This is a genomic window from Pseudomonas sp. m6p (assembly GCF_055760375.1).
Window position 1 is genome coordinate 6,363,910 of sequence record NZ_CM147084.1, and the last position, 115,343, is coordinate 6,479,252.

General features: G+C 61.3%; 92 protein-coding genes, 1 pseudogene and 1 riboswitch (2 of these 94 only partly in view). Of the genes and pseudogenes, 47 read left to right on the plus strand and 46 right to left on the minus strand.

Features of this window, described 5'->3' with window-relative positions; all coding sequences use genetic code 11:
* Positions 1 to 899: the start of a penicillin-binding protein 1A gene (locus tag ACYZUM_RS29070; RefSeq protein WP_473061375.1), read on the minus strand. Its footprint begins 1,546 nt before the window's first position; the window shows 899 of its 2,445 coding nt (coding positions 1-899); its start codon is at positions 897 to 899; the stop codon falls past the left edge of the window.
* 219 nt (positions 900 to 1,118) lie between these two features.
* Here ACYZUM_RS29070 and ACYZUM_RS29075 point away from each other — a divergent pair, with 219 nt between their 5' ends.
* The 11 genes from ACYZUM_RS29075 (at position 1,119) to hemE (ending at position 16,923) form a co-directional block, all read left to right on the plus strand.
* The gene (locus ACYZUM_RS29075; RefSeq protein ID WP_041074920.1) at positions 1,119 to 2,183 is read left to right on the plus strand and encodes a pilus assembly protein PilM; all 1,065 of its coding nucleotides are present in this window, start codon (positions 1,119 to 1,121) and stop codon (positions 2,181 to 2,183) included.
* Complete coding sequence (locus ACYZUM_RS29080) at positions 2,183 to 2,749, plus strand: PilN domain-containing protein (RefSeq protein WP_108181446.1); 567 nt, start codon at positions 2,183 to 2,185, stop codon at positions 2,747 to 2,749. Before ACYZUM_RS29075 ends, ACYZUM_RS29080 begins: the two co-directional genes overlap by 1 nt.
* Complete coding sequence (gene pilO, locus ACYZUM_RS29085) at positions 2,746 to 3,369, plus strand: type 4a pilus biogenesis protein PilO (protein ID WP_047290892.1); 624 nt, start codon at positions 2,746 to 2,748, stop codon at positions 3,367 to 3,369. The genes ACYZUM_RS29080 and pilO overlap by 4 nt, the downstream gene beginning before the upstream one ends.
* Positions 3,366 to 3,893, plus strand: coding sequence for a pilus assembly protein PilP (locus ACYZUM_RS29090; RefSeq protein ID WP_041074914.1), 528 nt, complete (start codon positions 3,366 to 3,368; stop codon positions 3,891 to 3,893). Before pilO ends, ACYZUM_RS29090 begins: the two co-directional genes overlap by 4 nt.
* Before the next feature lie 13 nt (positions 3,894 to 3,906).
* Positions 3,907 to 5,979, plus strand: a complete 2,073-nt coding sequence (locus tag ACYZUM_RS29095; protein ID WP_108181447.1) for a type IV pilus secretin PilQ — start codon at positions 3,907 to 3,909, stop codon at positions 5,977 to 5,979.
* Between the two features lie 4 nt (positions 5,980 to 5,983).
* Positions 5,984 to 6,502 (plus strand): shikimate kinase AroK, encoded by a 519-nt coding sequence (gene aroK / locus ACYZUM_RS29100; RefSeq protein WP_108181448.1) that lies wholly within the window; start codon positions 5,984 to 5,986, stop codon positions 6,500 to 6,502.
* A gap of 151 nt (positions 6,503 to 6,653) precedes the next feature.
* Complete coding sequence (gene aroB, locus ACYZUM_RS29105) at positions 6,654 to 7,754, plus strand: 3-dehydroquinate synthase (RefSeq protein WP_041074910.1); 1,101 nt, start codon at positions 6,654 to 6,656, stop codon at positions 7,752 to 7,754.
* Positions 7,755 to 7,764: 10 nt separating this feature from the next.
* Positions 7,765 to 9,354, plus strand: coding sequence for an AAA family ATPase (locus ACYZUM_RS29110; protein WP_108181449.1), 1,590 nt, complete (start codon positions 7,765 to 7,767; stop codon positions 9,352 to 9,354).
* A gap of 350 nt (positions 9,355 to 9,704) precedes the next feature.
* Positions 9,705 to 14,150 carry a glutamate synthase large subunit gene (gene gltB, locus ACYZUM_RS29115; protein WP_108181450.1) on the plus strand — a complete coding sequence of 1,482 codons (4,446 nt, stop codon included), beginning with the start codon at positions 9,705 to 9,707 and terminating at the stop codon, positions 14,148 to 14,150.
* Between the two features lie 33 nt (positions 14,151 to 14,183).
* On the plus strand, positions 14,184 to 15,602 hold the full coding sequence (locus ACYZUM_RS29120; protein WP_007909438.1) for an FAD-dependent oxidoreductase: 1,419 nt from the start codon (positions 14,184 to 14,186) through the stop codon (positions 15,600 to 15,602).
* A gap of 253 nt (positions 15,603 to 15,855) precedes the next feature.
* Positions 15,856 to 16,923, plus strand: coding sequence for a uroporphyrinogen decarboxylase (hemE, locus tag ACYZUM_RS29125; protein WP_007968321.1), 1,068 nt, complete (start codon positions 15,856 to 15,858; stop codon positions 16,921 to 16,923).
* A 135-nt stretch (positions 16,924 to 17,058) separates the two neighbouring features.
* On the opposite strand, the gene ACYZUM_RS29130 is transcribed toward hemE, so the two are convergent.
* Positions 17,059 to 18,273 (minus strand): MFS transporter, encoded by a 1,215-nt coding sequence (locus tag ACYZUM_RS29130; RefSeq protein WP_440828819.1) that lies wholly within the window; start codon positions 18,271 to 18,273, stop codon positions 17,059 to 17,061.
* Positions 18,274 to 18,451: 178 nt separating this feature from the next.
* Here ACYZUM_RS29130 and ACYZUM_RS29135 point away from each other — a divergent pair, with 178 nt between their 5' ends.
* The gene (locus tag ACYZUM_RS29135; protein ID WP_108181452.1) at positions 18,452 to 19,354 is read left to right on the plus strand and encodes a LysR family transcriptional regulator; all 903 of its coding nucleotides are present in this window, start codon (positions 18,452 to 18,454) and stop codon (positions 19,352 to 19,354) included.
* A 104-nt stretch (positions 19,355 to 19,458) separates the two neighbouring features.
* On the opposite strand, the gene ACYZUM_RS29140 is transcribed toward ACYZUM_RS29135, so the two are convergent.
* On the minus strand, positions 19,459 to 19,896 hold the full coding sequence (locus ACYZUM_RS29140) for an excinuclease (protein ID WP_108181453.1): 438 nt from the start codon (positions 19,894 to 19,896) through the stop codon (positions 19,459 to 19,461).
* A 117-nt stretch (positions 19,897 to 20,013) separates the two neighbouring features.
* Between ACYZUM_RS29140 and ACYZUM_RS29145 the strand changes: the two genes are divergently transcribed.
* Positions 20,014 to 20,319 carry a type II toxin-antitoxin system RelE/ParE family toxin gene (locus ACYZUM_RS29145; protein ID WP_041074898.1) on the plus strand — a complete coding sequence of 102 codons (306 nt, stop codon included), beginning with the start codon at positions 20,014 to 20,016 and terminating at the stop codon, positions 20,317 to 20,319.
* The gene (locus tag ACYZUM_RS29150; RefSeq protein ID WP_007943750.1) at positions 20,316 to 20,603 is read left to right on the plus strand and encodes an addiction module antidote protein; all 288 of its coding nucleotides are present in this window, start codon (positions 20,316 to 20,318) and stop codon (positions 20,601 to 20,603) included. The genes ACYZUM_RS29145 and ACYZUM_RS29150 overlap by 4 nt, the downstream gene beginning before the upstream one ends.
* A 56-nt stretch (positions 20,604 to 20,659) precedes the next feature.
* On the opposite strand, the gene ACYZUM_RS29155 is transcribed toward ACYZUM_RS29150, so the two are convergent.
* From ACYZUM_RS29155 to ACYZUM_RS29255, 21 genes are read right to left on the minus strand one after another with little or no spacing between them, the layout of a single operon-like run.
* Complete coding sequence (locus ACYZUM_RS29155) at positions 20,660 to 21,469, minus strand: hypothetical protein (RefSeq protein ID WP_041074895.1); 810 nt, start codon at positions 21,467 to 21,469, stop codon at positions 20,660 to 20,662.
* A gap of 25 nt (positions 21,470 to 21,494) precedes the next feature.
* Entirely contained in the window at positions 21,495 to 22,721 is a 1,227-nt protein-coding gene (locus tag ACYZUM_RS29160) for a beta-ketoacyl-ACP synthase (protein WP_473061217.1), read from the minus strand.
* Positions 22,721 to 23,449 carry a 3-oxoacyl-ACP reductase FabG gene (fabG, locus tag ACYZUM_RS29165; protein WP_108181455.1) on the minus strand — a complete coding sequence of 243 codons (729 nt, stop codon included), beginning with the start codon at positions 23,447 to 23,449 and terminating at the stop codon, positions 22,721 to 22,723. The genes ACYZUM_RS29160 and fabG overlap by 1 nt, the downstream gene beginning before the upstream one ends.
* Positions 23,442 to 23,906: a hotdog family protein gene (locus ACYZUM_RS29170; protein WP_041074889.1), complete on the minus strand. Its 465-nt coding sequence runs from the start codon at positions 23,904 to 23,906 to the stop codon at positions 23,442 to 23,444. Before ACYZUM_RS29170 ends, fabG begins: the two co-directional genes overlap by 8 nt.
* Positions 23,903 to 25,099: a beta-ketoacyl-[acyl-carrier-protein] synthase family protein gene (locus ACYZUM_RS29175; RefSeq protein WP_108181456.1), complete on the minus strand. Its 1,197-nt coding sequence runs from the start codon at positions 25,097 to 25,099 to the stop codon at positions 23,903 to 23,905. Before ACYZUM_RS29175 ends, ACYZUM_RS29170 begins: the two co-directional genes overlap by 4 nt.
* Positions 25,096 to 25,704, minus strand: a complete 609-nt coding sequence (locus ACYZUM_RS29180) for a hypothetical protein (protein WP_183082828.1) — start codon at positions 25,702 to 25,704, stop codon at positions 25,096 to 25,098. The genes ACYZUM_RS29175 and ACYZUM_RS29180 overlap by 4 nt, the downstream gene beginning before the upstream one ends.
* On the minus strand, positions 25,704 to 26,429 hold the full coding sequence (locus ACYZUM_RS29185; RefSeq protein ID WP_041074885.1) for a class I SAM-dependent methyltransferase: 726 nt from the start codon (positions 26,427 to 26,429) through the stop codon (positions 25,704 to 25,706). Before ACYZUM_RS29185 ends, ACYZUM_RS29180 begins: the two co-directional genes overlap by 1 nt.
* Positions 26,426 to 27,673, minus strand: a complete 1,248-nt coding sequence (locus ACYZUM_RS29190) for an NAD(P)/FAD-dependent oxidoreductase (RefSeq protein ID WP_108181457.1) — start codon at positions 27,671 to 27,673, stop codon at positions 26,426 to 26,428. Before ACYZUM_RS29190 ends, ACYZUM_RS29185 begins: the two co-directional genes overlap by 4 nt.
* Entirely contained in the window at positions 27,660 to 28,823 is a 1,164-nt protein-coding gene (locus ACYZUM_RS29195; protein WP_108181458.1) for a sodium:proton antiporter, read from the minus strand. The genes ACYZUM_RS29190 and ACYZUM_RS29195 overlap by 14 nt, the downstream gene beginning before the upstream one ends.
* Positions 28,820 to 31,159: an MMPL family transporter gene (locus ACYZUM_RS29200; protein WP_108181459.1), complete on the minus strand. Its 2,340-nt coding sequence runs from the start codon at positions 31,157 to 31,159 to the stop codon at positions 28,820 to 28,822. Before ACYZUM_RS29200 ends, ACYZUM_RS29195 begins: the two co-directional genes overlap by 4 nt.
* Positions 31,143 to 31,745, minus strand: a complete 603-nt coding sequence (locus tag ACYZUM_RS29205) for an outer membrane lipoprotein carrier protein LolA (protein ID WP_108181460.1) — start codon at positions 31,743 to 31,745, stop codon at positions 31,143 to 31,145. Before ACYZUM_RS29205 ends, ACYZUM_RS29200 begins: the two co-directional genes overlap by 17 nt.
* Positions 31,742 to 32,167 (minus strand): acyl-CoA thioesterase, encoded by a 426-nt coding sequence (locus tag ACYZUM_RS29210; protein WP_108181461.1) that lies wholly within the window; start codon positions 32,165 to 32,167, stop codon positions 31,742 to 31,744. The genes ACYZUM_RS29205 and ACYZUM_RS29210 overlap by 4 nt, the downstream gene beginning before the upstream one ends.
* Positions 32,160 to 33,704 carry an HAL/PAL/TAL family ammonia-lyase gene (locus ACYZUM_RS29215; protein WP_108181462.1) on the minus strand — a complete coding sequence of 515 codons (1,545 nt, stop codon included), beginning with the start codon at positions 33,702 to 33,704 and terminating at the stop codon, positions 32,160 to 32,162. Before ACYZUM_RS29215 ends, ACYZUM_RS29210 begins: the two co-directional genes overlap by 8 nt.
* Positions 33,685 to 34,632, minus strand: a complete 948-nt coding sequence (locus ACYZUM_RS29220) for an LpxL/LpxP family acyltransferase (RefSeq protein ID WP_108181463.1) — start codon at positions 34,630 to 34,632, stop codon at positions 33,685 to 33,687. Before ACYZUM_RS29220 ends, ACYZUM_RS29215 begins: the two co-directional genes overlap by 20 nt.
* Positions 34,629 to 35,363, minus strand: coding sequence for a glycosyltransferase family 2 protein (locus ACYZUM_RS29225; protein ID WP_108181464.1), 735 nt, complete (start codon positions 35,361 to 35,363; stop codon positions 34,629 to 34,631). The genes ACYZUM_RS29220 and ACYZUM_RS29225 overlap by 4 nt, the downstream gene beginning before the upstream one ends.
* Positions 35,356 to 37,035: an acyl-CoA synthetase family protein gene (locus ACYZUM_RS29230; RefSeq protein ID WP_108181465.1), complete on the minus strand. Its 1,680-nt coding sequence runs from the start codon at positions 37,033 to 37,035 to the stop codon at positions 35,356 to 35,358. The genes ACYZUM_RS29225 and ACYZUM_RS29230 overlap by 8 nt, the downstream gene beginning before the upstream one ends.
* Positions 37,032 to 37,577 (minus strand): COG4648 family protein, encoded by a 546-nt coding sequence (locus tag ACYZUM_RS29235; RefSeq protein ID WP_086793854.1) that lies wholly within the window; start codon positions 37,575 to 37,577, stop codon positions 37,032 to 37,034. Before ACYZUM_RS29235 ends, ACYZUM_RS29230 begins: the two co-directional genes overlap by 4 nt.
* Positions 37,574 to 37,828, minus strand: coding sequence for an acyl carrier protein (locus ACYZUM_RS29240; protein ID WP_041074867.1), 255 nt, complete (start codon positions 37,826 to 37,828; stop codon positions 37,574 to 37,576). The genes ACYZUM_RS29235 and ACYZUM_RS29240 overlap by 4 nt, the downstream gene beginning before the upstream one ends.
* A gap of 9 nt (positions 37,829 to 37,837) precedes the next feature.
* Complete coding sequence (locus ACYZUM_RS29245) at positions 37,838 to 38,113, minus strand: phosphopantetheine-binding protein (protein ID WP_108181466.1); 276 nt, start codon at positions 38,111 to 38,113, stop codon at positions 37,838 to 37,840.
* Positions 38,097 to 38,903, minus strand: a complete 807-nt coding sequence (locus ACYZUM_RS29250; protein ID WP_041074863.1) for a lysophospholipid acyltransferase family protein — start codon at positions 38,901 to 38,903, stop codon at positions 38,097 to 38,099. The genes ACYZUM_RS29245 and ACYZUM_RS29250 overlap by 17 nt, the downstream gene beginning before the upstream one ends.
* Positions 38,879 to 39,598, minus strand: a complete 720-nt coding sequence (locus tag ACYZUM_RS29255; RefSeq protein ID WP_041074861.1) for a beta-ketoacyl synthase chain length factor — start codon at positions 39,596 to 39,598, stop codon at positions 38,879 to 38,881. The genes ACYZUM_RS29250 and ACYZUM_RS29255 overlap by 25 nt, the downstream gene beginning before the upstream one ends.
* A 362-nt stretch (positions 39,599 to 39,960) precedes the next feature.
* Between ACYZUM_RS29255 and ACYZUM_RS29260 the strand changes: the two genes are divergently transcribed.
* A complete protein-coding gene (locus tag ACYZUM_RS29260) occupies positions 39,961 to 40,731 on the plus strand; it encodes a ParA family protein (RefSeq protein WP_041074859.1) in 771 nt (256 codons plus the stop codon).
* A 131-nt stretch (positions 40,732 to 40,862) separates the two neighbouring features.
* Here the strand turns inward: ACYZUM_RS29260 and trxC are convergent, their stop codons facing one another.
* Positions 40,863 to 41,297: a thioredoxin TrxC gene (trxC, locus tag ACYZUM_RS29265; RefSeq protein ID WP_108181468.1), complete on the minus strand. Its 435-nt coding sequence runs from the start codon at positions 41,295 to 41,297 to the stop codon at positions 40,863 to 40,865.
* 193 nt (positions 41,298 to 41,490) lie between these two features.
* On the opposite strand from trxC, the gene ACYZUM_RS29270 reads away from it, so the two are divergent.
* Both ACYZUM_RS29270 and ACYZUM_RS29275 read left to right on the plus strand, forming a co-directional pair.
* Positions 41,491 to 41,787: a type II toxin-antitoxin system HigB family toxin gene (locus tag ACYZUM_RS29270; protein ID WP_047290919.1), complete on the plus strand. Its 297-nt coding sequence runs from the start codon at positions 41,491 to 41,493 to the stop codon at positions 41,785 to 41,787.
* A complete protein-coding gene (locus ACYZUM_RS29275) occupies positions 41,784 to 42,185 on the plus strand; it encodes a helix-turn-helix domain-containing protein (RefSeq protein ID WP_108181469.1) in 402 nt (133 codons plus the stop codon). Before ACYZUM_RS29270 ends, ACYZUM_RS29275 begins: the two co-directional genes overlap by 4 nt.
* A 6-nt stretch (positions 42,186 to 42,191) precedes the next feature.
* Here the strand turns inward: ACYZUM_RS29275 and selO are convergent, their stop codons facing one another.
* The 5 genes and pseudogenes from selO to ACYZUM_RS29300 form a co-directional block, all read right to left on the minus strand.
* A complete protein-coding gene (selO, locus tag ACYZUM_RS29280) occupies positions 42,192 to 43,655 on the minus strand; it encodes a protein adenylyltransferase SelO (protein ID WP_041074126.1) in 1,464 nt (487 codons plus the stop codon).
* Between the two features lie 48 nt (positions 43,656 to 43,703).
* Positions 43,704 to 47,057 carry a mechanosensitive channel MscK gene (gene mscK / locus ACYZUM_RS29285; RefSeq protein WP_108181470.1) on the minus strand — a complete coding sequence of 1,118 codons (3,354 nt, stop codon included), beginning with the start codon at positions 47,055 to 47,057 and terminating at the stop codon, positions 43,704 to 43,706.
* Between the two features lie 34 nt (positions 47,058 to 47,091).
* Positions 47,092 to 48,834 (minus strand): potassium/proton antiporter, encoded by a 1,743-nt coding sequence (locus ACYZUM_RS29290; protein ID WP_041074130.1) that lies wholly within the window; start codon positions 48,832 to 48,834, stop codon positions 47,092 to 47,094.
* A gap of 302 nt (positions 48,835 to 49,136) precedes the next feature.
* Positions 49,137 to 50,009 (minus strand): methyl-accepting chemotaxis protein, encoded by an 873-nt coding sequence (locus ACYZUM_RS29295; protein WP_371851408.1) that lies wholly within the window; start codon positions 50,007 to 50,009, stop codon positions 49,137 to 49,139.
* A 30-nt stretch (positions 50,010 to 50,039) separates the two neighbouring features.
* Positions 50,040 to 50,792, minus strand: a pseudogene (locus ACYZUM_RS29300) (MCP four helix bundle domain-containing protein); the annotation flags it as partial.
* Positions 50,793 to 51,040: 248 nt separating this feature from the next.
* Between ACYZUM_RS29300 and ACYZUM_RS29305 the strand changes: the two are divergent.
* From ACYZUM_RS29305 to ACYZUM_RS29315, 3 genes are all read left to right on the plus strand, one after another.
* A complete protein-coding gene (locus ACYZUM_RS29305; RefSeq protein WP_007967306.1) occupies positions 51,041 to 51,271 on the plus strand; it encodes a hypothetical protein in 231 nt (76 codons plus the stop codon).
* Positions 51,268 to 51,570 carry a cell division protein ZapA gene (locus ACYZUM_RS29310; protein ID WP_007967308.1) on the plus strand — a complete coding sequence of 101 codons (303 nt, stop codon included), beginning with the start codon at positions 51,268 to 51,270 and terminating at the stop codon, positions 51,568 to 51,570. Before ACYZUM_RS29305 ends, ACYZUM_RS29310 begins: the two co-directional genes overlap by 4 nt.
* A gap of 99 nt (positions 51,571 to 51,669) precedes the next feature.
* The gene (locus ACYZUM_RS29315) at positions 51,670 to 53,607 is read left to right on the plus strand and encodes a methyl-accepting chemotaxis protein (RefSeq protein WP_108181472.1); all 1,938 of its coding nucleotides are present in this window, start codon (positions 51,670 to 51,672) and stop codon (positions 53,605 to 53,607) included.
* A 91-nt stretch (positions 53,608 to 53,698) separates the two neighbouring features.
* Here ACYZUM_RS29315 and ACYZUM_RS29320 read toward each other — a convergent pair whose 3' ends face one another.
* Both ACYZUM_RS29320 and putA read right to left on the minus strand, forming a co-directional pair.
* Entirely contained in the window at positions 53,699 to 55,501 is a 1,803-nt protein-coding gene (locus tag ACYZUM_RS29320; protein WP_108181473.1) for an acyl-CoA dehydrogenase, read from the minus strand.
* Between the two features lie 260 nt (positions 55,502 to 55,761).
* The gene (gene putA / locus ACYZUM_RS29325; protein WP_108181474.1) at positions 55,762 to 59,715 is read right to left on the minus strand and encodes a trifunctional transcriptional regulator/proline dehydrogenase/L-glutamate gamma-semialdehyde dehydrogenase; all 3,954 of its coding nucleotides are present in this window, start codon (positions 59,713 to 59,715) and stop codon (positions 55,762 to 55,764) included.
* A 456-nt stretch (positions 59,716 to 60,171) separates the two neighbouring features.
* Here putA and putP point away from each other — a divergent pair, with 456 nt between their 5' ends.
* The 4 genes from putP (at position 60,172) to ACYZUM_RS29345 (ending at position 65,776) form a co-directional block, all read left to right on the plus strand.
* Positions 60,172 to 61,656: a sodium/proline symporter PutP gene (gene putP, locus ACYZUM_RS29330; RefSeq protein ID WP_108181475.1), complete on the plus strand. Its 1,485-nt coding sequence runs from the start codon at positions 60,172 to 60,174 to the stop codon at positions 61,654 to 61,656.
* 353 nt (positions 61,657 to 62,009) lie between these two features.
* Positions 62,010 to 64,025, plus strand: a complete 2,016-nt coding sequence (locus ACYZUM_RS29335; protein WP_108181477.1) for a type VI secretion system Vgr family protein — start codon at positions 62,010 to 62,012, stop codon at positions 64,023 to 64,025.
* On the plus strand, positions 64,015 to 64,719 hold the full coding sequence (locus ACYZUM_RS29340) for a DUF4123 domain-containing protein (protein WP_108181478.1): 705 nt from the start codon (positions 64,015 to 64,017) through the stop codon (positions 64,717 to 64,719). Before ACYZUM_RS29335 ends, ACYZUM_RS29340 begins: the two co-directional genes overlap by 11 nt.
* Positions 64,720 to 64,936: 217 nt before the next feature.
* Positions 64,937 to 65,776, plus strand: coding sequence for a 23S rRNA (adenine(2030)-N(6))-methyltransferase RlmJ (locus ACYZUM_RS29345; protein WP_003220988.1), 840 nt, complete (start codon positions 64,937 to 64,939; stop codon positions 65,774 to 65,776).
* A 124-nt stretch (positions 65,777 to 65,900) separates the two neighbouring features.
* On the opposite strand, the gene msrA is transcribed toward ACYZUM_RS29345, so the two are convergent.
* The 5 genes from msrA to aceE all read right to left on the minus strand — a co-directional run bounded on the left by msrA (position 65,901) and on the right by aceE (position 75,930).
* Positions 65,901 to 66,566: a peptide-methionine (S)-S-oxide reductase MsrA gene (gene msrA, locus ACYZUM_RS29350; protein ID WP_047290930.1), complete on the minus strand. Its 666-nt coding sequence runs from the start codon at positions 66,564 to 66,566 to the stop codon at positions 65,901 to 65,903.
* Positions 66,567 to 66,693: 127 nt separating this feature from the next.
* Positions 66,694 to 69,390 (minus strand): putative bifunctional diguanylate cyclase/phosphodiesterase, encoded by a 2,697-nt coding sequence (locus ACYZUM_RS29355; RefSeq protein WP_108181479.1) that lies wholly within the window; start codon positions 69,388 to 69,390, stop codon positions 66,694 to 66,696.
* A gap of 252 nt (positions 69,391 to 69,642) precedes the next feature.
* Complete coding sequence (locus ACYZUM_RS29360) at positions 69,643 to 71,040, minus strand: alkaline phosphatase D family protein (RefSeq protein WP_108181480.1); 1,398 nt, start codon at positions 71,038 to 71,040, stop codon at positions 69,643 to 69,645.
* A 274-nt stretch (positions 71,041 to 71,314) separates the two neighbouring features.
* The gene (gene aceF, locus ACYZUM_RS29365) at positions 71,315 to 73,273 is read right to left on the minus strand and encodes a dihydrolipoyllysine-residue acetyltransferase (protein WP_108181481.1); all 1,959 of its coding nucleotides are present in this window, start codon (positions 73,271 to 73,273) and stop codon (positions 71,315 to 71,317) included.
* An 11-nt stretch (positions 73,274 to 73,284) separates the two neighbouring features.
* The gene (gene aceE, locus ACYZUM_RS29370) at positions 73,285 to 75,930 is read right to left on the minus strand and encodes a pyruvate dehydrogenase (acetyl-transferring), homodimeric type (RefSeq protein WP_003220999.1); all 2,646 of its coding nucleotides are present in this window, start codon (positions 75,928 to 75,930) and stop codon (positions 73,285 to 73,287) included.
* Between the two features lie 262 nt (positions 75,931 to 76,192).
* Between aceE and ACYZUM_RS29375 the strand changes: the two genes are divergently transcribed.
* The 9 genes from ACYZUM_RS29375 to ACYZUM_RS29415 all read left to right on the plus strand — a co-directional run bounded on the left by ACYZUM_RS29375 (position 76,193) and on the right by ACYZUM_RS29415 (position 86,524).
* Positions 76,193 to 76,318: a hypothetical protein gene (locus ACYZUM_RS29375; protein ID WP_256198919.1), complete on the plus strand. Its 126-nt coding sequence runs from the start codon at positions 76,193 to 76,195 to the stop codon at positions 76,316 to 76,318.
* Positions 76,315 to 79,254: a bifunctional [glutamate--ammonia ligase]-adenylyl-L-tyrosine phosphorylase/[glutamate--ammonia-ligase] adenylyltransferase gene (glnE, locus tag ACYZUM_RS29380; protein WP_108181482.1), complete on the plus strand. Its 2,940-nt coding sequence runs from the start codon at positions 76,315 to 76,317 to the stop codon at positions 79,252 to 79,254. Before ACYZUM_RS29375 ends, glnE begins: the two co-directional genes overlap by 4 nt.
* A 310-nt stretch (positions 79,255 to 79,564) precedes the next feature.
* Positions 79,565 to 80,599, plus strand: coding sequence for a lipopolysaccharide heptosyltransferase II (gene waaF / locus ACYZUM_RS29385; RefSeq protein WP_047290935.1), 1,035 nt, complete (start codon positions 79,565 to 79,567; stop codon positions 80,597 to 80,599).
* Between the two features lies 1 nt (position 80,600).
* Complete coding sequence (gene waaC, locus ACYZUM_RS29390) at positions 80,601 to 81,662, plus strand: lipopolysaccharide heptosyltransferase I (RefSeq protein WP_108181483.1); 1,062 nt, start codon at positions 80,601 to 80,603, stop codon at positions 81,660 to 81,662.
* A complete protein-coding gene (locus ACYZUM_RS29395; RefSeq protein ID WP_142579696.1) occupies positions 81,662 to 82,783 on the plus strand; it encodes a glycosyltransferase family 4 protein in 1,122 nt (373 codons plus the stop codon). The genes waaC and ACYZUM_RS29395 overlap by 1 nt, the downstream gene beginning before the upstream one ends.
* Positions 82,784 to 83,590, plus strand: a complete 807-nt coding sequence (rfaP, locus tag ACYZUM_RS29400) for a lipopolysaccharide core heptose(I) kinase RfaP (RefSeq protein WP_108181485.1) — start codon at positions 82,784 to 82,786, stop codon at positions 83,588 to 83,590.
* Complete coding sequence (locus ACYZUM_RS29405; RefSeq protein WP_041065844.1) at positions 83,590 to 84,324, plus strand: lipopolysaccharide kinase InaA family protein; 735 nt, start codon at positions 83,590 to 83,592, stop codon at positions 84,322 to 84,324. The genes rfaP and ACYZUM_RS29405 overlap by 1 nt, the downstream gene beginning before the upstream one ends.
* Positions 84,321 to 85,073 (plus strand): lipopolysaccharide kinase InaA family protein, encoded by a 753-nt coding sequence (locus tag ACYZUM_RS29410; RefSeq protein ID WP_108181486.1) that lies wholly within the window; start codon positions 84,321 to 84,323, stop codon positions 85,071 to 85,073. The genes ACYZUM_RS29405 and ACYZUM_RS29410 overlap by 4 nt, the downstream gene beginning before the upstream one ends.
* Positions 85,073 to 86,524, plus strand: a complete 1,452-nt coding sequence (locus ACYZUM_RS29415) for a lipopolysaccharide kinase InaA family protein (protein WP_108181487.1) — start codon at positions 85,073 to 85,075, stop codon at positions 86,522 to 86,524. The genes ACYZUM_RS29410 and ACYZUM_RS29415 overlap by 1 nt, the downstream gene beginning before the upstream one ends.
* Before the next feature lie 142 nt (positions 86,525 to 86,666).
* Here ACYZUM_RS29415 and ACYZUM_RS29420 read toward each other — a convergent pair whose 3' ends face one another.
* The gene (locus tag ACYZUM_RS29420) at positions 86,667 to 87,872 is read right to left on the minus strand and encodes an NHL repeat-containing protein (protein ID WP_108181488.1); all 1,206 of its coding nucleotides are present in this window, start codon (positions 87,870 to 87,872) and stop codon (positions 86,667 to 86,669) included.
* A gap of 379 nt (positions 87,873 to 88,251) precedes the next feature.
* Between ACYZUM_RS29420 and ACYZUM_RS29425 the strand changes: the two genes are divergently transcribed.
* Genes ACYZUM_RS29425 through ACYZUM_RS29450 form a run of 6 tightly spaced genes read left to right on the plus strand, consistent with a single transcriptional unit; the run spans position 88,252 to position 95,514 of the window.
* Positions 88,252 to 90,009 carry a carbamoyltransferase family protein gene (locus ACYZUM_RS29425; protein WP_007967355.1) on the plus strand — a complete coding sequence of 586 codons (1,758 nt, stop codon included), beginning with the start codon at positions 88,252 to 88,254 and terminating at the stop codon, positions 90,007 to 90,009.
* Positions 89,993 to 91,123, plus strand: coding sequence for a glycosyltransferase (locus ACYZUM_RS29430; RefSeq protein ID WP_027611372.1), 1,131 nt, complete (start codon positions 89,993 to 89,995; stop codon positions 91,121 to 91,123). The genes ACYZUM_RS29425 and ACYZUM_RS29430 overlap by 17 nt, the downstream gene beginning before the upstream one ends.
* On the plus strand, positions 91,123 to 92,019 hold the full coding sequence (locus tag ACYZUM_RS29435; RefSeq protein WP_108181489.1) for an antimicrobial resistance protein Mig-14: 897 nt from the start codon (positions 91,123 to 91,125) through the stop codon (positions 92,017 to 92,019). The genes ACYZUM_RS29430 and ACYZUM_RS29435 overlap by 1 nt, the downstream gene beginning before the upstream one ends.
* An 8-nt stretch (positions 92,020 to 92,027) precedes the next feature.
* Positions 92,028 to 93,464, plus strand: a complete 1,437-nt coding sequence (locus tag ACYZUM_RS29440) for a PIG-L deacetylase family protein (protein ID WP_108181490.1) — start codon at positions 92,028 to 92,030, stop codon at positions 93,462 to 93,464.
* A complete protein-coding gene (locus tag ACYZUM_RS29445) occupies positions 93,461 to 94,615 on the plus strand; it encodes a glycosyltransferase family 4 protein (protein ID WP_041065819.1) in 1,155 nt (384 codons plus the stop codon). The genes ACYZUM_RS29440 and ACYZUM_RS29445 overlap by 4 nt, the downstream gene beginning before the upstream one ends.
* A gap of 14 nt (positions 94,616 to 94,629) precedes the next feature.
* Complete coding sequence (locus ACYZUM_RS29450) at positions 94,630 to 95,514, plus strand: glycosyltransferase (RefSeq protein ID WP_108184357.1); 885 nt, start codon at positions 94,630 to 94,632, stop codon at positions 95,512 to 95,514.
* 18 nt (positions 95,515 to 95,532) lie between these two features.
* On the opposite strand, the gene ACYZUM_RS29455 is transcribed toward ACYZUM_RS29450, so the two are convergent.
* Together ACYZUM_RS29455 and ACYZUM_RS29460 are read right to left on the minus strand one after the other, a co-directional pair.
* Positions 95,533 to 96,750 carry an acyltransferase family protein gene (locus ACYZUM_RS29455; RefSeq protein ID WP_108181491.1) on the minus strand — a complete coding sequence of 406 codons (1,218 nt, stop codon included), beginning with the start codon at positions 96,748 to 96,750 and terminating at the stop codon, positions 95,533 to 95,535.
* Positions 96,750 to 98,612 (minus strand): bifunctional O-antigen ligase/aminoglycoside phosphotransferase family protein, encoded by a 1,863-nt coding sequence (locus ACYZUM_RS29460; protein WP_108181492.1) that lies wholly within the window; start codon positions 98,610 to 98,612, stop codon positions 96,750 to 96,752. Before ACYZUM_RS29460 ends, ACYZUM_RS29455 begins: the two co-directional genes overlap by 1 nt.
* Before the next feature lie 153 nt (positions 98,613 to 98,765).
* Between ACYZUM_RS29460 and msbA the strand changes: the two genes are divergently transcribed.
* The 4 genes from msbA (at position 98,766) to hldE (ending at position 103,634) form a co-directional block, all read left to right on the plus strand.
* Positions 98,766 to 100,568, plus strand: coding sequence for a lipid A export permease/ATP-binding protein MsbA (gene msbA, locus ACYZUM_RS29465; protein WP_041065811.1), 1,803 nt, complete (start codon positions 98,766 to 98,768; stop codon positions 100,566 to 100,568).
* A 233-nt stretch (positions 100,569 to 100,801) separates the two neighbouring features.
* Positions 100,802 to 101,506 (plus strand): sulfotransferase family 2 domain-containing protein, encoded by a 705-nt coding sequence (locus tag ACYZUM_RS29470; RefSeq protein WP_108181493.1) that lies wholly within the window; start codon positions 100,802 to 100,804, stop codon positions 101,504 to 101,506.
* Complete coding sequence (cysC, locus tag ACYZUM_RS29475) at positions 101,499 to 102,110, plus strand: adenylyl-sulfate kinase (RefSeq protein ID WP_108181494.1); 612 nt, start codon at positions 101,499 to 101,501, stop codon at positions 102,108 to 102,110. The genes ACYZUM_RS29470 and cysC overlap by 8 nt, the downstream gene beginning before the upstream one ends.
* A 102-nt stretch (positions 102,111 to 102,212) precedes the next feature.
* Complete coding sequence (gene hldE, locus ACYZUM_RS29480; RefSeq protein WP_041065802.1) at positions 102,213 to 103,634, plus strand: bifunctional D-glycero-beta-D-manno-heptose-7-phosphate kinase/D-glycero-beta-D-manno-heptose 1-phosphate adenylyltransferase HldE; 1,422 nt, start codon at positions 102,213 to 102,215, stop codon at positions 103,632 to 103,634.
* Positions 103,635 to 103,723: 89 nt separating this feature from the next.
* Here the strand turns inward: hldE and ACYZUM_RS29485 are convergent, their stop codons facing one another.
* From ACYZUM_RS29485 to ACYZUM_RS29500, 4 genes are all read right to left on the minus strand, one after another.
* On the minus strand, positions 103,724 to 104,692 hold the full coding sequence (locus tag ACYZUM_RS29485; protein ID WP_041065799.1) for a hypothetical protein: 969 nt from the start codon (positions 104,690 to 104,692) through the stop codon (positions 103,724 to 103,726).
* Positions 104,693 to 104,723: 31 nt separating this feature from the next.
* Positions 104,724 to 105,536 carry an aldo/keto reductase gene (locus ACYZUM_RS29490; RefSeq protein ID WP_108181495.1) on the minus strand — a complete coding sequence of 271 codons (813 nt, stop codon included), beginning with the start codon at positions 105,534 to 105,536 and terminating at the stop codon, positions 104,724 to 104,726.
* Positions 105,533 to 106,708 (minus strand): NAD(P)/FAD-dependent oxidoreductase, encoded by a 1,176-nt coding sequence (locus ACYZUM_RS29495; protein ID WP_108181496.1) that lies wholly within the window; start codon positions 106,706 to 106,708, stop codon positions 105,533 to 105,535. The genes ACYZUM_RS29490 and ACYZUM_RS29495 overlap by 4 nt, the downstream gene beginning before the upstream one ends.
* 146 nt (positions 106,709 to 106,854) lie before the next feature.
* Positions 106,855 to 107,187 carry a DMT family transporter gene (locus ACYZUM_RS29500; RefSeq protein WP_003221050.1) on the minus strand — a complete coding sequence of 111 codons (333 nt, stop codon included), beginning with the start codon at positions 107,185 to 107,187 and terminating at the stop codon, positions 106,855 to 106,857.
* Between the two features lie 102 nt (positions 107,188 to 107,289).
* Between ACYZUM_RS29500 and ACYZUM_RS29505 the strand changes: the two genes are divergently transcribed.
* Positions 107,290 to 108,192 carry a LysR family transcriptional regulator gene (locus ACYZUM_RS29505; RefSeq protein WP_108181497.1) on the plus strand — a complete coding sequence of 301 codons (903 nt, stop codon included), beginning with the start codon at positions 107,290 to 107,292 and terminating at the stop codon, positions 108,190 to 108,192.
* Between the two features lie 11 nt (positions 108,193 to 108,203).
* On the plus strand, positions 108,204 to 109,478 hold the full coding sequence (gene waaA, locus ACYZUM_RS29510) for a lipid IV(A) 3-deoxy-D-manno-octulosonic acid transferase (protein WP_108181498.1): 1,275 nt from the start codon (positions 108,204 to 108,206) through the stop codon (positions 109,476 to 109,478).
* 166 nt (positions 109,479 to 109,644) lie between these two features.
* Here the strand turns inward: waaA and ACYZUM_RS29515 are convergent, their stop codons facing one another.
* Complete coding sequence (locus ACYZUM_RS29515) at positions 109,645 to 111,078, minus strand: TolC family outer membrane protein (RefSeq protein ID WP_041065783.1); 1,434 nt, start codon at positions 111,076 to 111,078, stop codon at positions 109,645 to 109,647.
* A 205-nt stretch (positions 111,079 to 111,283) separates the two neighbouring features.
* Positions 111,284 to 111,389: riboswitch (TPP riboswitch) on the plus strand.
* A 146-nt stretch (positions 111,390 to 111,535) separates the two neighbouring features.
* Between ACYZUM_RS29515 and thiC the strand changes: the two genes are divergently transcribed.
* The gene (thiC, locus tag ACYZUM_RS29520; RefSeq protein ID WP_041065780.1) at positions 111,536 to 113,425 is read left to right on the plus strand and encodes a phosphomethylpyrimidine synthase ThiC; all 1,890 of its coding nucleotides are present in this window, start codon (positions 111,536 to 111,538) and stop codon (positions 113,423 to 113,425) included.
* A 201-nt stretch (positions 113,426 to 113,626) separates the two neighbouring features.
* Entirely contained in the window at positions 113,627 to 114,919 is a 1,293-nt protein-coding gene (cytX, locus tag ACYZUM_RS29525) for a putative hydroxymethylpyrimidine transporter CytX (protein ID WP_108181499.1), read from the plus strand.
* Here the strand turns inward: cytX and ACYZUM_RS29530 are convergent.
* On the minus strand, positions 114,888 to 115,343 hold the 3' portion of the coding sequence (locus tag ACYZUM_RS29530; RefSeq protein ID WP_041065775.1) for an RsiV family protein. Its footprint extends 291 nt past the window's final position; only the last 456 of its 747 coding nucleotides appear in the window; its start codon lies beyond the right edge, outside the window; it ends in the stop codon at positions 114,888 to 114,890. The genes cytX and ACYZUM_RS29530 overlap by 32 nt on opposite strands.

Genomic DNA, 115,343 nt, shown 5'->3' on the forward strand with positions numbered 1-115,343 from the left:
TTGGCCATTTCCTGCAGGTTGCTCGGCACGGTGGTGGTGACGCGGAAACCTTCTGTGTAGGCGTCGCTGCCATAGCGGCCGACCATTTCCGCACGGGCCATTTCGGCGATGTACGGTGCGTTCACTTCCGGGGTCGGTACGTGATAGCTGGCGTTCAGCGGCTCGTTGATCGCGGCGGTGTAGTCGGCCTCGGAAATTTTTCCAAGCTTGTACATGCGGCCGAGGATCCAGTCGCGGCGTTCTTTGCTGCGCGCCGGGTTGGCCAGCGGGTTGAAGCGCGACGGGGCTTTTGGCAGGCCGGCGATCATCGCCATCTGCGCCAGGCTGACGTCGCGGATCGACTTGCCGTAATACACCTGCGCCGCCGCCTCGATGCCATAGGCGCGGTTACCCAGATAAATCTTGTTCACGTACAGCTCAAGGATCTCGTCCTTGGTCAGCTGTCGCTCGATTTGCAGGGCCAGAAGAATCTCGGTGGTTTTGCGCGAGAAGCTGCGTTCGCTGGTCAGGAAGAAGTTCTTCGCCACCTGCATGGTGATGGTGCTGCCGCCGGACTGAATGTGCCCGCTTTTCACCAGTTGGGTCGCGGCGCGCATCAGGCTGCTCGGATCGACGCCATAGTGGTTGGCGAAATTGTCGTCTTCAGCACTTAGTAACGCATTAATGAAATTGGGTGGAATGTCGGCGAAACGGATCGGAGTACGGCGCATTTCGCCAAATTCTGCGATCAACTTGTTGTCGCTGCTGTAGACCCGCAGCGGAATCTGCAACTGAATGCTTCTCAGCGCCTCCACAGACGGCAAACCCGGACTAAGGTAAAGAAACGCGCCGCTGAGACCTAAAAGCAGTCCGCAGAAAACGGCGACGATGGACCAACCGAAAAATTTCAGCAGACGAATCAAGGCTTTTAAGCATCCAGGGCAAAGAATGAAGGTGGCGACAGGGTTCCGGTAACACACAGAACGGCCCGGGCCGGCAGTAAAAAGCGGAAAAAAACGCTGGGCATTATAAGCACTTTTCTGCTGGGGGCGTCATTTGCGCTTCTGTCAAGGCGTGATGAAGGAACGCAAGACGTATTACAGAGTCCGTAACTCACGGAAAGTCATAGGGAATTGGTAGTGCTGGGACTCTTCAATAAAAAGACCGATACGTTACTGGGGATCGACATCAGCTCCACTTCGGTGAAGCTGCTGGAACTCAGCCGTCAGGGCGACCGCTACCGTGTCGAGGCCTACGCGGTGGAGCCTCTGCCGCCCAACGCGGTGGTCGAAAAGAACATCGCCGAGCTTGAAGGCGTGGGCAATGCCTTGTCCCGTGTACTGGTCAAGGCGCGCACCGGGCTCAAAAGCGTGGCGGTGGCGGTGGCCGGTTCAGCGGTGATTACCAAGATCATCGAGATGGATGCCGGGCTGACCGATGACGAACTGGAAAACCAGCTCAAGATCGAGGCCGATCAATACATCCCCTATCCGCTGGACGAGGTCGCCATCGATTTTGAGGTCCAGGGTGTGTCGCCACGCAACCCGGAGCGGGTCAACGTGCTGCTGGCCGCCTGTCGCAAGGAGAATGTCGAAGTTCGCGAGGCAGCGCTGGCGCTGGCCGGGCTGACTGCGCGCGTGGTCGATGTCGAGGCCTACGCGCTGGAGCGCTCGTTCGGCCTGCTCGCCACTCAATTGGCCGCTTCGCAGGAGCGCCTGACTGTCGCCGTGGTGGACATCGGCGCCACCATGACCACCCTCAGCGTCCTGCACAACGGTCGCATCATCTATACCCGCGAGCAACTGTTCGGTGGCCGGCAACTGACCGAGGAAATCCAGCGCCGCTACGGTCTGACCGTCGAGCAGGCCGGGCTGGCGAAAAAGCAGGGCGGTCTGCCGGATGACTATGTCAGCGAGGTGTTGCAGCCATTCCGTGACGCCCTGGTGCAGCAGGTCTCGCGCTCATTGCAGTTCTTTTTCGCCTCCGGGCAGTACCATTCGGTCGATCACATTCTGCTGGCCGGCGGCACAGCCTCGGTACCGGGGCTGGATCGCCTGATCGAGCAGCGTCTGGGCACCCCGACCCAGGTCGCCAACCCGTTTTCCGACATGGCCTTGAGCAGCAAGGTCAATGCCGGGGCCCTGGCCAGTGACGCGCCGGCCCTGATGATCGCCTGCGGGCTCGCGCTCAGGAGTTTCGACTGATGGCGCGGATCAACCTTCTCCCCTGGCGTGAAGAACGCCGCGAAGAGCGGCGCAGGCGCTTCCTGCTGATCCTCATCGGGGTTTTCGTCGGCTCGGTGGGCGCGGTATTTATCGCCGATCAGATCTTCAGTACCGCCATCGAGCGGCAGGCCGAGCGCAATGCCTACATCGGCAAACAGATTGCCGTGGTCGACGAACGAATCAAGCAAATCAGCGAACTCAAGGCGCGGCGCCAGCAACTGGTCGAGCGCATGCGCATCATCCAGGACTTGCAGGGCAACCGGCAGATCAGCGGGCGGATCTTCGACCAACTGGCGCGCACGCTGCCGGACGGGGTGTATTTCACCAGCGTGAAACTGGCCGGCAAGACGCTGTCGATCAGCGGCGCGGCGGAGTCGAACAATCGCGTTTCGGAGCTGATGCGCAATCTGGACGCCTCAGACTGGTTCGACGCGCCGAGTCTCAATGAAGTGAAAGCGACGACTGCCGGTCAGGTGGACCAGGCCAACGTCTTTCAACTGACCGTTCGTCAGACCCAGCCGGCTGTGACGGAGGGCGACAAATGAAACCGTCCGAATGGCTGCAAAGTCTGCGCAATATCGACTTCAACGATCTGGACACCAGCAATATCGGCTCCTGGCCGGCCGCGGTGAAAAGCATCGCGGGAGTGTTCCTGGCGGTGCTGGTGCTGGCGCTTGGCTACAACTTTTTCATCAGCGACATGGAAAACCAGCTGGAAGCCAGGCGTCAGGAAGAAGACACCTTGAAAGAGCAATTCGCCAGCAAGGCGCGCATGGCCGCCAACCTGGAGTTGTATACCCAGCAGATGAAGGAGATGGAAAACACTTTTGGCGTGCTCCTGCGGCAGTTGCCCAGCGACACCGAAGTCCCGGGATTGCTCGAAGACATCACCCGCACCGGGCTGGGCAGCGGCCTCGAATTCGAAGAGATCAAACTGCTGCCGGAAGTGACTCAGCCGTTCTACATCGAGTTGCCGATCCAGATCACCGTCACCGGGGCTTACCACGACCTTGCGACGTTCGTCAGTGGGGTTGCCGGGTTGCCACGGATCGTCACCTTGCACGATTTCGAACTGGCACCTGCCAGCCCCGATGGCGGGACGAAGCTGCGCATGAACATCCTCGCCAAGACTTACCGCTACAACGACAAGGGGTTGGACAAATGACCCCGTTTCGTTTTTTCGCCCTGTCAGTGCTCTTGTTCGGCCTCAGTGGTTGCGGCGGCAGTGACGAGTTCAGTGACCTCGACGCATACATGAACGAAGTACGTCTGCGGCCGGCCGGCCGTATCGAGCCGACGCCGACGTTTCATTCCTATCCCACGTTCACCTACAGCGCGGCCAACCTGCGCAGCCCGTTCTCGCGTCAGGTGCGAGTCGATCTGGCCGGGCACCAGCGCGGCTCGCGCAACGTCAAACCCGACCCCAACCGGGTCAAGCAATACCTCGAAGGTTTCAACATCGAGCAGTTTGAAATGGTCGGCACGATCTCCAATGCCTCCGGCTCCTTTGCGCTGCTGCGCGGAGCGGGCGGGGTGCATCGGTTGAAAGTCGGCGACTACCTGGGGCGCAACGATGGGCGCATCGTCGCTATCAGCGCCACTCAGGTCGATGTGGTCGAGATCGTGCCCGACGGCGAAGGCGCCTGGCTGGAACGCCCGCGCACCATTCCTTTGAAAGAGCACTCATAGTGGAAGTCGAACAATGAACAGGATTTTCTCCACCCTCGGTTTTTCGCTATGGATAGCGCTGCTTTCACCGATGGTTCAGGCGGCCAGTCTCAAGGCGCTGGATGTCGCGGCGTTACCGGGTGACCGTGTCGAGTTGAAGCTGGCCTTTGATAGCCCGCCACCGCAACCCAAGGGCTACACCACCGAATCGCCGGCGCGGATCGCCCTGGACCTGCCGGGTGTCGCCAGCCAACTGACGAACAAGACCCGCGATCTGGGCAGCGGCAACGCCCGCAGTGCGACAGTGGTCGAAGCCAGCGACCGCACGCGTCTGATCATCAACCTGACGCAACTGACGCCGTATACCTCACGGGTCGAGGGCAACAATCTGTTCGTGGTGGTCGGGCAGGGCTCCAAGCCTGCTGCGCCAAAGCCTGCCGCTGCTGCGCCGCGACCGGTTGCGGCTCCGGCGAAGGCTTACACCCCTGTCGCCAAAACCATTCGTGGCGTCGATTTCCAGCGCGGTACTGCAGGGGAGGGGAACGTGGTCATCGACCTTTCCGACCCGACCATCGCCCCGGACATCCAGGAGCATGACGGAAAGATCATTCTCAGCTTTGCCCGCACCCAGTTGCCCGACAGGCTGCGGGTACGCCTCGACGTCAAGGATTTCGCCACCCCGGTGCAGTTTGTCAATGCCGCCGCCACTGGCGATCGCGCGGTCATCACCGTCGAGCCCAGCGGCACGTTCGACTATTCCACCTACCAGACCGACAACAAGCTGACCGTCAGCATCCGCCCGATGACCGTCGATGATCTGCAAAAGCGCAATGCCGACCGCAACAGCTACAGCGGCGAAAAGCTTTCGCTGAATTTCCAGGACATCGACGTGCGCTCGGTGCTGCAACTGATCGCCGATTTCACCAACCTCAATCTGGTGGCCAGCGATACGGTGCAGGGCGGGATCACCTTGCGTCTGCAAAACGTGCCATGGGATCAGGCGCTGGATCTGGTGCTGAAGACCAAAGGTCTGGACAAGCGCAAGATCGGCAACGTGTTGCTGGTGGCGCCGGCCGACGAAATTGCCGCCCGCGAGCGCCAGGAGCTGGAGTCGCAAAAACAGATCGCCGAACTGGCGCCGCTGCGTCGCGAGCTGCTGCAAGTGAACTACGCCAAAGCGGCGGACATTGCCAAGCTGTTCCAGTCGGTGACCAGCGCCGAAGCGAAAATCGATGAGCGCGGCTCGATCACGGTCGATGAACGGACCAACAACATCATTGCCTACCAGACCCAGGATCGCCTCGACGAACTGCGGCGGATCGTGGCGCAGCTGGATATCCCGGTGCGTCAGGTGATGATCGAAGCGCGGATCGTCGAAGCCAACGTCGATTACGACAAGAGCCTGGGCGTACGCTGGGGCGGTTCGATCCAGAACAAGGGTAACTGGAACACCTCCGGCGTCAGTAACGGCACCTCGACCACCATCGGTACACCGGGCAGTACCAGCACCAACTCGCCGTTCGTCGACATGGGCACGGTCGGTAACACATCCGGGATCGGCATCGCCTTCATCACCGACAATGTGCTGCTCGATCTTGAGCTGACCGCCATGGAAAAGACCGGCAATGGTGAAATCGTCTCCCAGCCGAAAGTGGTTACCTCCGACAAGGAGACCGCGAAGATCCTCAAAGGCACCGAAATTCCGTACCAGGAAGCCAGCTCCAGCGGGGCGACGTCAGTGTCGTTCAAGGAGGCTTCGCTGTCGCTGGAAGTGACGCCGCAGATCACCCCCGATAACCGCATCATCATGGAGGTCAAGGTTACCAAGGACGAGCCGGACTACCTGAACAAGGTGCAGGATGTGCCGCCGATCAAGAAGAACGAAGTCAACGCCAAAGTGCTGGTAAACGACGGCGAGACCATCGTGATTGGGGGCGTTTTCTCAAATACTCAAAGCAAGGTCGTAGATAAGGTGCCATTTCTTGGCGATGTGCCGTATCTTGGCCGCCTTTTCCGGCGTGATGTGGTTTCGGAGAAAAAATCCGAGCTGCTGGTATTTCTCACTCCGCGTATCATGAATAACCAGGCGATTGCTGTGAGTCGTTGATTCTGTGCGAAATTTGATTCTTGTAGGACCGATGGGCGCTGGAAAAAGCACCATCGGCCGGTTGCTGGCCAAAGAGCTGCGCCTGCCGTTCAAAGATTCCGACAAGGAAATTGAACTGCGCACGGGCGCCAATATCCCGTGGATCTTCGACAAGGAAGGCGAGCCCGGCTTTCGTGACCGTGAGCAGGCGATGATCGCCGAGCTGTGCGCGTTCGACGGTGTGGTGCTGGCGACCGGCGGCGGCGCGGTGATGCGCGATGCCAACCGCAAGGCCCTGCACGCGGGCGGGCGGGTGGTGTATCTGCACGCCTCCGTCGAGCAGCAGGTCGGGCGTACCTCGCGCGATCGCAATCGTCCTTTGCTGCGCACCGCCGATCCGGCGAAAACCCTGCGTGACTTGCTGGAGCTCCGCGATCCGCTCTATCGAGAGATCGCCGATCTGGTGGTGGAAACCGACGAACGGCCACCGCGCATGGTGGTGCTCGACATTCTCGACCGTCTGGCACAGTTGCCACCCCGTTAAAGCGCCGCCGGAAATGCGCTATCCTCGGCGTCCTGTCACCGCCGTCGAGGTTGTGGCGGATGGCGTGCGAGCGGCGTCACATCAGCTAAAGGTCGCGGACAACCAATAATTCAAGGCAGGACGCCTGCTTCCATCTTCACTGTGGGGACACATGCAGACACTCAAGGTCGATCTAGGCGAGCGCAGCTACCCGATTCATATTGGCGAAGGTTTGTTGGATCAGCCCGAGTTGCTGGCGCCGCATATCCACGGGCGGCAGGTGGCAATCATCTCCAACGAGACCGTTGCGCCGCTCTATCTCGAACGTCTGACCCGCAGTCTTGCGCCGTTCTCGGTGATTTCCGTGGTGTTGCCGGACGGCGAAGCCTTCAAGAACTGGGAAACCCTGCAACTGATCTTCGACGGCCTGCTGACCGCCCGTCACGACCGTCGCACCACGATCATCGCCCTCGGCGGCGGGGTCATCGGTGACATGGCCGGTTTTGCTGCCGCCTGCTATCAGCGCGGCGTCGATTTCATCCAGATTCCTACCACGCTGTTGTCCCAGGTCGATTCGTCGGTGGGCGGCAAGACCGGTATCAACCATCCTTTGGGCAAGAACATGGTTGGCGCGTTCTATCAGCCGAACGTCGTGCTGATCGATACCGCATCGCTGAAAACCCTGCCAGCGCGTGAGTTGTCGGCCGGTCTGGCCGAAGTCATCAAATACGGGCTGATCTGCGACGAGCCGTTCCTGAGCTGGCTTGAAGAAAACATCGACGCCCTGCGCGCACTGGATCAGAAGGCCCTGACCTACGCCATCGAGCGTTCCTGCGCGGCCAAGGCTGCGGTGGTCGGTGCCGATGAGAAGGAAACCGGCGTGCGTGCCACGCTCAACCTCGGCCACACCTTCGGCCACGCCATCGAGACCCACATGGGCTATGGTGTCTGGTTGCATGGTGAGGCGGTCGCCGCTGGCACCGTGATGGCGCTGGACATGTCCGCGCGCCTGGGCTGGATCAGCGAGCAGGAACGTGACCGCGGCATTCGTCTGTTCCAGCGTGCCGGTCTGCCGGTGATCCCGCCGGAAGAAATGACCGAAGCCGATTTTCTCGAACACATGGCAATTGATAAAAAAGTGATCGACGGTCGTCTGCGCCTGGTGCTGCTGCGCCGGATGGGCGAAGCGGTGGTGACCGCCGATTATCCGAAAGAGGTTCTACAGGCCACGCTGGGAGCGGATTACCGCGCTCTGGCTCAGCTTAAAGGTTAATAAGATTCCGATGACTAGTTTGCATGCCGACGAGGCGTTCCTCGGCCATTTCCAGTTAAGTCACGACCCTTTCGCGCCGCGGGTGCCGGGCTTCAAATTCTTCCCGGCCCAGCGCAAGCCGGTGCTGGGGCAATTGCACCACCTGGCGCGTTACAGCCAGTTGCTGCTGGTGGTCACTGGCCCGCAAGGCAGCGGCAAGACCCTGCTGCGCCAGGCGCTGGTAGCCAGCACCAACAAGCAATCGGTGCAAAGCGTTGTGGTATCGGCCCGTGGGGCGGGCGATGCCGCCGGCGTGCTGCGTCAGGTTGCTCAGGCGCTGGACGTTGGGCAGGCCGAGGTCGGCGCGATTCTGGCGCAAGTGGTGCAGTTGGCGCTGACCGGGCAGGAAGTCTATCTGTTGGTGGATGACGCCGAGCAGCTCGACGAATCCGCGCTCGAAGCGCTGATGGCGCTGGGTGCCGGTGCACCGGAAGGGCGCCCGCACGTGTTCCTGTTCGGTGAGTCGTCGCTGATCGCGCAGCTCGAGGCCTTGCACCTTGAGGAAGAGCGCTTCCACGTCATCGAATTGCAGCCGTACACCGAAGAAGAGACCCGCGAATATCTCGACCAACGGCTCGAAGGTGCGGGCCGGGGTGTCGAACTTTTTACCGCGGATCAGATCTCTGAGATTCACGAAAGCTCGGAGGGTTGGCCTGGCAACATCAACCAGGTCGCTCGCGATGCACTGATCGAAGTCATGATTGCCAGCCGCTCTGCGGTCAAGCGTCCAAGTATGGGGTTCAACATGCCGAAGAAACACGTATTGGCGATTTCCGCCGTCGTTGTGGTCGCGGTCGCCGCCGCCTGGCTGATGCCGGGTCGCAACAAGGCACCAACCACCGGCGCACCTGCCAACGAACAGGCACAACTGCCGTTGGGCCAAGGCGCCAAGGGTGGCGCGCCGAACGTCGAGTTCGCCGGCAATACCCAGCCGATGCCGCTGCCGCTGGTCGGCAATTCGCAGCCGGTAATGCGCGGCCCGTTGGCTGAGGCCGCAGGCGGCATCACCGAAGGTGACGACGGCGTGCCGGTCGAAGGTTCCAGCGCGACGCCGCCAACCGTAACGACTTCCGCACCACCGACAGGTGTTCCGGCCGGTCCAGCGCCGACGCCAGTGCCTGTTCCGGCGGCCAAGCCGACCCCGGCACCGACTCAGGTCGCCACCGCCAAGCCTGCTCCGGCAGCGCCAGCGGCCAAACCGGCCCCGGCGCCGGCCAAGCCTGTTGCTGCCGCCAAACCGGCCGAGAAGCCGGTTACCGTGGCCAAGGCTGCCGGTGGCAACTGGTACGCCGGTCAGCCGACCAGCAACTATGTGGTGCAGATCTTGGGCACCAGCTCCGAAGCGACCGCGCAAAACTTCGTCAAGGAGCAGGGCGGCGAGTACCGTTATTTCAAGAAAGTCCTCAACGGCAAGCCTCTCTACGTGATCACCTACGGCAACTTCGCCAATCGTGATGCAGCCGTTTCTGCCATCAAGGCCTTGCCAGCGAAGGTTCAGGCTGGTAAACCTTGGCCTCGCACTGTCGCCAGCGTCCAACAGGAACTGGCAACAACTCGCTGAAGATTCGGCGGCCTTACCCAGGCCGCCTCTCCAAGCACCTCAAAATTTCTACAAGTGCGCGCCGTCTCTACAGACCGCGTGCCTTGTGGTGTCTGCGTCACAGTAGTCTTTGAGTCGTTGCAGTCAGAATTAAAAAAGTTTTGACTAGCACAGCAGATCGCTTTAAACCTTTCACAAATGCGACATGAATTTGCGACATTTCGTCGTCAAATTTGTGAGCGTCTGTGTCGCTGTGTACAATGACCACCCTTTTGCCCCCGCAAAGCCGGCGTACGTTCGGCGCGGCAAGCAAGTGGTTGAATTGAAAAGAAATTTGCCTCGTAAAGAGGCAGCCTGGTGAGAAAGTGTCTATGAAAGCAGGTCTGTACCAACCAGATGAATTCAAGGATAACTGCGGTTTCGGCCTGATAGCCCATATGCAGGGCGAGCCCAGTCATACCCTTTTGCAAACGGCCATCGAGGCCCTGACCTGCATGACCCACCGCGGTGGGATTAATGCCGACGGCAAGACCGGTGACGGTTGCGGTCTGCTGATTCAAAAGCCCGATGCCTTCCTGCGGGCGATGGCCCAGGAAAACTTCAGCGTCGAGCTGCCCAAGCAATATGCCGTGGGCATGGTCTTCTTCAACCAGGATCCGGCCAAGGCCGAAGCCGCTCGCGAGAACATGAACCGCGAGATCCTCGCTGAAGGCCTGCAACTGATCGGCTGGCGCAAAGTGCCGATCGACACCAGCGTCCTCGGCCGTCTGGCCCTTGAGCGTCTGCCGCAAATCGAGCAGGTGTACATCGGCGGTGAAGGCCTGAGCGATCAGGACATGGCGGTCAAGCTGTTCAGCGCCCGTCGTCGCTCGTCGGTGGCCAACGCCGCCGACACCGACCACTACATCTGCAGCTTTTCGCACAAGACCATCATCTATAAAGGCCTGATGATGCCGGCTGACCTGGCCGCGTTCTATCCGGACCTCGGCGATCAGCGCCTGCAAACCGCGATCTGCGTGTTCCACCAGCGCTTCTCCACCAACACCCTGCCGAAATGGCCGCTGGCCCAGCCATTCCGCTTCCTCGCGCACAACGGCGAGATCAACACCATTACCGGTAACCGTAACTGGGCACAGGCCCGTCGGACCAAGTTCACCAACGATCTGATGGATCTGGAAGAACTCGGCCCGCTGGTCAACCGTGTCGGTTCCGACTCCTCGAGCATGGACAACATGCTCGAACTGATGGTTACCGGTGGCATCGACCTGTTCCGTGGCGTGCGGATGATCATTCCGCCTGCGTGGCAGAACGTTGAAACCATGGACCCGGATCTGCGTGCGTTCTACGAGTACAACTCGATGCACATGGAACCGTGGGACGGCCCGGCCGGCGTGGTGATGACCGATGGTCGTTACGCGGTGTGCCTGCTCGACCGTAACGGTCTGCGTCCGGCGCGCTGGGTCACCACCACCAACGGTTTCATCACCGTTGCGTCGGAAATCGGCGTCTGGAACTACCAGCCAGAAGACGTGATCGCCAAGGGCCGTGTCGGTCCGGGCCAGATCCTCGCCGTGGACACCGAAACCGGGCAGATCCTCGACACCGACGCGATCGACAACCGTCTGAAGTCACGTCATCCGTACAAGCAATGGCTGCGCAAGAACGCCCTGCGCATCCAGGCGACCATGGAAGACAACGACCACGGTTCGGCGTTCTACGACGTCGATCAGCTCAAGCAATACATGAAGATGTATCAGGTCACGTTCGAAGAGCGTGATCAGGTGCTGCGTCCGCTCGGCGAACAGGGCTACGAAGCCGTGGGTTCGATGGGCGACGACACGCCGATGGCCGTGCTGTCGCAGCGCGTGCGCACGCCATACGACTATTTCCGCCAGCAGTTCGCGCAGGTGACCAACCCGCCGATCGACCCGCTGCGTGAAGCGATCGTGATGTCGCTGGAAATCTGCCTCGGTGCCGAGCGCAACATCTTCCAGGAATCGCCGGAGCACGCCTCGCGCGTGATCCTCAGCTCGCCAGTGATCTCGCCGGCCAAGTGGCGCTCGCTGATGAACCTCGACCGCCCGGGTTTTGAGCGGCAGATCATCGACCTCAACTACGACGAAAGCGTCGGTCTGGAAGCGGCGATCCGCAACGTTGCCGATCAGGCTGAAGAAGCCGTGCGTGCCGGGCGTACCCAGATCGTCCTGAGTGACCGCCATATCGCCCCGGGCAAGCTGCCGATCCACGCTTCGCTGGCCACCGGCGCGGTGCACCACCGCCTGACCGAAAAAGGCCTGCGCTGCGATTCCAACATCCTCGTGGAAACCGCGACCGCCCGCGATCCGCACCACTTCGCGGTGCTGATCGGTTTCGGCGCCTCGGCGGTGTATCCGTTCCTGGCCTACGAAGTGCTGGGCGACCTGATCCGTACCGGTGAAGTGCTGGGCGACCTCTACGAGGTGTTCAAGAACTACCGCAAGGGCATCACCAAAGGCCTGCTGAAGATCCTGTCGAAGATGGGCATCTCGACCATCGCGTCCTATCGCGGTGCACAGCTGTTCGAAGCCATCGGTCTGTCCGAAGAAGTGTGCGAGCTGAGCTTCCGTGGCGTGCCGAGCCGCATCAAGGGTGCGCGTTTCGTCGACATCGAAGCCGAGCAGAAAGCCCTCGCTACCGAAGCCTGGAGTCCGCGCAAGCCGATCCAGCAGGGCGGTCTGCTGAAGTTCGTCCACGGTGGCGAATACCACGCGTACAACCCGGACGTGGTCAACACTTTGCAAGCCGCCGTGCAGCAGGGCGACTATGCCAAGTTCAAGGAATACACCTCGCTGGTGGACAACCGTCCGGTGTCGATGATCCGTGACCTGTTCAAGGTCAAGACCCTCGACAAACCGCTGGACATCAGTGAAGTCGAGCCGCTGGAATCGGTGCTCAAGCGCTTCGACTCCGCCGGTATCTCGCTGGGCGCCCTGTCGCCGGAAGCTCACGAAGCCCTGGCCGAAGCCATGAACCGCCTCGGTGCGCGTTCCAACTCCGGCGAAGGCGGTGAGGACCCAGCACGTTACGGCACCATCAAGAGTTCGAAAATCAAGCAGGTCGCGACCGGCCGTTTCGGGGTGACCCCGGAATACCTGGTCAACGCCGAAGTGCTGCAGATCAAGGTCGCTCAGGGCGCCAAACCGGGCGAGGGCGGGCAACTGCCGGGCGGTAAGGTCAACGGGCTGATCGCCAAGCTGCGTTATGCAGTGCCGGGCGTGACCCTGATTTCGCCACCGCCGCACCACGACATCTACTCGATCGAAGACTTGTCGCAACTGATCTTTGACCTGAAACAGGTCAACCCGAAGGCGCTGGTCTCGGTGAAACTGGTAGCGGAAGCAGGCGTCGGCACCATCGCCGCCGGTGTGGCCAAGGCCTACGCGGACTTGATCACCATCTCCGGCTACGACGGTGGTACCGGTGCTTCGCCGCTGACCTCGATCAAATACGCGGGCGCTCCGTGGGAACTCGGCCTGGCCGAAACCCACCAGACCCTGCGCGGCAACGACCTGCGCGGCAAAGTCCGGGTGCAGACCGACGGTGGCCTGAAAACCGGCCTCGACGTGATCAAGGCCGCGATCCTCGGCGCCGAAAGCTTCGGCTTCGGTACTGCGCCGATGATCGCGCTGGGCTGCAAATACCTGCGTATCTGCCACCTGAACAACTGCGCCACCGGCGTCGCGACCCAGAACGAGAAGCTGCGCAAGGATCACTACATCGGCACCGTCGACATGGTGGTGAACTTCTTCACCTACGTCGCCGAAGAAACCCGTGAGTGGCTGGCCAAACTGGGTGTGCGTTCCCTCGAGGAGCTGATCGGCCGCACCGATCTGCTGGAAGTCCTCGAAGGCCAGACCGCCAAGCAGCATCACCTGGACCTGACCCCCCTGCTGGGCAGCGATCACATCCCGGCGGACAAACCGCAATTCTGCGGCGTTGAGCGCAACCCGCCGTTCGACCAGGGCCTGCTGGCCGAGAAAATGGTCGACATGGCGACTTCGGCGATCAATGACCTCAGCGGCGCCGAGTTCGATCTGGATATCTGCAACTGCGACCGTTCGATCGGTGCGCGGATCTCCGGCGAAATCGCGCGCAAGCACGGCAATCAGGGCATGGCCAATGCGCCGATCACCTTCCGCTTCAAAGGCACGGCCGGTCAGAGCTTCGGCGTGTGGAACGCCGGCGGTCTGAACATGTATCTGGAAGGCGACGCCAACGACTACGTCGGCAAAGGCATGACCGGCGGCAAACTGGTCATCGTGCCGCCGAAGGGCAGCGTCTATCAGACTCAGAACAGCGCCATCATCGGCAACACCTGCCTGTACGGCGCCACCGGCGGCAAGCTGTTCGCCGCTGGTACTGCGGGCGAGCGTTTCGCTGTGCGTAACTCCGGTGCCCACACCGTTGTGGAAGGCACTGGCGATCACTGCTGCGAGTACATGACCGGTGGTTTCGTCTGCGTCCTGGGCAAGACCGGTTACAACTTCGGCTCTGGCATGACCGGTGGTTTCGCCTACGTGCTCGACCAGGACAACACCTTCGTTGACCGGGTCAATCACGAACTGGTGGAAATCCAGCGGATCAGCGGCGAGGCGATGGAAGCCTACCGCAGCCACCTGCAGAACGTGCTGAACGAGTACGTCAAGGAAACCGAGAGCGAGTGGGGTCGTGAACTCGCCGAGAACCTTGATGACTACCTGCGTCGTTTCTGGCTGGTGAAGCCTAAGGCTGCCAACCTGAAATCGTTGCTTTCCAGCACTCGTGCCAACCCGCAGTGATATGCGCCTGAAGAGTTTGATGAGGTTTTAACAATGGCTGAACGTCTGAATAACGACTTCCAGTTCATCGATGTCGGGCGCAAGGATCCGAAGAAGAAACTGTTGCGTCAGCGCAAGAAAGAGTTCGTCGAGATCTACGAACCGTTCAAACCCCAGCAGTCGGCCGACCAGGCCCACCGCTGCCTGGGTTGCGGCAACCCGTATTGCGAATGGAAGTGCCCGGTGCACAACTTCATTCCCAACTGGCTGAAGCTGGTGGCCGAGGGCAACATCCTCCAGGCCGCCGAGCTGTCGCACCAGACCAACACCCTGCCGGAAGTCTGCGGCCGGGTGTGCCCGCAGGATCGTCTGTGCGAGGGTGCTTGTACCCTCAACGACGGTTTCGGTGCGGTGACCATCGGTTCGGTCGAGAAGTACATCACCGACACCGCATTCGCCATGGGCTGGCGCCCGGACATGTCCAAGGTCAAGCCGACCGGCAAGCGTGTCGCGATCATCGGTGCCGGCCCGGCGGGTCTGGGTTGTGCCGACGTGCTGGTGCGTGGCGGCGTGACCCCGGTGGTGTTCGACAAGAACCCGGAAATTGGCGGTCTGCTGACCTTCGGCATTCCCGAGTTCAAGCTTGAGAAGACCGTGCTGAGCAATCGTCGCGAAGTCTTCACCGGGATGGGCATCGAATTCCGCCTCAACACCGAGGTCGGTAAGGACGTGACCATGGAGCAACTGCTTGCCGAATACGATGCGGTGTTCATGGGCATGGGCACCTACACCTACATGAAGGGCGGTTTTGCCGGTGAGGATCTGCCGGGCGTCTACGACGCGCTGGATTTCCTGATTGCCAACGTCAACCGCAATCTGGGCTTTGAAAAGTCGCCGGAAGATTTCGTCGACATGAAAGGCAAGAAGGTTGTGGTGCTCGGTGGTGGCGACACGGCGATGGACTGCAACCGCACCTCGATCCGCCAGGGCGCCAAGTCGGTGACCTGCGCTTATCGTCGTGACGAAGCGAACATGCCCGGCTCGCGCAAAGAGGTGAAGAACGCCAAGGAAGAAGGCGTGAAATTCCTCTACAACCGCCAGCCGATCGCGATCGTAGGCGAAGACAAGGTCGAAGGCGTGAAAGTGGTCGAGACCCGTCTCGGTGAGCCGGACGCCCGTGGCCGTCGCAGCCCCGAGCCGATCCCGGGCTCCGAAGAGATCATCCCGGCCGACGCCGTGGTCATCGCGTTCGGTTTCCGTCCGAGCCCGGCACCGTGGTTTGAACAGTTCGAAATCCAGACCGACAGCCAGGGCCGCGTCGTCGCGCCTGAGCAAGGTCAGTACAAGCACCAGACCAGCAACCCGAAAATCTTCGCCGGTGGCGACATGGTGCGCGGTTCCGACCTGGTGGTGACGGCGATCTTCGAAGGCCGCAATGCGGCTGAAGGGATCCTCGATTACCTGGGCGTCTAACCTCGGATCCTGAACCAAACGCAATAACCCTGTGGGAGCGAGCCTGCTCGCGAAAGCGGTCTGTCAGCCAACTTCACTGTTGGATGTACCGGCCTATTCGCGAGCAGGCTCGCTCCCACAGTTGTTTCTCGGTGTTGCTGATAACGCCTTTCCAACGCAATAAATTGACCCGATAGACAAAAGGCTGACCTGCATCCGTGCCTTTTGCGTCGCGCTCTGAGAAAATGCCCGCACTTTTTTTCCGGATGCCGACATGACTGCCCTGAAGAACGACCGTTTCCTCCGCGCCCTGCTCAAGCAACCCGTTGACGTCACCCCGGTGTGGATGATGCGCCAGGCCGGCCGCTACCTGCCTGAATACCGCGCCAGCCGTGCCCAGGCCGGTGATTTCATGAGCCTGTGCATGAATCCGGAATTCGCTTGCGAAGTCACGTTGCAACCGCTCGACCGCTATCCGCAACTGGACGCGGCGATCCTGTTTTCCGACATCCTCACCATTCCCGATGCCATGGGCCAGGGCCTGTACTTCGAGACCGGTGAAGGTCCGCGCTTCAAGAAAGTCGTCAGCACCCTGGCGGACATCGAAGCGCTGCCGATCCCGGATCCACACAAGGATCTCGGCTACGTGATGGACGCGGTCAGCACCATCCGCCGCGAGCTGAACGGCCGTGTGCCGCTGATCGGCTTCTCCGGCAGCCCGTGGACCTTGGCGACCTACATGGTCGAAGGCGGTTCGTCGAAAGACTTCCGCAAGACCAAGGCGATGCTCTACGACAACCCGCAAGCCATGCACCTGCTGCTGGACAAGCTGGCGCAGTCGGTGACCTCGTACCTCAACGGCCAGATCCAGGCCGGCGCGCAAGCGGTGCAGATCTTCGATACCTGGGGCGGCAACCTGTCGGCGGCGGCTTATCAGGAATTCTCCCTGGCCTACATGAAGAAAATCGTCAGCGGCCTGATTCGCGAACACGACGGGCGCAAGGTGCCGGTTATCCTCTTCACCAAGAACGGCGGCCTGTGGCTGGAAAGCATCGCCGAGGCCGGCGCCGACGCACTGGGTCTGGACTGGACCTGCGACATCGGCAACGCCCGCGCCCGTGTTGGCGACAAGGTCGCGCTGCAAGGCAACATGGACCCGACCGTGCTCTACGCCAAACCGGAAGCGATCCGCACCGAAGTCGGGCGCATTCTGGCCAGCTACGGCAAGGGCAGCGGCCATGTGTTCAACCTCGGCCACGGCATCACCCCTGAGGTCGATCCGGAGCATGCGGGCGCGTTCCTGCGTGCGGTGCACGAGTTGTCAGCGCAGTATCACGAGTGATCGACGCCCAATAAAAAACGCCCGGCCAATGCCGGGCGTTTTTGTACAAGATCAAAAGATCGCAGCCTGCGGCAGCTCCTACATTGGGATTCGCGTTTCCCTGTAGGAGCTGCCGCAGGCTGCGATCTTTTGCTTTTAAGCTTTCACACCACCAAGTGGCGGCAACTTCGCCAGTTTCAACGCCACCAGCAGCGCCACCAGCAACAGCGCACCAATGAACAGGCCGATGCCATTCCAGCCGCCCAGATGCCAGAACACCCCACCCGCCGTACCGGCAATGCTGGAGCCGGCGTAATAACTGAACAGGTACAACGACGACGCCTGACCCTTGGCCTTGGTCGCGCGCCGGCCGATCCAGCTGCTCGCCACCGAGTGCGCGCCGAAGAAGCCGAACGTGAAGATCAGCATGCCGACGATCACCAGCAACAGCGGTGTGAACATCGTGAGCGCAAGGCCGGCGAACATCAGCGCGATGGTCGCCCACAGCACTTTGCGCCGTCCCAGTTTGTCCGCCAGGGAACCGATTTTGGCCGAACTGTAGATGCCCGACAGGTACACCACCGACAGCAAGCCAACGAACACCTGATCGAGGTTGTACGGTGCCGCCAGCAGGCGATAGCCGATGTAGTTGAACAGAGTGACGAACGCGCCCATCAGCACAAAGGCTTCAAGAAACAGCAGCGGCAGGCCGGCGTCGCGAAAGTGCATGGTGAAGCCGTCGAGCAGGCTGCGCGGATGCAGCGAGCGTGAGCGGAAGTTGCGCGATTCGGGGAGGATCTTCCAGAACACCACCGCCGCGACCAGCGCCAGGCCACCGATCACCAACATCGCCGTGTGCCAACTGACGAAGTCGATCAGCACCCCGGTGATCAAGCGGCCGCTCATCCCGCCAATCGCGTTGCCGCCGATGTACAGGCCCATCGCCAGACCGATGTGCTGCGGATGGATTTCCTCGCTCAAATACGTCATCGCCACCGCCGCCAGACCACTCAACGACAGCCCGATCAGCGCGCGCATGATCAGCACGCCGTGCCAGCTCGGCATCATCGAACTGGCGATCGTGCACAACGCGGCGGCGAACAGTGCCGCGACCATCACCGGTTTGCGCCCGATGCGGTCAGAGATCGGCCCTGTGATCAGCAGACCGAAGGCCAGCATGCCGGTCGCCACCGACAGAATCAGGCTGCTCTGCGCCGCGTTGATTCCATACTCGTGGGACAGCAGCGGCATCATCGGCTGCACGCAATACAGCAAAGCGAAGGTCGCGAAGCCGCCGCTGAACAGCGCCAGCACCGTGCGCATGAACATCGGCGTGCCTTTTTCGATGTAGATCTCCTGCAGCTCGGCGATGACATCGTCCGCCGCGGCAGGCGGAACTTCATGGGCAAGAGGGGCGGCGGCGGTTTTCACATCAGACCTCGGAGGGCACGGCCAGGCAGGCAATGAAAAAATCATATAGCTGGCTAATGTTTCTATCCAATATATTGTTCGACCTGTTTGATAGCTTTAACGACCTAATGGGGTTTCCATGGAATTGCGTCATCTGCGCTACTTCATCGCCGTCGCCGAAGAATTGCATTTCGGCCGCGCCGCACAGGTGCTGGGGATCTCTCAACCACCGCTGAGTCAGCAGATTCAGGCGCTGGAGCAAGAGGTCGGCGCGCGGTTGTTCGAGCGCACCAATCGTCGGGTCGAGCTGAGCGAGGCCGGCCGATTGTTTCTGCAGGAGGCGCGGCTGGTGCTGGCTCAAGTCGACAAAGCGGCGGATGTTGCACGGCGGGCGCAACTCGGAGAGTTGGGGGAACTGAAGATCGGCTTCACCTCGTCGGCGCCGTTCAACTCAACCATTCCACAGGCGATTTTTTCGTTTCGCCAGCGCTTCCCGGCGGTGCACCTGAACCTGCGGGAAATGAGCAGCACCATGGTCGCGGACGCGCTGGTGGATGAGTCGATCGAAGTCGGCATCATGCGTCCGCTGGGTTTGCCGGATTCGCTGAGCGTGGTTGAGCTGATGCGTGAGCCGCTGGTGGCGGTGCTCGGCTCCAAGCATCCGCTGGTGAACGGCAGCGAAGAAGGCCTGTTCCTGGCAGCCCTGGCCCTCGAACCGTTCGTGTTTTTCCCACGCAGTTACGGCAGTGGTCTGTATGCGCAGTTACTCAGCCTGGCGCGGGACGCCGGCTTCAGCCCGCATTTCGCCCAGGAGGCGGGCGAGGCGATGACCATCATCGGGCTGGTGGCGGCGGGCTTGGGGGTGTCGGTGTTGCCAGCGTCTTATCAGCGGATGCGCATCGATGGTGTGGTGTATCGGCCTTTGCTCGATCCGCAAGCGGTGTCGGCGGTGTGGCTGGTGCAGCGCAAGGATCAGAAATCGCCAATGGCCAAGGCGTTCGTCGAACTGCTGACGCGTAAAGTCGAACCTTCAAACGCTTGATTGCTGCGCAATCAAATCGCGAGCAGGCTCGCTCCCACAGGGCAACGCATTTCAAGGTGGGAGCGAGCCTGCTCGCGAAGACGCTCGCCCGAACACTGCATATTTCAGGGCAACCGCACCAGATCCCCCTTCAACGCCACTCGCGTGACAAAAATCCCTGCCCGACACTCATAGGTATTCAAATCCTTGCGCACATGCTGGTCGTAATAACTGACGATATTGACCACCGCATTCGCCCCGACCCGCTTGGCGTCGGCCTGCAACTTGATCAGGTTCGACTGCAGCACCCACTCGCAGGAATCGTGATCGCTCTTGTTGAAACCGTTGGTCTTCAAGTCGCTGACCACACCGCGCTGCAACAACCGCTGAGTTCCCTGAGGCCCGTTGCCGACCAGATAAAACTTCACACTGCCATCCAGCCGCCCGGCGCGAATCGCATCCGAGAGCACAGTTTCGAACGGCATGTACATCAGATTGGTGGCGTGGCTGGCGCTGGGCAATAACCCGAGGAGTGCGGCGGCGATCAGGGCTTTCACTTGCATGGTCATCTCCTTGACTTTGCGAGTCAGCATTCAACGATTTATGGAGTGTAGACACCGTACGTCGGTGCAGAAAAAACCGTCTGGTACATGTGTAGCTCAAGGGCTACACTCTCGGTCATGCCTGAGATCATTCGAAGTTCAACATTCTCCAGCTGGCTTTTGAAGCTGGCTGACAGCCGCGCCAGGATGCGTATTCAGGTGCGCATTGATCGTATGGCCGATGGGAATTTTGGTGATGTCAAAGCCGTCGGTGAGGGGCTCAGCGAAGTCAGAATTGACTATGGCCCCGGATATCGAGTCTATTTCATGCAACAAGGTCGGCAAGTGGTCATCCTCCTTTGTGGTGGAGACAAGAGCAGCCAACCCCGAGATATCAAGCAAGCCAGGCTCATCGCGGAGTCTTGGCAGGAGCAAAACCCATGACCGAACAATTCACTCGTTGGGACTCAGCCGAGTACCTCAAGACAGAAGAGGACATGGCCAATTATCTGGATGCCTGCATGGAGGAGGCTGGAGATGATCCTGCCTTTATCGCCAAGGCACTGGGCACCATTGCGAGAGCGCGAGGCATGACCCAAGTCGCACGTGACGCCGGGCTGTCTCGAGAAAGTCTCTACCGTGCACTGTCAGGTGAAGGAAATCCTGAGTTTGGAACGATTCTGAAAGTGGTGAAGGCGTTGGGCTTGAAGTTACATGCCAGCACTTGAGCTGAACTGAATAGCAAAGGGCGCCGCAAGGCGCCCTTTGTCGTTTCTACTGTCAATCAATCAACGTGTGCCAAATCCCCACGCAACGCCACGCTCGACACCACCAGGCCGGCGCGGCACTGGAATTTCTCGGTGTCCTTGTACAGGTCGCGCTGGTCGACGCTGGCGATGTTGATCACCGCGTTGGCGTCGGCTTTTTTCGCGGCGTTCTGCAGGGTGGCGAGGGCTGATTGCAGCGCCCAGAAGCAGGCGTCGGTGTCGGATTTGTTCGAGCCGTTGGTTTTGCGGCTGCTGCTCACGGTGTCGAGTTTGCGCACTTGCTTGGGCAGGGTTTCGCCCGCCAGGTAGAACTTCACGCTGCCGTCCAGCAGACCGGCGTCGGTGGCGCGTTTGACGCCCTCGCGAAAGCTCAGGTAGGTCGGCTCGTCGGCGCCTTGCTTGACGATGCCCAGGTCGTTGACGAACTCGATGTCCGGGTTGATCGACAACTCCTTGAGCACGTTGTCGCGCAGGCGGTTGACCCAGCGGTTGTAGTTGCCGTGGATCTTGCCGTCCTTGGCGTCGAGGCCGTAGCTGCTGCGGTAGTCGATTTCAAACGAGGTCGGGCTGAACGGGATGTCGACCTCGGCGTGGTGGCGTCCGCGTACCGTGATCGCCGCTTTGATCATGCCCGGGCGAACCGACTGCACCACCCACTGGCGGTCGTTGAGCGCGGTGACGATGGCGCGGCTCATCTGCGCCTGGGTGAAACCGAGGTTGGGCGAAAATTCTTCCTTGGCGTTGTAAACCGGTTTGCTGGTGCAACCGCCGAGCACCAAGGCCAAGGCCAGGGCCAGCAGGGCGGCGATGCGGTGAAACTGAGTCATTCCCTTCACTCCAAACGTGTTGCGGTCAGTGCCAGCGGCGGAAAATCAACGAGGTGTTGACGCCACCAAAAGCGAAATTGTTGTTCATCACGTAGTCGTGATGCATCTGGCGGAATTCGCCGCGCAGGTAATCGAGCTTGCCGCAGTGCGGATCGACTTCGTCGAGGTTGAGCGTGTGCACATACAGGTCGCGATTGAGCATTTCGATGCTGAACCACGACTCCAGCGCGCCGCAGGCCCCCAGCGTGTGGCCGAGGAAACTCTTCTGCGAGCTGATCGGCATGTGTTCGCCGAACAGACTGCTGGTTGCCAGTGTTTCGGCAATGTCGCCCTGTTCTGTAGCCGTGCCGTGTCCATTGACGTAACCGATGGCATCCGGCGTCAGCCCGGCGTCTTCCAGCGCCAGTTCCATGGCCCGGCGCATGGTGATCTGCTCGGGGCGAGTGGTGTGCTGGCCGTCGGCGTTGCTGCCGAAACCGACGATCTCGGCGTGGATCCGCGCACCGCGAGCCAGCGCATGCTCCAGCTCTTCGAGCACCAGCATGCCGCCGCCTTCGCCGATCATCAGACCGTCGCGGCCCTTGTCGTATGGACGTGGGCTGGTCTGTGGCGCGTCGTTTTTCAGGCTGGTGGCGTACAGCGCGTCGAAGACCATGGCTTCGGTCGGGCACAGCTCTTCGGCACCGCCGGCGAGCATCAGCGGCAGCCGTCCGAACTTGATCGCTTCATACGCGTAGCCAATGCCCTGACTGCCGCTGGTGCAGGCGCTGGACGTCGGGATCAGGCGTCCGGTGAGGCCGAAGAAAATGCTGATATTGGCCGCGGTGGTGTGCGGCATCATCCGCACGTAGGAGTTGGCGTTGAGCCCCTCGGCGACCGAGTTCAGCAGCATGTTGCCGAAGGCCTTGATCTCGTCGGTGCTGCCGGTGGACGAACCACACGCCACACCCATGCGCCCGTCCTTGATCGATTCGTCACCGAGCAGGCCGGCGTCAGCCAGCGCCTGCTCCGCCGCACCCACCGCCAGCCGTGACACCCGGCCCATGCTGCGCAGTTGCTTGCGGGTCCAGTGCGCCGGGACGAGAAAATCATCGATCGGCCCGGCCAGACGGGTGTTGAGTTCGCTGAAGCGGTCCCACTCGTGCATGCGGCGAATGCCGCTGCGGTTGGCCGCGAAGTTGCCGGAGATGGTCTGCCAGTCGCTGCCCAGCGAGGTGATGCCGGCCATGCCGGTGACGACGACGCGCTTCATCAGCACAAGCCTCCGTTGACCGCCAGGACCTGGCGGGTGATGTACGAAGCTTCCGCCGACATCAGGAAATTCACCGCAGCAGCGACCTCTTCCGGGGTGCCCATGCGTTGTGCGGGGATCATTTTCATCAGCTCTTCCACCGGCACGTTTTCATCCAGCATCGCTGTGTCGATCAGGCCCGGTGCGACGCAGTTAACGGTGATTTTGCGCTTGCCCAGTTCGATCGCCAACGCCTTCGCAGCGCCGATCACCCCGGCCTTGGAGGCGCTGTAGTTGACCTGGCCCCGGTTGCCGATCAAACCCGACACGGAGGTGATGCAGACGATCCGACCGGCGGCGCGACGACGGATCATCGGCATCATCACCGGGTGCAGGACGTTGTAGAAACCGTCGAGGTTGGTGCGCAGCACCACGTCCCAATCGTCATCGCTCAACGCCGGAAAAGCGCCATCGCGGGTCAGGCCGGCGTTAAGCACCACGCCGTAATAAGCACCGTGGGTTTCGACGTCAGCTTCAAGGATGGTTTTGCAGGCTTCGCGGTCGGCGACGTCGAATTGCAGGATGCGCGCGTGACGGCCCAGCGCTTCGATCTCGGCCTGTACCGCTTGCGCTTCGGCAACGCCGCTGCGGCAATGCAGGACGATGTCGTGCCCGGCCTGTGCCAGACGCAAGGCAATGGCGCGGCCGATACCACGGCTGGAGCCGGTGACCAGTACGGATTCAGTCATCGTTCGACTCCCTGGTTTGTTCAAGATATTGGCTGGGCTGCGGCGGGCGGAACACGTTCAAACGTGCGCTGGCCTCAATGCCGGGGGCGTTGATATGGCATTCGAAAACACCCATGCCGTTGTCGTCTTCCAGCGAACGAATGCCGTGGATGGTCAGTTCGCTGCCGGCCGGAAACGCCTCGACGTTGCACTCGAATTTACGTGTCCCGAGGAGGAAACCCAGCGCGACCGGGTTGCCCTTCTGCCGTGCGTGGCAACCGGCGAAGGCGGCTACGCTTTGCGCCATCAACTCGATGCCGACCCACGCCGGCAGGCTGCCGTCTGGCAGGTTGAACAAACCGTCGGGCTTGACGGTGAGGCGGGTGTGGATCTGCTCTTCGTCGAAGCTGAGGATGCGGTCGATCAGGATCATGTCGCCAGCGTGGGGCAGCAGTTCGGCGAGCGGCCAGTCATTCATGGAGCGTCTCCGATAATCAGGCTGACGTTGTTGCCGCCGAAGGCAAACGAATTGCTCATCAGGTAGCGGGGTGCAATGGACGACAGGCGTTCGCTCGCGGTCACCCACTTCAGCGCCGGCAAGTCGGGGTCGGGCTGGGCGTCCCAGACGTGGGGCGGCAAGGCTTGTTGCGGGTTGTCGGCGCTCAGGCTCAGCCAGCAGAACGCTGCTTCCAGCGCACCGGCCGCGCCGAGGGTGTGACCGGTCATCGGCTTGGTCGACGAGCAGGCCACGCCGTCGGGAAACAGCGTGGCGACTGCCAGACTTTCCATCGCATCGTTGTGCTGGGTCGCGGTGCCATGCAGGTTCAGGTAGCTGATGTGCGCCGCTTGCAACTGTGCGCGGCTCAAGGCTTTCTGCATGGCTTGCAGGGCGCCGCGACCGCTCGGTTCCGGCGCGGAAATATGGTGCGCGTCGGAGCTGGCGCCGCTGCCGAGCAGGGCAATGGCCGGGCCGTCGCTGCGCTGCTGGCTCATCAGAAACAGCACCGCCGCTTCGCCGATGTTGATGCCGTTACGGTTGGCCGAGAACGGATTGCAGCGCTGGTCGGACACCGCTTCCAGTGCGCTGAAACCGTTGAGCGTCAGTTTGCACAGGCTGTCGACCCCGCCGCACAGCACCGCGTCGCACAGGCCCAGATCAAGCAGGCGCTGTGCGCTCATCAACGCCCGCGCACTGGACGTGCAGGCGGTGGAAATCACGTAGGCCGGGCCGCTGAGCTGCAGCCAATCGGCGAGAAAGTTCGCCGGCGCGCCGAGTTCCTGTTGCCGATAGTCGTACTCGGTAGGGAACTGCTGCTCGCGAAGGTAGTGCGCCAGCCCGCGGCTGGCCTCGTCGATCCCCGAGGTGCTGGTGCCGAGCACCACGCCGATGCGCTCGCGACCATACGTCTGGATGGCCCGGTCGATGTCCTCGCGAATCTGCAGCGCGGCTTCCAGCAGCAGTTGATTGTTGCGGCTGCGCTGGTCGGTCAGTTCGGCCGGAACAGGCGCCAGCTCACCATGCACCGCCGCCACGGGCAATTCACGCTCGGCAACCCAGCCGGACTCGCGGCGCATGCCCGAGCAGTCACCGGCAAACAGGTTCTGCGCGACCTGTTGCTTGTCGCGGCCCAGCGCGCAGATCACGCCGAGGGCATTGAGGTAGGCAGTCATGGCGTCGGCTCACCGAGAGGAGAAACCCGATAGTGCGGGCCTTGGGGCAGATTCAATTGGAAACTCAACGGTTGTGCATAACGGATCGTCCAGCGCGGCGCCAGCGTGCGTTGCTCGCCCTGCTGCTGCGCGGTGGGGTAAGTGCGCGCCAGTTCGCCGGACGGGGTCAGGGCGAACAGCAGCGCGGCAAACAGCTCCCGGGCTTCGGGATTGGGCGGCAGCAGCCCGTCGGCCTGCCAGCGCCCGTCGATCAGTTGCTGACGGGCCTGGGGAATGCCCAGCGGATCCATCATCGACCAGCGGATGCCGGGGCCTTCGCGCTGGATCACCAACAGCCAGTCCTGACGCTGATCGGCCTGTTGGCGCTCGATGTGCAGTTGCAGCGGTAACGGCAGCGTCGGGTCGCTCGCGGGCAGCGGGGCCTGGCTGGCGCAACCACTCAGCAAAGCAAATGCCACCAAAATCAGCCATACCGCAAACCTTGTGGGAGCTGGCTTGCCAGCGATGGCGGCGGCACATCCAGCATTTTGGTTAACTGACACACCGCTATCGCTGGCAAGCCAGCTCCCACAGGGGTTTAGCTGTGCTGATCGAAAGTGGTACATCAGATGGATTCCTGCAATGGCTTGCGGGCGACAACGTTCACCAACGTTTCCTCACGCTCGCCAAACGGCTTCGGCCGGCGCAATCCGAACCGTTCCAGCAGTCCGAAATCCTTCGACCGGCTCCACCACAAATACGGGTACGAAACATTGCGCTCGCCAAACTCGAAACCCTGCTGGCGAATCATCTCCAGGTACTGCGCCGCGCTCTTTTGCACCTGCATCGGATGGCGGAACAGCCAGCGGATCACCCAAGTATCAATGTATGCCTCGGTGGACTCGGCGAACAGCAGATAACCACCCGGTTTGAGCACGCGGTAGAACTCGGCGAGGGCTTTTTCCTGCTCGACCAGATGATGAAAGGTCTGGTGGCAGAACAGCAGGTCAACACTGGCATCGGCCACATTGAGCGTCGCGCAGTCGCTGCCGATCAGCTCGACGTCGAAGCCCTGCCGCGCCGCTTCTTCGGCGCTCAATTGCAGGCTGTGCGGGTCGGCGTCGACGCCGATCAGATGCTGTGGGGCGAAGGTCTGGTGCAGGTGGCGGAACGATTTGCCCTGACCGCAACCAGCGTCCAGCAGCACCGGATTGGCCGGCAGCGAATCGCTGAACAATCCGCGTAAATCGTTGATCGCCACGCGCAGCACATGGTGCTGCCAGGTGTGGCTGCGCAGGAACCAGAAACCGAAGCGGGTTTCCTCGACGTAGCTGTCGCTCAAGTAATTCATGGGGCGTCCTTTGCACAGAGTTCGGAAATCATCTTCAGTCGGCGGCGTGCTTCGCTGACGAACGGATTGCGTTCATCCCAGGCGTAGCCGGCGAGGATCGAGCAGATCATTCGGCGAATGTCCGCCTGACTGTCTTGATAAAAAATCACGTCCTGAAAGGTGCCGGCATACCAGCCCTCGACGTAGCAGCGGAAGGTGTCGACGCCACGTTTGAGCGGCTCGGCGAACTCGCGCTGCCAATCGACGATTTCCCCCTGCAACTGCCGGTGCAGGACAGCGGCGGCCATGCTCGCCGAACGCATGGCGATGGTCACGCCGGAGGAGAACACCGGGTCGAGAAATTCCGCCGCGTTGCCAAGCAGGGCGAAGCCCGGACCGTGCAGGGTTTTCACATTGGCCGCATAACCGCCGAGGGTACGCGCCGGGGTGTCCCACACCGCGTTGTTCAATACAGCGGCGAGGCTCGGCGTTTCGCCGATGAAACCGCGCAGGCAGGCATCCAGATCGCTGTCGCGCCCCTTGAAGTGCTCGGCAGCAGCCACCACGCCCACCGAGCAGCGCCCGTTGCTGAACGGGATCGTCCAGAACCAGATGTCGCGGTGCTCGGGGTGGGTGGTGACGAGGATCTTCTCGCGGTCGAAGGCCGGGTTATCGATGTGATCTTCAACGTGGGTGAATACTGCCTGGCGCACCGGGAAATTCGACGGCGCTTCCAGATCAAGCAAACGCGACAGCACGCGCCCGTAACCGCTGGCGTCGAGCACAAAGTCCGCTTCGATGCGGTACTCGCTGCCGTCTTCGCGCAGCACGTCAAGCTGCGGTTTGGCCCGGTCGAAATCGACGCGGACGATGGCATCGCCGTAACGGAATTCGGCACCCTGCAATTCAGCCTGATCAGCCAGCAGCTTGTCGAAATCGGCGCGCTGCACCTGGAACGTGGTCGGCTTGCCTGCGGTGAAGGTGTCGCTGAAATCGAAGGCGCTGTAGCGCTCGCCCCAGGCGAAGGCGGCACCGGTCTTGCGCTGGAAACCGGCGGCATTGACTGTATCGAGCATGCCGGCCTCTTCGACGAAATCCAGGCAATGGCTGAGCAGGCTTTCGCCGATGGAAAACCTCGGGAAATGCTGGCGCTCGATCACCAGCACATCGTGGCCCTGGCGCTTGAGCAACGCGGCGGCGATGGCCCCGGAGGGGCCCGCGCCAATGATCACGACCTGACGGGATTCCATTTCAACGATTGGCACGTGAGCTCCCGGGCGCAGTGGCGCTGGTTTTCGTAGGCGCGCGGTGCAGGCCGATCAGGGCCGGCAACAGCGTCGCGATCAGGCCCATCAGCATCAGCGCGAAGTACAGCGCCGGACTGATGAGCTGTTGTTGCAGCAGCAGGTTGAGAAAGACGATTTCGCTCAGGCCGCGAATATTCAGCAACACGCTTTCACGCCAGCGGCTGGCGCCTTCGAACGATGCACCGGCCCAGCCCAGCCCGAGCCAGTTGCCGAGCAGTTTACTGGCAATCGGCAACAGCAGCAGCGCCGCCCATTGCACCGCGCCAAGGCTGGCCAGGGCGCTGTGCACGTCGATCTGCACGATGCCGAAGGTGAGGATCAGCGGGATCGCGATCCACGTCTGCAAGCGGCTCATCCACCGCGCCGGCAATGGCAGCACCAACGGCACTTTCAGCAAGGCCATGCACAGCAGATAACCGATGCCGAAAATCAGCGCGTTGAGTTTGTAGTGCTCGGCCAACACCAGCAGCGCAAAGAAGCCGAGGCTGTAGGTCAGCGGTCGGCGCACGCGCAACAGATGCAACAGCAGCGGCACGCAGGCCAGTCCCAGCGGCAGCAACAGACTGCTCAGATGCAGGCTGCCTTGAGCGAGGCCGAACAGCGTCCAGCAGGTCAGGTCGATGAGGATTGCGGTCTGCACCAGACGCCGGGTGGCGGCGGGCGGGTAGTCGATGTGGCGCAGGTACAGGTACAGCACCGGGATCGCCGTGATCGCGAACACCAGACCGATCGCCAGCGAGTTCAGCCACGGTTGCGCTGGCAGCAACCAAGCGGCGGCCGCCAGACCGGAGGCAAATGGCACGGCAAAACTCGGCACGGCGATTTTCACGCTCTGGCGATCCAGACGCAGGTCGATCACATCACTGAGAATGTGCCCGAGCAGCAGAGCGAAACTCAGGCTGTAGAGGTCTTTCAGCCACCCTGGTGCAATCAGTTCGGCGCCGTTGAGTTGCCAGGTCGGCTCAATCCAGAAGTACATCAACAGCGGCAAACCGAAGCTGGCCAGCAGCAACTGGCTGACGATCGGAATCAGGCCGAAGTGCCGACCGATACGGGTCGCCACGGCGAACAGCGCCAGGGCCATGAACCAGAAGCCGACGACCATCACGCTGCCGGCTCCGCGACGCTGGTGCTGTGGGCGTGACGTCCGGCCCATGGCGCGAGAATGAAGCTGAAGGCCAGCCCGAGGCTTACCGCCAGGCCGAAGTTGCTCACCGCCGGCGTGCTCGACACTGCCAGCAAACCGAACGACAACCAGGTCGTCAGCGCCGCCAGCAGGGTGCCCAGCAGACTCACCGCCGCACCGCCAACCTGTTCACGCATCAGGATCGCGTAATCGACGCTGATCGCCGTCACCAGCAGCAGGCCGAACAGGCTGAACAGGGTCAGCGGCTGGCCGAGCCATCCGAGGCTGGCCAGGCTGCACAGCGCCGCCAGCAGCGGCAGGGCGACGATGCGCAACGCGCCGCCGAAGCCGAACGGCACGATCAGCACCAGCACAATCAATACGCAGGAGGCGAGCTTCAGTTCGGCGGCGCTGATCTGGGTCGCGGCAAACACGTTGTTCAATTCACCGAGCCGATCGACCAGCATCACCCCCGGCAAGTCCAGCGCCTGCACCCGCAGCAGGGACGGATTGTTCAGGCCCTGCAGGCTGGTCATCGCCGCTACGCCGTCAGCGGTCGGGCCGAGCCACAGCGTGCGGTAGGGTTCGCCCAACGGCCCGGCCAGTGCCGCGTCGATGTCTTCGGCAGGCAGACTCTGCAACTGCTGCAACTCGGTTTGCAACGCCGCGAGCGGCACGCCGAGGTCGAGCAATGGCTGCCAGTGTTGCGGCAGTTTGCTCAGCGCTTCGCGAACCTGCTGTTGCTGGCTCGGCGGACTGAGCAACTGATCGAGGGCCAGATAGCCTTGCAGTTTGTCGAGGTTGACCAGTTGCTGCAGGCGTTCGCTCAGCGCGGCCTGACGCTCCAGCAACTCCTGCTGATTGGCCCCGCGCACCAGAAAGAACTGGCTGGTCGGCTGATAGCCGGTGATGCGTGCGATGGTCTGCGCCTCATCGGTCAGGCGTTGTGGCGCGCCGACCCATTGGCGAATGTCGTTTTTGCTTTGCAGCTGCACCAGACCGCCAGCGCAGAAGGCGATCAGCAGCGCCAGCAGCACCGGGGTGCGTACGTGTTCGAGCAGGTTTTCGCGCAGTTGCACCAAGCGCTCGGCCAGGCGCAGCGGCCATTGCGCCGGTTGCAGCTCAACGTTTTTCAGCAGGGCCGGCAGCAGGCACACCGCCGACAGATACGCGCCGAGCAAGCCGGCAGCGGAGAACACCGCGATTTGCGTCAACGCCGGAAAGGGCGTCCAGGCCAGCGCCAGATAACCGATGGCGCTGGTGATCAGGCTCAGCGTCAGCCCGGACAGGGTCAGGCGCAGCGCCGGCCAACTGCGCCACGGCTTGAGGCTCCAGCTTTTCGACAGATAGTGCAGCGGGTAATCCACCGCCACGCCGATCAGGCTGGAGCCGAGCACCAGCGTCATCACATGCATGTGGCCGAACACCGCGACGCAGGCCACCGCGCCGAACAGCATGCCCACCAGCACCGGCACGAACGCCATCAGCACCCGCCAGCGACGAAACGCCAACAGCAGCAACAGCAGAATACCGAGGGTGGCGCCGCCGCCGACCCAGGTCATTTCGCGGGTGGCTTGCTGCTGACCGTTGGCGGCGTACAGCAGACCGCTGGCGGCCAACAGTTGTACATCGGATTTCGCCGCTTGCTCGCGACTGTGCTGCAACAGATCGGCGACTTTCAGCGGCAGGTTCATGTCGAAGGCATTGCCGGTGGTGCGCGCGCGCAGCAGCACCCAGCTTTTTCCGTCCGCATCGGCGACCAGTGCGCCGCTGCCGATGTCCAGTTGCACCGCACCGTGTTTCGGCTGGCTGTTCTGGATGCGCCCGGTCAGGCCCAGCCAGTCGTCCTGGCTCGGTACCAAGGTGAAACCGTTGAACGGGTCGAACAGCGCCTGCACCCGTTGCTGAATGAACGCATCGGGATGCTCGGTCAGCAGTTGCCGGTCATCCGCCGAGAGCATCGCCAGCCGCCCTTGCAGCAGTTGCGTGCGCAGCGCCGGGAGGTCTGCCTGCAGATTCCACTGGACCTTTTCGAACAGACCGCTGGCTTGCCATTGCTCGCCGAGGGTTTGCGCCATGGCCAGCGCTTGCTGGCGATCGGCGTGCCCGACCAGCACCAGCATTTCCCGATTGAGCGGCTCCTGCATGCGCTGTTCGGCGCGCAGTTCGAGGGCGTCAGGGTTGGTCCCGGGCACCAGTTCCATGAGGTTGGCCGACAGCGGCGCACCGTCGCGCCACTGCCACCCGGCCAGCGCGACAACCGCCAGCAGCAGGATCAGGAACAGCCACGGCAGCCTGCGTTCACTCGGCAAAGTCATGTTGCTCCGCTTCGCTCAACGGCTGGTTTGCAATGCTGTCCTGCATGCGCAGCACGGTGCTGTCGCCCTGGGTTTCCAGCAGTTCGATGGTCTGTACCAGCTCACCACCGTTGATATTGATCTGATTGAACACTTGCTTGAGCAGCACCGAACGCGGGGTCAGGGTGAGTTTCCACTGCTGTGCGTCGCCGCTCAGGGCCAGTTCGAAATCCCGCTGCAAGCCGCTGCTGTCACCTTGCAGCACGGCGAGGAACAAACGGTTCTGTTCGGCCCCGGCGCTCTTGTTCGGCAGCAACTGCCAAGCGTTGCCGTCACGACGGGCGATGCCGTTGGCGGTGATGCGGTAATCCTGTTGCAGCGGGGTCTTGAGCAGCCAGAGCAGACCGTGGTTTTTCGCCAGCACGAAGCTGCCCTTGCTGAGCAACGGCTGAGGCAGGGCGCGCAGGTGTTTTTCCTGAATGAACTGGCCGTGGATAACGTCCGGTTTCGCCAGTTGTTCGCTCAGCTGTTGCAGGTCGAAGGCGTTTGCCAGCATCGACACGGCGAGCAGCGCCAGCGCGCCAAGGCCTTTGCAGAACAGGTTCATCGCAGCATCCTTTGCACCGCATCGGTGAACACTTTGGGGGAAGCCAGTTGCATTTCGCGGCTGCTTATTTCGACCGCCACCTGCACCGAGCTGGCGCGGGTCAGGCGTTCGCCGGTCTGCAAGTCGGTGATCAGATAATTGATCTTCAAGCGGTTCTCCCACTCCACCAGACTGGCGCGCACGTTCAGGCGCTGGCCGAACACCGCGCCGCGCACATAACGCATTTGCAGGTCGATGATCGGCCACGCGTAACCGGACTCGGACATCTGCGTGTAGTTGTGGCCGATCTGGTCGAGCAGCGCGCAGCGCGCCACTTCCAGGTATTTGACGTAATGCCCGTGCCAGACCACGTGCATAGTGTCGACGTCAAAAAACGGCACGAGGATTTCCGTGTCGGCGTGCAGCACTCCGGCGCTACGCATGCAGCCTCCAGTGTTGCTCGGCGATGCGTTGCAGGCACAGGCGCAGTTCGCCTTCGAGTGCACGGTCTTCGATCACCGGCGGGAAGTCCTTGGCCAGCTCTTCGTGCATGGCGGCCAGCGAAGGTGGCAGCGCACGCGCGTCTTCATCACGACCGCGCAACCACACGCCTTGATTGGCCGCGAGCAACGTGGCGGCGGCGACCTGTTCGGTCAGCTCCAGCACGCGGATCGCGTCACGGGCGGCGATGGTGCCCATGCTCACCTTGTCCTGGTTGTGGCACTCGGTGGAGCGCGAGAACACGCTGGCCGGCATGGTGTTTTTCAGCGCTTCGGCGGTCCAGGCACTGGTGCCGATCTGCACGGCCTTGAAGCCGTGGTTGATCATGGCGCGCTCCGCCGGGGCGCCGGACAGGTTGCTCGGCAAACCGTGGTTGTAGCGCTCGTCGACCAGCAGCGCGAGTTGCCGGTCGAGCAGGTCGGCGACGTTGGCCACCAGATTTTTCAGGCTGTCCATGGCGAACGCGATGTGCCCGCCGTAGAAGTGCCCGCCGTGCAGCACGCGTTCGGCTTCGGCGTCGATGATCGGGTTGTCGTTGGCGCTGTTGAGTTCGGTCTCGATGAACGAGCGCAGCCAGTTCAGGCTGTCGGCCAGCACCCCGAGCACGTGCGGGGCGCAGCGCAGCGAGTAGCGATCCTGCAGGCGATGCAGCGGCGCGGTCGGCGCGTCGATCGCCAGATCCTTGCGCAGCCACGCGGCGACCTGCATCTGCCCCGGATGCGGCTTGGCGGCGAACAGACGCTCGTCGAAGTGTTCCGGATTGCCTTGCAGCGCGACCACGTTGAGCGCGGTGATGCGCGTGGCCAGTTGCAGCAGATAGTCGGCGCGGGCGTAGGCCAGGCAGGCCAGTCCGGTCATCACCGCAGTGCCGTTCATCAACGCCAGCGCTTCTTTCGGGCGCAGCACCAGCGGCGTCCAGCCGAGTTCACGATGCACGTCGGCAGCCTGGCGACGCTCGCCACGGAACCACACTTCGCGCTCGCCGGACAGGGTCGCGGCGACGTAGGACAGCGGTGTCAGATCACCGCTGGCACCCACCGAACCTTCTTCGGGGATCAGCGGCAGGATGTCGTGCTCAAGGAAGGCGTGCAGGCGCTCCAGCAGTTCGATGCGCACGCCGGACACGCCGTGGCACAGCGACTGCAAGCGCGCCGCCAGCACGGCGCGGGTGGCTTGCGGGTCGAGCAGTTTGCCGAGGCCGCAACCGTGGAAGGTGTAGAGATGACGCGGCAGTGCCTCGACGTGATGCAGCGGCACCGCGACCACGCAGGAATCGCCGTAACCGGTGGTCACGCCGTAGATCACGCCTTCCTTGTCCAGCAGCGAATCGAGAAACCGCGCGCCTTTGGCGATGCGCTCACGGTAAGCGGCGTCGCTCTGCAACTGCACGGGCGCCTGACGGTTGGCCAGGGCCAGCACGTCTTCGATGCGCAAAGGGCGTTCGCCGAAGGTTACCGGCTCATGGGTTGGCGTCGTCATCGGTCTTCCAGAAAGGGTAAAAGTTGAACCATTGGTGCGGGGCTTGGAGGCAATAGTGACTCAGGCGCTGCGCGTAGCGGGTGGCCCACTGATGAATGACCTGCTCGCGCTCGCGGCGCGTCCACACCACGCTGTCGGCAAACGGTTCGAGGGTCAGGCGATAGTGACCGTCCGGTTGTTTCAGGCACATCAGCAGGTTGACCGGGCATTTGAGCAAACCGGCCAGCAACCACGGGCCTTGCGGAAACGCTGCCGGGTGGCCGAGAAAATCCACGCTGACGCTGCGCCCGCCGTGCAACGGCACGCGGTCGCCGGCAATCGCCAGCCATTCACCGCGCTCCAGGCGTTCGTGCAGTTGCAGCATGATCACCGGGTCCAGTTCGCTGACCTGAATCAGGCGCAGATTGGTCGCGCCGGCCTCGCCCAGCAAGCGGTTGAACTGTTCGGCGTGCTTGGTGTGTACCAACACGTTCATGGTGACCTTTTCGCCAATCTCGGCCAGTGCGCGGCACACTTCGAGGTTGCCCAGATGCGCGCCGACCAGCAGTTGCCCGCGACTGCCGCGCAGCTGATTGCGCAGCAGTGCCGGGTCGATGATTTCGATTTGCTCGATGCGCAGCTTGCCGTTCCACACGTCGAGCTTGTCGAGCAGCGAATCGGCGAACGCCATGAACTGGCGGAACACGCGCCAGTAACTCGGGCGCAATTCGGCGCGGTTGCTCCAGTCGGCCAGCCGTTGCTGGTATTGCCAGGCACTGTTGCGCGCGGTACGGCCGAACAGGAAGAAGTACAGGACGATGCCGTACAGCAGCGGACTGAGCAGGCGTCGGCCAAGCACTTTAGCGGCGACTGCGGTGAATTTCATCAGCAGGAAGCTGCCGCGCTCTTCTCGGTCGGCCCAGTGCTTCTTGTCGGTTTCGACGCTCATGTGCGCCACCGTCGCCAGAGGATGACGGGCAGGCGCAGCAGCATGCCGAAGAACAACCGGGTATGCATGCTGGAAATCAGCGCGTTGTCGAGGAACAGGCGGAAGTGCGAGACGCCGTCCAGCGGGTAATGCACGCTGGTCTGTAGCCAGCGCATCGGCTGGTTGCGCCACGCCAGGCGCACGAGGATGTCGGAGTCGAAATCCATGCGCTTGCCGACCCGCGCCGAGTCGATCAGCGCCAGCGTCGGAGTCAGCGGGTAGACGCGAAAGCCGCACATCGAATCGCGGATCTGCAGCGACAGCGTGTTGATCCAGACCATCACATGAGTCAGATAACGCGCGTACAAGCGGCCCTTGGGCACGCTCTCGTCGAACAGCGGATAACCGCAGATCATCGCGTCCGGGTGGGCGCGGGATTCCGCGACGAAACGCGCGACGTCGTGCAGGTCGTGCTGGCCATCGGCGTCCACTTGCAGGGCATGGGTGAAGCCCAGACGCGCCGCTTCGCGCAGGCCGGTCATCACCGCGCCGCCCTTGCCCTGATTGAGGGTCAGGCGCACCAGATGCACCTGATCACGCTCGGCCAGCGCATCCAGCACGCGCGCGCACGACGGGGTGCTCGCGTCGTCCACCAGAATGCACGGCAGGTCCTGGGCGAGCAGGGCGTCGACCACGGTGCCGATCGCGGTTTCATGGTTGTAGACCGGAATTACGGCGCAAGGGTTATGCATCGGCGGCTCCTAGCAGGATGCGTCCGCTGGAGCAGGTCGCGGTGTCATTGCGGTAGGCGAAATACAGCTTGCCGCGCTCGGGATCGAAACGCAGATGCAGCTGGACTTCATCGCCCGGGCGCACCAGTTGCTGGAATTTCAGCACTTCCATGCCGGCAAATTTGCCGGGCAGGTTCAGCAGTTGTCGGCCGAGGTTCAGTGCCCATTCGACCTGCACCACGCCGGGCAGCACCGGGGCTTTGGGGAAGTGGCCGCTGAAGTAGGCCAGATCCGGTGGAACACTCAATTGCAGGCTCCACTCGCTGTCGGTTTCGACTTGCTCCAGCACTTCTGGCGCTTTCGGCCGTGGCGCCAGCAACAGTGCTTCGATGTCGGCCTGGGGCAGTTTGCCCTGGCTGTTCAGCGGCAGTTGCCGCACCAGACGCCAGCGCCGGGGCAAGGCCAGCGCTTCGCAATGCTGGCTCAGGTGCTTGCGCAGGGCTTCGGTCAGGCTGCGGCGGCCGTGTTCACGCAAGGCAAACAGGCCGGCGTCGCTGAGCACCAGCAAGGCGCCGAGTACTGCGCGGTTTTCCTGAACCACGCCCAGCCGTGCTTCGGCGACCCAGTCATGGGCGCCCAGTGCCTGTTCCAGCATCGGCAGGGAAATGCGCTTCTCTTCGAGTTTGACGATACGGTCCAGCCGCCCGAGCAGTTCGAAACGCCCGTCGGCAGCGATGCACGCAGCGTCGGCGGTGTGTTCGACATGCCCCGCCGGCAAATAGGGGGAAGCGATCAGCAGGGCGCCGTCGCTGTCCTGGCTCAGTTCAACCCCGGCGAAGGGCTGCCACAGGCTGGCGCCTTGGCGCCAGGCGATGCCGCCGGTTTCCGAGCTGCCGAGGATTTCGGTCGGCCACTGTTGCAAGCGTTGCTGCAGGCTTTGCGCCGCGTCTGCGGGTAATGCGCCGCCGGAAGAAAACACCCGGCGCACGGCACTCAGTGCCGGCCAGTCGAGGTTGTCGCCCATGCGCTTGAGCAGCGCCGGGCTGCCGACCCAGGCGAAGGCCGGATGCTCGCGGCTGGCGCGTTGCAGATCTTCCGGGAACGCCAGTTGCCTGCGCACGAACGGCCGTCCCGCGCACAGCGGCCACAGCACGCGGAACAACAAGCCGTAGATGTGCTGAGTGGCGACACTGCCGATGATCCAGGCTTCACCCAGATCCGCCCCCCACAGCTGCTCCAGGGCTTCGACCTCGTTGGCCAGTTGGCGCAGGGTCTTGTCGATGCGCTTGGGCTCACCGCTGGAGCCGGAGGTGCACAGGCTCAGGCGGCACTGGTCGAGATCCAGTTCGGCGCCGGGCAGGGCAGGCTGCAACAGATCGCTCAGGTGTGAATCATCGGAGTGATCGCTTAGCCACAGATCGACTTCGCTCGACCAGCGCTGGCGGGTCTGCGCTTGCAGGTCCGCGGGCAACAGGACGCTGACGCCGGCGCGCCAGGCCCCGAGCAGGGCGATGGCGAGGTCGGCGGCATCCTCCAGATGCACCGCCATGTGCTGCACGCCGCGTGCCTGCAGGCCGGCGGCAACGCGCAGCGCCTGCTCGCGCAGTTGCGCATGGTCGAGGGCCGGGGTGTCGGTGATCGCTCGTCCCGGCAGGGCCTTGAGCAACAGTTGCTCAAGTTTTATCCAGTTCATTTACGGCCTCTTACCCGTTGTCGTATCAGCCATTCAATGGCAAACATCAGGCCGATCAATCCGTAGGAGATCAGGCCGGTGTACAACATCCACCAATGCAGCGGTGCCCACAGGGTCAGGAGCGCGGCGCACAAACCGTTGCAGAAGAAAAACACGCTCCAGGCCACGGTGACCTGACGGGTGTAGCGGATCGCCTCGGGCGGCAGTTGCGGCTCGCGCAGTCGCGCCAGGCGCTCGACCATCGGCGGGCCCCATTTCAGACTCAGGCTGAACAGCACCAGCATGAAGCCGCTGATCAGCACCGGGTACCAGCGCAGCAACAGCGGACTGTCAAACAGCGCCAGCAGCAGGCAGAACACGATCGCCACGCAGGCCATCCACAGACTGCCTGGCTTGCGCTCGCCAGTCAGGGCGCGCGCCAGCCACAGGCTACCCAGCAGCAGCCCGAACTGCCACGGGGCGAAGTGCTCCATGCCGAAATACACCGCAAAGGGGTACAGCAGCCCCGCCAGCAGCAGGCCGAGGCCGATCAATCGGCTCATGCGGCCGGTTGAACCAGACGGTAGACCGCCTCGACCACGTCGCCGACGGTGCGCACCGACTTGAATTCTTCGGCGGCGATTTTCTTGCCGGTCTGGCGTTTGATGTGATCGATCAGATCGACCGCGTCGATGCTGTCGATCTCCAGATCCTGATACAGGTTGGACTCCAGGCTGATGCGCCCCGGATCCAGTTCGAACAGCTCGACCAAGGCATCGCGCAGGGTGTTGAAAATGTCGTCACGAGTTTGCATGGTCCGGTCTCAAGCTGCCTGTTTTGCCGTGACGAATGCCGCAAGGCTCGCCACGTTGGTGAAGTGGTTACGGGTGTCTTTGGCGTCGGCGTCGATCTTGATGCCGTATTTTTTCTGGATCGCCAGACCCAGTTCCAGCGCGTCGACCGAATCCAGGCCCAGCCCTTCGCCGAACAGCGTCTGTTCGTCACCGATATCGTCGACGCTGATGTCTTCGAGGCCCAGGGCATCGATGATCAGCCGTTTGATGTCGCGCACCAGGCTAGGGTTATTCAGATCGCTCATCTTCGGCGAGCTCCTTAATAAAGTAAGAGTGCAAATAATCGTTGAGCTTGCGCGAGGCCTGCGGTGCGGGGCCTTGCGTGGCGAAAGTCTGTGGGTCTATATCGGCCCCGACACGAAAACTGAAGTGCACGCGGCGGTGGGGGATCCGATACCAGGGTTCGGCCTTGGTCAAGGTGGTCGGATTGACCTTGATGACCACTGGCGTAAGGATTTTCGCACCGCGCAGGGCAATCGCCGCCGCCCCCCGATGAAAGGCTGGCGCCTGACCGGGCTGAGTGCGCGTGCCTTCGGGGAAAATGATCAGGGTCTGGCCGTTTTGCAGGGACTCGGCGGCGGCGTCGAGCATGTCCATGCTGCCGTCATTGCTGATGTATTCGGTGCGGCGCAGCGGGCCACGGGTGAACGGGTTTTCCCAGAGGCTTTTCTTCACCACGCAATTGGCTTGACGCACGAGGCCGATCAGGAACACCACGTCGATCAGCGACGGGTGGTTGGCGATGATCATTTGCCCCGGGCGACCGAGACGTTCCGCCCCTTGAATGTCATACGTCAGCACGCCGGTGCGGGCCATGAAACGGACGAAAAACCAGAACAGCCGACTGACGGTCTGCCGTGCGCGCTGACGATGTTTCAAGGCATCGCCGGGCAGGCAACCGAGCAGCGGAAACACCAGCAGGCGCAAGCACAACCCGCCCAGCCCGAACAGCGCGAAACTTGCGGCGGTGGCCAGGAGGCGCCAGTAGTAGGCGTCGCGGTTTTTCTCGGTCACGGGTTGCGTTGCCAGGTCCATACACGATTTTTCCAGGCATGTTGGCAATGGGTTTGCTGACCGAGCAGGGTTCGCAACAGGTTCAGTGCGTGTGGCCAGTGCGCTTTGGACACTGCTTCCTGGCCGCTGTTCAAGGTCAGCCGCCAGTCGGTACCGGGGGTGAGCAGCAAACCGACCGCGTAAGGGAACGGCACGTCGTCGATCCACTGCGAATAGGCTTGGGGCGGCTGTTCTTCGGTGATGATCAGCAGCACCGCCGGAGCGCCTTCATCGAGCAGGGCGGCCGCTTCGAGAATGCCATGTTCCAGGCCATCGCCCGCTGCCGCAAGGGCCGTCATTTCGCTGGTTTCGCCGCGCATGATCGACCACAGACCGATGATCGCGTTGTGCACCGACAGGCTGAACTGCGTCGGCGACAACGGCTCGTCCTTGGCCAGGTCACTGAGGATCTCGAAGGTGCGCGGGGTTTCGCCGTGTCGTGAAACAAACACCAGCGGCAGGTTTTCCCGTCCGTCGGCCAGTGGCCAGCCGACACTGAACGCCATGCGCGCCAGACGGCTGAGGCGCCGGCGCTGCATGGCGGGCAGAAACGACACATCGGGCGCGGCATCGCTGTCCGGGAGTACGACCGGTTGTCGGCTCCAGGCCTGCCACGCGTCCACGCTGTCGAGCCCCGGGGCCCATGCGCGCCATTGGGCGATGTTGAAGTTGATCACGGATGTTCATCCTGCCCCTGCGGGCTTTTTATGACGCTTTGAGTCGCCAAAGCCGCGGCTGACCTGATGTGGCGCTTGGCGCCGGGTGGCGCGCATTATCCCGGTGCGACGAGTGTGTAGCAAATGTTGGTTACGTTTTGCGCAGCAAAATGTACCGAGTGGTCCGCAGAAAAACTGTCACTTGGCCATTATCCGGATCGTGCCGGATTTGTCTGTCGGGCCTGTCAGCGCACACGGCAGGTTTTTGCCCTCTGTGCCCGCTGATTTCTGCACCTGACTCTGTAGTCCGCGTCGTTGAAGGTAGCGAAGCGTACGCACAGGCAACTACACTCGGTCATTCTTTGATACACGGAGGTTTTGTCATGCGGCGCGTGGTGTTCAATCAGAAAGGTGGTGTGGGCAAATCCAGCATTGCCTGCAATCTGGCGGCAGTGAGTGCCAGCGAGGGCTATCGCACGCTGTTGGTCGACCTCGATGCCCAGGCCAACTCCACTCAGTATCTGACCGGGCTCACTGGCGATGACATACCGATGGGCATTGCCGACTTCTTCAAACAGACCCTGTCTTCCGGGCCGTTTTCGAAGAAAAACCAGGCCGACATCTACGAAACCCCGTTCGACAACCTGCACATCATCACCGCCACGGCTGAACTGGCCGATCTGCAGCCCAAGCTTGAGGCCAAGCACAAGATCAACAAGCTGCGCAAATTACTCGATGAGCTGGACGGCGAATACGATCGGATTTATCTCGATACGCCGCCAGCGCTGAACTTCTATGCGGTGTCGGCGCTGATCGCTGCCGATCGGGTATTGATTCCCTTCGATTGCGACAGCTTCTCGCGTCAGGCGCTGTACGGGCTGCTGGCGGAGATCGAAGAGTTGAAGGAGGACCACAACGACGGCCTGGAAGTCGAAGGCATCGTGGTCAACCAGTTCCAGGCCCGGGCCAGTCTGCCGCAGCAGATTCTCGATGAGTTGATTGCCGAGGGCTTGCCGGTGCTGCCGGTGTATCTGAACAGCTCGGTGCGCATGCGCGAGTCGCACCAGGCCAGCACCCCGCTGATCCACCTCGACCCACGGCACAAACTGACGCAGCAGTTCGTTGAACTGCACAACCTGCTCGAAGATCACTGATTTCCGGATTGCACGCCACCCTCCTGTGGGAGCGAGCCTGCTCGCGAAGCGGCCAGCACGTTCAACATCTCTGTTGACTGAACGGGCGCCTTCGCGAGCGGGCTCGCTCCCACATGGGGTCCTGTGGAGGGTCAGATGCCCTGGCTACGCAGCCACGCCAGCAACTGCGGCAACGGAAACGCCCCGCTCTGACGCGCCACTTCCCGGCCGTTCTTGAACAGAATCAAACTCGGAATCGAACGAATCCCCAACTGCGCCGACAACTGCTGATTGGCTTCGCTGTCGAGCTTGGCCAACCGGCACTTGCCCGCCAACTGCGCCGCCGCCTGCTCGAATACCGGCGCGAACGATTTGCACGGCCCGCACCAGTCCGCCCACACATCCACTAACAACGGCAGATCACCCTTGATCTGGCTGGCGTAGTCACCTTGCTTGAGTTCGAACGGCTTGCTCAGTAGCACCTCGGACTTGCAGCGCCCGCATTTTGGCTGGTCGGCGAGACGTTCGGCGGGGATGCGGTTGAGGCCGTTGCAGGCGGGGCAGGGGATCAGCAATGGGGTGGTCATGAACGAGGTCCAGTGAAGGGCGATAAACCCTAGTTGGAGACGTTTGCTCATATTTTCAATCATGCGGATTTCAATGTTGGATCTAGGCTGAGTCGTACCGAGGCAGACCGTTGGTCTGCCTGGATGTATCGCAAGTTGAGATAATTTTGTTTTGTGATTAACTCCCCATAGCAGAATGCGATAAGGATGTTGCATGCATGTGTTCAGTGAAAAACCCATTCGAGAGGCCAAGGAGCAGTGGCCACAGGCAGCAAGTGCGCTAGCGCAATGGTTTCGTCTGGCAAGCAGGAGTTATCCAAAGGACTTCGCGGCAATGAAGTCGATATTTCCTGCCACTGACAAGGTGGGTGATCTCCACGTTTTCGACATTGGTGGCAACAAACTGAGGCTAATTGCTTTTGTCAGTTATCGGTCACAAAGGCTCTACATCAAGCATGTGCTCGACCACCGCGAATACGATCGGGGCAAATGGAAGGAGGGAAAGGTATGAGTAGTTTGATCAAGACAGTTGCCGAGCACTGGGAGTTTGTCTCTCCGTTGCTGCGCAAACCGAAAAATGAAGAGGATTACGACGCCTTGGTTCAGGCCGTTGACGAGATCCTTGAGATAACCGGTGATGATGGCTCGCACCCACTCGCGAGTCTGGTGGACATCATCAGTGACTGGATTGGGGAGTGGGATCGCACACACCATCCGATGGCCGAGGCGAGCGGCGAAGAGGTCCTCGGCTACCTGATGCGCGAACATGGACTGACTCAGAGCGACCTGCCGGGTGTGGGTACTCAATCCGTTGTTTCGGAAATTCTGAACGGCAAGCGCAAGTTGAACTTGCGGCAAGTTCGCTGGCTGGCCGACTACTTCAAGGTGCCTGTAGACGTATTCATCTAGGCTGCCTCAAGACGAACAACTGATCTCCAGATGCTTGCCCCACTCCGGCGGCCGTTCGGCATAACCTTCCATTCCCGGCTGTTCGTCGAACGGTTTGCTCAACACCGCATGCAGCCGGCGCACCTCGGAGTAGTCGCCTTGTTCGGCGGCATCGATGGCCTTTTGCGCCAGGTAGTTGCGCAGGATGTACAGCGGATTGACCGCGTGCATCCGCGTACGGCGTTGTGCCTGATCGCTGTCACCATCGCGGGCAACCCGCGCCACGTAACGCTCGCCCCAGGCGTCGAAGCCTTTGATGTCGACGAAGTCATCGCGCAATTGGGCGACAGCCTGTTCTGCTGAATCTTCGCCGAGGCGGCGGAAAAACAAGGTGTAGTCGACGCCGCTGTTCTGCATCAGTTGCAGCAGGTCTTCGAGCAGTTTCTGGTCGTCATCTTCGGCGCTGGTGAAGCCGAGGCGGCGGCGCATCAGGTCGAGGTAGTGCGCCTGGAACAGCGGCAGGTACAGGCCGAGGGTTTCGCGCAGGGCCTCGACGCTGATGAACGGCGTCAGCGCCTGGGCCAGGGCGCTGAGGTTCCACTGGCCGATCGGCACTTGATTGCTGAACGAGTAGCGACCCTGATCATCGGAATGGTTGCAGATGAAGTGGGCGTCGAAATCGTCGAGGAAGGCGAACGGGCCGAAGTCGAAGGTGATGCCGAGGATCGACATGTTGTCGGTGTTCATCACCCCGTGGCAGAAGCCGTAGGCCTGCCACTTGGCGATCAGTTCGGCATTGCGCTCGACAATTTCGCGGAACATCGCCAGATATGGCTCCGGCTGCTCCAGGCATTCGGGATAGTGCATCGCCAATACATGCTCGCCGAGCTGCTTCTGCTGCTCGGGACGCTTGGTGTAATAGAAATATTCGAAGTGGCCGAAGCGGATGTGGCTCGGCGCCAGACGCAGCACCATCGCCGCGCGTTCCTGTTTTTCGCGCCACACCGGGGTGTCGGAGCCAATCACGCAGGCTGCACGTGAAGACGGAATGTTCAGCGCGTGCAGCGCTTCGGAAGCGAGAAATTCACGGATCGATGAACGCAGCACCGCCCGGCCATCGCCCATGCGCGAAAACGGCGTCTGCCCGGCGCCCTTCAGATGCAGATCCCAATGTTCGCCGGCCTGGTTATACACCTCGCCGAGCAACAGCCCGCGACCATCGCCCAGTTGTGGCGTGTAGCCGCCAAACTGGTGCCCGGAATAGACCATCGCCCGTGGCTCGGCATCGGCCCACAACTTGTGGCCGCCGAACAGTTCGGCGAATTCCTGAGTGTCGGCCGTCGTCGGGTCGAGATCGAGCAAGGCCAGGGCCGCAGGACTGGCGACGACCAGACGCGGGTTGTCGATCGGCTCGGGCAGCACATGGGCGGAGAACGCGTCGCCGAGGCGGGCGAAGCGATTGTCGAAGGTCAGTTCGTCGAGGGCTTTCAAGGGCCGGCTCCAGCAGAATGTCCGAGCATTCTGCTGGGATCAGACCGGTTAGTCGAGTTTGGCCGGCGGCGGCTCTTGCAGCGGCTTTTGCTCCGCGCCGATCGGGACGATGGTTTTGTTCTCGTCTTCGATGGGTACCAGCTTGTATTCCTGACCATGAAGGTTTTTCAGGTACACCTCCATCTGGCGGAACGAGATGTTGATGTGCTGCTTCTTGAATTCGCGGTTGATGAAGCGGTTCACTTCATCGATCACCGGGTTGCGGTCACCGAGGTCACGCACGTGCATGCGCAGTTCGTGATCGAGGGTGCTTTCGCCGAAGTTGAGGAAGTACACATGCGGCTCGGGTTCCTTGAGGACGCGCGGGTTTTCCCGGGCGGCCTTGAGCAGCAGTTCCTTGACCAGATCCAGGTCGGAGCCGTAATCCACACCGAGTTTCAGTGTGACGCGGGTAATGGTGTCGGTCAGCGACCAGTTGATCAGTTGCCCGGTAATGAACGTCTTGTTCGGGACAATGATGTCCTTGCGGTCGAAATCGGTGATGGTGGTGGCGCGGATGCGGATCTTGCTCACGGTGCCCGACAGGTTGCCGATGGTGATGGTGTCACCGATCCGCACCGGGCGTTCGAACAGGATCATGATGCCGGAGATGAAGTTGGCGAAGATCTCCTGCATACCGAAACCGAGGCCGACCGACAGCGCCGCCACCAGCCACTGCAACTTGTCCCAGCTGACGCCGAGGGTCGACAGCGTGGAAACGAAACCGACGCCGGCGATCACGTAGGACAGCAGCGTCGTGGTCGCATAGGCGCTGCCCTGCGCCAGATTGAGTTTCGACAGCACGAACACTTCGAGCAGACCCGGCAGGTTGCGCGCCAGGGCGAAGGTGATGCCGATGATGATCAGCGCGCCGAGCATGTCGCCGATGCTGATCGGCACCATGCTCATGTTGGCGCCGGTGCCGCTGGTGTATTCGTAAAGGGTGATGTTGTCGAGATACGAGAACACCGAGATCAGGTCAGCCCAGACCCAGTACAGCGCGGCGATGAAGCCACCGAGCAGCGCCAGACGGATCAGGCGCAGGGACTGTTCGTTGACCTTCTCGATGTCCAGGGTCGGCTCTTCGATCACCGCTTCGCCGTCGCCGGCCTCCTTGGCCGCCTGACGTTTGGCCAGGGCGCGCTGATAGGCCAGGCGGCGTGCAGCGACCGCCAGACCGCGCACGAACGTGGCTTCGATCACCAGCCAGAACATCAGCAGGTACAGGGTGTTGATCAACCGGTCGCTGAGTTTCAGCGCGGTGTAGTAGTAGCCGAAGCACACCGCGACGAACAGGGCGATTGGCAACAGAGTGAACATCACGCCCACGGCCTTGCGGAACAGCGAGGTGTTTTCGTGGGCCGGGCTGCTGATCAACAGGCGGCTGAGCAGCCACGCCATCAGCGCGTAGCAGGTCAGCACCACCGGCATGCCGATGACGTCGTCGGCCAGCGCCGCCGGTTGCAGCTCGGCCACCGCCACCACGGTCACCAGCGCCATCACCACCAGCCCGAGGCGGCGGATCCAGCCCTGCAGGAACTCGACCTGCGGCTTGTCCCAGCGGAAATGCAACTCGGCCACACCGCCTGGCGAGAGAATTCGGTAAGCGGTGTAGAACACCAGCCACGCCTGACCCATTTGCAGCAGCGCCGCGCCCATGTTGGCGTTCTGCCCGCGGGCGTCGATCTGCAGGGCCAGCCCGCACAGCGCCAGGCCAAGGGCCACCGGCATCGCCAGCAGAATGTTGATCAGGATCGCCTGCGGGGTATGCCACTGGCTGTCACGCTTGAAGTGACCGATGTCCTGGTGAACCTTGTTCAGCCGCGCATACAGCGCCTTGCGCCGCCACAGCAGAGCGCCGATCAGCAGGGCCAGCGGCAGAAACAGCAGCGGACGCTGGGTCAGACCGTCGGTCAGCTCGCTCAGGCTCGAGGCCAGCGGCAGGGTGTCGATCTGCCGCTTGAGCCGCTCCGGCACACCGCGTAGCCATTCCGTGTCCAGTGGCTTGTTGCTGGGGATCCAGAACATCTGCTCGTCGAGGGTCGCACGCAGGCTCTGCGCGGTGCTCAGCAGTTGTTTCTGGTTGAGTTGCAGGGTGATCGATTCGTTGAGCACCGCGCTCAACTCGCGGTTCAGACGCTCCAGCAGGTCGGCGCGGGTGTTGGCCAGTTCCATCAGGCTCTTGCGCAGTTGCGGGGTGACTTGTTCCGGTGGCTGGGTGGAAAGCAGGTTGTCGACGTAGGTCGCCGGGTTGCTCAGCAGTTCGCGCTGCTGACTGACTTCGAACTGATACAGGCGAATGTCGGCGATCTGGTCCGCCAGATCGCGGTCGACCTTGAGCCGCGGCAACGCCTGCTTCTGCTTATAGAGAATCTTCGACAGCAGCAGGCTTCCCTTGAGCACGTTGATCTGCTCGTCGAGGGCGGAGTCGCTCTGGGTCAGGCTGTCGAGTTGCTGTTTGGTCTGCAGGTTCTGTTGGGTGACTTCGTTGAGGCGGTCGGTGCTTTTGAGCAAGTAGTCAGAGAGCTTGAGGTTGGCGGCGCTTTCAGTGGCGAGCAGGCTGCTGCCGCCGGCCTTCTGTGCCTCGATCGACTGTTGGGTGACGGTTTCCTGCGACTGTGCCAGGCGCTTTTGGTTGATCAGCGTCTGCAGTTCCTGGATCTCGCGATCGAGTCGGTCGGACTTTTCCGTGAGCAGGTCGTGCTGGCTGTTGCCCAGATCCTGCAACTGGCTGTTGCCGGCCAGTTCCTGGCGGCGCAGCGGGATCAGTGCGTTCAACGCGGCGAGCTCGGCGTTCAATTGATCGCGTTGTTCGGCACTGACGGTCTTGCCGCTGTCCTTGCCGGACTTGAGGATGTTGTTGATCTGCTGGATGCGCGTCTGGCTGGCAGAGATTTCTGCCTGCGCACGCTCTGGGCGAGTCTGGGCGGTGATGATCAGGCTGTTGGCATCGGCCAGGGCTTTTTGCAGGTCACTTTGCTGGGTCGAGCGATCGGTGAGGATCTGCTCCAGCTGCTGGATCGACTCTTTGCTGAAACGCTGCGCCACCGGCACCACTGCCGTGGCCTTGAGGCGCGTGAGTTCACGGGTGTTCTCGATGGTCTGCCGCGGGGCGGAGGCCAGTTGCTGCTTGAGGTCGATCAGCTTCTGCTCGTAATCACGCCGGCTGTTGAGCTGGTTGAGCGTGGTTTGCAGGACCGTTTGCAGGGTCTTTTTGTCGGCATCCGGCAGTTTGCTGTCGGCCAGTTTGTCCAGGCTGGCCTGCACGGCTTCGCTGGACGGCGGTTCAGCGGCATACAGCGGGCCGACGGAAAGACTCAGGCCCAGCAGGGCCGCGAAAAAGAAAGAGCGCAGGGTAGGCATAGAGACCGGTCAAGCAAGTGAGAGTGGACGCAGTTTAGAGGAAGAGACCGGGACCCGGGCGACTTCCTTCCGGGAATCTGACGCCCACTTTGCCGATCTTGTTCCCGTCCATGACCGCGACCGTCCAGTGGGTGTTGTTCCACTCCACCTGGTCGCCAACGATCGGCGCACCGCCAACTTTTTGGGCAATGAACGCGCCCAGGGTCATGTCCGGATCAATGCCCTCGGCCGGCAACCCGTACAGCGCCGCAACCGCTTTAAGCTGGGCGTCTCCTTCGAGGACGAAGTCACCGAAGAAGCGCAGGTCGAGGCCGCGTTGCGGCGCCTGGCTGAACAGTTTGCCGAGGGCCGGAAGGTTATGTTCATGGCCGATAACACACAGCAAATCATCGACTTCCAGCACCGTACTACCCGACGGATGGAGCAGTTGCTGGCCACGAAACAGCGCGGCGATACGTGTCCCTTCGGGCATTTTCAGCTCACGCAGCGGTGAACCAATGCACCATTTCTCGGCGCCGAGCTTGTAAACGAACAGTTCCCACTCGCTGGTGATGTGCACTTCCAGCGCCGATCGCGAGATCGGCGCCGGCTCCGGCGGCACTGTCACCTTGAGCAGTCTGGCGACCCACGGCAGGCTCGTGCCCTGCACCAGCAGCGACACCAGCACGATGAAGAACGCGAGGTTGAAGTACAGCTGCGCATTCGGCAGCCCGGCCATCAACGGGAACACTGCGAGAATGATCGGTACCGCGCCGCGCAGACCGACCCAGGAAATAAACGCTTTCTCGCGACCATGGAACGCCTTGAACGGCAGCAGTCCGACGATCACCGACAGCGGCCGGGCGAACAGAATCATCCACAGCGCCAGACCGAGGGCGGGCAGGGCGATCGGCAGCAAATCATGCGGAGTGACCAGCAGCCCCAGCACGAGGAACATGCCGATCTGCGCCAGCCAGGCCATGCCGTCGAGCATATGCAGGATGCCGTGACGGCTGCGCACCGGGCGGTTGCCGATCACCAGACCGCACAGGTACACCGCGAGGAAGCCGCTGCCGTGCAGGGCGTTGGTCAGGGCGAACACCACCAGACCGCCGGCGATCACCAGAATCGGGTACAGGCCGGTGGCGAGGTTGATCCGGTTAACCAGTTGCAGCATCAGCCAGCCACCGCCGAGGCCGATCACGCCGCCGATGCCGAATTCGCGGATCAGGTGCGTCAGCAGGCTCCAGTGCAGGCCGGTCTGGCCGCTGGCGAGCATGTCGATCAGGGTCACGGTGAGGAACACCGCCATCGGGTCGTTGCTGCCGGATTCGATTTCCAGGCTGGCGGTCACCCGTTCGTTGAGGCCCTTGCCGCCGAGCAGCGAGAACACCGCAGCGGCGTCAGTCGAACCGACGATGGCACCGATCAGCAGGCCCTGAATCAGGTTCAGGTCGAACAGCCACGCGGCGGCCATGCCGGTCAGACCGGTGGTAATCAAGACCCCGACCGTCGCCAGTGACAGCGCCGGCCACAAGGCCACGCGGAAACTCGAAACCCGGGTGCGCAAGCCACCGTCGAGGAGGATCACCGCCAGTGCGAGGTTGCCGACCAGATAAGCCGTCGGGTAGTTATCGAAAATGATCCCGCCGCCATCGACCCCGGCGGTCATGCCGACCGCGAGGATGATCACCAGAATGGGGATGCCGAGACGGGAGGACAGTGAGCTGACAAGAATGCTCGCACCTACCAGCAACGCGCCGATCAAGAACAGGCTGTTGATGGTCGTCGCATTCAAAGGCAGTACTCCAGAAGCGTAAAGACGGGCACAAACTGACCATGCAGTCTGCGTGCCAGCGATTCTAACCTGTTGAAATGTGATGCTGTCAAAAAGGTTTTTACGCTGGCATCACATTGAATGTGCACCGAATGAAAACTGTGGTGAGGGGATTTATCCCCGATCGGCTGCGAAGCAGTCGTAAACCGGCTGATGGAGCAAACCTGATCCACCTTGTTAGCCGGGTTTGGGGCGGCTTCGCCACCCATCGGGGATGAATCCCCTCGCCACAATGGAGTGCTCCCGATATGGCGAAGTGGGCCTTACAGGCTGAACCGCCCGACCATATTGTTCAGGTCCAGCGCCAGGCGCGAGAGCTCGTTACTCGCCGCACTGGTCTGATTCGCGCCGGTGGCCGACTGCACCGACAGGTCGCGGATGTTCACCAGGTTGCGATCCACTTCGCGGGCCACTTGCGCCTGCTCCTCGGCGGCGCTGGCGATCACCAGATTGCGCTCGTTGATCTCGACGATCGCGCTGTTGATGGTGTCCAGCGACATCCCGGCGCCACGCGCAATGTTCAGCGTCGATTCGGCACGCTCGGTGCTGTTGCGCATCGAATCCACGGCGTGTTCGGTGCCGCTCTGGATGCTGCCGATCATGCGTTCGATTTCGCTGGTCGACTGTTGGGTGCGATGCGCCAGGGCACGCACCTCATCGGCGACTACGGCGAAACCACGTCCGGCTTCACCGGCACGGGCCGCTTCAATCGCCGCGTTCAGGGCCAGCAGGTTGGTCTGATCCGCCAGACCACGAATCACGTCCAGCACCTTGCCGATGTCACGGGATTCATTCGCCAGATCGCCGATCAGGGTCGCAGTGCTCTGTACATCGGCGCTCATGCGTTCGATGGCGCTGACGGTTTCCTGTACCAGATCACGGCCGTCGCCCGCCGAAGTGGTGGCGTTCTTCGAGGCTTCCGAAGTGCTTACCGCATTGCGCGCGACTTCTTCCACGGCGCTGGTCATCTCGTTGACCGCGGTGGCGGCCTGCTCGATTTCGTTGTTCTGCTGGGTCAGGCCACGGGCGCTTTCGTCGGTGACGCTGTTCAGCTCTTCGGCAGCGGAAGCCAGCTGGGTGGCCGAGCCGGAGATGCGCTGCAAGGTGTCGCGCAGCTTCGATTGCATCTTGGCCATGGCCGCGAGCAGACGCCCGGCTTCGTCGGTGCCGTCGACGTGGATCGGCTGGGTCAGGTTGCCTTCGGCGATGGTTTCCGCCGCGTCCAGCGCTTTGGAAATCGGCTTGGTGATGCTGATGGTCAGCAGCCAGGCGAACAGGAAGGTCAGGCCGGTCGCCACCACCAGCAGGGTGACCACCAGATTGAACGCCGAGGAATACTGGTCGACCGCCTCTTGATTGGTCTGGCTGATCTGCTCGCCGTTGATCTGCATCAGGCGGTTGAGCACGGTGTTCATCGCTTCGGAGTTGTTCAGCAACTCGGTGTTGAGCAGGTTGCGCAGCTCGTCCACCTGATTGTTGCGCGACAGGCTCTTCATCCGGTCTTCGATCTGGCGGTACTGGCCCAGCAACTGCACATATTGATCGTAGGCCGCGCGTTCCTGCGGGCCGCTGATCAACGGCTCATAGGCCGATTGGGCGGCGCGGATCTGCTGGTTGCGGGTGTCCAGCAGTTCCATGGTCTTCTGCTGCACGTCCGGCTCGCGGTTGACCAGCAAGCGATACGACAGCACCCGCAGGCGCAAGGTCAGCTGCGTGAACTCGTCGAGGTTCTTGATACTCGGCACGCTGCTGTTGGTGATGTCCTCGGCAGCGCCGCGGATTTTGCTCATCTGGTTCAGGGCGAACACGCCGAGAATCAGCATCAGGCCGCCGATCAGGGCGAAACCGGTAAACGCCCGGGGGGCGATATTCATATTGCGAAGGGACATGGCGCGGATACCAGAAAGGGCCGCATCCATGCGGGCTGAGACTGCTGTATGGATGACTTATCGGTCATACGACTAAAGTCTTGAGGCACTGTGCGTATTTGTCGCATAGGGGTCTGAGCGACGAAGTGCAGGAACCAGATCGGCAGATCACAGTCTTTTAAACTCGCGAGAACGGTCGGCCGCCAGGAAAATCAAGGCCTTGCGCCGGTATAACCCTGGCATCCGCAGTGACTTTTCTTTATCGTACGCGCCCTTTGAAAAACGCCTGGAAGATCAAAATGTTGGAAGCATCCCTCAGCCAATTGGAACAGCTCGTCAGCGACCTGGTGCAACAGAACCAGACCCTCGCGCAAACCAACCAGACCCTGTCCACGGAACTGGCCCAGGCCAAGGATGAAAACGAAAGCCTGCAACTGAGCCTGATGGAACAGGAAGAGAAGCATGGCGCCACCGCAGCGCGCATCCAGGCCCTGGTTGATCGCGTCAACGCAGGCCCTGTCAGCGCATGAACCACGGCACCGCAGGGGTAAAAGTCATCTCCATTCTCGGGGAGGACTATTCGATCAAGGCACCGGCCGGGGAAGAACAGACCCTGCTGGACGCCGCACTGATGCTCAAGGCCGCACTGGCCGACACCAAACGCAAATACCCGACGCTGATCGGTGACCGCTTGCTGGTGCTGGCAGCGATGAACCTGTGCTCGCAGCAGATCGAAATGAAGAAGCAGCACCAGCAGGAACTCGACCGTTACCAAGAGCAAGTCAGCGCCACGGTCGACACCATCGCCAAGACCATCAATCAGGGCTGATGGGGTTGCGCACAACCAAAGAATAGATTGTCGATCAGGTTGTATACAATCGGCACGGCTGTTGCATTGTTTCGGCCACTTATTCTTTGGGGGTGCTCCATGCAGTTGTGGCGACGCAGTATTCAATGGCAGCTGATTCTCAGCATGGGCACCGCCCTGCTGGTCAGCATCCTGATCGTGGTTGGCATTTATACCCTGGTGGTCAACCGCCTCGCCCAGAGCTATCTGGTCGAACAAGCGCTGCCGTCGAGCATCGAAGCGACGCGCAACGACATCGAACGCATCCTCGTCCAGCCGCTGACCGCCGCCAAAGACATCGCCAGCAACAGCATGGTGCGCGACTGGCTGGCCTCGGGTGAAGACAGCAGCAAAACAGCGGCCTTCGCGCAGTATCTGGAAGGCATCCGCGCCGAACATAAAGCCTTCACTGCGTTGATCATCGGCAGTGACTCCAATCACTACATCACCGAAAAAGGCCTGGATCGCACGCTCAGCCGGACCAAACCAGCCGATGCCTGGTTCTATTCCTTCCTCGACAGCAACCAGCCGCGCACCCTGAACATCGACAACGATGGCGCCACTGGAGAATTGGCGCTGTTCATCGACTTGAAGGTCGAGCAGGCCGGCAAAGTGGTCGGTGTCGCCGGGCTGGGCTTGAGCATGAAAGAGCTGTCGGAGCTGATCCACAACTTCAGCTTTGGCGAACGCGGCAAGGTCTATCTCGTGCGTTCCGACGGTTTGATCCAGGTCCATCCCGAGGCGCAGTTCAGCGGCAAGCGCACCCTCACGGAGCAAATCGGTGCGTCGGCGGCGCAAGCGGTCATGGGTCAAAAAGTCGCCACCAACAGCTCGTTCCAGCGCGATGGCGAAGACTTCCTCGCCTTCAGCCTGCCGCTGCGCGATCTGGGCTGGACGCTGGTGGCCGAAGTGCCGCAAGCGCAGATCTACGCCGAAGCCCGCAAGGCGATGTGGATGAGCGGCGGTATCGGCTTGGCGGTGGCGCTGGTGTGCCTGGCGCTGGTGGTGTGGCTGGCCCAGGGGCTGGTGCGACCGATTCGTCAGGTAACAGCCGCGCTGGTAGCGATCGGTAGCGGCGGTGGAGATTTGACCCATCGGTTAGATTCCAGTCGCGCCGATGAGCTGGGCGATCTGGCCCGAGGCTTCAACCGTTTCCTCGACAGCCAGCGCGGGCTGATCGGCGAAGTGCTGACCACCAGCGAGCGCCTGCGCACAGCCGTCGGCCAAGTGGCGAAAGTGGTGGAAAACACCGCTGAACGCTCCGGACGTCAGCAGGAAATGACCGACATGGTCGCCACCGCGGTGCATGAGATGGGCCTGACCGTGCAGGAAATCGCGCAGAACGCCGGCAACGCCGCTCTCGCCTCGCAAACCGCCCGGGATGAAGCGTTGCAGGCGCGGGAAGTGGTTGGCGGTTCGATTCGTCATATCGAAAGCATGTCCGATGATATTGGCGTGGCGGCGGGCGCGGTGGGTGAGCTGGCGCATCAGGTGGCGTCGATCGATTCGGTGCTGGCAGTGATTCGCGGGGTGTCCGAGCAGACCAATCTGCTGGCGCTCAACGCTGCCATCGAAGCCGCGCGGGCCGGGGACATGGGCCGTGGGTTTGCCGTGGTGGCCGATGAAGTGCGCACCTTGGCGCGCAGGACTCAGGCGTCTACTGACGAGATCCAGCAGATGATCGGCAGCCTCAAGCAAGGCGCGGAGAATGCGGTGTCATCGATGCGTACCGGGCAGGCGGCGACCGGCACCGGGGTTGAGTCGAGCCAGCGTACCGGCGCCTCCCTGACCGCGATTACCGGGCAGGTCGAGCGCATCAGTGACATGAACCATCAAGTGGCAACCGCGACAGAAGAACAGTCGGCGGTGACTGAAGAGATCAACCGCAACGTGCAGGGGATTTCCGATCTGGCCCGGGCCACGGCGGGAGAGGTGCGGGCGTGTCGTGAGGATTGTCAGATGTTGCAGCGGTTGGCGGATGATCTGGCGCGGCAGATGGGTGGGTTCAAGTTGAGCTAAAGGAGCAAGATCAAAAGATCGCAGCCTTCGGCAGCTCCTACATGGGAATGTGGTCCCTGTAGGAGCTGCCGAAGGCTGCGATCTTTTGCTTTTAGAACCACCCATCCTGCATCGCCAGACACGTATCATCCCGCGCCTCCAGCAACGTCAGCTCATGGTGACAGCCCGGCACTTCCCACGTCAGGAAAAAGCGCGCCGCCTGCAGCTTGCCCTGATAGAAGTCAGCATCTGCCGCATTGCCTTTGGCCAGACCTTCCTCGGCGCGGATCGCCTGTTCCAGCCAGCGCCAGCCAATCACCGTGTGCCCGAATACCTTCAAGTACAGCGCCGAATTCGCCAGGCTGCTGTTGACCTTGCCCTGCGCCAGATCGGTCAGCAGGCCGATGGTGACTGTTTGCAGGCGCGCCACCAGTTGCTCCAGTGGCTCACGCAGTGCGGTCAACGATTCATACGCGGTCGCGCGCTCGGCGGTGTTGGCGATCAGGCGGATCAGTTGCTTCAATCCGGCGCCGCCGTTCTGCGCCAGTTTGCGCCCGAGCAAGTCCAGCGACTGGATGCCGTGGGTGCCTTCGTGGATCGGGTTCAGGCGGTTGTCGCGGTAATACTGCTCAACCGGGTATTCGCGGGTGTAACCGTGGCCGCCGAGAATCTGGATCGCCAATTCGTTGGCCTTCAGGCAGAACTCCGACGGCCAGGATTTGACGATCGGCGTCAGCAGATCCAGCAGCTCATGGGCCTGTTTACGCTCGGCTTCGGTCTCCAGCGTCGTGGTGTCATCGAACAGTCGCGCCGCGTACAAACCGAGGTCAAACGCCCCTTCGACGTAGGACTTTTGCGTCAACAGCATGCGTCTGACATCGGCGTGCTGAATGATCGCCACTGGCGCGGTGGTTGGATCCTTGCTGTCCGGCACCCGCCCTTGCGGGCGTTCGCGGGCGTATTCCAGCGAGTACAGGTAACCGGCGTAACCGAGCATCACTGCGCCCATGCCGACGCCGATCCGCGCCTCATTCATCATCTGGAACATGTAGCTCAAACCATGGTGCGGCTTGCCCACCAGATAGCCGACGCACTCGCCATTATCGCCGAAGTTCAGCGCGGTGGAAGTGGTGCCGCGCCAGCCCATCTTGTGGAACAGCCCGGCCAGCAGCACATCGTTGCGCTGGCCGAGGCTGCCGTCAGCATTGACCAGAAACTTCGGCACGATGAACAGCGAAATACCTTTCACGCCTGGCGGCGCGTCGGGCAGTTTGGCCAGCACCATGTGCACGATGTTTTCCGACAGCGGATGATCGCCGCCGGAAATGAAGATCTTGTTGCCCTTCAGGCGATAGGTGCCGTCAGACGCCGGCTCGGCGCGGGTGCGAATATCCGACAGCGACGAGCCGGCGTGCGGTTCGGTCAGGGCCATGGTGCCGAAGAAGCGCCCGTCGATCATCGGTTGCAGGAAGCGCTGTTTCTGCTCGTCGCTGCCGAAGCTTTCGATCAGGTTGGCCGCGCCCATGGTCAGGAACGGGTAGGACGTGGTTGCCGCGTTCGCCGCTTGAAAGTGCGCAAAGCACGCTTGCGACAGCAGCGTCGGCAATTGCATGCCGCCCGCTTCGAAACTGCGCGCGGCATTCAGGAAGCCGGCCTCGAGGAATGCGTCCACCGCCGGTTTCACTTCCGGGATCAGAACCGCCTGACCATTTTCGTAGCGCGGCTCGTTCTCGTCGCCCTTGCGGTTGTGCGGCGCGAAGTATTTCTCGGCGATGCTGCGCGCGGTGCCGATCGCCGCATCGAAGGTTTCACGGTTGTGCTCGGCAAAAAGCTCACGCCGGGTCAGGCCCTCGGCATCGAGGACTTCGTACAGCTCGAAAGCCAGATTGCGGGAACTGAGCAGCGTCTCGGACATGGCGGCCTACCTGAAAATTGGGGTTGGGCCGAGTCTAGGCTCGCTGATAAAGGCTGAACAGGATGATTGATGGGCGTGATGTTGGAGCCCCGCAACAACTTTGCAAACACCCCAAAACAACTGTGGGAGCTGGCTTGCCAGCGATGGCGGCGGAGCAATCACCATTAATGGTGGCTGACACATCGCTATCGCTGGCAAGCCAGCTCCCACAGTTTTTTCTGCTGAACCGGGCACCTGTGCAGTACCCGGCTTAACGGTTTTTAACCGATAGTCATCAGGCTCGCATTACCACCCGCCGCCGCCGTGTTGAGGCTCAGTGCGCGCTCGATCACCAGGCGCTCCAGCGCGATGTTGGTCTCGCCCTGGGACAGGCCCTGAACGCCCACGATCGCACCGGCCCGCTTGGCGATCTGCTGGCAGACGCCACGCAACTGGTCGGAATGACCATGATGCAGCACGGCATCAAACACCACTTCATCCTTGTGCCAGTCGGCAACCCGTTTGATCCGCGCCTGAACGTCCTTCGGCAGGCGTGCGAACAAGGCCTTGCTGATGTCGGATTCCGGCCATACCGCCGAACCGCCGACCGCCAATACCGCCGCCAGTTGGGTCAGCAGATCACCTTCGACGTCCGCCAGGCACAGCACGTGTTCACGCGGCAGGATCGCGTAGCTGTTTTTCTCGCCGGTCGGGCCGGCCAGCACGCGGGTGATACCGCTTTGCGACTGCGCAGCGTATTGCGCGCACAGGGTGCTCAGTTCGGCGTATTTGTTGCTCTCGGCCCAGGCCTTGAAAGCGTTCAGCGGTTTGCTCATGGCCTCACGCAGACGCACGTCCGGGGCGACGAGCGCATCACCGCGAGCGAAGGATTGTTCGATGGCGTCCGTAGGACGCGTCGACAGCAGACGGTAGAGGTACAGCGGACCACCGGCTTTCGGGCCAGTCCCCGACAGGCCTTCGCCGCCGAATGGCTGCACGCCGACCACGGCACCGACGATGTTGCGGTTGACGTAGACGTTACCGGCGTTGACGTTGTCGATCACCTTGGCGATGGTCTCGTCGATGCGGGTGTGTACGCCGAGGGTCAGGCCATAACCGGAGGCATTGATCTGGCCGATCAACTGGTCGATGTCCTTGCGCTTGTAGCGCACCACGTGCAGCACCGGGCCGAAGATCTCGCGTTGCAGCTCGTCGAAGCTTTCCAGTTCGATCAGGGTCGGCATGACGAAGGTGCCGCGTTTGACTTCTTCACTGTCGGCGATAGCCACCTGGTACACGCTGCGACCTTTATCGCGCATGGCCTGGATGTGCTTGTCGATGCCGGCCTTGGCTTCGGCGTCAATCACCGGGCCAATGTCCACGGACAGGCGCTCAGGGTTGCCGAGACGGCTTTCAGCCATCGCGCCTTTGAGCATTTCGATGACGCGGTCGGCGGAATCTTCCTGCAGGCACAGCACGCGCAGGGCCGAGCAACGCTGACCAGCGCTGTCGAAGGCCGAGGACACCACGTCGATCACCACTTGTTCGGTCAGTGCCGAAGAATCGACGATCATCGCGTTCTGCCCGCCGGTTTCAGCGATCAGCGGAATCGGGCGGCCCTGGTTGTCGAGGCGACCGGCGATATTGCGCTGCAGCAGACGCGCGACTTCGGTGGAGCCGGTGAACATCACGCCTTTGACGCGCTCATCACCGACCAGACCGGCACCAACGGTTTCACCGCGACCCGGCAGCAGTTGCAGCACGCCTTCGGGAATCCCGGCTTCCAGCAGCAAACGCACGGCTTGCGCGGCAACCAGCGGAGTCTGCTCGGCCGGTTTGGCCAGTACCGGGTTACCGGCGGCCAGTGCGGCAGCGACCTGACCGCTGAAGATGGCCAGCGGGAAGTTCCACGGGCTGATGCACACCACCGGGCCCAGTGGGCGGTGGGCGTCATTGCTGAAATCGTTGCGCGCCTGCACCGCGTAATAACGCAGGAAGTCGACCGCTTCACGCACTTCGGCGATGGCGTTGGCGAAGGTCTTGCCGGCTTCACGGGCCAACAGGCCCATCAGTGGCTGGATCTCGCCTTCCATCAGGTCGGCGGCACGCTCCAGAATCGCCGCGCGCTCGGCTGGCGGGGTGGCCTGCCAGATGGGCGCAGCATTCAGCGCGCACTGGATCGCGTTGTCGACGTCTTCGACGGTAGCTTCTTGCACGTGACCGACCACATCACGGTGATCCGCCGGGTTCAGCACTGGCGCCGGGGCTTCGTTGCTGGAAGTGCAACCGAGCATTGGCGCGGCTTTCCAGTTGTTGTGCGCAGTGGCGAGCAGGGCGCAGGACAGCGAGGCCAGACGATGTTCGTTGGCCATGTCGATGCCGGCGGAGTTGGCGCGCTCGGCGCCGTACAGGTCACGCGGCAGCGGAATGCGCGGGTGCGGCAGGCCGAAACCACCTTCCACGGTCGCCATCTGCTCGATCTGCGCCACCGGATCGGCCACCAGTTCCTGAATCGAAATCGACTGGTCGGCGATGCGATTGACGAACGAGGTGTTGGCGCCGTTTTCCAGCAGACGACGCACCAGGTACGCCAGCAGGGTTTCGTGAGTACCAACCGGTGCGTACACGCGGCACGGACGGTTCAGCTTGCCTTCGGAAACTTTGCCGACAACCTGCTCGTAGAGCGGTTCGCCCATGCCGTGCAGGCACTGGAATTCGTACTGGCCCGGGTAATAGTTCTGACCGGCAATGTGATAAATGGCCGACAGGGTGTGGGCGTTGTGCGTGGCGAACTGCGGGTAGATGACTTCCGGCACCGACAGCAGTTTGCGCGCGCAGGCGATGTAGGAAACGTCGGTGTACACCTTGCGGGTGTAGACCGGATAGCCTTCCAGGCCTTCGACCTGGGCGCGCTTGATTTCGCTGTCCCAGTACGCGCCTTTCACCAGACGGATCATCAGGCGATGACGGCTGCGACGGGCCAGATCGATTACGTAGTCGATCACGTACGGGCAACGCTTCTGATAAGCCTGAATCACGAAACCGATGCCGTTCCAGCCGGTCAGTTGCGGTTCGAAGCACAGGCGCTCGAGCAGATCCAGCGACAGCTCCAAGCGGTCGGCTTCTTCGGCGTCGATGTTCAGGCCGATGTCGTATTGCTTGGCCAGCAGGGTCAGCGACAGCAGGCGCGGGTACAACTCGTCCATCACGCGCTCGTACTGCGCACGGCTGTAGCGCGGGTGCAGGGCCGAGAGCTTGATGGAAATGCCCGGGCCTTCATAAATCCCACGACCGTGGGAGGCTTTGCCGATCGAGTGGATGGCTTGTTCGTACGACGCCAGGTACTTCTGCGCGTCGTGTTCGGTCAGCGCCGCTTCACCGAGCATGTCGTAGGAATAACGGAAGCCCTTGGCTTCGAACTTGCTCGCGTTAGCCAGTGCTTCGGCGATGGTTTCGCCGGTGACGAACTGCTCGCCCATCAGGCGCATCGCCATGTCGACGCCCTTGCGGATCATCGGCTCGCCGCTCTTGCCGATGATCCGGCTCAGTGACGAAGTCAGGCCGGCTTCGTTGTGGGTCGACACCAGTTTACCGGTCAGCAGCAGACCCCAGGTCGCCGCATTGACGAACAGCGACGGGCTGTTGCCCAGGTGCGGCTGCCAGTTGCCGGTGCTGATCTTGTCGCGAATCAGTGCATCGCGAGTGCCCTTGTCCGGGATGCGCAGCAGCGCTTCGGCCAGGCACATCAGGGCCACGCCTTCTTGGGACGACAGGGAAAATTCCTGCAGCAGGCCCTGAACAATGCCTGCACGACCGCCGGCACTTTTCTGGTTACGCAGTTTTTCCGCGATGGTCGCGGCGAGTTTGTTGGTGGCTTCGGCCATCGGAGCCGGCAGGCGCGCCTGCTCGATCAGCATCGGCACCACTTCCGGCTCAGGGCGACGGTAAGCAGCGGTGATCGAGGCGCGCAGTACCGATTGCGGCAGGATGCTTTCAGCGAATTCGAGGAAGCACTGGTGCGCGTGATCGGTGTGGACTTCACCGGCGTCGTCGCTGTCCTTGGCGGTCAAACCGTTCAGCTCGGTCAGGGTTGCACCACCCTCGAGTTTTTCCAGGTAATTGAAAATTGCCTGCTTGATCAGCCAGTGCGGTGTGCGATCAATCGAGGTCGCGGCAGCCTTCAGGCGCTCGCGGGTCGGGTCATCGAGTTTGACCCCAAGGGTGGTGGTAGCCATATTTTTATCCTCATGGTTGCCACAGTTGCGTGGCATCAGCTGGCGGCAAGATTAGCCGTGCGCCGAAAGAGGTGCAACCGGGTGCAACCCTTTTTTGTCGGAAAAATAAACGCTTCGTCAGGAATTATTTTCTGGTACTGAAGTGCCGCTCCTGCTTGGTGCTTTTACTTCTAGCGGAGCGCCGTGACTGCGCTAAAAAGGAGCAAAAACGGCGTATTTATCGGTATATCCGACTAGGTGCAACTTAATCGCCAGAAACTGGTTGCACCTTTTTTACTTTGTTGCATAGCATTCGCGCCCAAGGTGCAACCGGGAATACCCGGTGCATCGGCTGGTGGCTTTCCTGGGGAAACATCAGTCCTAAATGCGCGGGATCCCGTTTCGTCTGCCAAACATCGTCGTTTGTGTGCGATTGATCACCGCTGCTACATAAAAACAAAGCCAGGGCGTAACTTAATGAGCGTAAGCAATCCAACACTGATCACGTTCGTGATCTACATCGCAGCAATGGTGCTGATCGGCTTCATGGCCTATCGCTCCACCAACAACCTTTCCGACTACATTCTTGGCGGCCGCAGCCTCGGCAGCGTGGTAACGGCTTTGTCCGCCGGTGCTTCCGACATGAGCGGCTGGTTGCTGATGGGCCTGCCGGGCGCCATCTACATGTCCGGTCTGTCCGAAAGCTGGATCGCCATCGGCCTGATCGTCGGTGCCTACCTGAACTGGCTGTTCGTCGCTGGCCGTCTGCGCGTGCAGACCGAGCACAACGGCGATGCCCTGACCCTGCCGGACTACTTCTCCAGCCGTTTCGAAGACAAAAGCGGCCTGCTGCGCATCATCTCGGCGGTGGTGATTCTGGTGTTCTTCACCATTTACTGCGCTTCCGGCATCGTGGCCGGCGCCCGTCTGTTCGAAAGCACCTTCGGCATGTCCTACGAGACGGCGCTGTGGGCCGGTGCTGCGGCGACAATTGCCTACACCTTCGTCGGCGGTTTCCTCGCGGTGAGCTGGACTGACACCGTGCAAGCCACGCTGATGATCTTCGCTTTGCTGCTGACGCCGATCATCGTATTGCTGGCCACTGGTGGCGTCGATACCACGTTCCTCGCCATCGAAGCCCAGGATCCAAGCAACTTCGACATGCTCAAGGGCACCACCTTCATCGGCATCATCTCGCTGATGGGCTGGGGTCTGGGTTACTTCGGTCAGCCGCACATCCTCGCGCGTTTCATGGCCGCTGACTCGGTGAAGTCGATTGCCAACGCCCGTCGCATCTCCATGACCTGGATGATCCTGTGCCTGGGCGGCACCGTCGCCGTGGGCTTCTTCGGTATCGCCTACTTCTCGGCGCACCCGGAAGTGGCCGGCCCAGTCACCGAGAACCACGAACGGGTGTTCATCGAACTGGCGAAAATCCTCTTCAATCCGTGGGTGGCTGGTGTCCTGCTGTCGGCGATTCTCGCCGCGGTCATGAGCACCCTGAGCTGCCAGTTGCTGGTGTGCTCGAGCGCCCTGACCGAAGACTTCTACAAAACCTTCCTGCGCAAATCTGCTTCCCAGGTTGAGCTGGTGTGGGTCGGTCGCGCGATGGTGTTGCTGGTGGCGCTGATCGCTATCGCCATGGCCGCCAACCCGGAAAACCGCGTGCTGGGCCTGGTGTCCTACGCCTGGGCCGGTTTCGGTGCCGCGTTCGGTCCAGTAGTGCTGATCTCGGTGATCTGGAAAGACATGACCCGCAACGGCGCACTGGCCGGCATCCTGGTCGGCGCCATCACCGTGGTGGTGTGGAAGCATTTCGAGGTGATGGGTCTGTACGAAATCATCCCGGGCTTCATCTTCGCCAGTCTGGCGATTTACATCGTCAGCAAAATTGGCGAGCCAACCAAAGGCATGGTGCAGCGCTTCGAAGCGGCGGAAAAAGATTTCCACCTGAACAAGTGATGCACTGAGCTTCGGCTCACAGAAAAACGGCCCGTTTCCTACAGGAGGCGGGCTGTTTTTTTATGCCCGTGATTTCTCGAATCCTGTGGAGACCCAATGTGGGAGCGAGCCTGCTCGCGAATGCGATTGATCATTCAATGAATGTGTCGACTGACATGCCGCATTCGCGAGCAGGCTCGCTCCCACAGTTGTTCGGTGGTGATTTTGAGAGAGTTGTCTGTAGTCGATTGCGCCAATATCCGAAGGCTTTTTCGCCAGAAAAAGTAGGGCAAATCTGATTTTCCCGTCACCCGTCCAACACCCGTTGCCCCTCATGCAGAATCGCCCGCCCTCAATCTGCAGAGACACATCGGATGTTCGCGCCTGCCAATCAACCGCGTTTCACGTTGACCCTTGAAGGCGCCCAATTTGATCTCAAAGTCCTTGAGTTCACGGGCAAGGAAGCCATCAGCCAACCCTTTCGCTTCGACCTGGAACTGGTCAGTGAACGGCCCGATCTGGACCTCGAGAGCCTGCTGCACCGTCAGGCGTTTCTGGGCTTCGATGCGGAAGGTTCCGGTGTCCATGGTCAGATTTATCGAGTCGGGCAGGGTGATTCCGGGAAACGTCTGACGCGCTATCACCTGAGCCTGGTACCGCGTCTGACGTACCTCGGGCATCGCATCAACCAGCGGATTTTTCAGCATCAGACGGTGCCGCAAATCGTCGCGCAGGTGCTCAAGGATCATTCGATTCTGCGCGATGCTTTTGAATTTCGCCTGGGCAGCGAGTACCCGGAGCGCGAGTACTGCGTGCAATACGCCGAAAGTGACCTCGCGTTTATCCAGCGCCTGTGCGCCGAAGTCGGCATTCATTATCACTTTCAGCACAGTCCGGAAGGTCACCTATTGGTGTTCGGTGATGATCAGACGGTGTTCCCGAAACTGGCTCAACCGACGCTTTATCTGCCCGGCAGCGGCATGGCCGGTGGCGCGCCGGCGATCAATCGTTTCAATGTTCGCGTGGAAACCCGTACCAGCGTAGTGACCCGGCGCGATTACAACTTCATCAAGCCGCGCCTGCAGCTGCAAAGTCGGGTCGACGGTGAGCAGCGCCCGGTGCTAGAGGATTATCACTTCCCCGGCCAATTCAACGATCGTGAAACCGGCAGGCACCTGGCCCAAAGAGCGCTTGAGCGACATGTCGCCGATTACCGTCAGGCCGAAGGCATCAGCGACGTATCTGCACTGGTGTGCGGACATTTCCTGCAACTGACCGAACACCCGCGCCGGGACTGGAATGACCTGTGGCTGCTCACCGCCATCGAACACCGTGGGCGGCAGCCGCAAGTGCTGGAGGAATCGGTCACCAGCGATGGGGAAACATTCCAGGGTTACCGTAATACCTTTCTTGCTACGCCGTGGGAGGTGTTCTTCCGCCCAGCCCTCGGCCCGGAAAAGCCACGGATGCTTGGCTATCAACCTGCCGTCGTCACCGGGCCGCACGACGCGGAAATCCACTGCGACGAGTACGGTCGGGTCAAGGTGCAACTGGCCTGGGATCGCGACGGCGAGCTCAACGAGCATTCCAGTTGCTGGTTGCGTGTGGCAACCGGTTGGGCACATGACCATTACGGCAGCGTGCTGATCCCGCGAGTCGGCATGGAAGTGCTGGTCGGTTTCATCGACGCCGATGCCGACAAGCCGTTGGTGATGGGGTGCCTGCCGAATGCCGCGACCCCGGTACCGCTGGACCTCCCGGCGGACAAGACCCGCAGCATCTTCCGCAGCCACAGCAGCCCCGGTGGCGGTGGTTACAACGAGCTGCGCATCGAGGACAAAAAGGGCGCTGAAGAAATCTACCTGCGCGCCCAGCGCAACTGGACCCAGCATGTACTGCACGACCAGCAGGTGCAGGTCGACAACCAGCGCAGCATCGTCGTCACGGGCACCGCCAAACATGAGTTGAAGGCCGACGAACAGCGCATCACCCACGGCCAGCGCCAGATCGAAGTCAAACAGGACGATCACCTGACGGTAGTCGGCGATCGGCATATTCGGGTGAGCAACCAGGCCACCAGCGCCAGCGCACAAATCCACGTCAGTGCCGGGCAGCAAGTGGTGATCGACGGCGGCGCGAGCGCCACGATTCAGGCCGGCGGGCAGTGGATCAACATCGGGCCTGGCGGGATCTTCAGTAGCGTGCCGATTCAGGTCGGTGGCGCGCCGATGGCGGCGATGAGCGCGGCACCCGGTGTGCCGGGACTGCCAGCGAAACTTGCAGCGGCACCGGCGGCCATGCTCACCGCCGCACAAATCATGAGCTTTAAAGGTGATGCGCCATTCTGCGAAGAGTGCGAGCGCTGCAAGGACGGTGTTTGTGCAGCCTGAGTGCCTGACGCCTTCAGCGTGGCTGGCGCGTGAGCCGCTAAAACCTGCGGAGCAACTGTTCGTGATTTTCAGTAATGCCAGCGACGCCAGGCCTCCGCTGGTCGGACCCAACCCGATCTGGGCGGACACGATCTACGCCGAGTGGGACGTGGTAATGCCCTTTGTGGGAATTGTCGCGCCGGACAGTGCGTTTCTCGATTGGGTGGCCTCTACCGAGTCTCGCGACTGGGGGTGGTTGGCGGTGTCCTCGGCGAGCCTGGAGGGGGTAGTTGAGCACTTTCGCAGCCTGACTCAAGTGCTGATGCCGGACGGCGCAGCGGTGTTTTTTCGCTTCTGGGATGGGCGTTTTGTGTTGCCGATCCTGCAGTCCGACGAAGTGCAATCTGCGCAGTTGATGCCGGTGATTTCGCGCGGCTTGATCAATGGACAGGCCGTGGAGATCGGGGGCAGGGCGCAGGTTTCGGGGCGAGTGTTTCCTTGGTGGAAAGTACCGGGGTCGGTCTTGGCCGCAACAGCTGATGACATTCGCATCGGCAATGCTGTGCAGTGGCTGAGCGAGGAGCATCCTGCCTTGTTCGAGGCCTTTCCCGAGCCGGTTTTACGTTGCAAGGTCAGGCGGTTTTTTCAGGTTTCAGCGTCGGAAGAAACGTCGCAATCGGCGTTATTGGACCATTTGCAGGACGAAGCAGAATGAAACTTCCGGGCGAAGTCCAAGGATCAGCGATGTTCGCGTCCTGGGCTTTGATAAAGCTTTCGATGGGTTGTTGAGGCAACTGAACTGTGGCGAGGGGATGAATCCCCTCGCCACAGGTATTGGACCGGATCTTAAGGTGTAAGAGGGCCGCTCAGCCTCCAACCCCTGACTTGCCGCCCGGTAAAAGGTAAACTTCACGGCCCTCGCAGGAGCAGCCATGAATTATCGTCACGCCTTCCATGCCGGCAATCACGCCGATGTGTTCAAACACCTGACCTTGACCCGCCTCATCGCCCTGATGTCGCGCAAGGAACAGCCGTTTGCCTATCTCGATACGCACGCCGGTATCGGTCTGTATGACTTGCAGGGCGATCAGGCCAACCGTACCGGCGAGTACCTGGAAGGCATCGCACGTTTGTGGGATCAGCCGGATCTGCCGGCGCTGACCGCCGACTACATGAAGGTGCTGCACGAGATGAACCCGGATGGCCAGTTGCGCTACTACCCGGGCTCACCGGAGCTGGCGCGGCGTCTGACCCGGCCGCAGGATCGGGTGATGCTCAATGAGAAACACCCGGAAGACGGCGTGCAGCTCAAGGAGAACATGGCCGGTGATCGTCGGGTCAAGGTGCATCTGGGCGAGGGCTGGCATGTGGCGCGGGCGATGCTGCCGGTGCAGGAGAAGCGTGCGGTGATGTTGATCGATCCGCCGTTCGAGCAGCTCGACGAGATGCAAAAGTGTGCGGCGTCGCTGAAAGAAGCAATTGGCCGCATGCGCCAGACCGTTGCGGCGATCTGGTATCCGGTGAAGGATCAGCGTGCACTGCGTCGTTTCTATCAGGATCTGGCCGGTACCGGTGCGCCGAAGTTGCTGCGCGTGGAACTGTTGGTGCATCCGCTGGATACGCCGAACAGCCTGAACGGCTCCGGCATGGCGATTGCCAATCCGCCGTGGGGGCTGGAGGAAGAATTGCGCGAGTTGCTGCCGTGGTTGTCGAAGAAGCTTGGGCAGACTCAGGGTGGATGGCAGATGGATTGGTTGATTGCTGAAAGCTGATCAACTGTTTTAGCGGTGTCTGAACGGACGCCTTCGCGGGCAAGCCCGCTCCCACAAAGTACTGCGCCATTTTGAAGTCGGCGCTAAACCTGTGGGAGCGGGCTTGCCCGCGATGCTTTGGGGTTTAGTTACCCGCCAGGCTCGGTGGCATGCACACGCCGGTGCCGCCGATCCCGCAATAACCTTCAGGGTTTTTCGCCAGGTATTGCTGGTGATAGGCCTCGGCGAAATACACGGTCGGCGCCTGTTCGATTTCGGTGCTGATTTCGCCCAGGCCTGCCTTCGACAGTTCAGCCTGATACACCGCTTTGCTCTTCAGCGCCGCGTCCAGTTGCTCTGGCGAGGTCGCGTAGATCACCGAGCGGTATTGAGTGCCGATGTCATTGCCCTGACGCATGCCCTGAGTCGGGTTGTGCAGTTCCCAGAACATCGCCAGCAGCTCTTCGTAGCTGACCTTGGCTTTGTCATACACCACCAGCACCACTTCGGCGTGGCCGGTCAGGCCCGAGCAGACTTCTTCGTAAGTCGGGTTCGGCGTGTAGCCACCGGCGTAACCGACCACGGTGCTGACCACGCCTTCGCGCTGCCAGAAACGGCGCTCCGCGCCCCAAAAGCAACCCAGACCGAAGATCGCGAAGTCGACGTCCTGGAAAAACGGGCCGAGCAACGGGGTTTCTTCGAAGACGAAATGCTTTTCAGGCAGGGTCATCGCGGTTTCGCGGCCGGGTAGAGCTTGGTCTTTGGTCGGTAGCACGTTTTTGTTCACCAGAATTTCCGAGCGCAGAACCATGATCGTTCCTCTCAGTCAGGATGGGATGTAAAAAATCAGACCGCCAGTGTGCCGAATGATGCCGGATTTCGCACTATTCAATGTAGGAGCAGCCTGCGGCAGCTCCTACATGAAAGGGCGGCGAGGGCTACAGGCAGAGCGGGCCGCGCGGGTAGCGCTTGAGCGCCTGGATCAGCTCGCCGCCGGGGATCGGCCGGTCGAACAGGTAGCCCTGGCCGACGTCGCAACGGTGGCGACGCAGGAACGCCAGTTGCTCGGCGGTCTCGATGCCTTCGGCCACGACCTTGAGCTTCAGGTTGTGCGCCATGGCGATCACCGCGGAGGTGATTTCCATGTCGTCCTGGTTGTCGGGGATTTCGTGGATGAAGCTGCGATCGATCTTGATGATGTCGATCGGGAATTTCTTCAGGTAACTGAGCGACGAGTAACCGGTGCCGAAGTCGTCCATGGCCAGGGTCAGGCCCAGACGCTTGAGCTGATCGAGCTGCAAGTGCGTATCTTCGGTGGCTTCCAGCAGCAAACCTTCGGTCAGCTCCAGTTCGAGCAGGCTGGCCGGCAGCGCTTCTTCCTTGAGGATGTTGGCGATGGACGCGACCAGATCCGGGTCGGAGAACTGCTTGGGTGACAGGTTGATCGCCACTTGCAGGTTGCCCATGCCCGCGGCGGTCAGCGCTTTGCTCATGCGGCAGGCCTGGCGGGCAATCCACTTGCCGATCGGAATGATCAGGCCGGTTTCTTCGGCAACGCTGATGAACTGGTCCGGGCGGATCATCCCGCGCTCCGGGTGGTTCCAGCGCAGCAGCGCCTCCATGCCCAGCAGGCGACCGCTGCGCAGGCACAGCTTGGGCTGATAGAACACGTCCAGCTCATTCTGGGTCAGGGCGCGGCGCAGGTTGTTCTCGACGAACAGCTTGTAGCTGGCCTCGGCATTCAGCGCTTCGGTGAAGACTTGCACCTGATGCTTGCCGTTGGCCTTGGCCTTGTGCAGGGCCAGACCGGCGTTGCGCATCAGGGTTTGCGGATCGCGGCCGTGCAGCGGCGCGCAGGCCAGGCCCACGGAGCCGGTGACGCTGATCAACTGGTTGTCGACGAACATCGGTTTGTCGAGGGTCGCCAGCAACTGGTTGGCGATCTGCTGGCCGGTGGCGAGATCCGTGTCGTCGAGCAGTACGGCGAACTCGTTACTGGCGAACCGCGCGAGGCTGCCGCTCGGGCTGAGGCTGTTGCGCAGGCGCCGGGCGAGGCTGATCAACAGTTTGTCGCCGGTCTGGTGACCGAGGCTGTCGTTGATCCGCTTGAAGTTGTCGATGTCCACCAGCAGCAGGCTGATCGGTGTATCGCTATCGCGGGCGAAGCGCTCGTCCAGATTGCGGATAAACGCCGGGCGGTTGCCGAGGTTGGTCAGATTGTCGGTGTACGCCAGACGCTCGATGCGCTGTTGCGCCAGTTTGGTCTGAGTGATGTCTTCGTAGATGCCGATGTAGTGCGTCAGCTCGCGGTTATCGCCATACACCTTGGAGATCGACAACTGGCCCCAATACGGTTCGAGGTTCTTGCGCCGGCTTTTGAATTCGCCCTGCCAGCTGTTGCTCTTGGCCAGCGCCGACGGCGCGTCAAACAGCAGCTCGCTGAGGTTTTCCAGGGCCGGCAGTTCCGACAGGCGCTGGCCGTGGACTTCCTCGGTGGTGTACTGGGTGATCGCGGTGAAACTCGGGTTGACGTACTCGACCACGCCGTCGCAATTGACCAGCAAAAAGGCGTTGGCGCTTTGCTCGACCGCGCGCTGGAACAGGTGCAGGGCGCTGGTGGCGGTGCGGCGGTTGTGGTTGTTGATGACCTGGGCGAACTGATCCGCCAGTTCACCGGCAAAGGCGATTTCATCGGACTGCCAGGCGCGGGTCACGCCGGTCTGCTCCAGACAGAGCACGCCGACCACCTGGCCATCGACGCGGATGCTGGCGTCGAGCATCGCGTTGACGTCGCGCGGGCGCAGGGCCTCAGCCATCTCGCGGGTGCGCGGGTCGCGCATCGCATTATGCGCGTCGATGGCGCGGCTGCCGTGCAGCGCTTCCATGTAGTCGGGGAAGCCGCTGATGTCGATCACCTCCGGCAGGAGGTATTCCTGCGTTGCGCGGTGATACGCGGAAATCGGCACCAGCAGATTGCCTTCGAGGTTCCACAGGCTGGCGCAGTCGATTTCATAGATGTCGCAGGCGCAGCGGGTGATCAGTTCGGCGGCTTCCTGCAGCGAGTTGTGGCTGCTGTAGCGCTGGCGGGCAAGCAGCAGAATCAGATCCTGCTGGGCGCGCACCCGATCAAGGTGCTGCAGTTGTTCCTGCTGGGCGCGCTGGTTGAGTTCGAGGGCAATCTGCAGGCGCGAGTTCTGGGTTTCGAGGTCGACCGAGGGCAACGCAGGCGCTTCGTCGAAGACATCATCGACCGCCAGCAAATAACCGCGCAGCAAGTGTCGATTGTGCTGCTTATAAGCTTCGCCGAGTTCGAGGATGCTCAGCACGCCAGCGGCGGTGTGCAGGGTGTAGCGCACCAGATAATGCGGGCTGTCGCGCAGTTGCTGCTGGATCGCGTCGTGCAACTGATAGCGCGCTTCCGGCTCCATCAGACTGGCATACGGTGAACCGACCAGTGCACAGAGCTCGACGGCCGGCTGGCCGAACTGGCGTTCGCAGTTGGGATCGAGAAACAGCATCGCCCAACTGGCTTCATTCAAGCGCTCGAAACGCAGCATGCCGAGCCGCGAGGGCACAGGCAACTGCGTCACTACCTCGGCCGCCATACGGCTGGCGGCATCGGGTTGGCTCTTCATGAAGGAACTCGCTTGGAAATATGCTGAACGCGCGGGCTCTCGCCCTCTTTACTGTTGCCTGCGGCAAGGTTGCATCATTGCGGCACCGACTGACAAGAGAGATGAAGGCCAAGTGCTATAAGAATGTGTCGGCCGCTCGGGGCATTTCTCCAGTGTGTGGTTGAAAAGAGCAAAAGATCGCAGCCTGCGGCAGCTCCTACAGGGGATGCATGCCAATGTAGGAGCTGCCGAAGGCTGCGATCTTTCAAGATCTCAGCGTAATTTCAGGCTGATCGATTGCAGCTTGTTGCCATCACGATCATGGTAATTGACCAGAATTTGATCAGTCTCGACGACTACATGGGCGAAGTTGTCTTCGCTGACGACCGGGCTGGTCAACTCATGCTGATAATCACCCGTCGCCGTGCGCGCCAGCGGTCGATCGAGGATGAACGTCGACGCCTTGGCATAGGGCAACAGCTTGCTGTTGCACAGCGGCGAGGAAACGATGGTGTGGACTTCGAAATCCGGGTCTTCACTATGCGTCAGGCGCGAGGTCAGCGAGCCATGCACATCGCCCGAGACAAACACGACATTCCTGATGCGTCGGGTGCGGATGGTTTCCAGCAGGTGCAGGCGCTGCTCCGGGAAGGCTTTCCAGGCATCGTCGCCGTGCAATTTGCGATCCGGGTAGAACATCACGCTGGTCACGATGAATTTCACCCGCGCCGGGCTGTTGGTCAGCCACTTGAGCAGCGCCTGTTCCTGCGCCTCATCGAGTATGCGGCGATCATCGGCTGACAAGTTGCGGCGGGTGCGGCTGTCGGTCACAAACCATTCGATATCACCGTCACTGAATTGATACCAGTAGTGCTCGAGTTTTGCCCGATTCACCTTTTTGTTAGTTGTAAGTTCATGCGCCGGGCTGTGGCTGACTTGATAGATTTCATAGGCGGCCATGGCGTTGCGATATAACACGTGATCTGATTGTTTGGCATTCGCCGGCCAATTGTCTTCAATTTCGTGATCATCCAGAATCATATAAGTCGAAGTGCCGGACATCAAACGCTGAATATTCGGCTGAGAGAAGGCCGCACGGTACTTGCTGAGGATGTCCTTATATTCACGATCAGGTGCAAACAGATTAAGGTCGTCGAGATAAACCTGATCACCCGTCATCAGGGTTGCACTGATCGGCGGCTGGGCACCTTCGATCAATTGGTTGATGGAGGCAAAGATCCGGTCACCCAGATGGGGCAGCACCGGCACCCCCGCCGTCATGCGCAAATAGCGGCAAGAGCCGACGATATAGGCCTTTGCCTGCAGGGCATTGCTTGAGCGGGTGCGCAATCGATAGATTTCCCGCGGCCACTGCAGCGGCAGTTCGGCGACACTGTCCACGGTATGGACCGGATTCATCGGGCTGAACCAGCCGGTCTGGTATTCATATTCGGTGTCACTGCTCAAGTTGTTGAGGGTGAACACTTCGGTCATGTCGCGCAGCGCACTGGGTTCGGCGAAAGTACTAGCTGACCACTGTTGTGTTCCAGACTTCCGATAGCGTATGGCGGCAAATACCGGTGCGTTGCCTTGCTTGTCGGCGCGCATGAGTATACGCGCGTGATGAGTTGTCGTGTGGCCGATAATCGGGCCAATAGTTGGCTTGAACATATTCGAGTCCGTTCGAGTAAGTTTCGTTTTTTATAAATAACGCAGGAAAATCGTTATTTAATCCGAGGGCAGAGATTAGTTGCCTGTCGATGAAAAATATCGAGACGAATTCGACTGCAGTCGTAGTTCAAGTAAACCCAACTTGTAGGAAGAGCCGCTGCACTTTTTTCAGGGCAAAAAAAGCCCCGTCAAACTGACGGGGTTGAGGTGCGAGCGTGTGGCGCTCGAAAACGTGGAACGCAGTCGGCCCTCCGTTGCCGGAGGGCCGAACGCTTTACAGCAGGATGGTGCGGATGTCGCCCAGCAGGCTGCCCAGACGCTGGGTGAAGCGTGCAGCAGCGGCGCCGTTGATCACACGGTGATCGTAGGACAGCGACAGTGGCAGCATCAGTTTCGGCTGGAAGGCTTTGCCGTCCCAGACTGGCTGAATGATTGCCTTGGAAACACCGAGGATCGCCACTTCCGGCGCGTTGACGATCGGCGTGAAGCCGGTGCCGCCAATGTGGCCGAGGCTGGAAATGGTGAAGCAGGCGCCCTGCATCTCGTCCGAAGAGAGCTTTTTGGTGCGGGCTTTTTCAGCCAGCGAAGCAGCTTCTGCGGCCAGTTGCAGCAGGCTCTTCTGGTCGACGTTCTTGATGACCGGTACCAGCAGGCCATCCGGGGTGTCGACCGCGAAACCGATGTTGACGTACTTCTTGCGAATGATCGCCTTGCCGCTTGGTGCCAGCGAACTGTTGAAGTCCGGCAGTTCCTTGAGCAGGTGCGCGCAGGTCTTGAGCAGCAGCGGCAGGATGGTCAGCTTGACGCCGGCCTTCTCCGCGACGGCTTTCTGCGCAACACGGAAGGCTTCCAGCTCGGTGATGTCCGCCGAGTCGAATTGCGTCACGTGCGGCACGTTCAGCCAGCTGCGGTGCAGGTTGGCCGCGCCGACCTGCATCAGACGGGTCATCGGCACTTCTTCGATTTCGCCGAAGCGGCTGAAGTCCACGACCGGAATCGGCGGGATGCCCGCGCCACCGGTTGCGCCGCCAGCAGCTGGCGCTTCCTTGGCCTTCTGCATCATCGCCTTGACGTAAACCTGCACGTCTTCCTTGAGGATGCGACCGTGCGGACCGCTGGCGCCAACAGCGCTCAGCTCGACGCCGAACTCACGGGCCAGTTGACGCACGGCCGGGCCGGCGTGAACTTTGGCACCAGGCTTGGCCGGAGCAGCAACCGGAGCGGCAGCAGCAGGTGCAGCGGCAGCCGGAGCAGCAGCGGCCGGTGCCGGAGCGCTTGGCGCAGCGGCGGCAGCTGGAGCCGGGGCAGCAGCAGGGGCTGCGCCTTTGACTTTCAGCTTGAGGATCAGGTCGCCGGTGCCGACTTCGTCGTCCAGCTTGATGGAAATGCTTTCCACCACGCCAGCGGCAGGCGATGGGATTTCCATGCTTGCCTTGTCGGATTCGAGGGTGATCAGCGACTGGTCGGCTTCAACGCTGTCACCAGCCTTGACCAGGACTTCGATGATCTTGGCCTTGCCGGCCGAACCAATGTCCGGAACGTGGATGTCCTGAACGCTGTCAGCCACTGGAGCAGCCGGGGCTGCCGCAGGAGCAGGCGCAGCAGCGGCCGGCGCAGCAGCCTGAGCCGGAGCGGCCGCAGCCGGGGCCGCAGCACCCGCCACTTCCAGATCCAGAATCAGGTCGCCCGTGCCGACTTCGTCGTTGAGCTTGACGCTGATGGCCTTGACCACGCCCGCGGCAGGCGACGGGATTTCCATGCTCGCCTTGTCGGATTCCAGGGTGATCAACGATTGATCAGCCTCGACCTTGTCGCCAACCTTGACCTGGATCTCGATGATCTGCGCCTTGCCCGAGGAACCGATGTCCGGCACGTGCACTTGCTGCACCGAAGCGGCAGCAGGGGCAGCGGCTGGCGCGGCAGCAGCAGGAGCGGCAGCCGGTTTGGCTTCAGCTTTTGCAGCCGGTGCAGCCGCAGGCGCAGGAGCCGCTTGCGCGGCGCCCTCGACTTCCAGCTCAAGCAGTTCGTCGCCTTCTTTCAGACGGTCGCCCAGCTTCACTTTCAGGCTCTTGATGACGCCGGCTTTCGGGGCCGGCACTTCCATGCTGGCCTTGTCCGATTCCAGGGTCAGAATGCTCTGGTCGGCTTCGATGCGGTCGCCGACCTTCACAAACAGTTCAATTACTTCACCTTCACCGCTGCCGATGTCAGGTACGCGAATGAGTTCGCTCACAAAATGTCTCCTCAGCAGTCCAGTGGGTTGCGTTTTTCCGGGTCGATGCCGAACTTGACGATGGCCTCGGCCACCACTTTAGGTTCGATATCACCACGGTCAGCCAGTGCTTCCAGGGCTGCCAACACCACGAAATGACGGTCGACTTCGAAGAAATGACGCAGTTTCTTGCGGCTGTCGCTGCGGCCGAAACCGTCGGTGCCCAGGACTTTGAATTCCTTGGACGGTACCCACTGACGGATCTGCTCGGCGAACAGCTTCATGTAGTCGGTAGAGGCAATCACCGGACCCTTACGGCCGCTCAGGCACTCTTCAACGTAGCTCTGCTTGGGCTTCTGGCCAGGCTTGAGACGGTTGCTGCGCTCTACGGCCAGGCCGTCGCGACGCAGTTCGTTGAAGCTGGTGACGCTCCATACGTCAGCGCCGATGTTGAATTCTTCACGCAGGATCTTCGCCGCTTCACGCACTTCACGCAGGATGGTGCCGGAGCCCATCAGCTGTACGTGATGCGCCGCATCGCGGGTGTCTTCTTCGAGCAGGTACATGCCTTTCTTGATGCCTTCTTCGGCACCGGCCGGCATGGCTGGCTGCTGGTACGACTCGTTCATCACGGTGATGTAGTAGAAGATGTCCTGTTGTTCTTCGGTCATCTTCTTCATGCCGTCCTGAATGATCACCGCCAGCTCGTAGCCGTAGGTTGGATCGTAGGTGCGGCAGTTCGGGATGGTCGCGGCCAGCAGGTGGCTGTGACCGTCTTCGTGCTGCAGGCCTTCACCGTTCAGGGTGGTACGGCCGGCGGTGCCGCCGATCAGGAAGCCACGGGTACGGCTGTCGCCAGCGGCCCAGGCCAGGTCACCGATACGCTGGAAGCCGAACATCGAGTAGAAGATGTAGAACGGCAGCATCGGCTGGTTGTGGCTGGAGTACGAAGTACCGGCAGCGATGAACGAGCTCATGGCGCCTGCTTCGTTGATGCCTTCTTCAAGGATCTGACCTTTCTGGTCTTCCTTGTAGAACATCACCTGGTCTTTATCGACTGGCTCGTAGAGCTGGCCGACGGAGGAGTAGATGCCCAACTGACGGAACATGCCTTCCATACCGAAGGTACGGGCTTCGTCCGGGATGATCGGCACGATGCGCGGGCCGATTTCCTTGTCCTTGACCAGTTGCGCGAGGATGCGCACGAAGGCCATGGTGGTGGAAATTTCACGGTCGCCCGAACCATCGAGGATGGCTTTCAGGGTGTCCAGATCCGGGGTCGGTACGCTGAAGCTCTGCGCGCGGCGCTGCGGTACGAAACCGCCCAGTGCGGCACGGCGCTCGCTCAGGTAGCGGGCTTCGGCGCTGTTCGGCTCTGGCTTGAAGAACGGCAGGTTCTCCAGCTCTTCGTCCTTGACCGGGATGTCGAAGCGGTCGCGGAACAACTTCAGGCTGTCGACGTCGACTTTCTTGGTGTTGTGCGCAGTGTTTTTCGCTTCGCCGGCACCGGTGCCATAACCCTTGATGGTCTTGGCCAGGATGACGGTTGGTTGTTCTTTGTGGTTGACCGCTTCGTGGTACGCCGCATAGACCTTGTACGGGTCGTGGCCGCCACGGTTGAGTTTCCAGATCTCGTCGTCGGACAGATCGGCAACCATCGCCTTGAGTTCAGGCGTGTTGAAGAAGTGCTCGCGAACGAACGCGCCGTCTTTGGCTTTGTAGTTCTGGTACTCGCCGTCGATGACTTCGTCCATGCGACGTTGCAGGATGCCGTCGACGTCCTTGGCCAGCAGTGGGTCCCAGAAACGGCCCCAGATGACTTTGGTCACGTTCCACTGTGCACCGCGGAACACGCCTTCGAGTTCCTGGATGATCTTGCCGTTGCCGCGAACCGGGCCGTCGAGGCGCTGCAGGTTGCAGTTGATGACGAAGATCAGGTTGTCCAGCTTCTCGCGGCCGGCCAGGGAGATGGCGCCCAGGGATTCCGGCTCGTCGCACTCGCCGTCGCCCAGGAAACACCAGACTTTCTGTTTGCCCGGCTGGATGAAACCGCGGTGTTCCAGGTACTTCATGAAGCGTGCCTGGTAGATCGCCTGGATCGGACCCAGACCCATGGATACGGTCGGGAACTGCCAGAAGTCAGGCATCAGCCAAGGGTGCGGATAGGACGAGAGGCCCTGACCGTCGACTTCCTGGCGGAAGTTGTTCATCTGGTCTTCGGTAATGCGGCCTTCCATGAACGCACGGGCGTAAACGCCTGGCGAGGTGTGGCCCTGGAAGTAGATCAGGTCGCCGCCGTGTTCGTCGGTCGGGGCCTGGAAGAAGTAGTTGAAGCCGATGTCATACAGGGTCGCGCTGGAAGCGAAGCTGGAGATGTGACCACCCAGGTCAGAATCTTTCAGGTTCGTACGCATTACCATGGCCATCGCGTTCCAGCGCACCAGCGAGCGAATGCGGCGTTCCATGAACAGGTCGCCAGGCATGCGTGCTTCGTGGGTTACCGGGATGGTGTTGCGGTAAGGCGTGGTGATGGCGTAAGGGAGCTGCGAACCGCTGCGGGTCGCCAGTTCACCCATACGGGTCATCAGATAGTGAGCACGGTCTTCGCCTTCTTTGTCGAGAACCGATTCCAGGGCGTCCAGCCATTCCTGGGTTTCGACGGGATCGAGGTCTTGCATGGCTTGCTCCAGGGCGGAAAGGCTTCCAGAATCGGTTGCCTGAGTTTGCGACTGGCCTTGTGGGCAGACGATTTAAAATTCTTGGATTGCCGACAGGTTGTTCCGGCGGCGTGTAGTTTTACTACAAATCTTTGAGCATTTCAGCCTTTCGCCTGTATAGACGAGTAGTAAAACTACAGAGGAAAGGCTTGTGGCCTCCGACTGCGTTGTGAGAATAATCGTTAAGGTTGGTCGATTACCATCCGAAAAAGGTGAAAGTTTGATGCTGGATGCCAAAGAAGAAGAAATTTCAGCTATTTCTAACTTTTGTTCGACAGTCCTTCGCGTAGCGGGTTTTCATCAAACACTACAAGCGGCCATTTACACGCCGATCAAGGATAGACCATGACCCTGCCCGTGCTTGCCGAACTCCCCGCCATTCTCTTGCCGTTGGTCACTCGATCCGAGCAGTCGTTCCGTACGGCCGTCGCCGCGCTGGAAGACGATCACGGCTTCTCCAGCTGGACCCCGGAACGCTGGGCGCAATTCGCCCGCGTCGGCGCCGCCAGCGATTTCGTCATTGAACAGAGCGTTCGTGACCCTTTGATGTTGCTGACGCTGGTGCAGTCCGGCGAACTCGACCGGCCGTACGCGCCGGGTGAACTCTGCGCGCAGATTGCCGCCGGCGTGAACACCGCGCAAAGCGAAGATGAGCTCGGTCGTGTCCTGCGTCGCCAGCGCGCTCGCCATCAGGTACGAATCATCTGGCGCGACCTGAACCGCCAGGCCGACCTGGTGCAGACCTGCCGCGATCTTTCAGACATGGCCGACGCCACCATCGATCAGGCTTATCAATGGCTGTACAGCCGCCATTGCCAGCAGTTCGGCACGCCGACCGGTCGGCGCAGCGGTCTGCCGCAACAGATGGTCATTCTCGGCATGGGCAAGCTCGGCGCGGTGGAGTTGAACCTGTCGTCGGACATCGACCTGATCTTTGCCTACCCCGAGGGCGGCGAAACCGTCGGCGTGAAACGCGCGCTGGATAATCAGGAATTCTTCATTCGTCTCGGTCAGCGCCTGATCAAGGCCCTCGACCCGATGACCGTCGACGGCTTTGTATTCCGCGTCGACATGCGCCTGCGCCCGTACGGTTCATCCGGCGCGCTGGTGCTGAGCTTCAATGCACTGGAGCAGTATTACCAGGATCAGGGCCGCGACTGGGAACGCTATGCGATGATCAAGGCGCGGGTGGTGGCCGGCGATCAGACTGCCGGCGCGCAGTTGCTCGACATGCTGCGCCCCTTCGTCTATCGGCGTTATCTGGATTTCTCGGCGATCGAAGCGCTGCGCACCATGAAGCAGTTGATCCAGCAAGAAGTGCGGCGCAAGGGCATGGCCGACAACATCAAACTCGGCTCCGGCGGTATCCGCGAGGTCGAGTTCATTGCCCAGGCTTTTCAGTTGATTCACGGCGGGCGCGACCTCAGCCTGCAACAGCGTCCTCTATTAAAGGTGCTGAGCACGCTGGAAGGGCAAGGCTATCTGCCGCCGGCAGTGATCAGTGAATTGCGCGAAGGCTATGAATTTTTGCGTTACACCGAGCATGCGATCCAGGCGATTGCCGACCGCCAGACCCAGATGTTGCCGGACGGCACTCAGGATCAGGCGCGGATCGCGTTCATGCTTGGTTTCGCCGATTGGCAGGCCTTCCACGAAAAACTGATGTTCTGGCGCGGGCGCGTGGCCTGGCACTTCGCGCAGGTGATCGCCGATCCCGATGAAGAAGAGGGCGCCGACTGCGAAGTGGTGGTCGGTGGTGAGTGGTTGCCGCTGTGGGAAGAGGCGCAGGATGAGGAGGCCGCTTGCCGACAATTGGAAGAAGGCGGCTTCAAGGACGCGAGCAAAGCGCTGAAAGCGCTGGCCAGTTTGCGTGGCAGCCCGCAATTGCGTGCGATGCAGCGCCTGGGTCGCGAACGTCTCGATGCGTTTATTCCGCGTCTGCTGGCTCAGGCGGTGGAACATGACAACCCGGATCTGGTGCTGGAGCGGGTGCTGCCACTGGTCGAAGCGGTGGCCCGGCGTTCGGCTTATTTAGTCCTGCTGACGGAAAACCCCGGCGCCTTGCGGCGTTTGCTGACGCTGTGCGCGGCCAGTCCGTGGATTGCTGAGCAGATCACCCGTTTTCCATTGCTGCTTGACGAGTTGCTCAATGAAGGCCGGCTGTTCAAGCCGCCACTGGCGCCGGAACTCGCCGCCGAGCTGCGCGAGCGGCTGACGCGGATCCCCGAAGACGACCTCGAACAGCAGATGGAGGCGCTGCGTCACTTCAAACTCGCGCACCGTTTGCGGGTTGCAGCGTCGGAAATCGCCGGCAGCCTGCCGTTGATGAAAGTCAGCGATTACCTGACCTGGCTGGCTGAAGCGATTCTCGAGCAAGTACTGGCCCTGGCCTGGCGCCAGACCGTGGCCAAGTACGGCACGCCGCTGCGCACTGACGGCAGTTTGTGCGATCCCGGCTTCATCATTGTCGGTTATGGCAAAGTCGGCGGGCTGGAACTGGGGCATGGTTCGGACCTGGATCTGGTGTTCATCCATGACGGCGATCCGCAGGCGGAAACCGACGGGCCGAAACCGATCGATGGCGCGCAGTTCTTCACCCGGCTGGGGCAGCGGATCATTCACTTGCTGACGGCGCAGACCAACTCTGGTCAGCTGTACGAAGTGGACATGCGTTTGCGCCCGTCCGGCGCGTCGGGGCTGTTGGTCAGTTCACTCGGTGCCTTCGAGCGCTATCAGGAAAATGAAGCCTGGACGTGGGAGCATCAGGCGCTGGTGCGGGCGCGGGTGTTGGTGGGCAGTCAGGATGTCGGCCAGGCCTTCGAGAAAGTCCGCGCGCAGGTTTTGGGCAAAGCGCGGGATCTGGCGAAATTGCAACAGGAAGTCAGCGAGATGCGCGCCAAGATGCGCGACAACCTCGGCACCAAGGGCACCGCAGCCGGTACGGCGGCTAATGCCTTCGAGGCCACGGCGCCGTTCGACCTCAAGCAGGACGCCGGAGGTATCGTCGATATTGAATTTATGGTGCAATACGCGGCCCTGGCGTGGTCGCACAGCCACCCGCCATTGCTGCGCTGGACCGATAACATCCGCATTCTGGAAGAGCTGGAACACGAAGGGCTGATGCCCGCCGAAGACGCCAGCCTGTTGCGCGAAGTCTATAAGGCTTACCGCTCCGCCGCCCACCGGCAGGCCTTGCAGAAGGACGCCGGGGTGATTGCAGGCGACCAGTTTGTCGAGGAACGCCGGCAGGTATTGCGGATCTGGAAAGAGCTGGGGCTAAGCTGAAACGCGCCAGTGAAGGCAATGAGATTCAAAAGGTGGGAGCGAGCCTGCTCGCGAATGCGGAGTGTCAGTCAATATCAATGCTGAATGATTCGGCCCCTTCGCGAGCAGGCTCGCTCCCACAGTAATCTGCGGTGAGTCGCAGGTATGTGAACAGATGCAAAACCATGTAGGAGCGAGCCTGCTCGCGATAGCGGAGTGACAGTCGACAGTCATGTTGAAGGTAATGACCCATCGCAAGCAGCGCCGCTCCCTCAGTGATTCTCGAGGCGGGGAGGCGTAAATGCCTCCCCGGTTCGTTTATGGAAACCACATGAATATTCTGATCGTTGGGCCCAGTTGGGTCGGTGACATGGTGATGGCGCAGACACTGTTTCAGTGTCTCAAACAGCGCCACCCGCAATGCGAAATCGACGTGCTGGCCCCCGAGTGGAGCCGGCCGATCCTTGAACGCATGCCCGAAGTGCGCAAGGCCTTGAGCTTTCCGCTCGGCCATGGCGCGCTGGAGCTGGCGACGCGTCGGCGAATCGGCAAATCCCTGGCCGGCCAGTACGATCAGGCGATCCTGCTGCCGAATTCGCTGAAGTCGGCGCTGGTGCCTTTTTTTGCTGGCATCAAGCAACGCACCGGCTGGCGCGGCGAATTCCGCTACGGTCTGCTCAATGACGTGCGCACGCTGGATAAAGAACGTTATCCGCTGATGATCGAGCGCTTCATGGCCCTGGCTTACGAGCCGAACGCCGAACTGCCGAAACCGTATCCACGTCCGAGCCTGCAAATCGATCCAGTGACCCGCGAAGCGGCACTGGCCAAGTTCGGTTTGACTCTCGACCGTCCGGTGTTGGCGCTGTGCCCCGGTGCCGAATTCGGCGAGTCCAAGCGCTGGCCGTCCGAGCATTACGCCAAGGTCGCCGAAGCGCGGATTCGCGAAGGCTGGCAGGTGTGGTTGTTCGGTTCGAAAAACGACCACGCGGTGGGCGAAGACATCCGTGCGCGGCTGATTCCCGGCTTGCGTGAAGAGTCGGTCAACCTCAGCGGCGGCACCTCGCTGGCTGAGGCCATCGACCTGCTGTCCTGTGCCGATTCGGTGGTGTCCAACGACTCTGGCCTGATGCACGTGGCTGCGGCGTTGAACCGTCCGTTGGTGGCGGTCTACGGCTCGACGTCGCCGGGTTTCACCCCGCCGCTGGCCGAGCACGTGGAAATCGTTCGACTGGGTCTGGATTGCAGCCCGTGCTTCGACCGTACCTGCCGGTTCGGCCATTACAACTGCCTGCGCCAGCTGATGCCGGACGCGGTCAACGACGCCTTGCAGAAACTGCAGGGCTCCGTGGTCGAGGTTCATTAAGTTGCGGGTATTGCTGATCAAGACTTCATCGCTGGGCGACGTGATTCACGCGTTGCCGGCGCTGACCGACGCGGCCCGGGCCATCCCCGGGATCAAGTTCGACTGGGTGGTGGAAGAAGGCTTCGCCGAGATCCCGACGTGGCACCCGGCCGTCGGCAAGGTGATCCCGGTGGCGATCCGTCGCTGGCGCAAGAACCTCTGGCAGACCCTCAAGAGCGGCGAGTGGAAGCGCTTCAAGCAAAGTGTGCGTGCCAGCCAATACGATCTGGTGATCGACGCTCAGGGTCTGTTGAAAAGTGCCTGGCTGACGCGCTACGTCAAAGCCCCGGTGGCCGGCCTCGACAAAGGCTCGGCGCGCGAGCCGATCGCTGCACGTTTCTATGACCGCAAACTGGCGGTGGCCCGTGGGCAGCATGCGGTCGAACGGGTGCGTCAGCTGTTCGCCATCGCCCTCGGCTATGACCTGCCCAAAGGGTTGGGCGACTACGGCCTCAACGTCGAGCGTCTGGTGGAATTGCCGCGCAAGAGTGCGTTCGTGGTGTTCCTGCACGGCACCACGTGGGACACCAAGCACTGGCCGGAAGCCTACTGGCGCGAGCTGACCGAACGCGTCGGCTATCTGGGCGTCGGGGTCAAACTGCCGTGGGGCAACCCGCTGGAGAAGGCCCGCGCCGAACGGATTGCCGCCGGTTTCAAACACGCCGAAGTGCTGCCGAAGCTGAATCTGGCCGGGGTCGGCAAAGTGCTGGCCGGCGCCCAGGCTTGTGTGGCGGTAGACACCGGTCTCGGTCATTTGGCCGCCGCGCTGGATGTGCCGACGATTTCGCTGTTCGGCCCGACCAACCCGGGCCTGACCGGCGCCTACGGCAAGGTGCAGATTCACATGGCCAGTGATTTCCCTTGCGCTCCGTGCCTGCAAAAGAAATGTACCTACCAACCGACTGCGCAGGATGCCCGTCAGTTTGACCTCAAGCGCGAGCAGCCTCTGTGCTTTACGCGTGTAAATCCCGAGCGTGTCGCCAGCCGTCTGAGCACGTTGTTAATGGCTGAGGAGCTGCGCTGATGCAATTGGCTTTTGTCCTGTACAAATATTTCCCGTTCGGTGGCTTGCAGCGCGACTTCATGCGCATCGCCCTCGAATGCCAGAAGCGCGGTCACCAGATCCGCGTCTACACGCTGATCTGGGAAGGCGACGTGCCTCCCGGTTTCGAAGTGCTGGTGGCGCCGGTCAAGGCGTTCTTCAACCACCGTCGCAACGAGAAACTCACGGCGTGGATGGAAGCGGATCTGGCCAAGCGTCCGGTGGACCGCTTGATCGGCTTCAACAAGATGCCGGGTCTGGACGTCTATTACGCCGCCGACGGCTGCTTCGAAGACAAGGCGCAGAACCTGCGCCATTCGCTGTATCGCCGTTGGGGCCGCTATCGCCACTTCGCCGAGTACGAGCGCGCGGTGTTCGCCAAAGACGCGAAAACCGAAGTGCTGATGATTTCCGAAGTGCAGCAGCCGCTGTTCATCAAGCATTACGACACGCCGCTTGAGCGCTTCCATCTGCTGCCGCCGGGTATCGCCCAGGATCGTCGGCGGCCGGCGGATGCCGACCAGATTCGCGCCGGTTTCCGCGCCGAATTCAACCTCAAGGACGACGAACTGCTGCTGGTGCAGATCGGTTCCGGGTTCAAGACCAAGGGCGTCGATCGCAGCCTCAAGGCGCTGGCGGCACTGCCTGCCGAGCTGAAGAAACGCACCCGGCTGTTTGTAATCGGCCAGGATGACCCCAAATTGTTCCAGATGCAGAGTGCCACTTTGGGCCTGGGCGACAACGTGACGTTCCTCAAGGGCCGCAGCGATATCCCGCGATTCCTGCTCGGCGCCGACTTGTTGATCCACCCGGCGTACAACGAAAACACCGGTACCGTGCTGCTCGAAGCGCTGGTGGCCGGTTTGCCGGTGCTGGTCAGCGCGGTCTGCGGTTACGCCCATTACATCGCCGAGGCGGATGCCGGGCGCGTGCTGGACGAACCGTTCGAGCAGGCGCAACTGACGCAGTACCTGACTGACATGTTGAGTGACGACGCTGCACGCGTGGCCTGGAGCCGCAATGGTCTGGCCTTCGCCGAGACGGCCGACCTCTACAGCATGCCGCAGCACGCGGCCGATGTGATTCTGGCGGAGCACGCTTAAATGAAGTTGATGCTGGCTGAACCGTTCAAGAGCCTGTGGGCCGGGCGCGACCCGTTCGCCGAAGTCGAAGGCTTGCAGGGCGAGGTCTATCGCGAGCTGGAAGCTCGACGCACGCTGCGCACGGAAGTCGACGGCAACGGATTTTTCGTCAAGATCCACCGGGGCATCGGCTGGGGCGAGATCTTCAAGAACCTGCTGACCGCCAAGCTGCCGGTGCTCGGCGCGGGTCAGGAATGGCAGGCAATCCAGCGTTTGCAGGCAGTCGGCGTGCCGACCATGACCGCCGTGGCTTACGGCGAGAAGGGCAGCAACCCGGCGGATCAGCATTCGTTCATCGTCACCGAAGAGCTGGCGCCGACCGTCAGCCTCGAAGATTTCAGTATCGATTGGGTCAAGAACCCGCCGCGGCCGAAACTCAAGCGCGCGCTGATCGCTGAAGTGGCACGCATGACCGGCATGATGCACCGCGCCGGGGTCAACCACCGCGACTGCTACATCTGCCATTTCCTGCTGCACACCGACAAGCCGGTCACGCCGGACGATTTCAAGCTCTCGGTAATCGACCTGCACCGCGCGCAGACCCGTGCAAAGATTACTCAACGCTGGCGCAACAAGGATCTGGCCGCGCTGTATTTTTCGGCGCTGGACATCGGTCTGACCCGTCGCGACAAGCTGCGTTTCCTCAAAGGCTACTTCCAGCAACCGCTGCGGCAAGTTCTGGCGGAAGAAGCGCCGCTGTTGAGCTGGCTCGAAGGCAAGGCCAACAAGCTTTATGCGCGCAAACAGCGTTACGGGGATGCGCTCTGATGGCGGGTTGGACTCTTGAGCCGCAATACAGCGAACTGAGCGAAGATTTCGGCAGCCTCGAAGCGGTGTTTGCTCTGCAGGGCGAGCGCCTGACCCGTGATCCGCTGTCCGAAGTCATCCGCGTGCAGCGCAACGGCGTCAATTACTACGTCAAACGCTACGTCGGCGCTGGCAAAGGCTTGCGCCGCTACCTGGGCAAGCCACGGGTGAAGATGGAGTGGCAGAACCTCAAGCGCTTCGCCAAGTGGGGCATTCCCACCGCCGAAGTGGTGGCCTGGGGTCTGGAGCGACGTGGCGCGGCTTATGCCCGTGGCGCGATGATCACCCGCGAGCTGCCGCGCACCGAAGACCTGTCGGCGCTGGCCGAACGCAACGATCCGAAACTCAAGGATCGCCTGTGGGTTGATGGCATCAGCCGGCAACTGGCCGGCTACACGCGAACCATGCACGACCACCGCTTTACCCATAACGATCTGAAGTGGCGCAACCTGCTGATCGACGATCAGGCGCAGCTGTTTTTGATCGACTGCCCGAACGGCGATTTCTGGCGCGGCTTTTGGCTCAAATACCGGATCACCAAGGATCTGGCCTGTCTCGACAAGGTGGCCAAATATCACCTGTCGAACACCCAGCGCCTGCGCTTTTACCTGCAATACCGCGGACGTGATCGGCTGAATGCCGCCGACAAGAAACGGATTCGCCACGTGGTGAGATTTTTCGAGGGACGCGAATGACTGATTTCCTGGCTGCTGAAGACCGGGCGCTGCTTGAGCGTCATGGCCTCGGCACTTTCGACGCGCTCTGGGCCAAGCAGCTCGAAGCCGTGGACGAACCGAACACCGATGGCGGTGGCTGGAGCAGCGTGTTTCGCCTGGAGCTGGAAGGTCAGGCCTACTACCTCAAACGGCAGAGCAATTACCTGACCCGCACCCTGCATGCGCCGTTCGGCGAACCGAGTTTTGCCCGCGAGTTTCGCAATATCAGCCGCTACAACAAGCTGGGAATTCCTGCGCTGCAAGCGGCGTTTTTCGGCGAGCGCAAGGTCAAGGGCGATGTTCAGGCGATCCTGCTGACCCGTGCCCTCGACGGCTGGGACGACCTTGATTCGCTGTTGCAACGCTGGTCCGAGCTGAGCGCCGCGCAGCAATCGGCCATTCTCAAGGCCTGTGGACAGCTGGCGCGCCAGCTGCACGGCGTGCGTCAGGTGCACGGCTGCTTTTATCCGAAACACATCTTTTTGCAGGCTGATGGCGACGCGTATAAGGCGCAGTTGATCGACCTGGAAAAGACCCGGCCCCTGCTGTTCGGCATGCGCGACCGGGTCAAGGATCTGGAGCCGCTGCTGCGTCGCGCCCCGGAATGGAGCGAGGCGCAATTGCGCGAGTTGCTCGCGGCCTATCTCGATCAGCCAGTCGACAGCTCACTGGTCGACAGTTGGGTGACGCGCCTGACCGCACGGCGCAGTCGCAAGGAGACCCGTTGATGCGCTTGTCCGAACTGAAAAACGCCGGGCGTGCGCCGAGTCTGCCGCTGACGATCAGCCTCGCTGATGCGGCCGGTCCTGCGGATCTGCAGTTGCTCAGTCTGCTGCGGGTGTTGCCGGGGCAGCGCTATGTCGGTGCCGGGGTCTGGCGCGGCCGGCCGGTGCTGGCCAAATTGCTGGTAGGCAGCAAGGCTGCACGGCATTTTCAGCGTGAGCTGGCGGGCGTCAAGCTGCTCGCCGAACAAGGCCTGACCACGCCACTGTTGCTGGCTGATGGCTTGCAGGACGGCGAGGGTGGCTGGCTGTTGTTCGAATTTCTCGAAGGTGCCGAAAGCCTCGGTGAGGCCTGGCAGAAAGTCGAATCACTGCCAGTGCTGGCGGACGAGCAATCGGCGGTGCTCGCCGAGGCACTGGGTGCTATCGGTCAACTGCATGGCAAAGGCTTGTGGCAGGAAGATCTGCACCTCGACAACCTGCTGCGCCAGGGCGGTCAGTTGTACTTGATCGACGGTGCCGGGATCTGTGCCGAAACTGCTGGCCAGCCGTTGTCGCGGCAGAAGGTGCTGGAAAACCTCGGGGTGTTTTTCGCCCAGTTGCCCAAGTCTCTGGAGCCGTTCACCGAAGAATTGCTGGTGTATTACCTGCTGAGCAACAGCGAGCATGCGCTGCCGCTGGAAGCGTTGCAGAAGCAGATCGCCAAGGTGCGCGCCTGGCGACTGAAGGATTACCTGATCAAGGTGGGTCGCGAGTGCACGTTGTTCAGTGTGCAGCGCGGTGCATTTGGCTTGCGCGCAATCCGCCGCGAGGAAGAAGCCGCGATGCTGCCGGTGCTGGGTCAGGCCGATGCACTGCTCGATCAGGGCCATCTGTACAAGACCGGCGGCGCGGCGAGCGTTGGCAAAGTCGAGGTGGCCGGGCGCACACTGGTGATCAAGCGCTACAACATCAAAGGCGTTGCGCACTGGCTCAAGCGCTTCTGGCGTCCGAGCCGCGCGTGGCATTCGTGGCGTGAAGGCAATCGCCTGGCGTTCCTCGGCATCGCCACGCCGAAACCACTGGCAGTGCTGGAAAAGCGCTTTCTGTGGCTGCGCAGTCGCGCCTATCTGGTGACCGAGTTCCTGCCGGGGCCGGACATCATCGAGCGCTTTGCGCCGTATGTTGAAAGCGGTGCAGCGCCGGAATCCGAGTTGCAGGCGCTGGATCAACTGTTCGCCCGATTGATTGCCGAGCGCATCAGTCATGGCGACTTCAAGGGGCATAACCTGTTCTGGCAGGAGGATCGCTGGGCGCTGATCGACCTGGATTCGATGTGTCAGCACGGTTCTTCCGGCAGCTTTGCCCCCGCCTATGCCAGGGATCGCGCGCGGTTTATGCGCAATTGGCCTGAAGGAAGCGCGCTTTATCAAGTCATTGACCAACGTCTTCCCAAGGACAGCTCTAGCGCTGGCTGAATCTGGGCTATCGGTCCTGTTGTGTGCAAGCCCGCTTCCACAGTCGTTCTGGTCGTTCAGAACTCCCTGTGGGAGCGGGCTTGCTCGCGATGGCGGCGGTGCGGCTTGCGCCTCTCTTGAAAGGCGACGCCTGCGCTGTTTTTTACGTGTTCAGATAGCGCACCATCCCTATAAAGCTGGTTGTCAGGTATTCAGTCACATCCCCTGTTACTAGAAGTTTGCCGTCGTTTTGTATATGGATGCGGTTGGCCAGATCAATCCCCCCAAGATTCGTCATGATTCTCCCGTCGGTGCCAAAAGTGGGGTCTACTTTTCCGTTTTCGAGATAGCGCATCAGCATAAAATCGGCTCTTTCGGCATTGCCGAACGACGCTCCGGCAGCTACAGCTTTGTTGTCGGACTGAATGGTTATTGTCGAGTGTATGGCGCCGCCGTCATACGCTTCAATGTTAGGTGTCCCCCCGTAAAATGAATCGTCCAGCTTTCCATCTGAATGGATGCGAGTGACCAGAGGCTGTTCCTTGCCCTCAAAGCGGGCATGACCCGAAGCGACAAATTTTCCATCCGATTGTTGTGCAATTCCTGTGATCTGCGCTGCCAGACTGCTCTTTACAGGAATGATGGCAAATCCATCGTCGCCAAAGGAAGTATCAAGCTCGCCATTTTCCAAGTAGCGGGTAAACATCAGCTTGCCATTTCTGGATCCTGCAAAGAGCAATTTTCCAGACTTCAATGTGAGTATTGACGAGATGTAAATTTTGCCGGCATACACTTCGCCATTCGACCCGAAGCTGCTATCTGGCTTACCGTTATCGAGAATGCGTCGGATAATGACTTTGTCGTCCTCAACGCCGGAAACCTCTGTGCTCACGAACACAATTTCCCCGTCGTCCTGTATTGCAATGCAATTACATTTTTGCTTTCCAGAAGATTCATTAAAGATGAGTCGACCACCCTCACCAAATGAGAGGTCGAGATCACCTTCGGGCAGAACCCTGATAAGAAACACATTATGCACGAGCTTATCTAAACGGCCGAAAGAGCCAAATATAACGGCCTTGCCATCGGATTGCAGGGTAATCCATGCTTTTGTGATGGGCTGACGAGGGACAAGGTCGATGTACTTTATGCCCTGATCGCCAAAAAGGCTGTCTACAACGCCGGTATTCAGATGTCGTACGAGCGCCAGACGATCTCCGACTGCAATAACGCTGAGGATTTTCCCATCGGTTTGTAATACGGAAGAGCCAGGATTTGATATGCCTGGTAGATTGAACAGTACCTTGCCTTCAACGCCAAAAGTCGGGTCAGGGGCGTTGTTGTTTTTAGAGTTGGTTAGTGTGTTCATTGTCTGCTTTCCTATGCGAAATTAATAACAAATGCGCGAGTGGTAATACCTGCTGTCTAGATATATAAGCGTAATGATTTGTTGTGGGCTACTGTCAGAAATGACAGTCGCGACCAGCGGTGTTTAAACAATATTTGTTATCGCTACTGCGCCAGGGACACTCTTCGGAAAGTGTGCGAAGGGACGGCGCTGAGCGTGGGCATGCCAGCCTGTCGCTCAGGCAAGGCGAAAGCGTTCTCCCCGTGTCAATTAACCTCTGGGTCATTCCCGCCATCTTTACGCTATAATCCCGCCCTTTAGCTGTCTCTCGCCCGGTGCGAGGGCACATCAATTTTCAAGGCGCATCGCGCCTGAATGCAGACTAAAGAGGCTAGACCCTGTGGCATTGACGATTCTTGGCCTGTCCGGCGCCCTTAGCCATGACCCTTCAGCCGCCTTGTACATCGACGGCAAGCTGGTGGCGGCGGCTGAAGAAGAGCGCTTCGTCCGCGATAAGCATGCAAAGAACCGCATGCCCTACGAATCGGCGAAGTTCTGCCTGGAACAGGCCGGTATCAAGCCGTCCGACGTTGACGTGGTGGCGATTCCGTTCGCCCCGATCAGCCTGTTCGGCAAGGCGCGCTGGCACTACGCCAAGCGTTACTGGTACGCGCCGGATCGCGCCCTCGACGCGATCCTGATGGGCAACCGTCGCTACAAGCGCTATCGCAACAAGATCGTCTGGTGCCTGGAGCAACTGGGTTTTGATCCGAAGAAGATCAAGATCGAACCAGTCGAGCACCATCTGGCTCACGCCTCCAGCGCTTACCACTGCTCGGGTTTCAAAGAGAAAACCGCGATCCTCGGGATCGACGGCAAGGGCGAGTACGCCACGACCTTCTTCGGTTACGGCGAAAACGGCAAGATCCACAAGATCAAGGAATTCTTCGATCCGGACTCCCTCGGCGGCCTGTATGGCGCGATCACCGAGTTCCTCGGTTTCGAGATGCTCGACGGTGAGTTCAAGGTCATGGGCATGGCGCCGTACGGCGACGCCAGCAAATACGATTTCTCGCGTCTGGCCTCGTTCGAGAACGGCGAGCTGGTGATCAACACCGACTACGCCAACGTGATCGGCCTGCGTCGCTACAAAGAGAAGGGCAAAGGCTTCTACTTCTCGCCGAAGCTGATCGAGTGGCTGGGTCCGAAGCGTGAAGGCGATATCGCCGACGAACCTTACATCCACTACGCCGCGAGCATGCAAGCGCTGTTCGAGAAACTGGCGTTGCAGATGATCGACTACTACCTGGGCGATGTGCTCAAGGAAACCGGCAAGCTGGCCTTCGCTGGCGGCTGTGCATTGAACGTCAAGCTGAACCAGAAAATCATTGCCCGCGATGACATCAAGGAGCTGTTCGTCCAGCCTGCGTCCGGCGATGCCGGCACCGCGGTTGGCGCAGCGGCCTATGTGTCCCACGCCCGTGGCGTGCCGGTCGAGAAGATGGAACACGTCTATCTCGGCCCGTCGTACAGCAACGAAGACGTGATCGCCGCGTGCGCCCGTCACGAGAACAAGCCGACCTGGCGCAAGCTCGACAACATGCCGGAGCAGATCGCCAAAATCATGGTCGATGGCAACCCGGTGGCTTGGTTCCAGGGCCGCATGGAGTTCGGCCCGCGTGCGCTCGGTGGTCGTTCGATCATCGGTTGCCCGAGCGTGGCCGGTGTGGCTGACCGCATCAACCACCAGATCAAGTTCCGCGAACGCTGGAGGCCTTTCTGCCCGTCGATGCTCGACACCGTGGCACCGCAGATGATCAAGATCGATCACCCGGCGCCGTTCATGACCTTCACTTTCGAAGTGGCTGAAGAGTGGAAGACCCGCGTGCCGGAGGTCGTTCACGAAGACGGCACTTCCCGTGCCCAGGTCCTGAAGCGCGAATACAACCCGCGTTACTACGACATGATGAAGGCGCTGGAAAACCTCACCGGCAACGGCGTGTCGTTGAACACCTCGTTGAACCGTCGTGGTGAACCGATGATCTGCTCGCCGACCGACGCGCTGAACATGTTCTTCGGCTCCGATCTGCAGTACCTGATCATGGAAGACATTCTGGTGGTCAAAGAGGGCGCAAACGCTTATGACTCGCTCGGCTGAACGCCATGTGCTGCAGTTCTGTCACGGCTATGACGGGCCGTTCCTCGACTGCGCACGGCAGTACGCCAGCCTGTTCGCGGGCACCGGTTATCGGGTGACCACGGTCTTTCTGACCGGGGCCGCCGACAGCGAGGTGGCCGCGGCGTGTGCTTCCGATGAAGTGTTGTTCATGGAATACAGCTCCAAGGCCATTCGTGGCCTGAAGCTGGGCGCCATCGGTGATCTGCGCAAGATCGCCGCTTCACGCAATTTCAGTTTCTGCATCGCCCATCGCTTCAAGCCGATCTACATCGCTTTGCTCGGCACGTCGCTGCCGGTGATTGGCGTGCACCACGCGTTTGACGATTACAAACGCGGCACGCGCAAGCTGTTCGCGCACATTTTCCGCAAGCGTCTGAGCCTGCTCGGCGTCTCCGACGCAGTACGCGACGACATGCGGCGCTGCCTGCCGAAATGGCCGTCGACCCGCATCCAGACCTTGTACAACCGCATTGATGTGCCGGCCTTGCAGGCCAGTCAGGTGTCAGCCCGCGAGGCTCGCGAGACCCTCGGTCTGGCGGCGGATGCGTTCATTGTCGGCAACGTTGGACGGCTGCACCCGGACAAGGATCAGGCCACATTGCTGCACGGTTTTGCTGCAGCGTTGCCGGGTTTGCCGGGCAACAGTCAGCTGGTGATTCTCGGCAAGGGCCGTCTGGAGCAGGACCTCAAGGAGCTGGCGCGCGAACTGGGCATCGGTGACCGGGTGCTGTTTCTCGGTCAGGTACCGGACGCGCGCAATTACTTCCGCGCCTTCGATGTGTTTGCCCTGAGCTCCGATCACGAACCGTTCGGCATGGTGTTGCTTGAAGCCATGGCCGCCGGCGTGCCGTTACTCGCCACTGCCTGTGGCGGGGCCAAGGAAGTGGTCGAAGGCGTGGGCATTCTGTTTCCGCTGGGCGATGCCGAACACCTTGCACAAGGCCTGCAACATTTGGCCGGTATGGATGATCAGCAACGCCGGCAGTGCGCCGAGCTGATGCTCGATCGTCTGCGTGAGCGTTTCTCCGACCGTGCGGTGCGCGACACCTTCTGGCGTCTGCCGCAAGTTACCGATCTGGCACCGAGGGGCTGATGCTCAACCGATTTCAAGGCTGGCGCGAACGTGGCTGGTCGCCCGTTGACGCCTCCACCTATGCCACCGCCTGGCAGCGTTTTGGCGGCAGTGTCGCGACCCATCCTTTGGTCGTCGAGCGTCTGGCTGATCTGGCCGGCATCCCGGTGCGTTATCTGGCCTGGGAGCAGGACGGCGAAGTCAAAGCGGCAATCCCGACCTGGGGCCGTGATTTGGCGCTGTCCAAAGATGTGCTCAAGCGCAACGGCAAGAAAGGCCTGTTCGACCTCGGCAATGCCGAGTTGATCCTGCCGGCCGCCGCCGATGCCCAGGCGCCGCTGCGCCATCGCGCACGCTATCTGTCGACGCTCAACGAAAACCGCTTCAGCGGCCTCAAGTTGCAGACCGAACAACTGGCCATGGCCCGCACCCCCGAAGAATTGTCGAAGAAGTTTCGCTACAACCAGCGCCGCGAACTGCGCCTGCTGGAAGAGGCGGGTGGACTGGTGCGTCCGGTCAGTGAGTTTTCCAGTGCCGAACTGGCGGCGATCTACTGTGATCTGTTCCAGCGCCGCTGGGGCTTTCCGGCCACCGGCGCGGCGCGTATGGGCGAAGTCATCGAGCTGCTGCGCGAACTGTTGATCGGCTCGGTGATTTTCCTCAATGATGCGCCGATCGCCATTCAACTGGTGTACCGCGTCGAAGCGCCGGAGTGGATCAGCGTCGAGTACATCAACGGCGGCGTCGACCCCGAAACCCGCGAATTCAGCCCCGGCAGCGTGTTGAGCTTCCTCAATACGCAAAGCGCCTGGGAACAGGCGCGAGCACTGAACAAGCCGCTGCGGTTTTCCTTCGGTCGCGCCGACCGTGAATACAAGGATCGCTGGTGCAATCCCGTGCCGGTGTTCACCGTATGAGTCAGCCCATGAGCCGCAAACAGCAACTGCTCAAGCGTCATCGCCGCAACAAGCGCGTCACCTTGCTGATCGCCCTGATCGTGTTGATCGCGCTCGGTGTGCTGGTCGCGTGGTGGTTGCCGCTGGTGCTCGCGGTGGTCGGCTGGATCGCCCATGAAGCGTGGTTTGCCGATCACCTGTTCTATTCGCCGAAAGACGATTACCAGTACAGCTTCCCGCCGTTTACACCGCAGCCGAAGGTGCATCTGAACGGCGAACAATTGCGTCTGGATGAAGGTGTGATGCTGGTCGACGAAGCGACGTTGATCCTCGCGGTAAAGGTTAAAAGCACTTGGCTGGGACGTTTCCTCGATCCGCGCGTCGAACTGCTCGGCGGGGCGAATCCGGATGCGCAAACCTTCGAACGCGGGGTCAATGGCCTGCGTTACCTGAACCTCAGTGGTCAGGCACAAACCCTGTCGCAAGGTCAGTTGCGTTTGCGCGGGCGCTTCTGCCGGGTCTCTGGCGAGCCTGTTTTGTGGGCGCTGGAGCAACGGGACTACCGCCGTCAACGGGTGATGGTGATTGCACCACACGCCGACGACGCCGAGCTGGCGGCCTACGGTTTGTACAGTCAGGCCGATGAAGCCTGGATTGTCACCCTGACCGCAGGCGAGATCGAAGCCGAGCACTATCAGCAGATGGGCCTGAACAAGGTCGAAGCGGCGCGACTCAAGGGTCGCCTGCGGGCCTGGGACAGCCTCGCCGTGCCACGTTGGGCCGGCGTACCTCAGGAACACTGCGTGCAGCTCGGTTACTTCTGCCTGCAACTGGCCGCGATGCAAGCTGCGCCGAATCAGGCGGTAGGTTCGCGCGAAGCGGACTTGAATGACACGCGCCTGTTTCGCCAGTTGAATCCGTTCACTCTGCCGGGCGATGCCGATGGTGCGCCGACCTGGAACAACCTGCTGGCCGACCTGCGTGAAGTGCTGCTGCGCGCCCGTCCGGACGTGATTGTGTTGCCGCACCCGACCCTTGATCCGCATCCCGATCATATCTGCGCCCAGCAAGCGGTTTTGCAAGCGCTCCAAAGTCTCGACTGGCAGCCGACGTTGCTCGGTTACGCCAACCATTTGCACGACAACGACCGCTGGCCGATGGGCAACACCGGGCAGGGCATTGCCTTGCCGCCGGCCTTCGATGCGGCGGCGCCGATGCAGCCGCTGTGCCTGTCGCTGTCCCTTGAACAACAGCGGGACAAGGCCATGGCGCTGGGCATGATGCATGACCTGCAACCACCGGCGCCATTCAAGCGCCGCCTGCGCCGCGTGATTCAGCGCCTGCTCGCCGGGCGGACACCCTCGGTATACGGGGAAAACGAGTTTTTTCGAAAAGCGGTCAGACGCCAGGAATTGTTCTGGTTATTGAAGCACGGTGAACCGGGCGATCAGCGGGGAGAGTCATGAGTCAACGGTCCAAGGTGTTGCAGCTGCAACCCGACTACAACGTCAAAGCCCATGATTTCGCCGACCTGGCCGAGCAGATCGTCAAGGCGTTACCGGCTGATCGCTATGAAGTCACGGCGGCGTTCCTGCGCGGCAAACCGGGGCCGGGCGAGCCGGTGAGCCGGGCTGACCGTTCGGTGTACTTCGAGTTTTCCGACAAGTCGCTCAAAGGCATGCGCCTGCGGGCGATGTGGCAGCTGTACAAGTTCTGCCGTCGGGAAAAGTTCGATGTGGTGATCTGCAACCGCTTCAAGCCGGTGAATATGATGCTGGCGCTCAACCGCTGGTTGAAGGTGCCGCTGTGCATTGGCATCTCCCACGGTTTCGGCGAATACGACCGCTTTTACCGACGTCGTCAGACCCAGCGTCTGATCGATCGGCACTGGCGCTTCGTCGGCGTGTCACCGGCGGTCAAGCAGTACCTGCTCGATTGCGACTGCGGCTTCACCGACCAGAACACCTACGCCATCACCAATGCCATCGACATCGAGCAGGCCGAGGGCTTGCAGCACAGCCGCGAAAAAGCTCGCGAACTGTTGGGCCTCGACCCGAATGTGCGTTTGATTGGCGCGCTGGGGCGGTTGGTGTCGGTCAAGGGGCACACTTATCTGCTGCAGGCGTTCGCTGCACTGAAAGACAAATACCCGAACACTCAATTGGCGATCATCGGAGCAGGGCGCCTGCAGGCGCCGCTGGCGGCCGAGATCGAACAACTGGGCCTGAGCGGGCGTGCGCACTTGCTGGGCTTCAAGGAAAACGCCCTGCAATACGTGCGTGCGTTCGACATCTGGACCATGCCGTCGCTGGCCGAAGGCCTGGGCCTGGCGTTGCTCGAAGGCATGAGCGGACACCTGCCGGTGATCGCCTCGAATGTGCCGGCCATGTTGCCGCTGATCGAAGGCGCCGGTGGCTTGGCGATTACACCCAAGGATGTACCGAGTCTGGTCGCCGCGCTGGACAACTATCTCGCGCTATCGGATGAAGAACTCAAGGCCAAGGGCGAGCAGGCTTATCGCTACCTGCAGGAACAACACGACATCGAGGTGTTCCGTCAGCAATACCTGGACTTGATCGATTCTGGCCTGGAACAGGCCCGCAAGGAGCAGCCGTGAGCGAAGAGCAAGTCATGAGTGAAGCCAACGCCCTCGTCACGGTGATCATCGCCTCGTACAACCACGGCCCGTATATCGAGGAAAGCATCCTCAGCGTCCTCAATCAGACCTACAAGAACATCGAGCTGCTGGTGGTCGATGATGGCTCGAAGGACGACAGTGTCGAACGCATCAGCGCGTTGCAGGCGCAGTACGGTTTCGATTTTCGTGTGCAGCAGAATCAGGGTCTGACCAATACCCTCAATGGCGCTATCGCCCGTTCGAAGGGCAGCCTGATCGTGCCGTTCGGCTCCGACGACATCATGTACCCGGAGAGAATCGCCACCCAGGTGGCGTACATGGACGGCAAGCCCGAAGTCGGGATCTGCGCCGGCAACATCGAATTGATGCACGCCGATGGCAGCCTTTACCCGGAGAAGCGTCAGCGCCGTGACGTGCCGTTCCGCCGTCTGGATTTCGACGATATGTTCCTTGAGCGCAAGCCGTATCCACCGGCGCCAACACTGATGATCCGACGTGAGGCGCTGGACAAGGTGGGTGGGTTCGATCCGACGATTCGCCTTGAGGATCTGTACATCGAGCTGAAGGTGACCCGCGCCGGTTACTTCATCGACGGTTTGAACGTGGTGATGGCGCGTTACCGCAAGCACGCCACCAACTCGTACAAGAACCATCGCTTCATGATCGAGAACATTCTGCGCACCTATGCGCTGTTCAGCGATCATCCGCTGTATGACGAAGTACGCTTCAAGGCGCTGAACTCGATGTTCCTCAAGACCGCCAACCGCAATCGCAAGCTGGCCCGCGAACTGCTGGCACAGATCCCGTTCAAGGCCTGGAACAAGAAAACCTGGCGCGGCTTGGGGCGTTTGCTCTTTTCTCCGCTGGAAAAGGACTGAGGTCATGGTCGCTCGCACTCAGCGAGCGACTTTCTCCGGCAGGCGCTTTTCGCCCTTCTGGCGCTGGCGCAACCAATGCACAACCTTCTTGCCGGCAGCCATGCCCGGTTGCTCGATATAGAGGAAGGTCACGCTGCTGATCAGAATCAGCAGGCACGTGCAGATCGCCACCAGGGGCAGGTACACCGAAGTTTCCCGCGCATCGATATCCAGCAGCAGCGGCAGCCGTTGCACCATCAGCCACAGGACGAAACCGTGCAGCAGGTAAGTGCTGTAGCTGATTTCGCCGAGCCAGCGAATGCTGCGTGGTTTCAGCGCGCCGAACAGGCTGTTGCCTGACGCCACGATCACGAAAAACAGCGTCAGCAAAAACAGCGGCGCAGTCTTGAACGCCCGACTGAACGCGGTGAACGCAATCACCAGCGCGAGCACGGCGATGATGCTCGCCAGGCGTGACTGGCTCCATGCCACAAGCGCCGGGCGGCGAATCCAGTACGCGGCGGCGATACCGCCGAGGAAGCTCGCCAGAAAGTGTTTCTTCAGCGAATGCTCCCAACCGATGATCTGGTACAGCGCGTAGATGCCGATCAGGCACAGCACCACTTGCAACCAACTGCCGCGGTAGATGAACACCAGTCCGGCCAATGGCAGTGCCAGGTAGAAAAACACTTCATAGGCCAGCGTCCAGGTGACGTTGGATATCAGCATGCCGGAGTGTCGGTACTGGTTGATGTCCGGGCGGTCGAACGTCAGCCAGGCGAGAACCTGCTTGAGCACTTCCAGCCCCGGCTCTTTCAGCTGCCAGCTCTGCAAGTGGAAGATCGAGACGAACACCAGCAGCATCAATGGCAGGTACAGCGGGTACAGACGAAATACCCGTGAGACGCCGAACGCCAGCCAGTCATGGTTGCGGCCTTGCGCGAGCAAGCGGCTCCAGAACAGGAACCCGGTGATCATGAAGAACAGCGCGACGCTGCCCTGGCCCAGCATCGAATAGAAGTTGCTCGGAGGGAAGTCGATCACGCCGGTGCGCAAGAAGATCCAGGTAATGATCGAATGGTGCACGAACACACCAAACGCCAGATAGCCGCGCAGACCGTCGATGCTCGCATAGCGGCTTTCGCCGGAATGCTGCAGGTGCCGAGCAATTTTCGGCACCGCGCGCAACAGGAGCGCGGAGGTGACGATGGCCAGCAGGTAGGCTGCCAGCGCAATAAGAGGATTGGTTTCGATCATCACTGAACTCGGGCCGGGGCGTTGCCGGCCAGCACTTGCCTGTGCAGGTTTTCAACTGCGGATTTGGACGCCGTCACAGCGTATCCCTGGAGCAGGGCATCGAGGTGATCCTCGAACAGCCAGCGTTTGTCGACAGTGTAACGTTGCATATGACGCAAATTGCGTTGACGCATCGAAAGGCTGAGCGGGGTCGGGTAGATGCGCAGGTCGGCCAAATCAATCAAGCCGAACTCGCCATCTTCCAGTACCAGTACGTTGCCCAGGTGCAGCGAGCGGAAGTACACGCCTTTCTCATGCAATTGCGCCATGAATTTGCCGAAGCGTTCGATCAACGCCTGACGCACCGCCGGGGCGGTAATGCTCTGCAGTACCTGACGCAGGGTGTGGCCAGGCAACGGTGCGTAATGCACGGCACTGCTGCCATCATCGAGACGGTAAACGTTCAATACTTGCGGGGTGGGAATTCCCATCTGGCGCAGTTGTTCGCTGTTGACTGCGAACCGCTCGGAGTAGGGGTTGAAACTGCCGGAGGTGTACCAGCGGCGACGACGGAACAGTTTGAGGAAGCTGCCATCGCTCAGGCACAGGACTTTCGGGCCCAGGCCGTCTTCTTCGATGATCCGGGCTTCGCGGCTCAATTGCTCAAGGCCTGTCACCGACAGCTTTTGGACGGGCAGGGTCAACAGCCGACGCGCGCGTTGATTGATGCTCAGCGCCGCGATCAGTGCCAGCGGGATCCACAGCAGGAACCAGTGCTCCTTGGGCCGCGAAATGATCCCGCCACCTTCTGTCAGGCCTGCGCCGATACCGAATATCAGCCAGGTCGAAGCAATGATCAGCATGGGCTGTACACGCTGACGCCAACTGCTCAGCAGGCCCCATAGCAGGAAAAACAGCCATGGCAGCAGGCCGATGATGCCGACGTAATACAGGACCCCCAGGACAAAACTGTGCGGCTCCTGAAAACTGACACCGTTGCCGGGGTCGACGGAAAGGCTGGCGCTGTAGCCATGGCCGATCCAGGGGTGATCAGCAATCATGTGCAGCACTTTCTGCCAGATTTCCAGGCGGTAGGAATCGCCTCGTTCAATGATCATCTGCGCAAACAGGGTCAGAACGGTCGCGCCGCTCAGGGCCAGCGCGATCAATAACCCTACCGAACGTCGGTTCCAGCAAATGAAACACAGCCACAACGCGGCCATGGTCAGTGCTACCAGCGGCGTTCTGGAGCCGGTGCCGATCACCGCCATGAACATGACGGCCATCGCCGGTACGCTGAGCCACATCATCTGGCGGCGCTTGCAGGTCATGGTCACGCTCAGCCAGTAGGCGCTGAAGAACCCGAACAGGTGAGAGCTGAGCAGCGGATTATCGAAGGCGCCGCCGCCAATCAGGCGCATCCCCGGTTCATAGATCCGGGCGAACATGAACAGGAAAATGGTGGTTGCAATCAGGGCGACCAGCGCTGCGCCGAACAGCAAGGGTTGCAGGATGTCGGCGCGGTAGCGCACCAGCAGGTAGCTGCCGGCAAACAGCAGCAAGGTATGCAGTGGCGGCTTGAACATTCCGCCGAGCGGCTCGCCGCCTGGCCCCCAGGCGAGGCTGAGCAACGCCCACGCAGCGAACAGCAGGGCCGCGATGAAAATCGGCTCGCGCAGCAGCTCCTTGAGCTCACGCGGGCGCAGGCACAGTGCGATCAGTGTCGGGATGCTGAACAGCCCGTAGAACAACTTGTGATGAAGGCTTCGGCCCGGCAAAAAGAACAGCGCGCACAGGAGCAGGAAATAACCGGTGGGGAGTATCCACAGGCTAATGAAATCGAAAACTCGATTGGACGTACCGCTGAAGCCGCGAAGTTGCATGCTGTGAGATTCATTCCTGAGGTTGATCGACCATTCGAGTGATGGCTATTTGATGCAGAAAAGGTGCATAACAATAACAGCCTTTCGCCGATTGCCAGAACCCTGAAGAAGCTGTGCTAAAGTCAGCGTCCTTTTTATCGACTTTCGCGTGATATGACCGACTCCAGTCCCGCCGCAAGCCCTTCGAGCTTGAAAATCTACTTCCGCCTGCTCGGCTACGTCCGGCCGTACATCAGTCTGTTCCTGATCAGCATCGTCGGCTTTCTGATTTTCGCCTCGACGCAGCCGATGCTCGGCTACATCCTCAAGTACTTTGTCGATGGCCTGTCCAATCCTGAAGCGGTGCTGTTTCCCTCCGTGCCCTACCTGCGTGACCTGCAACTGCTGCAGGCCGTCCCGCTGCTGATCATCCTGATCGCCGCGTGGCAGGGGCTGGGTTCGTATCTTGGCAACTACTTCCTGGCCAAGGTTTCCCTGGGGCTGGTGCATGACTTGCGTGTGCAGCTGTTCAACAACCTGTTGGTGCTGCCCAACCGCTATTTCGACAAGCATAACTCCGGTCATCTGATTTCGCGTATCACCTTCAACGTGACCATGGTCACGGGGGCGGCAACAGATGCGATCAAGGTCGTAATCCGTGAAGGCATGACGGTGATCTTCCTGTTTGCCTCGCTGCTGTTCATGAACTGGAAGCTGACTCTGGTGATGGTCGCGATCCTGCCGCTCATCGCCGTAATGGTGCGCACCGCCAGCAAGAAATTCCGCAAGCAGAGCAAGAAGATCCAGCTGGCGATGGGCGATGTCACGCATGTGGCCTCGGAAACCATCCAGGGTTATCGCGTGGTGCGCAGCTTCGGCGGCGAGGCTTACGAAGAGCAACGTTTCCTCAACGCCAGCCAGAGCAACACCGACAAGCAACTGCGCATGACCCGTACCGGCGCAATCTACACGCCGATGCTGCAACTGGTGATCTACACCGCCATGGCGGTGCTGATGTTCCTCGTGCTGTTCCTGCGCGGTGACGCCTCGGCCGGTGACATGGTCGCCTACATCACCCTGGCAGGTCTGCTGCCCAAGCCGATCCGTCAATTGTCCGAGGTCAGCTCGACCATCCAGAAAGGCGTGGCCGGTGCCGAAAGCATCTTCGAGCAACTGGACGTCGAGCCGGAAGTCGATACGGGCACCGTCGAGCGCGATTCGGTGAGCGGTCGCCTGGACGTGCGCAACCTGAGCTTCACCTACCCGGGCACCGAGCGTCAGGTGCTGGACGACATCAGCTTCTCGGTCCAGCCGGGGCAGATGGTCGCACTGGTAGGGCGGTCGGGCAGCGGCAAGTCAACGCTGGCCAACCTGATTCCACGTTTCTATCACCACGACAAGGGTGAAATCCTTATCGACGATGTGGAAATCGAGCAGTACAAGCTGCTCAACCTGCGCCGTCATATCGCCCAGGTGACCCAGCACGTCACCCTGTTCAGCGACACCGTGGCCAATAACATCGCTTATGGCGATCTGGCCGGTGCGCCACGCGAAGACATCGAGAAAGCCGCGCGTGATGCCTACGCGATGGACTTCATTTCGCAACTGCCGCAAGGCCTGGACACCCAGGTCGGCGAGAACGGCGTCTTGCTTTCCGGTGGCCAGCGCCAGCGTCTGGCAATTGCCCGCGCGCTGCTCAAGAACGCGCCGCTGCTGATTCTCGACGAGGCTACTTCCGCGCTCGACACCGAATCCGAACGGCATATTCAGGCCGCGCTGGATCAGGTGATGAAGGGTCGCACCACACTGGTGATCGCCCACCGTCTGTCGACCATCGAGAAGGCCGATCTGATTCTGGTCATGGATCAGGGGCGGATTGTCGAGCGTGGTACCCATGATCAGTTGCTGGCGCAAAATGGTTACTACGCGCGCCTCAACGCCATGGGCCTGGATGCGCCGGCCGAAGATATCGCCTGATTCCAGGCCCTGCCCTGTGGGAGCGAGCCTGCTCGCGAAAGCACTGCAACAGACGACGTCCGTGTCGTATGTTCACCCGCTATCGCGAGCAGGCTCGCTCCCACAGTCGTTTGTATCCAGACCTTTACCCTTCTTGACCAAACCGGAATAAATCCGGACACCGCGCTTGTTAAGGTTCCTCACTGAACTCTGACTTTTATCGAGGGGGCCATCCCCGTCGCGCGGGTGCTTTCATGTTGCAACGCTATCTCTGGAAACTGCTGCCCAAGCCGCAGCGAGCCTTTCTGCTCGGGCGCCTGTCGGTGGTCGATCGGCAGGTGGTGAACAAGTCGATGTCGGCCAACCTGACGTTTCCCCAGCCCTTCCAGCAGCGCTCCTGCCTGTTCATCCATGTCCCGAAATGTGCCGGCAGCAGCGTTTGCACGGCGTTGTTCGACGGCTGGCGTCCCGGGCACTTGCCGTTGTACTGGTACGAAGAGCAATTCCCCGAGCAGTTCGCCAACGCCTTCAAGTTCGCCTTTGTCCGCGACCCGCTGGAGCGCGCCTATTCGGCCTACGCCTTTTTGCGTGGCAACGAGTTGAGCGCGCGTGACCATTCGGCGCAGCAGTTGGTGCGGCAGTACCGGGATTTCGACGATTTTGTCGCACGCTGGTTGCATCCGGAAACGATTGCCCGGCAATTGCACTTTGCGGCACAGACCGACTTTCTTACCGATTCGCTGGGGCATCTGGCGCTGGACTTCATCGGTTATCAGGAGCACCTGGCGCGGGATTTTCGTCTGGTTTGCGAACAGTTGGGGCTGACTGGCGAGTTGCCTCACGTTAACGGCTCGCGGGAAAGGCAAACGATGCCGGCGCGGGAGTTCTGTACGGTGCGCACCCGGCGACTGGTGCGTCGGGTTTATCAGCGTGATTACGAGTTGCTCGGTTATGAATGAGTACCTGTCAATGCCGATGCAAGCTCCGGCCATTCGGCCTTACGGTCTGGCGTTGTCACATCAGGCCCGCGCAGCGCTCAAGGCGCAACGCCCACGCTGCCTGTGGCTGACCGGATTTTCCGGCGCCGGTAAGTCAACCTTGGCCAATGCCCTCGAACTGCACCTGCATGCGTCGGGTCTGCACACCTTTCTGCTCGATGGCGACAATGTGCGCAATGGCCTGTGCCGCGACCTGGGCATGAGCGACCTCTGCCGCCGGGAAAACATCCGGCGTATGGCCGAGGTGGCGCGGTTGATGGTCGACGCCGGGCTGATTGTGATCGTTGCGGCCATTTCGCCGTTCCGCACCGAGCGCGACGCTGCGCGCAGGTTGTTTGCCCAAGGTGATTTCATCGAAGTGCACGTCAGCACTTCGCTGGAAGTCTGCGCCCGTCGCGATCCGAAAGGGTTGTATCAGGCCGTGCGGGAAGGAAGGGTCAAGCACTTTACGGGCGTGGACAGTCCTTACGAAGCGCCATTGGCAGCCGAGTGGCAGATCGACACCGAGGCGCTGGAGTTGTCCGAATCCTGTGAGCAACTGGCGGCGCTGGTGCTCAAAAAATGAGCAAAGTAACGGACTGTTTCATCCTGTTGCAGGCTGCACTCAAGCCTGCGCCATCCCTGTGTTAATATCGCGCCCCTGTTCATTTTGTATGTGGGTTGCTCCATGAAGTTGTCCATGCCGCGATTCGATCAAGCGCCAGTCTTGGTGGTCGGCGATGTCATGCTCGACCGTTACTGGCATGGTGGAACCTCACGGATTTCCCCTGAGGCACCGGTTCCGGTCGTAAAAGTCGAGCAAATCGAAGACCGTCCGGGCGGTGCTGCCAACGTTGCCTTGAACATTGCCGCGCTGGGTGCGCCGGCGTCGCTGGTCGGAGTGACCGGTGATGACGAAGCCGCCGACAGCCTGAGCAACAGTCTCAAGGGCGCGGGCGTGCGTGCCCTGTTCCAGCGCATCGCGCATCAGCCGACCATCGTCAAACTGCGGGTCATGAGCCGGCACCAGCAATTGCTGCGTATCGACTTCGAAGAACCGTTTGCCACCGATGCGCTGGCCCTGGCCTCGCAGGTCGATGATCTGCTTGAGGGCATCAAAGTGCTGGTGCTGTCGGACTACGGCAAAGGCGCGCTGAAGAACCATCAGGCCCTGATTCAGGCGGCCCGGGCCAAAGGCATTCCGGTGCTGGCCGATCCCAAGGGCAAGGATTTTTCGATTTACCGTGGCGCCAGCCTGATCACGCCGAACCTCAGCGAATTCGAAGCCATCGTCGGTGGTTGCGCCGATGAGCACGAGCTGGTGAGCAAGGGCGCCGCCCTGATGCACGATCTCGAACTCGGCGCGCTGCTGGTCACCCGTGGCGAACACGGCATGACCCTGCTGCGTCCGGAGCATCCGGCGTTGCACCTGCCGGCCCGTGCCCGTGAAGTGTTCGATGTGACCGGTGCCGGTGACACGGTGATTTCCACCCTCGCGGCGGCAATTGCTGCCGGTGAAGAACTGCCGCACGCGGTGGCGCTGGCCAACCTGGCCGCCGGTATTGTGGTCGGCAAGCTCGGTACTGCAGCGATCAGCGCTCCGGAACTGCGTCGCGCGATCCAGCGTGAAGAAGGTTCGGAACGCGGTGTGCTGGGGCTGGAGCAACTGGTACTGGCAGTGGCCGATGCTCGCGCGCATAACGAGCGCATCGTCTTCACTAATGGCTGCTTTGACATTCTGCACGCCGGGCACGTGACCTACCTCGAGCAGGCGCGCGCCCAGGGCGACCGTCTGATCGTGGCGATCAACGATGACGCCTCGGTCAGCCGCCTGAAAGGGCCGGGGCGTCCGATCAACAGTGTCGACCGCCGCATGGCGGTCCTCGCCGGCCTCGGCGCGGTGGACTGGGTGATCAGCTTCCCGGAAGGCACCCCGGAAAACCTGCTGCGCGAAGTCAAACCGGATGTGTTGGTCAAGGGTGGTGATTACGGTATCGACCAGGTGGTCGGCGCCGACATCGTCAAGGCTTACGGCGGCACGGTGAAAGTGCTGGGGCTGGTGGAAAACAGCTCGACCACGGCGATCGTGGAGAAAATTCGCGGTCACTGATTCAAGTAAAAAGATCGCCGCCTGCGGCAGCTCCTGCATTGGAATGCGCTTCCCTGCAGGAGCTGCCGCAAGCGGCGATCTTTTGCGTTTCAGGAACTGACTTTCTTGCGCGGTACGATCTTCTTCAGCAGTTGCTTCGCCTTGCCGCGCAACCGCGCCAGGCCCGTGGGTTTCTCCGGCGGCGTCAGGCCTTGCTGGCGCAGCCAGTCCTTCCAGCGAATCCGCTCCTCGCGCACCAGCCAGCCATCCTGTCTGGCAAAACTTTCGGCCAGATACAGACCGCGCGTGCCGGCCGGAGACAGCTGACCTTTCTTCAAGGTGTACAGCTCAGCCAGCGGCTCACCATCCTGCAACGGCATCAGGTACAGATCCGGACGCTTGCGGTCCAGGCGCGCCACCAGTTGATCACCTTCCAGCCGCTCATCGACATGAAACAGGCTCAGCGATTTGGCTTCTTTTGGTACTTCCAGGCGCAGGTCGTAGATCAGTTGCAGCGACGCGGTGGGCAAATGCACATAGGCCCGGGGCCGTTCGAGCAATTGCAGATTGGCGCAGCGCACCGGCCGCGCCGAGCCGGACAACGGCGTCAGGCGAAACGGCAGCGCTTCGCGATAATGCAGGGCGGACGAGTAGGGCGCGGGCAGCCACGTGTCGTTGAATCGCCCGCCGAGCCAGCCCTCCGGGGTTTCCAGCAGGCACTCTTCGGCAATCTCTTGAATCGCGGTGTGCAGCGGGATGTTCAGCTCATGGGCTGGCACGTAACCGGAAATCAGCTTGAGCACCACGTCGCCGCGATCCTGCCGACGCTGGCGCACCAGCACCCAGTAGTCGCGATTCTGCCAATGCAGGGTCAGGCGCACCGAGACCCCGAGGTTGGCCAGTTCCACCGCGAAGCGCTCGGCATCCGCCACGCTCACCGGTTTGCGCCGCTGCAAGGTCTGGGCGAAATTCAGCGGCATGCCGACGCTCTGATAGCTCAGACCCTCGGGCGTGGCCTCGACGAACAGCGGCAGTGTCTTGAAGTTGCTCGGGTTCTTTCTGATGAGCGTACGCGGCATGTCGGCTCCTGCTTAAGGCCGCGGGGCGGCGTCAGTGACCACGAAGGACCTGGGCAACGGTCGCAACGTTATGGGCGAGGTGCAGCGGATTGATCGTCCCGACAATAGCACTGGCCACGCCGGGCTGCTGGAACAACAGCTCGAAGCTGGCGCGTACCGGATCCACGCCGGGGCTCAGGCACACATGGCCGCTGGCCAGGGCCTTCTTCACCAGAATGGCTTTGCCGTGGGCAGCAGCATAGTCAATGACTGCCTTCTCGTGCTGTTCGTTCAGATTGTAGGTGACCATCGCGCAGTCCCCTTGCTCCAGCGCCTTGAGCCCGCCCTCGACGGTTTTGCCGGACAAACCGAACCCGCGAATCTTGCCCTCGGCCTTGAGTGCGGCAAGGGTGGCGTAGACCTCTTCGTGCTCGAGGATCGCCAGATCGTTGCCGTCGGAGTGCACCAGCACCAGGTCGATAAAATCGGTTTCAAGACGTTGCAGGCTGCGCTCGACCGACATCCGCGTATGCGCCGCACTGAAGTCATGGCGCGACAGGCCGTCGGCAAACTCTTCACCGACCTTGCTGACGATCACCCAGTCCTGTCGCTGGCCGCGCAGCAAAGGGCCGAGGCGTTCTTCGCTGCGGCCATAAGCCGGAGCGGTGTCGATCAGGTTGATGCCCAAACCTTTGGCCTGATTGAGCAGCAAGCGTGCCGCGTCATCGTCGGGGATCTGGAAACCATTGGGGTATTTCACACCCTGGTCGCGGCCCAGTTTGACTGTGCCCAGGCCCAGCGGGGACACCAGCAGGCCGGTGCTGCCCAGCGGGCGATGCAGTTCGTGCAGGGTCGCTACGCTCATGGCAACAATTGCTCCCAGGCCGGTACGCCCATCGGTGGTTTTGGCAGCGCCGGCAATGCTTCGGCAGCTTGCGGCTGAATGCCGTCGCGCTCCAGTGAGGCGATGACCCGGTCGGCAAAGTCCGGTGCCAGCGCCAGTTTGGTCGGCCAGCCCACCAGCAGGCGACCCTGCTCGGCAAGGAAAGCGTTGTCCGGGCGGGTCAGACCGGTTTGCAGCGGTTCGGCGCGATCCACCCGCAAGGTCGCCCATTGCACCTGGCTCAGGTCGATCCACGGCAGCAATTGGCCGAGTTCTTTCTGCGCGGTGGCGATCTGTTCGGCAGGCTCGCGGGCCACACCATCGCTCTCGGCAATGTCGCCGCCCAGGTACCAGACCCAGTTGCCATCAGCGGCCGGGTGAGTCGTGACGGTGATGCGCGGCTTGGTGCCGCCACCCAGGCAATGGGCGTACAACGGCTTCAGGCTCGGGCCTTTGGCGATGATCATGTGCAGCGGTCGGCGTTGCATCGCCGGTTGGGTCAGGCCCAGGTCTTCCAGCAACTGCGCGGTGCCGGCCCCTGCGCTGAGGACGATGCGCTGGGCACGAATCTCGCGGCCGTCGACTTTCAGGCCGACCAGCACACCGGCTTCCAGCAGCGGCTCGATGTTTTGCCCGGCGAGCAGACCGTCGCCGGCCAGATCGGCCAGACGCTGGATCAGGCTCGGCACGTCGACCACCAACTCGGCGAGGCGATAGACCTTGCCCTTGAAGCGCTTGTCTTGCAGCGCCGGCGGCAGTTGATCGCCCTTGACCTGATCGACGCGGCCACGCACGGCTTTACTGGCGAAGAAACTGGTGAGGTTGCCGGCGAGGGTGCCGGGCGACCACAGGTAATGCGCTTCGGACAGCACGCGCACGCCGGACAGGTCCAGCTCGCCGTTGCCGGCCAGCGCCTCACGCCAGCGGCGCGGCATGTCGGCGATGGCTTCCGAGGCGCCGGTCAGTGCACCGTGCAGCGCGTATTTGGCGCCACCGTGGATGATGCCCTGGGACTTCACACTCTGCCCGCCGCCGAGGCTGGCGCTTTCCACCAGCACGGTCGAAAAACCCTGGCGGCGCAGACGCGCGTTCAGCCAGAGGCCGGCGACACCAGCGCCGACAATCAGAACGTCGGTGGAAATAACGGATGGCATGCAACGACCTCAGTGTTCAAGACGAGGGCGCAGTATACAGACTCGGGGATCGGAGCTCAGAGGCGAAAAAAGATCGCAGCCTTCGGCAGCACCTACATTGGAATGCATATCCCTGTAGGAGCTGCCGAAGGCTGCGATCTTTTTCTTCAATGCCCTGCGGTCTTGGAGAACAACTGGATGACCACCACGCCGAGCACGATCAGCGCCATCCCGAGCATCGCTGGCACGTCCAGTTTCTGCCCATAAATGAACAGCGCCGCGACGCTGACCATGACGATGCCCATGCCCGCCCACACGGCGTAGGCGACACCCACCGGCACAGTGCGCACCACCAGCGTCAGCATCCAGAAAGCAATCCCGTAGCCGACGATCACCAGGATCAGCGGCAGCGGGGTGCTCAAGCCTTTGACCGCTTTCATCGAAACGGTGGCGATCACTTCGGCGCAGATGGCGATAGCCAGGAAGGCGTAGGCGTTCATGTGTAGATCCTCATGTAAAACGTTGCTTGCTGAGGCGGCATTCTAGTGATTCTCCAGATGCGGTAAAGTCATTACCTATCTGTTTTGAAGATGGGTCGATCGATGAATACCCAGTGGAATCTGGAACAATTGCGCGCCTTCGTCAGCGTCGCCGAACAGCGCTCGTTCTCCGCCGTAGCACGCCAGCAGCGCAAGGCGCAGTCAGCGATCAGCAGCGCGATTGCCCTGCTGGAAGATGATCTGGGCGTCAGCCTGTTCGAGCGTAGCAGTGGTCGCCAGCCCCGGCTCACCGAAGCCGGCGAGGCGCTGCTCGAAGAGGCGCGAGAAGTGTTGCGACAATGTGAGCGTCTGAACGGTCGGGCGATGGCGATGATGCGCGGTCAGGAAGCGCAGTTGCGCGTGGCCCAGGACGAGGCCATGCCTTATCAGGCACTGGTGGAAAGCTTCGATGCGCTGGCCGGGCAATTTCCCAGCCTCGAAGTGCAACTGACCAGCGCCGCTCAGGGCGAAGTGGCGCGCAAACTGGTCGAACGCCGTGCCGATCTGGGCCTGCTGTTCTATCACGATGAAATCCCCGAAGCGCTGGAACGTCGGGTCTTGGGGCGGGTGGAAATGGTCACCGTCTGCGGTATCAATCATCCGTTGGCGGCGCAGTCCTACGTCACCTGCCAGCAGCTGGCGCAGCATCGGCAATTGCTGATGTCGACGCAAACCAGCGTCTATCCCGGCAACGAGCCAGCCAGCCCGCAGGTATGGCGTGCCGACAGTTTCTATGTGATGGCCGAATGGCTGGTGCGGGATCTCGGCTGGGCGTGGCTGCCCCGGCATGTGGTGCAGTATTCGGCCTATCAGGGCCTGATGGTTGAGCTGGACAGTGAATGGACGCCGCCGGCGCTGGTGGTGGAACTGGTCTGGCGCCGCGACGAACCTCTCGGCCCTGCGGCAAGGTGGCTGGCGGAACGTTTTGCCGTGCACTTGCGGGCGATCGGCGACAAAAGTCGATAAACTCCGCCGCCATGAATAGAACTCTCTACACCGCGCTGTTTTACCTGGGGCTGCCATTGGTGGCAATTCGGCTGTGGCTGCGCTCGCGCAAGGCTCCGGCGTATGCCAAACGGATTGGCGAGCGCTTCTCTTATGGCATGCCGTCACTGCGACCCGGAGGCATCTGGGTGCATGCGGTATCGGTGGGAGAGAGCATCGCTGCTGCACCGATGATTCGCGCCTTGCTGCAACGTTATCCACAGCTGCCGATCACCGTGACCTGCATGACCCCGACCGGATCGGAGCGGATTCAGGCGCTGTTCGCCAGCGAGCCGCGCATCCAGCATTGCTATCTGCCATACGACTTGCCGTGCGCAGCGGCGCGTTTTCTTGATCACGCCAAACCGAAACTCGCGGTGATCATGGAAACCGAACTGTGGCCCAACCACATTCATCAGTGCGCCAAACGCGGGATACCGGTGGCGCTGGCTAACGGTCGTTTGTCCGAGCGTTCGGCGCGGGGCTATGGGCGCTTCAGCAAGCTGACCGCGCCGATGCTCGCTGAAATGAGTTTTTTCGCGGTGCAGACCGAGGCTGAAGCCCAGCGCTTCCGAGATCTCGGCGCGCGACCGCAGACGGTCGAGGTCACCGGTTCGATCAAGTTCGACCTGACCATCGATCCGCAACTGCTGCAGCGCGCCCATGAGTTGCGCGGCCAATGGCAGGCGCTGGAGCGCCCGGTGTGGATCGCCGCCAGCACCCACGAAGGCGAAGACGAAGTGGTGCTCGACGCCCATCGTCGCCTGCTGGCGAATTACCCGAATGCGCTGCTGATTCTGGTGCCGCGTCATCCCGAGCGTTTCAATTCGGTGTTCGAGTTATGCCAGCGAGAAGGCTTTGCCACGGTGCGTCGTTCCACCGGTGCCAATGTCGAGGCAAACACCGCGGTGCTGCTCGGCGACACCATGGGCGAATTACTGTTTCTTTACGCGTTGGCGGACAGCGCCTTCGTTGGCGGCAGTCTGGTGCCGAACGGTGGACACAATCTGCTGGAGCCAGCAGCGTTGGCAAAACCAGTGCTCAGCGGCCCGCACCTGTTCAACTTCCTCGACATCGCCGCGCAATTGCGTGAAGCCGGGGCATTGGCTGAAGTGGATGATGCCGAAGGGCTGGCGGTGGAAGTGCAGCGCCTGTTCGAATTGCCGCGCGATGCCCAGCGCATGGCCGAGGCGGGACTGGCGGTGATGCGCCGTAATCAGGGAGCGTTGCAGCGGCTGCTGGATGGGCTGGGCCGGTTGATCAAATAGTCGCTTGGAACATTGTGGCGAGGGGATTTATCCCCGATGGGTTGCGCAGCAGCCCCCAAACCATTCACCTCGGTGATTCAGTCAGATCGGGTAAGCCGGGTTTACGACTGCTGCGCAGTCGAATCGGGGATAAATCCCCTCGCCACAGGGGATTTATTCAGATTGTTTACGGCCGTGCCTTGAGCTGTGCTTCGGCGGCTTTGGCCAGATCCGGCGGGAGGAAATCCTTGTCCGGGTTGTAGTCGGCCTTCAAATAACGTCGCAGGTCTTCCAGATCACCCGGATTCAACGTCCCCGCCGCCTGCTTCAAGCGCAGGTTGTCGAGGATGTAGTCGTAACGGGTGTTGTTGTAGTTGCGCACCGAGGTGTACAGCTGGCGCTGAGCATCGAGCACGTCGACGATGTTGCGCGTCCCCACCTGATAACCGATTTCCGTGGCCTCCACCGCGCTCTGGTTGGAAATGATCGACTGGCGCCGCGCCTGTACCTGCTCGACATCGGTGTTCACCGCGCGGTGCAGGTTGCGGGTGTTTTCGACGATCTGCCGGCGCAGGGCTTCGCGCTGCTGTTCGCTCTGATCCAGTTGCGCATAGGACTGGCGCACTTGCGAACTGGTCAGCCCGCCGCTGTAGATCGGAATGTTCAGTTGCAACGCCAGCGTGCGTTGATCGACGTTGCCACCGTACGGCGTGCCGAAGGCGTTAGGGTTGGCGAAGCCGAGGGCGTCGTTGTCACCCTTTTCGTATTTGGCCACGGCGTCGAGGGTCGGCAAGTGGCCGGCCTTGCGCTGCTTGAGGGTCTGTTCGGCGGAGCTGACCGCAAAGTTGCTCGCCAGCAGATTGAGGTTCTGTTTGGCGGCGGTGTCGACCCAGGCCTTGGCGTCGTTGGGTGTCGGCGGCAGGATCGGCAACGTATGGACGATGCCCTGAATCGAGTTGTACTGACGGTTAGTCAGGGTGATCAGCGCTTCGAAGGCATCGTCGACCTGACGCTGGGCAACGATCCGGTTGGCACGCGCGGTGTCGTAGCTGGCTTGTGATTGCAGGACGTCGGTCTTGTCTGACAGGCCGACATCGAAGCGCTCGTTGGACTGGTCGAGCTGACGCTTGAACGCGGCTTCTTCTGCCTTGGTCGAAGCCAGGTTGTCCTGACTGCGCAGCACGTTGAAGTAGCTTTCGGCTGATTGCAGGATCAGGTTCTGTTCGCTGGCCGAGAGTTGCAGGGCGGCCTGTTCGTTGACGTCCTTGGCGGCCTGGTACTGGAACCAGCGGTCGGCACGGAACAAGGGTTGGGCCAGGGTCGCCTGATAGGAGTGCGCGCTGCGATTGGCAATGGCTGAAGGCTGGTCGATCGAGGTGCGCACATCCGCCACTTCGGCGCCGCCGGACAGGTTCGGCAGCAAGCCGGCACGGGCCTGTGGCACCACTTCTTTCTGCGCGCCGTACTGGGCGCGCGCGGCGGCCAGATCGGCGTTGTTGTCGACGGCTTCCTGATAGACGCTGACCAGATCGGTCTTGGTCGACAAGGGCGCTTCTGCTGCCCAGGCCATTGCGTTGGACGCACAAGACACGGCAAGAGCCAGTGAAAGTTTGCGCAGCATGAGGCGATCCCTAGCAAAAATATTACGAAAATAATGTGCGCGCCAAGGCTACGGCGCGGCCCCGACAGCGTCAAGGTGCGCAGGGCACAGCGAGTGTAGTTGTGCAAACGTGCGGCAACAATCCTGCAAGTCCCGGTAATTGCGCCATTCATCATGGTGTTTGCCGCGGTGTTGGCGTTCTTTGCCGGTTGTGTCTAGACTGGCCGGGTTCTTGTCGGGGTGCCTTGCTATGAGGCTGAGATCGAATAATTTCGGATCCCGTTGAACCTGATCAGGTTAGCGCCTGCGTAGGGAACAAGATTTCTCGTCACCCGGCGAGTCCTCTTGTGCTTCGTCCGGGAAATTGTTCGACAATCGAACGCTCGACGACGATGCACAGCACCTTTCCTGGTGCGTCCGTGCCTTTCAGGTTCTGCTCCGACAATCCACTGCCTGGATGCTGTCTGGAGAGCCCGTGATGACTACAAAATCTAAAAACGCGATCAACCTGAGTGACTCGGCCAAGGTCGATGAGCAGTCGGTTCAGCCGTTCACCCGTTCGCAAAAAGTCTACGTTCAGGGCTCGCGCCCGGACATCCGCGTGCCGATGCGCGAAATCACCCTCGATGTGACGCCGACCGATTTCGGTGGCGAAATCAACGCGCCGGTCACCGTCTACGACACCTCCGGCCCGTACACCGATCCGAACGTGGTGATCGACGTGCGCAAAGGTCTGGGCGACGTGCGTTCGGCGTGGATCGATGACCGTGGCGACACCGAGCGTCTGCCAGGCCTGAGCTCCAACTTCGGTCAGGAGCGCCTGGCCGACCCGGAGCTGACCAAACTGCGTTTTGCCCACGTCAACAACCCGCGCCGCGCCAAGGCCGGGGCCAACGTCAGCCAGATGCACTACGCGCGCAAAGGCATCATCACCGCCGAGATGGAATACGTCGCCATCCGCGAAAACATGAAGCTGCAAGAGGCCCGCGCCGCCGGCCTGTTGACTCAGCAACACGCCGGCCACAGCTTCGGCGCGAGCATCCCGAAAGAAATCACCCCTGAGTTCGTCCGCGAAGAGATCGCCCGTGGTCGCGCGATCATTCCGGCCAACATCAACCACGTCGAACTGGAACCGATGATCATCGGCCGCAACTTCCTGGTGAAGATCAACGGCAACATCGGCAACAGCGCCCTGGGTTCGTCCATCGAAGAAGAAGTGGCGAAACTGACCTGGGGCATTCGCTGGGGCTCGGACACCGTGATGGACCTGTCCACCGGCAAACACATTCACGAAACCCGCGAGTGGATCATCCGCAACTCGCCGGTGCCGATCGGTACCGTGCCGATCTATCAGGCGCTGGAGAAGGTCAACGGCGTCGCTGAAGACCTGACCTGGGAGCTGTTCCGCGACACGCTGATCGAGCAGGCCGAGCAGGGCGTCGACTACTTCACCATCCACGCCGGCGTGCTGTTGCGCTACGTGCCGCTGACCGCCAAACGCGTGACCGGCATCGTGTCCCGTGGTGGTTCGATCATGGCCAAGTGGTGCCTGGCGCACCACAAAGAGAACTTCCTCTACACCCACTTCGACGAAATCTGCGAAATCATGAAGGCCTACGACGTCAGCTTCTCGCTGGGCGATGGCCTGCGTCCGGGCTCGATTGCCGACGCCAACGACGAAGCGCAATTCGGCGAACTGGAAACCCTCGGCGAGTTGACCAAGATCGCCTGGAAACATGACGTGCAGTGCATGATCGAAGGCCCGGGCCACGTGCCGATGCAGTTGATCAAAGAAAACATGGACAAGCAGCTGGAGTGCTGCGACGAGGCGCCGTTCTACACCCTCGGCCCGCTGACCACCGACATCGCCCCGGGTTACGACCACATCACCTCGGGTATCGGTGCGGCAATGATCGGCTGGTTCGGTTGCGCGATGCTCTGCTACGTGACACCGAAGGAGCACTTGGGCCTGCCGAACAAGGATGACGTGAAGACCGGGATCATCACCTACAAGATCGCCGCCCACGCAGCGGACTTGGCCAAAGGACACCCGGGCGCGCAGATTCGTGACAACGCCTTGAGCAAGGCGCGTTTCGAATTCCGTTGGGAAGACCAGTTCAACCTCGGTCTGGACCCGGACACCGCGCGTTCGTATCACGACGAAACCCTGCCGAAGGACTCGGCCAAGGTCGCGCATTTCTGTTCGATGTGCGGGCCGAAGTTCTGCTCGATGAAGATCACTCAGGAAGTCCGCGAATACGCAGCCAACCAGCGGATCGACGCGGTCGACGTGGACGTCGCCCAGGGCCTGGCGGAACAGGCCGAGCGGTTCAAGAAGGAAGGCAGTCAGCTGTATAAAAAAGTCTGATCCCTGACTGATCTTTTGTGGTGAGGGGATTTATCCCCGATCGACTGCGCAGCAGTCGCAATTTTGAGAACCGGGTCCTTCAGATGTACCGCATTCTCAGGTTTTGGGGCTGCTTCGCAGCCCATCGGGGATGAATCCCCTCGCCACAAGTGGGCCAGCTTGATCACACACAACAACAAATGTCCCTCTGAGATAACACCCTTGAGCATTCAACCCGGCACTTATTCCCCCGACCTCGCCGTATCCGCCGACAAGCGAGTATTTGGCGGTCGCGATCTGTTTTCCCTGTGGTTCTCCCTCGGCATCGGCCTGATGGTGTTGCAGACCGGCGCGTTGCTCGCGCCCGGTCTGGGCCTCTCCGGCTCGCTGCTGGCGATCTTCCTCGGCACCCTGGTTGGCGTGTTGCTGCTGGCCGCCGTCGGCGTGATCGGCAGCGACACCGGTCTGTCGTCGATGGCCGCGCTGAAACTGAGCCTCGGCAGCAAAGGCGCGAGCCTGCCGGCACTGCTCAATCTGCTGCAACTGATCGGTTGGGGTTCGTTCGAAATCATCGTCATGCGCGATGCCGCCAGCCTGCTCGGCACTCGCGCGTTCAGCGAAGGTTCGCTGTGGGCCAGCCCGATGCTCTGGACGTTGTGCTTCGGTGCGCTGGCGACCTTGCTCGCAGTCAGCGGGCCGCTGACGTTCGTGCGCAAGATCCTGCGCAAATGGGGTATCTGGCTGATCCTGGCGGCGTGCATCTGGCTGACCTGGAATCTGTTCGCCAAGGCGGATCTGGCGGCACTCTGGGCGCGTGCCGGGGACGGTTCGATGCCGTTTGCCGTGGGCTTCGATATTGCCATCGCGATGCCGCTGTCGTGGCTGCCGCTGATCGCCGATTACTCGCGTTTCGGCAAGCGCGCGAAAAACGTATTCGGCGGCACGGCGATCGGTTTCTTCGTCGGCAACTTCTGGTTGATGAGCCTCGGCGTGGCCTACACCCTGGCGTTTGCGCCAAGCGGTGAGGTCAATGCGTTGCTGCTGGCACTGGCCGGGGCCGGTCTGGGCATTCCGCTGTTGCTGATTCTGCTGGATGAGTCGGAAAACGCTTTCGCCGACATTCATTCGGCAGCGGTTTCCAGCGGGATTCTGTTGCGTTTGAAGGTCGAGCATCTGGCCTTGGCCATCGGCGTGATCTGCACTCTGATTGCACTGCTGGCGCCCTTGGCGCAGTACCAGAACTTCCTGTTGCTGATCGGCTCGGTGTTCGCGCCGCTGTTCGGCGTAGTGCTGGTGGATCACTTCATCCTGCGTAAGCGCAGCGCCCACGTGGCGTCAGCCGCATTGCGCTGGCCGGCGCTGTTGGCGTGGCTGGGCGGGATCAGCACCTACCACTTGCTGGCGAATCTGTATCCGGATGTCGGCGCGACCCTGCCGGCACTGGTGCTGGCAGGGCTGTTGCAACTGGTGCTGGGCCGGGCTTTCAGTTACGGCCGGGAAACAGCTCGGGTTTGAGGATGCCGTTCAGACGCGGGTAAGGAATCTTCAGTTCGACGTGGCCCAGTGCGTAAGGCGCGATGGTGCTCACGTCGTACTTGAGGATCACGCCACCGTAGGTCAGCGCCACGTTCGGGGTTTTCACGAACGGCCAGCTCTTCACGAAATCCGCTTCCTGATCGAGCTTGGTGCTGATCAGCCAGCTGTTGTGCGCCACCTGCGCAGCCTTCCAGAACGCGTCTTCCTGACCCGGCAGCAACATGTCCGACAGGTTCAGCACCTTGTGCTGCTGACGCGAGTAGTTGATGAAGCCGCGCCCCGGGGTGCCATGGGCGCCGCCGGTGTCGAGGTAGCTCGACAGTTCGATGATCACCAAGCCGTCATGCTGCTCGCGTACCTTGGCCTGCAGATAGCTGCTGTTGCGCGGGCCGGCGGTGCGCAG

What these genes read in the sequence shown, in the direction of transcription:
- ACYZUM_RS29140 (WP_108181453.1), bottom strand. Translation starts at nt 19,896, where the DNA reads ATGCAAGTGAAAGCCCTGATCGCCGCCGCACTCCTCGGGTTATTGCCC.
- ACYZUM_RS29180 (WP_183082828.1), bottom strand. Translation starts at nt 25,704, where the DNA reads ATGTACCACTTTCGATCAGCACAGCTAAACCCCTGTGGGAGCTGGCTT.
- ACYZUM_RS29440 (WP_108181490.1), top strand. Translation starts at nt 92,028, where the DNA reads ATGAGCCGCAAACAGCAACTGCTCAAGCGTCATCGCCGCAACAAGCGC.
- rfaP (WP_108181485.1), top strand. Translation starts at nt 82,784, where the DNA reads ATGAAGTTGATGCTGGCTGAACCGTTCAAGAGCCTGTGGGCCGGGCGC.
- ACYZUM_RS29435 (WP_108181489.1), top strand. Translation starts at nt 91,123, where the DNA reads ATGCTCAACCGATTTCAAGGCTGGCGCGAACGTGGCTGGTCGCCCGTT.
- ACYZUM_RS29235 (WP_086793854.1), bottom strand. Translation starts at nt 37,577, where the DNA reads ATGAGCCGATTGATCGGCCTCGGCCTGCTGCTGGCGGGGCTGCTGTAC.
- ACYZUM_RS29450 (WP_108184357.1), top strand. Translation starts at nt 94,630, where the DNA reads ATGAGTGAAGCCAACGCCCTCGTCACGGTGATCATCGCCTCGTACAAC.
- ACYZUM_RS29160 (WP_473061217.1), bottom strand. Translation starts at nt 22,721, where the DNA reads ATGAAGCGCGTCGTCGTCACCGGCATGGCCGGCATCACCTCGCTGGGC.
- hemE (WP_007968321.1), top strand. Translation starts at nt 15,856, where the DNA reads ATGACTGCCCTGAAGAACGACCGTTTCCTCCGCGCCCTGCTCAAGCAA.
- ACYZUM_RS29500 (WP_003221050.1), bottom strand. Translation starts at nt 107,187, where the DNA reads ATGAACGCCTACGCCTTCCTGGCTATCGCCATCTGCGCCGAAGTGATC.
- ACYZUM_RS29135 (WP_108181452.1), top strand. Translation starts at nt 18,452, where the DNA reads ATGGAATTGCGTCATCTGCGCTACTTCATCGCCGTCGCCGAAGAATTG.
- ACYZUM_RS29200 (WP_108181459.1), bottom strand. Translation starts at nt 31,159, where the DNA reads ATGACTTTGCCGAGTGAACGCAGGCTGCCGTGGCTGTTCCTGATCCTG.
- ACYZUM_RS29445 (WP_041065819.1), top strand. Translation starts at nt 93,461, where the DNA reads ATGAGTCAACGGTCCAAGGTGTTGCAGCTGCAACCCGACTACAACGTC.
- ACYZUM_RS29215 (WP_108181462.1), bottom strand. Translation starts at nt 33,704, where the DNA reads ATGACGACGCCAACCCATGAGCCGGTAACCTTCGGCGAACGCCCTTTG.
- ACYZUM_RS29490 (WP_108181495.1), bottom strand. Translation starts at nt 105,536, where the DNA reads ATGAGCGTAGCGACCCTGCACGAACTGCATCGCCCGCTGGGCAGCACC.
- ACYZUM_RS29260 (WP_041074859.1), top strand. Translation starts at nt 39,961, where the DNA reads ATGCGGCGCGTGGTGTTCAATCAGAAAGGTGGTGTGGGCAAATCCAGC.
- msrA (WP_047290930.1), bottom strand. Translation starts at nt 66,566, where the DNA reads ATGGTTCTGCGCTCGGAAATTCTGGTGAACAAAAACGTGCTACCGACC.
- glnE (WP_108181482.1), top strand. Translation starts at nt 76,315, where the DNA reads ATGACCCTGCCCGTGCTTGCCGAACTCCCCGCCATTCTCTTGCCGTTG.
- ACYZUM_RS29270 (WP_047290919.1), top strand. Translation starts at nt 41,491, where the DNA reads ATGCATGTGTTCAGTGAAAAACCCATTCGAGAGGCCAAGGAGCAGTGG.
- ACYZUM_RS29230 (WP_108181465.1), bottom strand. Translation starts at nt 37,035, where the DNA reads ATGAACTGGATAAAACTTGAGCAACTGTTGCTCAAGGCCCTGCCGGGA.
- ACYZUM_RS29110 (WP_108181449.1), top strand. Translation starts at nt 7,765, where the DNA reads ATGACTAGTTTGCATGCCGACGAGGCGTTCCTCGGCCATTTCCAGTTA.
- ACYZUM_RS29430 (WP_027611372.1), top strand. Translation starts at nt 89,993, where the DNA reads ATGACTCGCTCGGCTGAACGCCATGTGCTGCAGTTCTGTCACGGCTAT.
- trxC (WP_108181468.1), bottom strand. Translation starts at nt 41,297, where the DNA reads ATGACCACCCCATTGCTGATCCCCTGCCCCGCCTGCAACGGCCTCAAC.
- msbA (WP_041065811.1), top strand. Translation starts at nt 98,766, where the DNA reads ATGACCGACTCCAGTCCCGCCGCAAGCCCTTCGAGCTTGAAAATCTAC.
- ACYZUM_RS29405 (WP_041065844.1), top strand. Translation starts at nt 83,590, where the DNA reads ATGGCGGGTTGGACTCTTGAGCCGCAATACAGCGAACTGAGCGAAGAT.
- ACYZUM_RS29345 (WP_003220988.1), top strand. Translation starts at nt 64,937, where the DNA reads ATGAATTATCGTCACGCCTTCCATGCCGGCAATCACGCCGATGTGTTC.
- ACYZUM_RS29310 (WP_007967308.1), top strand. Translation starts at nt 51,268, where the DNA reads ATGAACCACGGCACCGCAGGGGTAAAAGTCATCTCCATTCTCGGGGAG.
- aroB (WP_041074910.1), top strand. Translation starts at nt 6,654, where the DNA reads ATGCAGACACTCAAGGTCGATCTAGGCGAGCGCAGCTACCCGATTCAT.
- ACYZUM_RS29185 (WP_041074885.1), bottom strand. Translation starts at nt 26,429, where the DNA reads ATGAATTACTTGAGCGACAGCTACGTCGAGGAAACCCGCTTCGGTTTC.
- ACYZUM_RS29150 (WP_007943750.1), top strand. Translation starts at nt 20,316, where the DNA reads ATGACCGAACAATTCACTCGTTGGGACTCAGCCGAGTACCTCAAGACA.
- ACYZUM_RS29470 (WP_108181493.1), top strand. Translation starts at nt 100,802, where the DNA reads ATGTTGCAACGCTATCTCTGGAAACTGCTGCCCAAGCCGCAGCGAGCC.
- ACYZUM_RS29250 (WP_041074863.1), bottom strand. Translation starts at nt 38,903, where the DNA reads ATGGACCTGGCAACGCAACCCGTGACCGAGAAAAACCGCGACGCCTAC.
- ACYZUM_RS29360 (WP_108181480.1), bottom strand. Translation starts at nt 71,040, where the DNA reads ATGTTCAAGCCAACTATTGGCCCGATTATCGGCCACACGACAACTCAT.
- ACYZUM_RS29420 (WP_108181488.1), bottom strand. Translation starts at nt 87,872, where the DNA reads ATGAACACACTAACCAACTCTAAAAACAACAACGCCCCTGACCCGACT.
- ACYZUM_RS29220 (WP_108181463.1), bottom strand. Translation starts at nt 34,632, where the DNA reads ATGAGCGTCGAAACCGACAAGAAGCACTGGGCCGACCGAGAAGAGCGC.
- ACYZUM_RS29155 (WP_041074895.1), bottom strand. Translation starts at nt 21,469, where the DNA reads ATGACTCAGTTTCACCGCATCGCCGCCCTGCTGGCCCTGGCCTTGGCC.
- ACYZUM_RS29455 (WP_108181491.1), bottom strand. Translation starts at nt 96,750, where the DNA reads ATGATCGAAACCAATCCTCTTATTGCGCTGGCAGCCTACCTGCTGGCC.
- waaA (WP_108181498.1), top strand. Translation starts at nt 108,204, where the DNA reads ATGAATAGAACTCTCTACACCGCGCTGTTTTACCTGGGGCTGCCATTG.
- putP (WP_108181475.1), top strand. Translation starts at nt 60,172, where the DNA reads ATGAGCGTAAGCAATCCAACACTGATCACGTTCGTGATCTACATCGCA.
- ACYZUM_RS29170 (WP_041074889.1), bottom strand. Translation starts at nt 23,906, where the DNA reads ATGAATGACTGGCCGCTCGCCGAACTGCTGCCCCACGCTGGCGACATG.
- ACYZUM_RS29355 (WP_108181479.1), bottom strand. Translation starts at nt 69,390, where the DNA reads ATGAAGAGCCAACCCGATGCCGCCAGCCGTATGGCGGCCGAGGTAGTG.
- ACYZUM_RS29315 (WP_108181472.1), top strand. Translation starts at nt 51,670, where the DNA reads ATGCAGTTGTGGCGACGCAGTATTCAATGGCAGCTGATTCTCAGCATG.
- ACYZUM_RS29415 (WP_108181487.1), top strand. Translation starts at nt 85,073, where the DNA reads ATGCGCTTGTCCGAACTGAAAAACGCCGGGCGTGCGCCGAGTCTGCCG.
- putA (WP_108181474.1), bottom strand. Translation starts at nt 59,715, where the DNA reads ATGGCTACCACCACCCTTGGGGTCAAACTCGATGACCCGACCCGCGAG.
- ACYZUM_RS29460 (WP_108181492.1), bottom strand. Translation starts at nt 98,612, where the DNA reads ATGCAACTTCGCGGCTTCAGCGGTACGTCCAATCGAGTTTTCGATTTC.
- ACYZUM_RS29295 (WP_371851408.1), bottom strand. Translation starts at nt 50,009, where the DNA reads ATGGCCAAGATGCAATCGAAGCTGCGCGACACCTTGCAGCGCATCTCC.
- ACYZUM_RS29275 (WP_108181469.1), top strand. Translation starts at nt 41,784, where the DNA reads ATGAGTAGTTTGATCAAGACAGTTGCCGAGCACTGGGAGTTTGTCTCT.
- ACYZUM_RS29145 (WP_041074898.1), top strand. Translation starts at nt 20,014, where the DNA reads ATGCCTGAGATCATTCGAAGTTCAACATTCTCCAGCTGGCTTTTGAAG.
- ACYZUM_RS29515 (WP_041065783.1), bottom strand. Translation starts at nt 111,078, where the DNA reads ATGCTGCGCAAACTTTCACTGGCTCTTGCCGTGTCTTGTGCGTCCAAC.
- ACYZUM_RS29205 (WP_108181460.1), bottom strand. Translation starts at nt 31,745, where the DNA reads ATGAACCTGTTCTGCAAAGGCCTTGGCGCGCTGGCGCTGCTCGCCGTG.
- ACYZUM_RS29245 (WP_108181466.1), bottom strand. Translation starts at nt 38,113, where the DNA reads ATGAGCGATCTGAATAACCCTAGCCTGGTGCGCGACATCAAACGGCTG.
- ACYZUM_RS29375 (WP_256198919.1), top strand. Translation starts at nt 76,193, where the DNA reads ATGCTGGATGCCAAAGAAGAAGAAATTTCAGCTATTTCTAACTTTTGT.
- ACYZUM_RS29225 (WP_108181464.1), bottom strand. Translation starts at nt 35,363, where the DNA reads ATGCATAACCCTTGCGCCGTAATTCCGGTCTACAACCATGAAACCGCG.
- ACYZUM_RS29320 (WP_108181473.1), bottom strand. Translation starts at nt 55,501, where the DNA reads ATGTCCGAGACGCTGCTCAGTTCCCGCAATCTGGCTTTCGAGCTGTAC.
- ACYZUM_RS29175 (WP_108181456.1), bottom strand. Translation starts at nt 25,099, where the DNA reads ATGACTGCCTACCTCAATGCCCTCGGCGTGATCTGCGCGCTGGGCCGC.
- ACYZUM_RS29485 (WP_041065799.1), bottom strand. Translation starts at nt 104,692, where the DNA reads ATGCCGCGTACGCTCATCAGAAAGAACCCGAGCAACTTCAAGACACTG.
- cysC (WP_108181494.1), top strand. Translation starts at nt 101,499, where the DNA reads ATGAATGAGTACCTGTCAATGCCGATGCAAGCTCCGGCCATTCGGCCT.
- aceE (WP_003220999.1), bottom strand. Translation starts at nt 75,930, where the DNA reads ATGCAAGACCTCGATCCCGTCGAAACCCAGGAATGGCTGGACGCCCTG.
- ACYZUM_RS29495 (WP_108181496.1), bottom strand. Translation starts at nt 106,708, where the DNA reads ATGCCATCCGTTATTTCCACCGACGTTCTGATTGTCGGCGCTGGTGTC.
- ACYZUM_RS29090 (WP_041074914.1), top strand. Translation starts at nt 3,366, where the DNA reads ATGACCCCGTTTCGTTTTTTCGCCCTGTCAGTGCTCTTGTTCGGCCTC.
- ACYZUM_RS29240 (WP_041074867.1), bottom strand. Translation starts at nt 37,828, where the DNA reads ATGCAAACTCGTGACGACATTTTCAACACCCTGCGCGATGCCTTGGTC.
- ACYZUM_RS29505 (WP_108181497.1), top strand. Translation starts at nt 107,290, where the DNA reads ATGAATACCCAGTGGAATCTGGAACAATTGCGCGCCTTCGTCAGCGTC.
- ACYZUM_RS29080 (WP_108181446.1), top strand. Translation starts at nt 2,183, where the DNA reads ATGGCGCGGATCAACCTTCTCCCCTGGCGTGAAGAACGCCGCGAAGAG.
- gltB (WP_108181450.1), top strand. Translation starts at nt 9,705, where the DNA reads ATGAAAGCAGGTCTGTACCAACCAGATGAATTCAAGGATAACTGCGGT.
- pilO (WP_047290892.1), top strand. Translation starts at nt 2,746, where the DNA reads ATGAAACCGTCCGAATGGCTGCAAAGTCTGCGCAATATCGACTTCAAC.
- ACYZUM_RS29410 (WP_108181486.1), top strand. Translation starts at nt 84,321, where the DNA reads ATGACTGATTTCCTGGCTGCTGAAGACCGGGCGCTGCTTGAGCGTCAT.
- thiC (WP_041065780.1), top strand. Translation starts at nt 111,536, where the DNA reads ATGACTACAAAATCTAAAAACGCGATCAACCTGAGTGACTCGGCCAAG.
- hldE (WP_041065802.1), top strand. Translation starts at nt 102,213, where the DNA reads ATGAAGTTGTCCATGCCGCGATTCGATCAAGCGCCAGTCTTGGTGGTC.
- ACYZUM_RS29305 (WP_007967306.1), top strand. Translation starts at nt 51,041, where the DNA reads ATGTTGGAAGCATCCCTCAGCCAATTGGAACAGCTCGTCAGCGACCTG.
- ACYZUM_RS29335 (WP_108181477.1), top strand. Translation starts at nt 62,010, where the DNA reads ATGTTCGCGCCTGCCAATCAACCGCGTTTCACGTTGACCCTTGAAGGC.
- waaF (WP_047290935.1), top strand. Translation starts at nt 79,565, where the DNA reads ATGAATATTCTGATCGTTGGGCCCAGTTGGGTCGGTGACATGGTGATG.
- ACYZUM_RS29395 (WP_142579696.1), top strand. Translation starts at nt 81,662, where the DNA reads ATGCAATTGGCTTTTGTCCTGTACAAATATTTCCCGTTCGGTGGCTTG.
- ACYZUM_RS29095 (WP_108181447.1), top strand. Translation starts at nt 3,907, where the DNA reads ATGAACAGGATTTTCTCCACCCTCGGTTTTTCGCTATGGATAGCGCTG.
- mscK (WP_108181470.1), bottom strand. Translation starts at nt 47,057, where the DNA reads ATGCCTACCCTGCGCTCTTTCTTTTTCGCGGCCCTGCTGGGCCTGAGT.
- fabG (WP_108181455.1), bottom strand. Translation starts at nt 23,449, where the DNA reads ATGACTGAATCCGTACTGGTCACCGGCTCCAGCCGTGGTATCGGCCGC.
- ACYZUM_RS29210 (WP_108181461.1), bottom strand. Translation starts at nt 32,167, where the DNA reads ATGCGTAGCGCCGGAGTGCTGCACGCCGACACGGAAATCCTCGTGCCG.
- ACYZUM_RS29120 (WP_007909438.1), top strand. Translation starts at nt 14,184, where the DNA reads ATGGCTGAACGTCTGAATAACGACTTCCAGTTCATCGATGTCGGGCGC.